Raw genomic sequence first — 97458 nt, 5'->3', positions numbered from 1 at the left:
GACGTCGCGGGCGTTCCGCGAAGCGGCGATCGCGTTCCTGCGGGGCTGAACCACGCGGTGACACCGTTCTGCGCACCGACGTCGCGGGCGTTCCGCGAAGCGGCGATCGCGTTCCTGCGGGGCTGAGCCACGCGGTGACCGGAGCGACGCTGTCCTCGTCGCGCTGAGGGGTACTCGCAGGGCTTCGATGTCCCGCGACACCCCGCGTACCGTCCCGGCCATGGACTACAGACTCCTCGGCAACAGCGGGACATCGGTGTCGACGCTGACCCTCGGCACCATGACGTTCGGCAGCGAAGCCGACGAACCCACCTCCCACACCATCGTCGACACGTTCGTCGCGGCCGGCGGCACCCTGATCGACACGGCAGACGTCTACTCGGGCAACGAGTCCGAGCGGATCATCGGGCGCTGGCTCGCGGCACACCCCACCGAGGCGCAGCAGGTCGTCCTCGCCACCAAGGGCCGCTTCCCGCAGGGCGACGGCCCGAACGACCTCGGCTTGTCCCGCCGCCACCTCCGCGTCGCGCTCGACGCCTCGCTCGAACGGCTCGGCGTCGACCACATCGACCTGTACCAGATGCACGCGTGGGACGCCCTGACCCCGATCGACGAGACCCTCCGGTTCCTCGACGACGCCGTGTCCGCCGGCAAGATCGGCTCGTACGGATTCTCGAACTACCTCGGCTACCAGGTCACGAAGGCCGTGTACGAGGCGAAGGCGCACGGCTGGGCGCCGCCGGTCACCCTGCAGCCGCAGTACAACCTGCTCGTCCGCGACATCGAGCACGAGATCGTGCCCGCCTGCCTCGACGCGGGCATCGGCCTGCTGCCCTGGTCGCCCCTGGCCGGCGGCTGGCTGTCCGGCAAGTACCAGCGCGACGAGGCGCCCACCGGCTCCACCCGCCTCGGTGAGAACCCGGCGCGCGGCATGGAGGCGTGGGAAGCGCGGAACGGCGACGAGCGCACCTGGGCTGTCCTCGACGCGGTCTCCGCGGTCGCCGACGCGCACGGTGCCTCGCGGTCGCAGGTCGCCCTCGCCTGGCTGCTCGCCCGGCCGGCCGTGACGAGCGTGATCCTCGGCGCCCGGACGGTGTCCCAGCTCGAGGACAACCTCGGTGCGGCGGACCTGGTGCTGACCGACGCGGAACTCGCGCAGCTGACCGACGCGAGCGCTCCGCGCATCGACGACTACCCGTACGGCACCGCCGGTGTCGCGCAGCGCGAGCGGAAGATCACCGGCGGACGCTGAACGCGAGGCGCAACCTGACATCCGTCCCACGCGGACGCGGGTGCACGTTCGTGCGGATTCCCGCCGATGTGGGGTCCGGATGTGGACGAGCGGGTCGGTGAGGTGTCATCCTCTTCGCACGACCGGCTGGTTACCGCGTCCAGCGCGGCGGAACGCCCCCTGATCCGTGTTCCGACGTGCCGAAGCCCCGGGCGAGTGATCGCCCGGGGCTTCGCTCCGGTCTGGGGCCAGCAGCGGGACTCGAACCCGCAACCCCCGTATTACAAGTACGGTGCGCTACCAATTGCGCCATGCTGGCTGACGCCGCTCATCTTACCGGTGAGGGCGCCGGGGGCTCACTCGGCGGACTTCTCCGCGAAGTTCAGCGAGATCGAGTTCATGCAGTACCGGTCACCGGTGGGGGTGCCGAACCCGTCGGGGAACACGTGGCCCAGGTGCGAACCGCAGTTCGCGCACCGGACCTCGGTGCGGGCCATGCCGAGCGAGTTGTCCTCGATCAGCTGCACCGCGTCGGGGTTCACGGACTCGTAGAACGACGGCCAGCCGCAGCCGGAGTCGAACTTCGTGCCGCTCTTGAACAGCTCCGCGTTGCAGGCCGCACACGTGTAGACGCCGGCCCGCTCCTCGTCGAGGAGTTCACCGGTCCACGGACGCTCGGTCCCCGCCTGACGGAGGACGGCGTACTGGTCCGGGGAGAGCTCCTCGCGCCACTGGGCGTCGGACTTGTCGACGTTGTATGCCATTGCTTCCTCCTGCTTCCCGGTCGGGTTCTTCCGGGCACTCCCGACCACTTCAGTAAACTCGCGACGATGTCCGAGCATTCCGTGCACCACTCCCGCTGGACCCGTCTGACGACGGACGAACTGTACGGCATCGTGGTGCTGCGGAACCGCGTCTTCGCACTCGAACAACGGGTGACGGCGGAGGACTTCGACGGCCGCGACCGCGAGCCCGACACCGAGCACTGGTGGTTCGGCACCGACGACACGGCGGTTGGGTACCTGCGACTGATCCGTCCGGCGGCAGACGAGGTGCACCCGGCAGGTGCGGCCCCGCCCGCCTGGGTGATCGGTCGCGTCGCGACGCACCCCGAGCACCGTGGACAGGGCATCGCCGGACGACTCGTCGCCGCCGTGCTCCGGGAACACGGGGGCGAGCCGTTCGTCCTGCACGCCCAGGAGTACGCGGCCGGGCTCTACGAACGGCACGGCTTCGCACGCTTCGGCGACTCCTACCTCGAGGCCGGCATCCGCCACGTCGGCATGCACCGCCCGGGGCACTGATGAACACGTGGGTCCGCTACGCCGCGTACGCCGATCGCATCGAGCCGCTCTCACGGTCGTACGCCGCCTGGGCGCGATCGCTCGACGACGAGCTGGTCGCGATCCTCGACGAGGTCCCCGAACAGCAGCGCCAACCGGAGCTCCTGTTCGCGGTCGCGCGGCGGCTGGGTGCGGATCCGTCGGACCCCGGTGCGCTGCGCGCGATCGGCCGGGAGGCCCGCCCCGCGCTGGTCGCGGCCCTCGCCTCCGCCACGGTGCAGGCCAACGACCCCCGGCGGCTCGGTCCCGTCGTCCCGCTGTTCGCAGCGCTCGCGGCGCGGGCCTCGCGGCCGCTCGGTCTGGTGGACGCCGGCGCGGCCGCCGGGCTCTGCTCGATCCCGGACCGCGTCACGCTGGACCACCGGACGTCGGAGACCCGGGTGCCGGCGGAACGCGCCCCGGTGCTGTCGTCGCGCCCCGACTCCTCAGGGCGCGACGACCACGGCGGGGTGCGCACCGAGCTCGTCCGGATGCACACGGCGGTCGACGAACCCGCGGTCCGTCTCGTCGCGGACGTCTCCGGGGTCCTTCCGGCTCCGGCGAGCAGGCCGATCCGGATCGGCGCGAGGATCGCCCTCGACCCGAACCCGATCGACCTCGCCGCACCGGGCGCGTTCGACCGGTTGGTCGAGGCCGTCCCGCCCGAGGCGACGGACCGGATCGCCCTGATGCGCGATGCGGCGCGCGCGACGCTCGCCGTGCCTCCCGTGCGGATCCGGGGCACGCTGCCGGGTGACCTCGACCGTGCTCTGAACGCCTTGCCGGACGGCGTGGAGCCCGTCGTCCTGACCACCGGGACGCTCGTGTACGTGCCCGGCGCGGACCGTCAGCGGTTCGTCGACCGCGTCCGCGACCGCGGTGTGCACTGGATCGCACTCGAACGCACCGGGATCCTGCGCGGCGTCGCGGCGACCCTGCCGGACGACGTCGACGCTGCCGATCCGGACGCGTTCGCGACGGCGTCCCTGGACGGCGTCGCGATGGCGGTGTCCGATCCCTTCGGCGTGCGCGTCCGGTGGCTCCGGGACACGAACCTGTGACCGGTGTTCGCGACAGTCCAGCGCCGTGCCAGGGTCCGGATGCTCTCCACCCCTACGATGTGCGAGACCCCGTTACCGCACCGTGATCGGAACCGCAGTGTCCGCCAGTCCCACCGACGAGCAGCGTGCTGACCAGCTCCGTGCTGATCAGCCCCGTGCTGATGAACGCAGCGCTGATCCACTCAGCGAGCTCGCCAAGCACGTGCTCTCGTTCGAGCACGACCGGGCACGGCACGACCGCACGAAGGAAGCGGAGATCCGGGTCGAGTTCGAGATGTCGGCGGCGCGCTACTACCAGGTGCTGAACCGTGTCATCGACTCGCCCGCGGCGCTCGCGTACGACCCGCAGCTCGTCACCCGGCTGCAGCGGCTCCGACACGCGCGCACCAGCGCCCGGGCCACGCGCAGCTTCGTCGCGCCCGGAGCAGCTCCCGAAGGACGTGAAGAGGAACGATGAGCACCAGATTCCCCCGAGACCGGTTCGACGACGTCGCCGACGGCCCCAGGGTCGGCGCGCATCGCGGTGCCCAGCGCCGCGGCCGTGGCTGGATCGTGTTCGCGTGGGCAGCCCTCGCGACCGGCGTGCTCGTCGGCATCGGCGTCCTCGCCCTCGCCCTGCTCAACGGCAGCTACTCGTTCAGCGGCTCGGACTCGCCCACCGCGACCACCAGTGCGTCCGCGACCGCGAAGCCGTCGGCGTCCTCGTCGGCCTCCGCATCGTCGGGCAGTGGTTCTGGTTCGGGTTCCGGTTCGACCGGTGGCGCGGCCGCCGCGACGCCGTCCGACCAGGGGACCACCACCGTCGTCGTCCTGAACGGCACGACCACCACGGGCCTCGCCGCCCGCGCCAGCGCTGCACTGACCGGCGCCGGCTGGCAGGTCGCCTCGACCGGTGACGCGGGGACGACCGGCTCCACGTCGACGATCGTGTACTACCAGCAGGCGTCGCAGGCCGCCGTCGCGCAGGGCATCGCGAAGCAGCTCGGCGTCACGGCCGTGCAGCAGTCGGCGGCGTTCCCGAACGCCGACGTGAGCGTCGTCCTCGGCGCCGATTACACCGGCTGATCCGCATTCCGCGGTCGTTCTCACGCGCATTTGTGACGGCCGTGTTTCCGGCACGTTGATTTCTGACGGAATCGACGTGAAACAACGTCACACCTCTTGCCTGATCGCTCCGCTTCGAGCAGAGTCCCATGCAGACGGCGAACACGTCGTCCGCACAGCAGTACCAGGGAGCAAGAGATCATGGCCAACGGAACCGTGAAGTGGTTCAACGCTGAAAAGGGCTTCGGCTTCATCACCGTCGATGGAGGAGGTCAGGACGTGTTCGTGCACTACTCGGCCATCGACATGTCGGGTTACAAGGTCCTCGAGGAGGGCCAGGCAGTGGTGTTCGACGTCGGCACCGGGTCGAAGGGCCCGCAGGCGGAAGCAGTCCGACCGGCCTGAGCGCACGACACTCATCGCGAACGCGCCGTCCCGTCAGGGGCGGCGCGTTCGTCGTGCACGGGCGGCGGTGCTCGGCGTGTGTCGGCCGCGGCGCTCGGCGTGCGGGGCGGCCCGCGGCGGTGGTCGGCGTGCGTGGCGGGCGGCCCGCGGCGGTGGTCGGGGTGCGCTGTTGGCGGGGCGTGTCCTGGGAAGACGTGACGAGCCTCCAGATCGTGTTGCACTCGCACCGGGCGAGTGCCAGAATCGGCGTTGGCACTCGCTCACGTTGAGTGCCAGCACGACCCCACGACGTCCGGGAGGGACGAGAACTCACATGGCTAAGATCATTGCTTTCGACGAGGAGGCCCGCCGTGGCCTCGAGCGCGGCCTGAACCAGCTGGCCGACGCCGTGAAGGTGACGCTCGGCCCGCGCGGCCGCAACGTCGTCCTCGAGAAGAAGTGGGGCGCCCCCACGATCACGAACGACGGTGTCTCCATCGCCAAGGAGATCGAGCTCGACGACCCGTACGAGAAGATCGGTGCGGAGCTCGTCAAGGAGGTCGCCAAGAAGACCGACGACGTCGCCGGTGACGGTACGACCACCGCGACTGTCCTGGCCCAGGCACTCGTCCGCGAGGGCCTCCGCAACGTCGCCGCCGGCGCCGACCCCGTGTCGCTCAAGCGCGGCATCGAGAAGGCCGTCGCCGCCGTCTCCGACCAGCTCCTCGCCGACGCGAAGGAGATCGAGACGAAGGACCAGATCGCCGCGACCGCCTCGATCTCGGCCGCTGACCCGACCATCGGCGCGCTCATCGCCGAGGCCATCGACAAGGTCGGCAAGGAAGGTGTCGTCACCGTCGAGGAGTCGAACACCTTCGGCACCGAGCTCGAGCTGACCGAGGGCATGCGCTTCGACAAGGGCTACCTGTCGCAGTACTTCGTCACCGACCCCGAGCGTCAGGAAGCCGTCTTCGAGGACGCCTACATCCTGATCGTCAACTCGAAGATCTCGAACATCAAGGACCTCCTGCCGGTCGTCGACAAGGTGATCCAGGCGGGCAAGCAGCTCCTGATCATCGCCGAGGACGTCGACGGCGAGGCCCTGGCCACGCTCGTCGTGAACAAGATCCGCGGCATCTTCAAGTCCGTCGCCGTCAAGGCCCCGGGCTTCGGCGACCGCCGCAAGGCCATGCTGCAGGACATCGCGATCCTGACCGGTGGCCAGGTCATCTCGGAAGAGGTCGGCCTCAAGCTCGAGAACGCGACGCTCGACCTGCTCGGTCGTGCCCGCAAGGTCGTCATCACCAAGGACGAGACCACGATCGTCGAGGGTGCCGGCGACGCCGAGCAGATCGCCGGCCGTGTCCGCCAGATCCGCTCCGAGATCGAGGCGACCGACTCCGACTACGACCGCGAGAAGCTCCAGGAGCGCCTCGCGAAGCTCGCCGGTGGCGTCGCCGTCATCAAGGCGGGTGCCGCGACCGAGGTCGAGCTCAAGGAGCGCAAGCACCGCATCGAGGACGCCGTCCGCAACGCGAAGGCTGCCGTCGAAGAGGGCATCGTCGCCGGTGGTGGCGTCGCCCTCATCCAGGCCGGTGCCGTCGCACTCGAGGCCCTCGAGCTCGAGGGTGACGAGGCGACCGGTGCGAACATCGTCCGCGTCGCGATCGACGCGCCGCTCAAGCAGATCGCGCTGAACGCCGGTCTCGAGCCGGGTGTCGTCGCCGCCAAGGTGCGCGAGCTCGAGTCGGGCTGGGGCCTCAACGCCGCGACCGGCGAGTACGTCGACCTCATCGCCGCGGGCATCATCGACCCGGCCAAGGTCACGCGCTCGGCGCTGCAGAACGCTGCGTCGATCGCCGGTCTGTTCCTGACGACCGAGGCCGTCGTCGCCGACAAGCCCGAGCGCACCCCTGCTGCTCCGGCCGGCGACCCGACGGGTGGCATGGACTTCTAGTCCGTCTGACGGAAGGGCCCTTGCACGCTGCGCGTGCGGGGGTCCTTCCGTCTGACGGAAGGGCCCTCGCACGCTGCGCGTGCGGGGGTCCTTCTGCGTGCGGGGGCCTTCTGCGTGCGTGGGCTTCCGTGTGCGTGGGCCCTTCTGCGTGCGTGGGCCCTTCTGCGTGCGGGGGCCCTTCCGTGTGCGTGGCCGGAGGTCACAACACCCCGCTCAGGTTCGCCGTGCGGTCACGAACCGTCGGTTCGGCCCGCTCCAGTCGACTGGTTGTGACCGCTCCGCGGCGCCGCGGCGGGGAGTCGTGGCCGGCTCGTGCGTGCGGCTTGCGCGTGTCCCGGGTCGCCTCTCCCGCACAGGAGGCCCGGCTCACCCCGTTCTCAACAGGTTCCGAGCGAGCGTGGTCGGCTCGCGTGCCCTGCAACGACCATGACGGCATGCCAGCTGCCCGTCGCCTCCCTGCTCCGTTCGACCGATCCACCTTCCGCGTGGCGGATGCGGTGGGGCACGGCATCGATCGGGAACGACTCCGACGCGCCGATCTGGCAGCCCCGGTCCACGGTGTGCGTGCCCCGATCGACTCGGTGGAATTCATCGACGCCGTCGCCCTGGTCATGCGTCCCGACCAGTTCTTCAGCCACACGACCGCCGCCGCGATCTGGGGTGCGCCACTGCCGCAGTCGGTGCGCTCGGTCGGGCCGGTGCACGTCTCGACCGCGAGGGACGGGTGCCGGATGCGTCGGCCCGGCGTGGCCGCGCACCGTCTGGATCGCCCGAGGACCGTCGAACACCGCGGGTTCCCGGTCAGCGTCCCCGCGCAGATGTGGTTTGAGTGCGCCGGCGTACTCGAACGCGACGCGCTGGTCGCGATCGGGGACCACCTCGTCGGGGCGTCCGGTCTTGCGACGGCGGACGACCTCCGAGCGTCGATCCGCCCCGGCACACGCTTCGCGCTCGCTGCTCGACGGGCGCTGGACCTCGTCCGGGCCGGGGCGGAGTCACCGCAGGAGACCTGGCTCCGTCTGGCAGTCGTCGAAGCGGGGTTCCCCGAGCCGGAGCTGAACGTCAACGTGCACGACGGTGCGGGACGCTTCCTCGGCCGTGTCGACATGGCGTGGGAGGAGTTCGGCATCGCCTTGGAGTACGACGGCGATCACCACCGCGAGCGCGACACCTTCCGACACGATCAACGACGGGACAACGGGTTCGTGGCGAACGACTGGCTCGTGATCCATGCGACGGCATCGGATGCACACCGTCCTGCGGTGCTGTTCGAGCGACTTCGGCAGGCGTTCGAGGTCCGAGCGGTCAGGAGTCGTCGGCCGTCAGCGTGATGGCCGCGACCGCCACGCGGACCAACGGTTCGCCGCGCGGTCACGACACGTCGTCGGCCGTGCCCCGGATGGTCACGAACTGTCGGTCAGCGAGCGCGCGGACGACAGATCGTGACCGCTCGGCAGGGTCGAACGGGGTGTTGTGACCGCCCAGGACGCCAGGACGCCAGGACGCCAGGACGCCAGGACGCCAGGACGACAGGACGCCCGGCCCCCGCGCCGCGCGCAGTGCGCGGTGCGCGCGGTGCACGGTGCGCGCCGCGCGCGGGACGCGCGGTGCGCGCGGCGCGCGACGCGCGCCTCAGGCGGCGTAGTCGCGCGGGAGCAGGGGGAGCCAGACGCGGAAGGTGGCGCCGCCGCCCTCGGTGTCGAAGACCTCGACCGAGCCCTGGTGCGCCGCGACGATGCCCGACACGATGGCGAGCCCGAGGCCCGAGCCACCGGTGTCACGGGCACGCGAGGTGTCGGCACGCCAGAAGCGCTGGAAGATCTTGTCGCGGAGCTGGGCGGGGATGCCCTCACCGTGGTCGATGACGTCGAGGTGCGCCATGCCGCGGTCGTCATCCACGCCGATGCCGATCTCGATCGGGTCGTCGTGCTCCGTGAACCGCATGGCGTTGCCCATCAGGTTCGTCACGATCTGACGGATCTTGTTCTCTTCCGCCAGCACGATCGGCGGGCGCTTCGGCAGTACGACCGTGGGCAGCGGCGTCGTCTCGTCGGTCGGGGCGGCGCCGGCGTCCACGTTCATGGCACGGGTGCGGCGGGCGCGGAGCCGGGCGATGGTCTGGCGCGAGAACGCGATCGGGCCGGTCGTGTTCGCCGAGGTCGGGGACACGGGCGGCGCCTCGCCCTTCGTCGTCGAGAGCGCACCGGCCGTCGACGTGGGGCGGACGGCCTGCGGGACGCTCTCGCCGGTCAGGGCGTCCTCGACCAGGACCTGGATCTCGCGGTCCGGGTTGGAGGCCATGGTGTCGAGCGCGGAGTCGCGGGCGATCGCGACGAGGTCGACGGGGCCGAGGTCGAGCGGCTTTGACTCGTCGATGCGGGCGAGCTGCAGCAGGTCCTGCACGAGGAGGCCCATGCGCTGGGCTTCCTTCTCGATGCGCTCCATCGCCTGTGCGACGTCCTCTTCCTTGCGGAGCGCACCCATCCGGTACAGCTCGGCGTACCCGCGGAGGGACACGAGCGGTGTGCGGAGTTCGTGCGAGGCGTCGCCGACGAACCGGCGCATCTGGTCGATGGTGCGCTGCCGGTCCTCGAACGCCGTGTCGATGCGCTCGAGCATCACGTTGAGGGAGCGGTTGAGCCGGCCCACCTCGGTGTTCGGGGTGTCGGCCTCGAGGCGCTGGTTGAAGTCACCCGCGGCGAACCGTGCGGCGGTGTCCTCGACGTCGCGCAGCGGGTCGAAGGTCGCGGTCACGAGCAGTCGGGTGAGCATGGCGCCGAGCAGGATCACGGAGATGCCGAACCCGAGGAAGATCACGGTGAACCGGGCGATCGTCTGGTCGGTGTCCGCGCTCGACACGGCGACCAGGACGTACCCGGTCTCGGTGGAGCCGTTCGTCTGGTTCTGCAGCGACGCCGGGATGATCTGTGCGCGCCACTCGTGGTTGTGCTGGCTGTCGTAGAGCGAGAAGCGGGAACCGTTCTGCGCGGCGGCCGAGAAGTCGAGCTGGCGGATGTCCGGCCGGCTCGACGCCTTCGTCTGGCAGATCTGGTCACCGTCGGAGTCGTACGCGGCGACGTAGGCGCTCTGCGACAGGACGACCGACAGCTTGCAGTACTGCTCGCCGTCGCTGATGTTCTGGCCCTCGAGCTGCTCCGTGGTGCCCTTGACGTTGTTGTCGAGCTGCGACATCAGGTAAGTGGAGAGCACCGTCATGGTGCCGAGCCCTGCGACGAGGAGCCCGAGCGCCACGAGGAGCACCGTGATCCCGGTGATCTTGGTGCGCAGGGAGATCCCGTCCCACCAGTGGCTCATTCGCGTGTGCATGCTTCCCCAACGATAGACAGCGGCCGCCCGGTGAAACCGGACGACCGCCGTGAAGTCGAGCCCCGTGGGACTCCGGCCCCTACGAGGCCTTCGACGCCTTGAGCATGTAGCCGAACCCGCGCTTGGTCTGGATGATCGGCTCGGCCGAGTACTGGTCGAGCTTCCGACGCAGGTACGAGATGTACGACTCGACGATGCCCGCGTCGCCGTTGAAGTCGTACTCCCAGACGTGGTCGAGGATCTGCGCCTTGGACAGGACGCGGTTCGGGTTGAGCATGAGGTAGCGGAGCAGCTTGAACTCGGTGGGGGAGAGCTCGATCTGCGCGTCGCCGATGGTGACCTCGTGCGTGTCCTGGTCCATCGTGAGCTCGCCGGCCCGGATGATCGCGTCCTCTTCGTCGTTCATGGTGCGACGGAGGATTGCCTTGATGCGGGCGACGATCTCGTCGAGCGAGAACGGCTTGGTGACGTAGTCGTCGCCGCCGACGGTGAGGCCGGTGATCTTGTCCTCGGTGTCGTCCTTCGCGGTGAGGAAGAGGATCGGCGAGGTGTAGCCCGAGGAGCGGAGGCGCTTCGTGACGCCGAACCCGTTCATGTCGGGGAGCATCACGTCGAGGATGATGAGGTCCGGCTCTTCCTCGAGCACGGCCGAGATCGCCTGTGCGCCGTTGCCCACCGCGCGCACGGCGAAGCCGGCGAAGCGCAGCGAAGTCGTCAGGAGGTCGCGGATGTTCGGCTCGTCGTCGACGATCAGGATCTTGGGGCCATCGCTCATGGTCCTATCTTCTGACCGTTCCCTAAGGGTTTCCTGGGAGCGCTGCGTGCGTCAGCCCACGGGCGCCTGGACCTGATCGGCGTCCAGGATGGTGTACGAGTACCCCTGCTCGGCCAGGAACCGCTGCCGGTTCTGCGCGAAGTCCTGGTCGACGGTGTCCCGGGCGACGAGCGTGTAGAACGACGCCGGCAGGCCGTCCTTGTTCGGGCGGAGGAGCCGGCCGAGTCGCTGCGCTTCTTCCTGTCGGGATCCGAAGGACCCGGAGACCTGGATCGCCACGGTCGCGTCGGGCAGGTCGACGGAGAAGTTCGCGACCTTCGAGACCACGAGCACGTCGACCTCGCCGGCGCGGAACGCCTCGTACAGGCGCTCCCGTTCGTCGACGGGGGTGGCGCCGGTGATCTCGGCGGCGTCCAGCGACTCGGCCAGCGAGTCCAGCTGGTCGATGTACTGCCCGATCACCAGGATCTGCTCGCCACGGTGCTTCTCGATGAGCTCCCGGACGACCGGGGTCTTCGCGGGTGACGTCGCGGCCAGCCGGTAGCGCTCGTCGTCGCTCGACGCGGCGTACTCCAGGCGGTCCTGGTGCGGCAGGTCGATGCGCACCTCGTAGCAGGCGGCGGGGGAGATGTAGCCCTGCGCCTCGATCTCCTTCCACGGGGCGTCGTAGCGCTTCGGCCCGATGAGGGAGAACACGTCGCCCTCGCGGCCGTCCTCGCGGACGAGCGTCGCCGTGAGCCCGAGACGTCGTCGTGCCTGCAGGTCGGCGGTCAGCTTGAACACCGGCGCGGGGAGCAGGTGGACCTCGTCGTAGACGATGAGGCCCCAGTCGAGGGCGTCGAGGAGCGACAGGTGCGTGTACTCGCCCTTCCGTCGCGCGGTGAGGATCTGGTACGTCGCGATCGTGACCGGCCGGATCTCCTTGACGCTGCCGGAGTACTCGCCGATGTCCTCTGGCGTGAGCGTCGTGCGCTTCAGCAGCTCGGAGCGCCACTGCCGGGCGGAGACGGTGTTCGTCACGAGGATCAGGGTCGTGGCCTTGACGGTCGCCATCGCCCCGGCGCCGACCAGTGTCTTGCCGGCGCCGCAGGGCAGCACGACGACGCCGGAGCCCTGGGCGAAGAACGTGTCGACCGCCTGCTCCTGGTACGGCCGCATGTGCCACTCGGCGGTGTCGAGGTCGATCGGGTGCGGCTGCCCCGGGGTGTACCCGGCGAGGTCCTCCGCCGGCCAGCCGAGCTTCACGAGCTCCTGCTTGATCTGCCCCCGCGCCCACGGCTGCAGTTCGACCTCGGACGGCGAGCGCATGTCACCGAGCAACGGCTTGATGCGCTTCGACCGGATGACCTCGGCCAGGACGGACGGGTCCTCGGCGGTGAGGAGCAGCACCGGCAGCCGTTCGATCTCCTCCGACGGGGAGTTCGCGATGACCGGTGCGTCGGCGCGTTCCTCGCGCCGGATGACGAGTCGGCCGTACCGCGAGACCGTGTCGCGGATGTCCACGGTGACGCTCTGCGGCACCGGGAACTTCGCGAAGCGTTCGAGGGTGGCGATCATCGCCTCGGCGTCGTGGCCCGCGGCGCGCGCGTTCCACAACCCCAGTCGGGTGATCCGGTAGGTGTGCACGTGCTCGGGGGCGCGTTCGAGTTCGGCGAAGGCCGCGAGCTCGTGGCGTGCGTCCTCGGCGTCGGGGTGTGCGACCTCGAGGAGCACGGTGCGGTCGCTCTGCACGATCAGCGGTCCGTTCATGACCTGCCAGCCTAGCCGTCGTCGCCTGCGATCGCGTGCGCGGTCCGCTAGGCGTCGCTCTCGACCGCGACGACGAGCGACAGCGGCAGGGTGCGTTCGACGTCGACGCTCGTGTCACGACCGCGGACACGGCCGGCCGCGACGGACGTCGGGACGATCGAGAACGGCCGCTCGGTGCCGTCCGGCATGCGGACGACCACCCGGATCGGGGTGCGCCCCCGGACGGCCAGGTCGATCTGCCGGCCGAGCCACTCCTGCTCCGGCTCGGCGTCGCCGCGCTGCGTCGTCAGGCGGAGCCGTTCCACGAGTGCGTGCGCCGACTGTTCCGGCGTGCGTCCGGCGACGGGGCGTCGGCCTGGAGGCCCGTGGTGCGTCTCCGGGCGGGCGCCGGTCGCGAGCACGGCCGGGTAGCGCTGGTCCTCCAGCGCGGTGTGCACGACGTGCGCCGGGTAGCGGGTCACCAGGGTGGTCAGGTCGCTGCGCTCCCACGCCATCTGCCGGAGTTCGGCGTCGACACCGATGAGGTCGAGTTGGTCCGCCGTCCCGCGCACGACCGCGCCGACGCCGCCCTCGCCGAGGTCGACGACGATGCTGCCGTCCCGCGAGGCGACCTGGTCGACGAGGTACGCGAGGGGCTGTGGGACCCCGGTCGCCGAGATCCGTTCGAACAGGGCGAGGACGTCGTCGCGGGACCGGCCGGCCCGGAACGCGCTGCGGAGGGTGTCCTCGGAGATCCGGTACCGGGCGGCGAGCCCCGGCGCCTCGAGCACGGCGACGGTGCGGAGCTCGGCGTCGTCGACCGGGGCGAGCGGCCCCGGGGCGATCACCGTGAGGTCGTGCTGCAGGTACACCCGCTCGACCGTGCCGGGAAGGTCGGTGGTCGCCGGAGCCGCGTCGCCGTCGAGGAGCGCGCGGCCCGTGCTGGTCACCGCACCGTCGACCGCGAGCCCGAGGGACGCCGCGGTGCCGGCGACGTCGAGCAGGACCGCGTCGAGCCACCGGGACCCGGCGGGGTAGGCCCAGCGGCCGAGCGACACGAGGTCGCGGAGGTCGTCGTCGGCGAGCGTGAGGACCTCGTGCACGGCGGGCTCGAGGGTGTCCGACCACGCCGACACGAGCGACGCCCAGCGTTCCGGCCACCCCGCGAGGAGCCAGGTGTAACCGGCCTCGGTGACCGACCACCGGCCGGCTCCGGGCTCGGCGAACCCGATGCGTTCCAGGAGTGCCAGACGACCGGGGACGACAGCGGGGTCGGTCCCGACGCGCTCGCCGAGGGTCTTCGCGAGCGGCGTCCCGATGCCGCCCTTCACGAGCTCGCGGACCGCGCCGGCGTCGATCGCCCGCAGGAGTTCGGCGAGCACCGTCATCGTCGCGAACGCTTGTTCCGCACCCGTGGTGCGCGCACGCTCGAGGGCCGCCGCGTCGTCAGCGGAGGCTGCGCGGTCGGGGCGATCCGGGCCTCCCGACGGTCGCAGTGCCACGAGGTCGGGGTGGGCGGCCACGCGTGCGGCGACCGCGTCGTCGACCTGGCCGTCCTCGTCGGCGAGGCCGAGCGCGATCGCCGGGGCGAGTGCCGCGGCGTCACCGCCGTCGCGGAGGGCGAGGATCGTGCCACGGGGCAGGTGCTCGACCGCAGCGTCCACCGCGTCGTCGGTGCGGAGCGCCTCGGCCAGGTCGAAGAAGTCCGTGACGTGCTGCGGCCCCGTCTCTCCGAGCACAGCGGTCGGGAGTCGCCGCGCAGCGACGAGTCGTTCGAGAGCGTCGTCCGGCATCGCCCGGAGTCGGGCGGCCAGGTCGGCAGTGGTCGTCATCGTCCGGTGCCAGCGTCCGGGGCGGACGTCAGCGAGCCGTCCGGTTGGCTCGTGCGCGGCGCGTCCAGGTGATGCCGAGGAGGACGAAGACCAGGACCATGGCGATCGGGAAGCCGTAGAGCGGGATGGCCATGACCACCGGCCACGGCATCGCGCCCCGTGCAGTCGGAGCGGTGAGCCACATGATGATCATCGCGACGAAGCAGAGCAGGCCGAGGATGATGATCCCACCGATCATGAACGCCAGAGCGCGTTCGGTACGATTGAACGTCACCGGGGGTTCTGCGGAATCCTGCGGGTTCCCGGTTGATCGGGTCGGATTGGCCATCGACCCAGGATATCCGACGCACCACGGCCGTACCACGACCACGAGGAGTCCACGCATGCCCACCGGCAAGGTCAAGTTCTACGACGACGACAAGGGCTTCGGCTTCATCACCGGAGACGACGGCGACCAGGTGTTCCTGCACGCGTCCTCGCTGCCCGACGGCGTCGTGACCGTGAAGGCGGGCTCGCGGCTCGAGTACGGCGTCGTCCAGGGGAAGAAGGGGTCGCAGGCACTGTCCGTGCGGCTCCTCGACCCCCAGCCCTCGCTGTCCCGGATGACCCGTCGCTCCGCAGACGACATGGCCGTGATCGTCGAGGACCTGGTGAAGGAACTCGACCGGATCAGCGGAGACCTCCGCCACGGCCGCTACCCGAAGAACGGCGATCGACTCGCCGCCATCCTGCGGCACGTCGCAGACCAGTTGGAGGCGTGACGCCATGACAGACAGCGACGCAGTACCTGTTGACGCAGTACCCGTTGACTACACAGACCTGGCGCGGACCGCGCTGCTCGAGGTGACCCCGGAGTCGAGCATCGGCGCGCCCGTCGGCACCGTGGACGAGGGCGACGGCGTCGTCTCCGTCCTGTTCGCGAACCGGATGCCGGGCTACCCCGGCTGGCGCTGGACCGTCAGCGTCGCGAAGGTCGGCGACGAGGACCCCACCGTGCTCGAGGTCGAGCTGATGCCGGGCGACGGGTCGCTCGTCGCGCCCGAGTGGGTGCCGTGGTCCGAGCGGCTGGCGGAGTACCGGGCGGCGCAGGACCACGAGTCGGACGAGGAGTCCGACGACGACGACGATGAAGACGACGACGACGACGACTTCGATGACGAGTCGGACGACGACTCGGATGACGATTCGGACGACGACTCGGACGACGACGAGGACGCCGACTACGACGACTCGGACGACGACGAAGCCGACGACGAGTCGGATGACGACGATGACGACGAGTTCGAAGCGGACGAGGACGACCTCGACGAGTCGGACGACGACGACATCGAGGGAGTGGACGTCGACGCGCTCGCCGATGACTCGGAGCCGGACGACGAGGACGTCGACGAAGCGCCGCAGCCGCCCCGCCGCCGTCGCGCGCAGCGCGTGCAGCCGGTCGATCCGGACGCCGACCTCGACGGCGCCCAGCTCGATGCCGGTGAGGTCGACCCGGACTTCCACCGCGCCTGACACGCACCACGAGAACGACGAAGCACCACGGGATCCCGTGGTGCTTCGTCGTTTCGGTGGTGTTCGTCGCGCGCGCCGGCCGGCAGCCAGGCCCGCCCGACGGTCGGGTCAGCGCAGCGCGTCGACCGTGAAGTCGATCGCCTGCACGAGCTTCGCGACGTCGTCCGGGTCGATCGCGGTGAACGTCGCGACGCGCAGCTGGTTGCGTCCGAGCTTCCGGTACGGCTCGGTGTCGACGATGCCGTTCGCGCGCAGGGTCGCGGCGACGGCCTTGGCGTCGATCGAGTCGTCGAGGTCGATCGTGGCGACGACCTGCGAGCGCGCGGCGGGGTCGGACACGAACGGCGTCGCGTAGTCGACGGATTCGGCCCAGTCGTACAGCGTCGAGGACGAGGTCTTCGTGCGGGTGTCCGCCCACGCCAGGCCGCCGGACTCGTTGATCCACGAGACCTGGTCGTCGAGCAGCAGCAGCGTCGAGATCGCCGGGGTGTTCAGCGTCTGGTTCAGGCGCGAGTTGTCGACGGCGTTCTTGAGCGACAGGAACTCCGGGATGTACCGGTCCGAGGCGGCGATGCGCTCGACCCGCTCGATCGCTGCGGGGGAGAACAGCGCGAGCCAGAGGCCGCCGTCCGAGGCGAAGTTCTTCTGCGGCGCGAAGTAGTAGACGTCCGTCGCGTCGACGTCGAAGGCGGCACCACCGGCGGCGCTCGTGGCGTCGACGACCGTGAGCGCTCCGGCGTCACCTGTGGCACGGACGACCGGGGCCATGACGCCCGTCGAGGTCTCGTTGTGCGGGTAGGCGTAGAGGTCGACGCCCTCGACCGGCTCCAGTGACGCGAGCGAGCCGCCGGGGGCCTCGACCACGTGCGGTGCCTCGAGCCACGGGGCAGCGACGGCCTTGGCGAACTTCGAGCCGAACTCGCCGAAGGACAGGTTCTCGGCACGGCGCTCGACGAGGCCGAACGCTGCGGCGTCCCAGAACGCGGTGGACCCACCGTTGCCGAGCACGACCTCGTAGCCCTCGGGGAGCTGGAAGAGGTCGGCGAGACCGGAGCGGACGCTGCCGACCAGGTCCTTCACGGGCTTCTGCCGGTGGGACGTGCCGAGGATCGTGGCCCCGCGCGTCACGAGGGACTCGAGCTGCGCGCCGCGGATCTTGGACGGTCCGCAGCCGAAGCGGCCGTCGGTGGGGAGGAGTTCGGCGGGGATGACGATGTCTGCCATGCACCGATCCTAACGAGCGCGATCCCAGTGCTGGTGCGCCTGCACCGGCCGGACGGGGCGGCCCCGGGCTCGGCGGCGACGCTCCTCTTCTTGTCCGGTGCAAGTGTCGGTCGGTGTTCGTCGGTCCGAACAAGTAGTGTGGTGGCCGCTGGGCCCAGACATGAGAGGCGGACCGTGACCGATCTCGTCGACACCACGGAGATGTACCTGCGCACCATCCTCGACTTGGAGGAGGAAGCGATCGTTCCGCTGCGCGCTCGCATCTCGGAGCGCCTCGGCCACTCGGGCCCGACGGTCTCGCAGACCATCGCCCGCATGGAGCGCGACGGCTTGGTCGTCGTGTCGGGCGACCGCCACCTCGAGTTGACCGACGAGGGGCGCTCGCGCGCCACCCACGTCATGCGCAAGCACCGTCTCGCGGAGCGCCTGCTGTCCGACGTCATCGGACTCGACTGGGCGTTCGTCCACGACGAGGCCTGCCGCTGGGAGCACGTGATGAGCGAGCAGGTCGAGGTCCGGCTGCTCGAGATGCTCGGCAACCCGACCGAGTCGCCGTACGGCAACCCGATCCCCGGCCTGGCCGAGATCGGCGGCCCCGACGCCGGTGGGTTCCTCGACGGTGTGCAGAACATCGTCGCCGCGACCGAGGGCACCGACGCCGTCGCGACCGGTGTGATCCGACGCCTCGGTGAGCCCGTGCAGTTCGAGCCCGAGCTCCTCCACCAGCTCCGCACGGCGGGCGTGATGCCCGGTCGGCTCGCCAGGGTGCAGCGCGCCGGAGCGTACGTCGCGGTGCGGGTCGACGGCGAGGACGCCGGTATCGAGTTGCCGACCGAGGTCGCCCAGCACGTCTACATCGAGCGGGACTAGCTTTCCGCTTCTGACCAGGGCTTCTTTACCGTTTCGTTACAAAGGGGCGTTTTCATCTCGACAAGGTAACGACGGCCCCGTACACTCGTCGAGTCCCCGCGCTGCGCCTGAGCCGGAGACCCGTGGCAGGACGTCTCGAACCCGTCTCCTGCCTCGATCGGAAACGATGACGAACGGATGGGGTTGCACACCGCCGGACAGCCTCGGCGGCGTGATGACGAGACGCCGGAGACCTCACCCTTGACGCAGACCGGTTCCGCCGCGGACGACCAGACGCCCGCGAACCCGACGAACACCGAGAACGCCACCGACGCCCCGCTCACCCGGCGGACTGCGCGTCAGGTCGACGGCCGCGCGGCCCGCAAGGTCGTCCCCGTGCGCACCGCCCCGCTCCCCGGTGGCCGACGTGCCGCGCAGGCAGCAGCCTCGGCAGCCGCCGCGAAGACGAGCTCGTCGTCGCGCAAGCGCAAGTTCCTCGCACCCATCGTCCTGACCGTCGCCGCGGGCATGTTCGGCACGGTCGCGGTCGCCCCGGCCTTCGCCTCGACGCAGTCGGCCACCGGCTCCGACGCCGCGAACGCGCAGCGCCAGGTCCGCACCACCGAGAGCCAGGAGTTCTCGGTGTCCGACGCCGTGGCCCTGGCCGGCACGAGCCGTGACGGCTACGGCGCCACCTCGACCGCCACGCTCGACGCCGAGAAGGCTGCCAAGCAGGCCGCGGCCGATCAGGCCGAAGCGAGCGAGCAGGCCGCTGCCGACGCCGAGGAGCAGGCCGCCGCCACGCAGGCCGCGCGTGCCCAGACGGCCCAGCAGTACGCCTCGTACACCGGCCCGAGCGCCGCCGACTACGTGGCGAGCTCCTCCGCCGCCGACACCCCGTTCTCGCTGCCGGCCGTGGTCGCCACCGCCAAGCAGTACATCGGCACCCCGTACGTCTTCGGCGGCGCCGACCCGTCGGGCTTCGACTGCTCGGGCTACATCATGTTCGTGTACGCCCAGTACGGCATCAACCTCGCGCACTCGGTGCCGCTGCAGGACCAGGCCGGCACCACGATCCCCGAGTCCGAGGCGCAGCCGGGTGACGTCGTCATCTTCAACAACGAGGCGCACGACGGCTTCTACATGGGGAACGGCATGATCATGGACGCCCCGAAGCCCGGTGGCTCCGTGCAGATCCGCCCGATCTGGACCAGCGACTACCACATCGTCCGTTTCGGCATCTAGCAACCACAGCCCCTCCGGCGTGTGAACTTCACCCGAACCGGCCCGCGCACCCTCGTGCCGGGCCGGTTTCTGGGTTAACCTGACGCTGCACCGGTCCGTACCGGCGCGAACAGGAGACCTCATGTCGACGTTCCGCACGACCCGCACCATGGGTCGGCGCGCGCATGTCGACATATGGTCGACGACTGCCTGCGTGCACCTGCACGCCCCTGCATGACGAGAGCACTGCCCATCCGGGTGGTGCTCTTCGTGGTTCAGGGGGAGTGCGAGCAGGTCGTGGTCACCGGTTCGACGTCGGCGGGGTGATGCACCCGCAGCGCCTGGAAGCCGTCCAGGCACGTCGGAAGGGAACCCATGCGCACTCTCGTCCTCAACGCCGGTTACGAGCCCCTCGCGGTGATCTCGTTCCGACGAGCCCTCGTGCTGGTCATGAACCAGAAGGCAGCCATCGTCGCGGCCGACATCGAGCACCCGGTCACCGGCTCCACCTCGAGCTTCGACCGTCCATCCGTCATCATCCTCACCCGGTACGTGCGCATCCCGCACTCCAGGTTGGTGCCGGTGTCCCGGCGCGGGATCCTCCGCCGTGACGCCAACCGGTGCGCGTACTGCGACCGGCACGCGACGACCATCGACCACGTGCAGCCGAAGTCGCGCGGCGGGCAGGACTCGTGGGAGAACCTCGTGGCCTGCTGCCTGGCCTGCAACAACACCAAGGGCGACCGCACCCCGCAGGAGATGGGGTGGCGACTGCGCTTCCGCCCGAAGGTGCCGCACGGCGCCTCGTGGGTCGTGCGCGGCATCGAGCGTCCGCAGGCGGAGTGGGACGAGTACCTGGTGGCCGCGTAGCGGCTCGACGGCCTGGAGGCGCGGGGCGGGCCCGCCCCGCGCCTCCAGGCCGTCACTGGGTTGCGCCCGGGCGCGCCGTTGTTCGCGACGTCACGCTTGGTGAGCACGAATGGTCGGGTGCCGGACGGCGACCCGACCATTGCTGCTCACGAAGCGCGGTCGGGGGTGCGCCGTCGGGCGCCCGGCAGCAGGAAGACCGCGACGATGGCGAAGACGATGTACACGAAGTTGAACAGCGATGCGAGCGTCACCAGGGCCGGGGAGCCGCCGGTGACCACGGTGCTGGTGTCGTTGATGCCGCCCGCTGCCATCAGGGTGGTCGGGTCGGTGAGGGCGTGCAGGAGCATCGGGACGATGAGCCACCGGCTGACCCGCAGGGCGAGGAACATCATCGCGCCGAAGCCCATCGCGTAGCCGACCGTCGCGAACACGAGCAGCGGGTTGCCGCCACCGAGCAGGTTCTGCAGGTGGATCAGGCCGAAGACGACCGACGAGAGCACGAAGACCGCCCGCTCGCTGTACCCGTGGCGCTCCAGGAACTCGACCGCGAAGCCCCGGGTGAGGAGCTCCTCGGCGAACCCGACGCAGAGCCCGAAGAACAGGATCGCGAGCACCAGCGTGGGTGTGAAGCGGGACCAGTCGGTGCCGAAGACCTTCATCACCGGCGGGACGACCGTGATCACCACGGCGATCCACATCCAGCGCGGCGCAGGTTCGGCACGACGCCGGAACAGGTGCGGCAGCCACCCGAGGCTCTTGGCGAAGAGCAGCAAGAGCAGCCCCATCACGCCGATCGGCAGGATCGATGCCAGGAGCACGCTCATCGGGTCGCCGTACAGGTCGTCGAGGTCGAGCGCCGGCCGTGCCACGACGCCGATCAGCTGGCTGACGCCGACGAACACGACGAGGTAGCCGACGGCGAGCAGGACTGCGCGCCACCACCCGCCGCGTCCCCAGAAGCGCTGCCACGTGTTGCCGGTCGTCCGATCAGCCACGAAGGCCCCCTGTCGTCGGGACGAGCCTAGGGGAGAGGGGGGGCCGACGCGGCCGTCCCCTGTCGGCGGTGCTGAGTAGCGTCGCGGCCATGGGTGAGACACCGCAGATCGACGACGCGACCATCGAGGACCTCCGCGCGCGACTGCGTGCCACGCGCTGGCCGGACGCACCCGCCGGCGCCGGATGGTCGCTCGGCGCGGACGTCGACGAGCTGCGCCCGCTCATCGAGTACTGGGCCGACGGGTTCGACTTCGAAGCGCACCGGGCGGCGCTCGCCGCACTGCCCAGCCGACGACTGACCGTCGACGGCATCGGGATCCACGTGCTGCACGCCCGCGCGGGTGGCTCCGACGCGCTGCCGGTCCTGCTCGCGCACGGCTGGCCGGACTCCGGATGGCGCTACCGCAAGGTCCTGCCGATGCTCGTCGACGCCGGGTTCGACGTCGTCGTGCCGGACATGCCCGGGTACGGCTTCTCCGAGGCGCCGCCGCAGCCGATCGATGCGCGGGCCGTCGCCGGGATGTGGGCCGAGCTCATGACCGACCTCGGGTACGAACGGTTCGCCGTCGCCGGCGGGGACATCGGCACGCACGTCGCCCGGTACCTCGCGCTCGACCACCCCGAGCGGGTCGTCGCCGTGCACCGCACCGACGGCGGGCTCGCGTGGCCCGGGCTCGACGCGTCGACGCTGTCCGCCGAAGAGCAGGAGTTCGTCGCTGCGACCGACCGCTGGCGAACGGCCGAGGGCGCGTACGCGATGCTGCACCGCACGAAGCCGCAGACCGCCGCCGTCGGCCTGAACGACTCACCCGCCGGGCTGGCCGCGTGGATCGTCGAGAAGCTCCGGTCGTGGAGCGACTGCGACGGCGACCTGTGGTCCGTGTACACGCGGGACGAGGTCCTCGCGCTCCTGACCGAGTACTGGGCCACCGGCACGATCGGCTCCGCCATGCGGATGTACCACGCGAACGCCGCGATCCCGCCCGAGCAGTCCGCACGTCGGGTCGAGGTGCCGTCCGGGTTCTCGCTGTTCCCCGGCGACCTGGTCGAGGCGCCGCGGGCATGGCTCGAGCGGACCACGAACCTGGTGTCGTACCGGATGATGCCGCGCGGAGGGCACTTCGCGCCGTTCGAGCAGCCGGCGCTCTACGCGGACGAACTCACGAGCTTCCTGGAGTCGTTCCGCCGCTAGAGTGGACGGGCCAGCCTCTGTAGCTCAATGGAAGAGCAGTTCCGTCCTAAGGAAACGGTTGGGGGTTCGAGTCCCTCCAGGGGCACCAGCAGGTCGTTGTACCGCCTGGACTCCCCGTACGATTGACCCCGTGTCCAAGGTCTTGAGCAGTCTCCCGGTCGGCGAACGAGTCGGCATCGCGTTCTCCGGAGGTCTCGACACCTCCTGCGCCGTTGCCTGGATGCGCGAGAAGGGCGCGGTGCCCTGCACGTACACGGCCGACATCGGCCAGTACGACGAGCCGGACATCGACGCCGTCCCGAGCCGCGCGCACGAGTACGGCGCGGAGATCGCCCGCCTGGTCGACGCGAAGAGCGCCCTGGTGGAAGAGGGCCTGGTCGCCCTGCAGACCGGCGCGTTCCACATCCGCTCCGGCGGCAAGACCTACTTCAACACGACGCCGCTCGGTCGTGCGGTGACGGGCACGATGCTCGTCCGCGCGATGAAGGAGGACGGCGTCGACATCTGGGGCGACGGCTCCACCTACAAGGGCAACGACATCGAGCGGTTCTACCGCTACGGCCTGATGGCCAACCCGCGCCTGCGCGTCTACAAGCCGTGGCTCGACTCCGAGTTCGTCGAGGAGCTCGGCGGCCGCAAGGAGATGAGCGAGTGGCTCGTCGCCCGTGGCTTCCCGTACCGCGACTCCACCGAGAAGGCGTACTCGACCGACGCGAACATCTGGGGCGCGACGCACGAGGCGAAGAGCCTCGAGGAACTCTCCAGCGGTCTGGACATCGTCGAGCCGATCATGGGTGTCGCCGCCTGGCGTGACGACGTCGAGGTCGCGACCGAGGTCGTCTCCGTGCGGTTCGAGGCCGGTCGCCCGGTCGCGATCAACGGTCAGGAGTTCACCGACGCGGTCGCGCTCGTGTACGAGGCGAACGCGATCGGCGGCCGGCACGGCCTCGGTGCGTCCGACCAGATCGAGAACCGCATCATCGAGGCGAAGAGCCGCGGCATCTACGAGGCACCGGGCATGGCCCTGCTGCACATCGCCTACGAGCGTCTGCTCAACGCGATCCACAACGAGGACACCGTCGCGTCGTACCACAACGAAGGTCGCCGCCTCGGGCGCCTCATGTACGAGGGCCGGTGGCTCGACCCGCAATCGCTCATGCTCCGCGAGTCCCTGCAGCGCTGGGTCGCCTCGGCCGTCACCGGCGAGGTCACGCTCCGCCTGCGCCGCGGCGACGACTACACGATCCTCGACACGACGGGTCCGGCGCTGTCGTACCACCCGGACAAGCTCTCGATGGAGCGCGTCGGCGACGCCGCGTTCGGTCCGGACGACCGGATCGGCCAGCTGACGATGCGCAACCTCGACATCGCGGACTCCCGCGCGCGGCTCGAGCAGTACGCGGCGGCCGGCTTGATCGGCGGCGCGACGGGTGACCTGGTCGGCGAGCTCGAGGCCGGTGAGTCGGAGGAGATCCTCGGCGGCGCCGTGGTCACCTCGGACGCCGACGACGCCCGGGGCCGTGCGACGGACCTCGCGTCCGAGGGCGCGGCGTTCGACTCCGGCACCGACTGACGGACCAGACCAGACGACGGACGGGAGGCACGGTGCCAGCTGGCGCCTTGCCTCCCGTCCGTCGTTTCGTCGCGCCTCAGGCCGCAGCGGCTCCGAGCAGCAGCTCGAGCTGTTCGGCGACCAGGTCCGGCCGGGTGATGAACGGGTGGTGCCCGGTGGGCACGTCGACGCTCCGCGTCGCCCGTGCGGCGTGCCGGCGCTGCAACGCGACCGAGGTGCTGCGGTCCTCGGTGCAGACGAGGTACGTCGCGTCCACGTCCTGCCACCCGGCGGTGCTCGTCGGCGTGACGAACGCGGCCGCGGACTGTGCGGTGACCCGGTCCCACGCTGCCCGCTGGGTGTGCTCGTCGGCGTCCTGCAGGAACCGTGCACCGAAGGACGCAGCGTCGTAGCCGGCGACGGCGAGCGTTCCGTCACCGCGGTCGCCGATGGCCACGGGGTCGGGTTCGTCGGCCATGATCGCGGCCTGGGCGACGCCGACGTCGGGCAGGTACGACGAGATGTACAGCAGGTGGGCGACCGCGTCGTGCCGTCCGGCCTCGGCGATCACGGTGCCGCCGTACGAGTGCCCGACGACGATCGCGCCCTCGGAGTCGTCCAGGGCCGCGCGGAGGGCAGCGGCGTCCTCGATCAGTCCACCGTCGGGCGCACCGGACGCGGTCTCGCCGCAGGACGGCAACGCGACCGATCGACTGCGGACGCCGGTGCGTTCGTGGAGCAGGTCGGCGGTGGGCTGCCACCACCAGGCGCCGTCGCGGACGAGGGCGCCGTGGACGAAGAGGATCTCCATGCTCCGACGCTACGGAGTCGCCGCCTGCGCGTCCGGAGAGCCACGAAACGCACCGGCCTCGACGCCGGTCGGACGAGGCCATAGCGTGGTCGTACCGGGTCGGTCATCAGGGACCCGTCGTCACGATGCTCCTCACGATCTGTGGGGTCTGGCACAGCGGGTCGACCCGGGCGGATCCGGGGTGCGCATCATCCCGAACGAAGGGCTGGTCGTCATGACCGCCACCATGCAGAACGACTGGCACCGTCACGGTCTCCGGTCGCCGGAAGACCTCGCCGCACTCGTGGCCGAACGCCTCGAGGGCAACGGCCGCAACTCGCACGTCACCGCGGACCAGCACGGCGAACCGACCTACGCCGACTTCCTGGGCGAGCAGATCTGATCCCGGTCCGGCGCGGACTCTACGTCTTGTAGAGTCTGTGCATGCGGACAGGTGGAACGACAGCGGCGGCCATCGCGATCGTCGTCGGAGGGTTCCTGGCACTCGTCGGTGCGCAGCCCGCCGCGGCGCACTCGGCACTCACGAGCAGCAGCCCCGCGGACGGCGCCGTCGTCACGGAACCGCTCGATCGGGTGGACCTCACGTTCAGTGAGGCGCCGCTCGCGGGCCTCGACGCCGGGTTGCGGATCCAGGTCACGGACGCCTCGGGCACCGATGTCTCGACCGGGGGCGTCACCGTGTCCGGAGCGACCATGAGCACGACGGTCGACCTCGAGAACGGTGCGTACACGGTGCTCTGGCGGTACGTGTCGCCGGACGGGCACCCGATCGACGGCTCGCTGGCGTTCGAGTACCGGGTGGCGGCGGCGACTCCGACCTCTCCGGCGACCCGGACGGCCGCGGCTGCCCCCACCGCGACCCCCTCGGTCACGGCGGGTCCGGCGCCGGACGAGGCCGAACGCTCGGCCGCCGGCATCCCGCCGGGGGTGTGGGCCGGCCTCGGCGCGGGCATCGTGCTCGTCGCCGGCGCGGTCGTCGTGGTGCTCCTGCGGCGCGGCCGCGGGTAGGAGAACGCGCCCACCCACCGGCCAGGAGGCGCAGTGCGGGCCCGCACCGCGCCTCCAGGCCGTGGATGGTGAGCAGGAATGGTCGGGTCGCCTGACGGGACTCGACCATTCCTGCTCACCAAGCGAACGCAAGCGAACGCAAGCGAACGCAAGCGAACGCGCTCCGCGCCCGAACGCGCTCCGCGCGCTACGCGGCGACCGGCTCCTCGAGTGCCGCGTCCGCGCGCGCCTCGCTGCCCTCCGCCAGGCCGCGCGCGATCTTCCCCCGCGACGCGAGCCACAGGATGCCAGCGGCCAGGAACACGATGACCTCGGTGACGGTGAGCGCCCAGATGATCCCGGCGAGTCCGAACCACAGGTTGCCGACGATCACGATCGGGATGAACAAGATGCCCTGCGCCATCGACAGCACCATCGCGGGGAGCACCATCCCGGTCGCCTGGAACAGCGAGGTGAGCAGGCCGGTGAACCCGTTCACGATCGTCGCGACGAGCTGCGCGGTGAGGATCGTCAGGCCGATCGCGAGCACCGAGTGGTCGCCGGAGAAGATCGTGAAGACCTGCTCCCGGAAGGCGAACACCGTGCCCGAGAACACCAGCACGATGGCGCCGACCGTGAACGCCGCGCCCCGCAGCGCTGCACGGAGCCGGTCGGCGTCGCCCTTGCCGAACGCGTAGGCGAGCAGCGGCAGGACCCCGATCGTGACGCCCATGACGAGGAACTCCGGCACCTGGGCGATGCGGACGGCGACGCCCATCGCAGCCAGCGGGTCGTCGCCGTACGCGGCGGCGAGGTTGTTCAGCACGAGCGTCGTGACGATGAGGAACGCGGACTGCAGGAGTTCCCCGACGCCGATGCCGAAGACCGGCTTGAGGATGTCGGCACGGAGCGTGAACCACTTCGGCGCGAAGCTGACGTTCTCGCTGTTCCGCTGCAGCCAGGTCACCCAGTAGACGATCGACACGACGTTGGCGAGTCCGACCGCCAGGGCCGCTCCGCCGACGCCCCAGTGCAGCACCAGGATGAACAGGACGTCGAAGACCAGGTTCCCGACCGTCGACAGGACGAGGCCGACCATCGCCTGGCGGGCGGCGCCCTCGGAGCGGACGATCTGCTCCAGGGCGAAGGCGGCGGCGAGCACCGGCACGAAGGCGAGCATCACGGCGACGTACTCGCTCGTGGCGGGGACCGCTGCGGCGTCGGCGCCGAGGACCGTGACGAGCGGCCGCAGCAGCACGAGCCCGACGACACCGAGGACGGCGCCGGTGACGACCGCGCCCCAGAGTGCGAACGAGGCGACGTGCTTGATGTCCGCCGCCTTCGACGGGTCGTGCTCCGATGCCCCGAGCATCCGGGACATCAGGGCACTGCCGCCGACACCGAACACGCCGCCGACGGCCATCACGAGGCCGAGGAGCGGGGTGCCGAAGGTGATCGCGGCGAGCAGCGAGGTGTCGTGCTGCGAGCCGATGAACCCGGCGTTGATGACGTTGTAGAGGGCGCTGACGACCATCGCCGCCGCCATCGGCACGCAGAGGTGCACGAGGGCGCGGGTGATCGGCGCGGCGGAAAGGTACCAGCGGTTCTTCGCCGCTGCGGTGTTCTCGGTGGTGGGTGCGGTGCTCATGGCCGCCTCCTTCTGGGCAGGGCTGCGCCGCCCGTTCCCGGGCAGGGCGCTGCGCGCGATCGGCGGGCGCCGTCGCGTGGGTGGATGGGGGGCGGTGCTACCGGGTGGGTTCCGGCAGTTCCGCGGTGACCTTCTGCAGCAGTGTCTGCAGGGTGGCCCGTTCGGACGCATCGAGCGGGGCGAGCAACACGTCGTCGAGGGCGATCATGGCGTCCTCGAACCCGGCGATCAGTTCGATGCCGGCGGGGGTGGCGAAGACGAGCTTCGTCCGGGCGTTGCCCGCGTCCGCTCGCCGTTCCACGAGGCCGCGGCGCTCGAGCCCCTGCAGGAGGCTCGAGACGCTGGCCGCGCTCGTCCGGGTGATCGCTGCGATGTCGCGCTGGATCGCACCGGGCGTGTGCTGCAGGTACCCGAGCACGAAGCTCTGCTCCTGGGTGAGGTCGCGGTCGCGCACCCACTCCTCGGCGGCCTTGCGCTGCGCCCACCCGATCCAGCGCATGAGCTGGAGCGGAGTGTCGAGTCGAGGTGCCTGCTGCGTCATGATCAGAACACTAACCGTTCGATACCTAACTGTCAACGTTCGAACGGTCTGGTTCCCCGCGGCCGCCCGAACAGGGGTATCCGCGCCGCTCCGGGGACTCTTGTAGATTGCACAGGGAGCGGTCTCACCACCCGCTCCCCATGCCCGGCGGCATCGCCGGGGTCCACTCGAGGATCAGGAATGCGCCGTGCACGACCACGACACCCATCCACTCGACCGACGCCACGGACCGCAGCACGTCGAACGGTTCCGTCTGACCAGCAACGGGGAGACGATCAGCGTCGTCTGCACGTGCGCGATCGGCTCCGACCACGACAACACCATCCGACCGATCGGCAGCGTTCCGGTCCACTGAGCGCGATCGGCGTGATACTGGGATGGTGCGTGAACTCCAAGCCGCCATCGCAGCGGACCTCAACGTCCAGCCGACCATCGACCCGGAGCAGGAGGTCGCCCGTCGCGTCGGGTTCCTCCGTGACTACCTGCTCACGACCGGTGCGAAGGGGTACCTCCTCGCGATCAGCGGCGGACAGGACTCCACGCTCGCCGGCCGCCTGACCCAGCTCGCGGTCGAGTCCCTCCGCGCCGAGGGGCACCCCGCCGAGTTCACCACCGTCCGCATGCCCTACCGCGTGCAGGCCGACGAGGACGACGCGCAGCTCGCCCTGCAGTTCATCGCCGCCGACCCCGGCGTGACGGTGAACATCGAGCACGGCGTCGACGGGGTCGTGCGGGACACCGCTGCTTCCGGTGTCGAGCTGAGTGACTTCGTGAAGGGCAACGTCAAGGCCCGCATGCGGATGGTGGCGCAGTACGCGATCGCCGGGCAGCGTGGGCTCCTGGTCGTCGGCACGGACCACGCCGCCGAGGCCGTCACCGGCTTCTTCACCAAGTACGGCGACGGCGGTGTCGACCTCACCCCGCTCACCGGGCTGTCGAAGACGCAGGGCCGGCAGCTGCTCGAGCACCTCGGTGCACCGGCCCGGCTCTACGAGAAGGCCCCGACCGCCGACCTGCTCGACGACCTGCCCGGCCAGACGGACGAGGCGAACCTCGGCCTGACCTACGCCGAGATCGACGCGTACCTGCAGGGGCACGACGTCCCCGTCGAGGTCGCCGAGGCGATCGAGTCGCGCTACCGCGCGACGGAGCACAAGCGCCAGGTGCCGGCGACGCCGTTCGACGACTGGTGGCGTGCGGGCGCGTAGGCGCTCACGCACCACCGGCCGGGAGGCGCGGTGCGGGTCCGTCCCGCATCGCGCCTCCCTGACGTTTCAGTCCTCGTCGTGCCCGGCGTCGTCCCGGTGCTCGCGTTGCTGCCCGCCGGCGTCCTCACGCTGGCCCCCACTGCGGTCGCGCAGCTCGTCGTCGTGGTCCGGTCGGCCCGCGGCGTCGGCGCGCTCGTCGGCCAGCCGCTGTTGCCAGACCACGCTGCGGGCGGCGCCCTCGAGGATGTCGTCCACGGTGCGGCCGGCCTGCGCTGCGAGTGCTCCGCTGAGCCCGGCGGTCAGCGTGCCGCCGGCGGCCGCGAGCCGCTCGACGACCTGCTCCTGCCGCGGGGTGAGCGGCTCGTCGATCATCTCGTCGATGGTGTCGCGGATGTTCTGCTCGCTCGCGTCCAGGGCGGCCTCGTCGCCGGAGTGCAGCGCTGCTGCCTCTCCGACGACGACGAGACCGAGGCGCGCAGCGTCGTCTTCCGGACGGGGAGTGCGGTGCTCGTCAGTCATGCGGAGGAAGGTACGCTCCGGCCCGCCGCGCTCCCTGGACATCCGTCCCCCGGAGGCGTGAGCAGCGACGTGACCAGCGACGTGATCGGCGACGTGATCAGCGACGTGACCATCGGTGGAGCAGCCACTCGGCGGCCGCCAGGCCCTCACGGCGCTGGAAGTCGCGGATCGTCGGCATGTTCGGCGGTGCCGGCGGCAGGGCGTGCTCGAAGAACAGCCCCGCGAGACCCGCCAGCGCGGCGTCGACGGTCGTGGCGGGCAGGTCCTCGAACACCGGGTGGTGCGCGAGGTGGTGCTCGACGTCGACGTCCTCGCCACGGACCTGTGTGTCGAGCAGGTAGGTCAGCGGATCGATCCAGTGCGCGCCGATGCTCGCCCACGGCCAGTCGATGACCCAGACCACCCCGGCGTCGTCGACGAGCAGGTTGTCGGCGCGGCAGTCGGCGTGCACCAGGTGGTCGCCGTCGAGCAGTGCGGCCGCGCCCGAGGCCGCCCGCGCGAACGCGCCCCCGAACTCCAGGACGTGCGCTGGGACGACCTCGGTCACGCGCTGTGCGTCGGGGTCGCCCGGACCACCGGTCGCCGCCGCCGTGATCCGGTCCCAGGCGCCGAAGTCGTGGCCCAGGTCCTCGGCGATGCGGGGGAGTGTCGCGAGTGCGCCCACCGCGCGCGGGAGGGTGTCGAGCGCGTCCAGGACCGCGGTGGTGTCGGACCCGTCGAGCGCCCCGCCCGGGTGGTGGCCGGGGACGTCGTCGAGCACGAGCGCGATCCAGTCGTCGCCGTCGACGGTGGCGTGCAGGGTGTCCAGGAGTCGTGGCGCGCGGACCGTGTCCGGCAGCTGTGCCATGACGTCGGCCTCACGCTGGTGCATCCCGAAGCCGTCCGCGTTGCGCGACCGCGCCAGGGTCTTCACGAAGGCACGACGCCCGGATGCCGTCACCACGCGGTCGGCTCCGCCCGGTGACCACCCGGCGGCCTGTGACTCGGACGCGACGACTGGACTGCCGAGGAGTGCCCCGACCTGGTCGCGCAGTGTGCTCGGTACCTCGGTCCACGTCGTCCGCCCCATGCCGAACGACGATACCTGTGAGCCCGTACAAGAAAAATGCACTCTGGGTAAGTTTGCGTTGGCAGCAAACGTGCTCATGGTGTAAAGTTGCAGCGTCTGCAAGGTTGACCCGCCGCTCGCGGCCCGCCAGCACGCTCCGGCGTCCCTTGCTCCCCGGACAGCGCCCCGCACCACGCACGGACGACCACCACACGCACCCCTGAAGGACCCGCATGTCTACTGCAACCGCACCCGTCGAGGTGTCGCGCGGACGACAGGCATCACCGGCGAACACGCCGGGGAAGCCGATCATGTCGCACCGCCAGATCCTCCTCGTCATCTACGGCCTGATGGCCGGGATGTTCCTGTCGTCGCTCGACCAGACGATCGTCGGTACCGCGATCCGCACGATCGGCGACGACCTGCACGGTCTCGACCAGCAGGCCTGGGTCACCACCGCGTACCTGATCGCGTCGACCATCACCACCCCGATCTACGGCAAGCTCTCCGACGTCTTCGGTCGCCGGCCGCTGTACATCTTCGGCATCGCGGTGTTCATCCTCGGCTCGCTGCTCTCGACCATGTCGACGTCGATGATCATGCTCGCCGCCTTCCGCGCCTTCCAGGGCATCGGTGCCGGTGCGCTGATGTCGCTGCCGCTCGCGATCATGGGCGACATCCTCGCCCCTCGTGAGCGCGCCAAGTACCAGGGCTACTTCCTCGCGGTCTTCGGCATCTCCTCGGTCATCGGCCCGCTCATCGGCGGCCTGTTCGCCGGCGCGAGCACCATCCTCGGAGTGACCGGCTGGCGCTGGGTCTTCCTGATCAACGTGCCGATCGGCGTCGCCGCGCTCCTCATGGTCATCGCCTTCCTGCACCTGCCGAAGTTCGGCGACGCCAAGGCGAAGCCGCGCATCGACTGGTGGGGCGCCACCTCGGTCATCGCGACCCTCGTCCCGCTCCTGCTCGTGGCCGAACAGGGCCGTACCTGGGGCTGGGGTTCGGCCGGCGCCATCGCCTGCTACGTGATCGGCGCCCTCGGCCTCGTCGCGTTCCTCGTGATCGAGACGCTCATGAAGGACGACGCGATCATCCCGCTCAAGCTCTTCCGCTCGGGCACCTTCTCGATGGCCACGATCCTCGGGTTCCTCGTCGGCTTCGCGATGTTCGGCGCCATGCTGACCATCCCGCTGTACCTGCAGATCGTGACGGGCCTGACCCCGACGGAGTCCGGCTTCGCGACCCTGCCGATGATCGGTGGACTCATGATCGCCTCGATCGCGTCGGGGCAGATCGTCGCACGCACCGGCCGCTACCGGATCTTCCCGGTGATCGGCACGGCCCTGGTCTCGATCGGCTACGTCGTCCTGACGTTCATGACGATCGACAAGCCGCTCTGGTTCCTGATGATCGGCATGTTCCTGATCGGACTCGGCCTCGGCCAGCTCATGCAGAGCATCACCCTCGCCTCGCAGAACTCGGTCCAGCCGCGTGACATGGGGGTGGCGACGAGCTCGGCGACGTTCTTCCGCCAGATCGGTGGGACGCTCGGCACCGCGGTGCTGTTGTCGGTCCTGTTCTCGATCATGCCGGCGAACATCCTGCACGCCACGGCGGACAAGCAGAACCTGACCGGCGCGCTCGACGCGGCGCTCAACCCGACCGTCGCCACGGCGAAGGCGAACCAGGGCGTCATGGACCAGATCTGGACCCCGATCGTCACGCCGGTCGAGCAGCAGGTGCAGGCCGGTCTCGACGCCGCGACCGCGAAGGTGACGGCGGCCACGGCCGGCGCTCCCGAAGCGGTGCAGCAGCAGGCGCTCACGGCGGCTGCCGACAAGGCGCACGCCAGCGTCCAGGACGGCAAGCTCGTCGTCGACTGGTCGAACGAGGCCCAGCGCACCTACTGGGTGAACGACCTCGCGCCGACCATCTCGAAGCAGATGGACAAGGCGGACAGCAGCACGTCGTCGAGCTCCAGCGCGTCGACCAGCGACACGTCGTACCTGAACGGTGCGGACCCGGCGCTCACGAAGCCCTTCATGACCGGCTTCAACGCCTCGGCCGTGACCGTGTACTGGGTCGGCTTCGCGGTGATCCTGCTCGCCTTCGTCCTGAGCTGGTTCTTCAAGGCGCCGCCGCTCCGCAAGAGCTCGGCCCTGCAGGAGCAGGCGGACAACGCCGGCACCGCCGACGACCTCGAGGTGCAGGCGGTCAAGGCCGCCGACACGATGGGCTCGCCCACCGCACCGGTCACCGGCTCGATCCCCGTCCAGCGCCACCGCGCGTAGGACCCGGCCAACCAGGGGCCTCCCGTCTCGCGACGGGAGGCCCCGACCCGCACCAGGAGCACCTGTGAGCACCACCGAAGCGCACCCGACCGGAGACAGCGGCCTCCGTGAGCGCAAGAAGCAACGGACCTGGCAGTCCATCCACGAGGCCGCCCTCGCCCACGTGTCCGAGCGTGGCCTCGCCGGTGTCACGGTCGAGGAGATCTGCGCCGACGCCGGCGTCTCCTCCCGCACGTTCTTCAACTACTTCCCCTCGAAGGGCGACGCTGCTCTCGGGCTCCCCGGCACGACGGTCCCGGACGCGGCGCGGCAGGCGTTCCTCGACGCCGACGGTCCGCTGGTGTCCGACCTGTGCGAGCTCGTGGCGCAGACCGTGACCCTGCCGGCGGACCGACGTCGGATGAAGGCCCTCGTGCAGGCCCGGCCCGAGATGGTGCCGACGATGCTGCAGTGGATGGCGACCGCACGCCTCGCGGTGTTCGCCGTCGCAGCCGAGCGCACCGACGCCGACTCGGCCCGGACCGCGGTGACCCTCGTGATGGCCGCCGTGATCGAGGCCGCCCACCGCTTCGCGGACGGCTCCCGTGACGAGCTGGCCGATCGGCTCCGCGGCGTGGTCGCCGAGATGGGGCGGCTCGCCACCGTCTGAGGGCCGCGTGGCAGCGCCCCGAGTCTCGCGCTGAGCGACAGTTCACGGGGCGCGGCGAACGAGAACTGTCGCTGACCCCGAAAACTCGCCTCGTGCGGTGGGCGCGACCACGGACGGGCGGGCACGATTCAGCCAGCCATCCGACGACTCGGCCCCGTTCGACACCAGAACGTGACGAAGAGTTCTCTTGACGTCGGAGACATCGGATGTTTTGATTGCACCGTTCGGTCGACGGCGACCGTTCGGTCAGGAGACACGATGAGTCGCATCACCGGGTTGCACGTCCGGGACATCCGGTTCCCCACCTCGCGGGAACACGACGGTTCCGACGCGATGAACCCCGCTCCCGACTACTCCGCCGCCTACGTCGAGATCACCACCGATGCCCTGGACGGCCACGTCGGCACCGCCTTCGTCTTCACGATCGGCCGCGGCAACGAGGTGCAGGAGTCCGCGATCGCCGCCCTCCGTGACCACGTGCTCGGCGCCGATGCCGAACAGCTCCTCGCCGACATGGGCGGCACCTGGCGCGCACTCGTGCACGACTCGCAGCTCCGCTGGCTCGGGCCGGAGAAGGGCGTCATGCACATGGCCATCGGCGCCGTGGTGAACGCGCTCTGGGACCTCCGGGCGAAGCGCGCCGGACAGCCGCTCTGGGCGCTGCTGGCCGACCTCAGCCCCGAGGAACTCGTCGACCTGGTGGACTTCCGGTACCTCACCGACGCGATCACCCCGGCCGAGGCGCTCGAGCTGTTCCGCGCCGCCGAACCGTTCCGTGCCGAGCGGAAGCGCCGTCTCGAAGCACACGGCTACCCCGCCTACACGACCACCCCCGGCTGGCTCGGCTACGACGACGAGAAGCTGGCGCGCCTGTGCCGCGAGGCGGTCGACGAGGGGTTCGCGCAGATCAAGCTCAAGGTCGGCGGCGACGTCGACGAGGACGTCCGCCGGATGGGCATCGCGCGGGCCACCGTCGGCCCCGACATCCGGATCGCGATCGACGCGAACCAGCGCTGGGACCTCGACGAGGCCGTCGCGTGGATCGAGCGGCTGCGCCCGTTCGACATCGCCTGGGTCGAGGAGCCGACGAGCCCGGACGACATCCTCGCCCACGCCGAGATCGCCCGGCGGATCGCCCCGATCCCGGTCGCGACGGGGGAGCACATGGCGAACCGCGTCATCGCGAAGCAGCTGATCCAGGCCGGGTCGATGTCGGTGCTCCAGATCGACGCCACCCGGGTCGCCGGGGTCAACGAGAACCTCGCGATCCTGCTCCTCGCCGCGAAGCACGGCGTCCGGGTCTGCCCGCACGCCGGTGGGGTCGGCTTGTGCGAGGCGGTGCAGCACCTGTCGATGTTCGACGCGGTCGCCCTGACCGGCGAGGTCGACTCCCGCTGCATCGAGTTCGTCGACCACCTGCACGAGCACTTCGTGACCCCGGTCGACGTCCACGACGGCCGGTACTGGCCGCCGACCGCCCCCGGGGCCGGCACGGAGATGCTCGCCGGGTCCCTCGACACGTACTCGTTCCCCGACGGACCCGCCTGGGTCGTCGCCGCCGAGTCGATCCCCGACGCGGTCCGCGTCGCCTGACCACCCCGCACCTCCCATCACCCCATCACCACGACGAAGTGGAGACACCGATGCAACGACGACTCATCGCCGGGCTCGCGGCAGCAGCAGCTGCCGCGCTCGTGCTCACCGGCTGTTCCGGTGGCAGCAGTGCCAGTGACGGACAGTCCAAGGACGCCCTGACCTGGGCCATGTGGATCTCCGGGAAAGAGGACAAGGCCGCCTGGCAGAAGGTGGCCGACACCGTTCAGACGGACGACGAGGTCGACGTCACGATCCAGGGCTCGCCGTTCAACGACTACTGGACGAAGCTCCGCACGCAGCTCTCGACGGGCACCGCTCCGTGCATCGTGAGCATCCAGTCGCTCCGCGCGGCGAACTACACCGACGTCCTCGTCCCGATCGACGACATGGCGGAGAAGGCCGGACTCGACCTCAGCGAGTACGACCAGACCGGTCTCGACGGCATGAAGGTCGACGGCAAGCTCTACGGACTGCCGTACGACACCGGCCCCATGGTCATGTTCTACAACAAGGACATCTTCCAGAAGGCAGGAGTCGACGAGCCGAAGCCCGGCTGGACCGTGGACGAGTTCGAGGACGCCGCGAAGCAGCTCAAGGCAGCGGGCACCCCGATCTGGGGCACGAGCGTCGAGGACATCCCGCTCGAGTCGATGATCCTCGGCTACGACGGCGGTCGTGTGATCGACGCCGACGGGAAGCTCGACGCGACGAACACGGAGTTCGCCGACGGGCTCGACTGGCTCTCCGGGCTGGTGGAGAAGGGCTACATCACCCAGGCCAGCAACGACGCCTCCGCCGACGACAACGCGTTCGTCTCCGGCGACGTCGCGATGTACAGCGACGGGCCCTGGTCGATCATCAGCCAGAAGGCGAAGGTGAAGTTCGACCTCGGGATCACCACGATCCCCTCGGGCACCGACGGCCCGAGTTCGTTCGCGGCCGGGTCCGGGTTCGGCATCTCGAAGCAGTGCAAGTACCCGGAGCAGGCGTTCAAGGCCATCCAGACGATGACCAACGAGGCCACGCTCACCTCGCTGGCGGAGCAGGGTCGCGCCTTCCCGGCACGGACCGCCGCGCAGCAGACCTGGTACGACAACGCCGGTATCGACGGGGTCGAGGACTCGCTGAAGGCCGCGCTGGACAAGGCCACCCCGCTGCCGGGCAACAAGAAGAGCGACCAGCTGAACCAGCTCTTCGCCCAGTACGCCCTGCAGGCGGTGAACGGGCAGACCTCCGGCAAGGACACGATGTCCTCCATCGCGAGCCAGCTCGGTTCGGAGTGACCAGCGTCACCACCTGACGGACTGGAGGCGCGGGTCGACCCCGCCCCGCGCCTCCAGTCCGGTTCTTCCCCTGTTCAGGACCGCGCGAACGACGAGGAGGTCGTCGCATGACCACCATCCAGGACCCACCCGCTGCCGCGGCCGTGGCCGCACCAGCGGTGGCTGTCGCCACCGGCGCGGCCCCGCGCCGGAAGGGCGGCGGCACCGACGGTGCCCTCGGCCGTCGCTCCTGGTGGGGCGCCGCCTTCGCCGCGCCGCACTCGATCGGCCTCGTCGTCTTCACGGCGTTCCCGATCGTCGCCTCGCTCGTCGTGAGCTTCATGAACTGGCCGATGCTGGGCGAGCGCACCTTCGCCGGCTTCGACAACTACGCGAAGCTGTTCTCCGACCCGATCTTCCGGACGGTCACGCTCAACACGGTGCTGTTCGTGGTGCTCTACGTCCCGCTCAACCTCGTGGTGTCCCTCGGACTCGCCGCGTGGCTGACACCGAAGATCCAGCACCGCCACGTGTTCCGCGTGCTGTTCTTCATCCCGACCATCACGCCGATCGTCGCGAACGTCGTCGTCTGGCGGATGCTCTACCAGCCGGGCGGCGCCATCGACGCGACCCTGCAGTCCACCGTCGGCGTCCACGCGCCGAACTTCCTGGCCGACGACCACTGGGCGATGCTCGCCGTCGTCGCGATGAGCGTCTGGCAGGGCTTCGGCTACAACATGCTGATCTTCTCGGCGGCGCTCGACTCGGTGCCGGAGAACCAGATCGAGGCCGCGCAGCTCGACGGCGCGAACGCCTGGCAGATGTTCTGGCGGATCAAGTTCCCGCTCATCTCGCCGTCGATCTTCTTCGCCACGATGATGACGCTCATCACGTCGTTCCAGGTGTTCGTTCAGCCCTTCGTCCTGACGAAGGGCGGCCCGGGCACCTCGACCGAGACGCTCGTGCAGTACATCTACAACACGGGCTTCCAGACGCAGCAGCTCGGACTCGCGTCGGCCGGCGCCTGGGTGCTGTTCGTCATCATCCTCGGCATCACGGCCATCCAGTTCCTCGGACAGAAGCGGTGGGTGCACTATGAGTGAGCTGACACGGGTGCGTCCCGCGACCTCGGCGAACCGGACCGTCAACCCGCGGGCGGTCTCCCGCACGCGGCGTCCGGGCGGTGTCCGCCACGTGATCGGCTACGTGCTGCTCTGCCTCGTGGCCCTGCTGTTCGTCTCACCGCTCATCTACATGGTGGCGACGAGTCTGAAGCCCTCCGCCGAGGTCTTCACGACCCCGCCGACCCTGTGGGGCTCGTCCATCGAGTGGGGCAACTACGCGCAGGCGTTCACGTACCTGCCGTTCGCCCGCTTCATCCTGAACGGCGTGTTCGTCGCAGCGGCCGGCACGGCGATCAACGTCGCGGTTGCGGTGCTGTCCGGGTACGCGTTCTCCCGCCTGCGCTGGCGAGGCCGGAACACGGTGTTCGTCCTGTTCCTCGCGACGCTGATGATCCCGCAGGACGTCCTCGTCATCCCGATGTACGTGATGATGCAGGGCTTCGGCTGGGTCGACACCTTCCAGGCGCTCATCATCCCGTGGGCGTTCACGGCCCTCGGCGCGTTCCTCGTGCGGCAGTTCTTCCTGACCGTGCCGCAGGAGCTCGACGACGCCGCACGTGTCGACGGAGCCGGACCGGTCCGGACCTTCTTCTCGGTGATGCTCCCGCTCGCCCGGCCGACGATGGCCGTCCTCGCGGTGTTCTCGTTCATCTCGTACTGGAACTCGTTCCTCTGGCCCCTCGTCATCGTGAACGACGTCGAGGCCCGCGGCACCATCCCGCTCGGCCTGCAGCAGTTCTTCGGGCAGCAGGGCTCCGAGTGGAACCTCGTGATGGCGGCGTCGGTGATCTCGATGCTGCCCACCGTGATCCTGCTCGTCCTGTTGCAGAAGCACCTCGTCAAGGGCATCGTCACCAGCGGCCTCGGCGGCCGGTGACACCACCCCTCTCTGAAAGGAACACTGGCCACATGACCATCACCGCACCTGCAGAGCCGCAGACCGCGACCGACGCCACCGGACTGCCCGCGTGGTTCAGCCACGACCGGTTCGGCATGTTCATCCACTGGGGGCTCTACGCCCTGCCGGCACGGCACGAGTGGGTGAAGAACCGCGAGCGGATCACGGACGCCGACTACCAGAAGTACTTCGACCACTTCGACCCCGACCTGTTCGACGCCACCGACTGGGCCCGACGGGCACGTGCCGCCGGCATGAAGTACGTGGTGCTCACGACGAAGCACCACGAGGGCTTCGCGCTCTGGGACTCGAAGCTGACGGACTACAAGTCCACCGCCACCCGCTTCGGCCGGGACATCGTGCGCGAGTTCGTCGACGCCGTCCGGGCCGAAGGGCTGCGCGTCGGTTTCTACCACTCGCTCATCGACTGGCACCACCCGGACTTCACGATCGACGGGGTGCACCCGCGACGCGACGACGGCGCCGAGGCGATCGCGGCGCTCAACGAGGGCCGGGACATGGCCCGCTACCGGGACTACCTGCACGGCCAGGTGTCCGAGCTGCTGACGGACTACGGCAAGATCGACTACCTGTTCTACGACTTCTCGTACCGGGACAACGACCACGAGGACATCTGGGGCGGCAAGGGCCGTGACGACTGGGGATCGTCGGAGCTGCTCGAACTGACCAGACGGCTCCAGCCCGGCATCATCGTGAACGACCGGCTCGACCTGCCGGGCGACATCGTCACCCCCGAGCAGTACCAGCCGGACAAGCCGATGGAGGTCGACGGCGTCCAGGTCCCGTGGGAGGCCTGCCAGACCCTCAACGGCTCGTGGGGCTACGACCGCGACAACCTCAACCTGAAGTCCGTCGACCTGCTCGTCCGGATGCTCGTCGACGGCGTCTCGAACAACGGGAACATGCTGCTCAACATCGGGCCGACCGGCCGTGGCGAGTTCGACGGGGTCTCCCGCCAGACACTCGACGGCATCGGCGAGTGGATGCGGCGGCACGACCGCTCGGTGTACGGCGCCGGACCGGCCGCCTTCCAGGCACCGGCGGGCACCGTGTACACGCAGCGCGGTGACCGGCTGTACCTGCACCTGTTCACGTGGCCGTTCGAGCACGTGCACCTGCCCGACCTCGCCGGCCGGGTCGCGTACGCGCAGCTGCTGCACGACGCGTCGGAGATCCACTACCGCGAGATCCCGCCGGGGACGCGTGCGCAGAACACCGGCCTCGGCGGGCAGCCTGCGGGGACCCTCACCCTGACGCTGCCGATCGTGCGGCCGGACGTGGCCGTGCCGGTCGTCGAGATCTTCCTGAAGGACGCGTAGTGCAGCGGATCCTCTCCCGCACGCGGCTGCGGGCCGGGAACGAGAGCGTGTACGACTCCGTGCACGCCGCGATCCCGCCCGCGCTCGCGTCCCGGTTGCGTGACGCCGGTGTCCACGACTGGACGGTGTGGCGGGACGGGGTCGACCTCTTGCACCTCATCGAGGTCGAGGACTACCGCGCCATGCGCCGAGCGCTCGCCGACGACCCGGTCAACGCCGAGTGGCAGGAGACGATCAACCCCCTGCTCGAGGCCGACGACGACTACTCGGGGAACGACGACGGGGTGCCCCGGGTCTGGTCGCTGGCGGAGCAGGTGGACCCGTGACGCGCCTCGACCTGGATCGCGGGCCGTTCTGGTTCGGCGGCGCCGGCATCGGGAACCTGCTCCACCCGGTCTCCGACGATGACGCCCGCTCGACGGTCGACGCCGCGTGGGACGCCGGCGTCCGCGGGTTCGACACCGCGCCGCACTACGGGCTCGGGCTGTCCGAGCGGCGACTCGGGGCGGCGCTCGCCGACCGTCCGCGTGACTCGTTCCTGGTGTCGACGAAGGTCGGGCGGCTGCTCGTGCCCGGCCGCGGCGACGGCGACGACCTGGCGTCCGGCGGGTTCGCGGTGCCGAACGACCTGGTCCGGCAGTGGGACCCGTCGCCGTCGGGCGTCCGGCGGTCACTCGACGAGTCGCTCGGTCGGCTCGGCCTGGACCACGTCGACATCGCCTACCTGCACGACCCCGACGTCTACTCGCTCGACGACGGCCTGACGCAGGCGCTGCCGACGCTCGCCGAGCTCCGGGACGAGGGCGTCGTGCGGGCGGTCGGCGTCGGGTCGAACTCCGTCCAGGCCCTCGACGCCGCCGTGTCCACCGGGCTCTGCGACGTGGTGATGCTCGCCGGGCGGTACACACTGCTCGAACAACCGGCGGCGGCGCTCGTGGAGCGGTGCGCGTCACTCGGTGTCGCGGTCGTCGCGGTCGGGGTCTACAACTCCGGGATGCTCGGGCTCGCGCGGCCGGCAGCGGGGGCGACGTACGACTACGCCGAGGCACCGGCGGCGCTGCTCGAGCGGGCGAACGCGATCGCGGACGTCTGCGAGCGGCACGGGGTCACGCTGCCGGAAGCCGCGCTGGCGTTCCCGCGCCGTGCTCCTGCGGTCCGGGCGATCGCCCTCGGTGCGCAGTCCGCCGACCAGGTGCGCTCGAACGTCGAGCGGGCTGCCGCGGTCGTCCCCGAGGCGCTGTGGGAGGACCTGCGCACGGCGGGCCTGCTCCGCGACTGAGCCCCGGCCGCCCGCCTGCAGAACCAAGATCACCCCGAACCGCACGGATGCGCGGTTCGGGGTGACTTCGGTTGTGCGGCGGGTCGTGCCCGGCGGGACCTGCCTAGCGGGTGCGGGCGCTGCGGCCCGAGAAACGGATGTAGATGAGCAGCACGATGATCGCGCCGATGATCGAACCGATGATCCCGGCCGGCTGGAAGAAGCCGTCCGCCAGATCGTGTCGGAAGATCAGGAACCCGAGGAACCCACCGACGAACGAGCCGATGACACCGAGCAGGATGGTCATCGGGATCGAGATGTTCTGCTTGCCGGGGACGACGAGCCGGGCGACGGCGCCGGCGATGAGGCCGACGATGATCAATCCGATGATGGTGCCGATGACGCCCATGGTGTTCTCCTTGTTCTGCGGCCGGTCCGAGCAGTGGCAAGACGCCGTGCTCAGGGCCGACGTCAAACCCAACACGAAGCCACCTGCGTGCGCTCCCGGTTTCAGTCGAGGGAGCGCCGCAACCAGCGTTCGACGCCCTCGACGTGCGACACGACCAGGGCCTGCACGAGCTGTGGATCCCGACGTCGGACGGCGTCCACGATCGCGGCGTGCTCGTCGAGGGTGCGCTGCACGGAGCCGTTCTGCGTGAGGCCACGCCACACCCGCACCCGCACGGTCTTGCTCGACAGCGCGTCCAGCAGCCCGGACAGGTACTGGTTCCCGCCGATGCCGGCGATCGTCGAGTGGAACAGCAGGTCGTGGGCGACGAGGTCCTCGACGCCGGTGTCCTCACCGACGGAGTGCATCAGGGTCGCGAGCTCGTCGATCTGCTGCTCCGAGGCGCGGGCCGTCGCGAGGACGGCGGACGCGGGCTCGAGGATGCGCCGGACCTCGAGCAGGTCGACGAGGGACCGGTCGTGGTGCATGTCGACGACGAACGAGACCGCCTCGAGCAGCACGCCGGGCTCGAGCGAGGTCACGTAGGTGCCGTCACCGCGGCGGACGTCGAGCACGCGGATGAGTTCGAGTGCCTTCACCGCCTCGCGCAGGCTGTTCCGGGACAGGCCGAGTGACTCGCTCAGTTCCTTCTCGGGCGGGAGGCGCTGCCCGGGCTGGAGCTCGCCGCTCACGATCATCTGCTGGATGCGTGCGATCGCATCGTCGGTCAGCGCCACGTCACCACCTCCTGCTGGCCCGGCCACACGCCGGACCGGACACCGCGACGATACCCGTGTCGCGCCTCCCGGCAGATGCGGCGGAGCCGGGACGCGACCATCAGGCGGGCCGCAACCGGAGCGCCTGCATCCCGCCGTCGACAGCCAGGTCGACGCCCGTCGTCGACCGGGCCAGCGGACTCGTCAGGTAGGCGACCGCCTCGGCGACCTCCTCCGGCTGGACGAGCCGACCGTGCGGTTGGCGGGCTTCGAGGGCAGCCCGTTCGGCCTCCGGGTCGCCCGCGGTCGAGAGCAGGCGTGCGACCCAGGGTGTGTCCGCGGTGCCGGGGTTCACGGCGTTGACGCGGATGCCCTCGCGGATGTGGTCGGCGGCCATCGCGCGGGTGAGGGCCGCGATCGCACCCTTGGTCGCCGAGTACAGCGCCCGCTGGGGCAGTCCTGCGGTGGCGGCGATCGAGCAGGTGTTCACGATGCTCGCGTTGCCGGACTCGCGCAGGTGGGGGAGCGCGGCGCGGGACAGTCGCACGGCGCCGAGGACGTTGACCTCGTACACGCGGCGCCACTCGTCGTCGTCGTTGTCCTCGACGGTGCCCTGGGCGCCGATGCCGGCGTTGTTGACCAGGACGTCGAGGCCGCCGAGCTGGTCGACGGCGGTGGCGACGGCGGTGCGGACCGAGTCGTCGTCGCTGACGTCGCACGTGACGGAGACGAAGCCGGTGTCGGGGGTGGGCTGCAGGTCGAGGACCGCGACGGCCGCGCCGCGGTCCCGCAGGGCAGCCGCGATGGCGGCGCCGATGCCGGACGCGCCACCGGTGACGATGGCGCGGACGCCATCGTGGCTGCCGGCGCTGCCGGTTGCGCTGGCTGCGCTGGCTGCACCGGTTGCACCGGTTGCACCGGTTGCGCTGGTGTGGCCGGAGTCGTCCGTCATGACGCTGCTCCGACCGTCTGGCGCTGCGAGCCGAGCCCGTCAGCGGTGAGCTCGACGACGTCGCCGGGCTGCAGGTAGGGTGCGTGTCCCGCAAGCGCGACGCCCGCCGGGGTCCCCGTGCTGATCACGTCGCCGGGGTACAGCACCATGAACTGCGACAGGTACCGGACGATCTCCACCGGTCGGAAGATCATGTCGGCGGTGGTGCCGTCCTGCCGGACCTCGCCGTTGACGGTCAGCCGGAGCGCGAGTGCCGCGGGGTCGAGGCCGGCGGCGGCGAGCGACCCGGGCGTCACCAGCCACGGGCCGAGCGGGTTAAACGTCTCGCAGGACTTCCCCTTGTCCCACTGTCCACCGCGCTCGAGCTGGAACTCGCGCTCGGACACGTCGTTGGCGATCGTGTACCCGGCGATGGACGCCTCGGCCTCCTCGTCGGACGCGCAGTACCGGGCCGTCCGGCCGATGACGATCGCGAGCTCGATCTCCCAGTCGGTCTTCGTGCTGTTCCGGGGGATCAGGACCTCGTCGTCGGGGCCGATCACCGTCATCGGGTCCTTCATGAACACGATCGGTTCGGTGGGGATGTCGGCACCGGTCTCGGCGGCGTGGTCACGGTAGTTCAGGCCGATGCAGACGACCTTGCCGGGTCGGGCGACCGGGGCGCCGCGGCGGAGTGCGTCGGCGTCGGCTCGCGGGATCACCCGGAGGTCGCCGGCGCTGCGGGCGTGGTCGACGCGGCCGACCGGGTCCGAGGCGAGGAACGCCCCGCTGATGTCGGTGGTGATCGGTCGGAGATCGAAGACCTCGCCGTCGGTGTCGATGGCCACGGGGATCTCGCTGCCCGCGGGGCCGAGTCGTGCGAACTGCATCGTTCCTCGCTCTCCTGCTGCGCCAGTGCAGCAGAAACATCCTATGTCTGCGTGGTCCTTGCGACAAGGTAGATGCGCTCCGCGGTACCGCCGAAGACTGCCTCGTGGTCGGTCGACGACAGGTCGGCGAGGGCCTCCGCCGTCCGCTGCACGACCTCGGCGTACCCGGTCGCCAGGGTCGACACCGGCCAGTCCGAGCCGAACATCGACCGGTCGGGACCGAACTGCTCCACGACCTCGCGGACGTACCGGTCGACCGGGCGGTCGCGCCAGTCAGGGCCGGCCTCGGTGAACAGGCCGGAGACCTTGCACGCGACGTTCGGGCGTGCAGCGAAGTCGGCCATCCGTCCACGCCAGGCCGTCGCCGTCTCGGCCGCGTCGTGTGCGATGTCGGGCTTGCCGGCGTGGTCGAGGATGAACGACGCCTCGGGGACGGCCTCGACCAGGGTCAGTGCAGCCCGGTGTTCCCGTTCCCGGACGAGCAGGTCGAACACGAGACCTGCGGCGGCGAGGGTGCGGACCCCGCGGGCGACCTCGGGGCGGGCGAGCCAGTCGGGGTCCGGTTCGTCCTGCGCCTGGTGCCGGACGCCCACCAGGCGCTCGCCGCCGGGCAGTGCACGGACGGCGGCGATCCGGTCAGCCACGTCCGGCGCGGTCAGGTCCACCCAGCCGACGACGCCCGCGACGGGTCCGGGCTGCTCGAGGAGCCAGGTGGTCTCGCCCGGATCGTGCACGGCCTGCACGACGATGGTCCGCGTCACGCCGGTGTCCCGCGTCGCCGCGCGGAGGTCGTCCACGTCGAACCGGCGGCGGATCGGGGCGACGGAGTCGTCCATCCAGGGGTACTGACGGTCGGCGGGGTCCCAGAGGTGGTGGTGAGCGTCGATGATCACGCCCTCATGATGCCCGATTCATCCGATGTCCGCCCGGGTCGCACGCGGGCAGTGCATGGCGAGGTTTCGCGCTCACCGACACCTCACGGGCCTGCGGGCGCGTGAACTGTCGCTGAGCGCAAAAGAACGCGAGCGCGCCGCGCCCGCGCCGGCGCCCGCGCCCCCTCAGCCGCTCAGACGGCGCCGGACGCCTCGAGCTCGGCCCGCAGCTCCGCGTCGGACGGCTCCACGAAGTGCTTCCCGTTCGGCAGCACCACGACGGGGATGTTCTTCCGCCCGCTGATCGCCTCGGCACGGTCGGCCGCCGACAGGTCCTGCTCGACGTCGACGTACTCGTAGTCCACCCCGAGGGTGTCGAGCAGCGCCTTGGACCGGCGGCAGTCGCGGCACCAGTCGGCGCCGAACATCGTCACCTTGTCGAACACGTCGGTCGTGGATGCATCGCTCATGCCCAGAGAGTACGTCGGCGGGCCCCCGTCCATTCCCTACGATTGGGGCATGCCGCCAGGACCCGACCCCGAGACGCGATCCTGGGCGTCGGCGGCCGTCCGACGCTTCGCCGCGGTCACGAACCTGCTCGTCGCGGCTCGCCGGTTCCGCATCGTCGGCGGCGACCCCCGCGACGCCGCGGCGCTGCACGGGCTGCTCACCGGACTCGGTGCTCGCCCGGCCGCAGAACACGAGCCGATCGACCAGCTCTGGTGCCTCGGGTCCCCCGAGGACTCCACCCCCGTCATCGAGCGCGAGGCCGACCGCCCCCGCGGCGCCACGCTCATCGTCATCGACGCCGGCCGGCACCTGCCCGCCGTCGACGAGGACGCGTTCGGCCCCGTCGTCACCGCCCGCCCCGGGGTGCTCGGCGTCCCGATGCGCTCCGACGACGTCTTCCTCGTCTCCACCGGCCGTGCACCGGAGGACGACCCGGCTGCCGACGCCCGCCTGCGCTGGGCGCGACGCTCGATGCCGGTGTCCCGCGCGGTCGCGGCCGAACTCCGCGACGGCGGGCTCCTCCGCGGCACCCGCATCGGCGTCGCGATGTTCCTCGAGCCGAAGACGGCGGTGCTGAGCCTGCTCCTCCGCGACGCCGGTGCCGAGGTCGTCGTCTACGCGCACGCCGACGAGACCGACGACGCCGTCGCCGATGTACTCCGCTCGGCAGGACTGACCGTGCACGCGAGCAGCACCGCCACGCTGCCGGAGCAGAAGGCGCTCGCCCTCGCGATGCTCGACACCCGGCCGCACATCCTGCTCGACGACGGCTCGCACCTCATCCGGCTCGCCCACCAGGAGCGTCCGGACCTGCTGCCGACGATGCTCGGCGCGGCCGAGGAGACCACGAGCGGCCTCCGTCCCCTGCGCGTGATGGCGTCGCGTGGCGAGCTCGGCATCCCCGTGGTCGCCGTCAACGACGCCCGCACCAAGACGTTCTTCGACAACCGGTACGGCACCGGGCAGTCGACGGTGTTCGCCGTGCTCGACCTGGTCGACGGGCTCCCGTCCGGCATGCACCGAGTGCGGTCGGGAGGCGCGGCGGTCGTCGCCGGGTTCGGGCACGTCGGCGAGGGGGTCGCCCTGGTGCTCTCCGCCCTCGGGTTCCGGGTCACGGTCGCCGAGACCGACCCGGTGCGCGCCCTGCAGGCGCTCTTCGCCGGCCACGCCGTCGCCCCGCTCGCCGAGGCCGTGCAGGGTGCGGACCTCGTGATCAGCGCCACGGGCGTGCCCGACACGATCGACCTCGACGTCCTGCGCTCCTGCGCGGACGGGGCCGTCGTGGCGGTCGCCGGTGGGGTCGACCACGAGGTCGCACTCGACGACGCCCGCGCTGCCGGTGCCGAGCGGCGCGCCGTGGGCCCCAAGGCCGAGCGCCTCGTGTTCCCCGACGCCGAGGGTGGGCCGATCGTGCTCGACGGTGGCGGGTGCATCAACATCACCGCTGCCGAGGGCAACCCGATCGAGATCATGGACCTGTCCTTCGCCGCGCAGCTCGGGGCCGTCCGGATGCTGCTGGAACGGGGTGACGAACTCGACCGTGCCGTCGTGGCCATCGACCCCGCGGTCGACGACGCGACCGCCCGCACGGCGCTCGCCGCGTTCGGAGCGCAAGCCGCGCCTCCCGGACGCCTTGCCGAACACCCGGCGGACCGTGAGCCGGACGTCCGGACTCGCCGTTTCGGGGACCCGTCGTGACGGCCGGGCGCGCCGCCGCCGCGCACCAGCGTGCCGGCCACCCCGTCGTCGTGCACTCGGCGCGCGTCGTCGTGCCGATGACCGCACCCCCGATCGCCGACGGTGCCGTCGCCGTGCAGGACGGCCGGATCCTGCACGTCGGCGACCGGTCCTGGGTCGTCGACCAGCTCGCCGGCTCGGGCGCGACGTTCACCGAACGGCAGTGGCGCGGAGCCCTCCTGCCGGGTCTCGTCAACGCGCACTCGCACTTGCAGTACACCGGCATGGCCAGTGTTGGCCGAGGCCAGTACAACGGGTTCGAGGACTGGGCGTCCGCCTTCAACGAGGTCTACGCCGAACCGCACGACTGGCGGGCCGAAGCCGCAGCGGGTGCCACGGCGTCGATCCGCGCCGGCGTGACGAGCATCGCGGACATCGTCACCGACATCGAGGCGTCCACCGCCCTCGAGGACTCCGGGCTCGGCGGCATCGCCTACTGGGAGGTGATGGACTGGGAGAACGACGCCTGGCAGTCGCACGGCCGCGACCAGGTGCTCGACGAACTCGCCCGGATCCCGACCACCCCCGGCGCCGGTCTGTCCCCGCACGCGCCGTACTCGCTCGAGGTCGCACCCCTGCTCGAGCTCCCCGACATCGTGCGGCAGCGCGGCCTCCGGCTGCACCTGCACCTCGGCGAGGCCGCTTTCGAGGGGGAGCGCATCGCCCTCGGACCGGTGCCCGGACTCGACGGTGTCGACGGTGTCGGCCACGGCAACGACTGGCACCTGGCGAACGTTCCCTCGTTCCGGGCGCTCCGGGCACTCGGGTTCGGCGCGAGCGCCACCGCGTTCGTCGACCGGCTCGGGGTGCTCGGCCCGGACTGCCACATCGCGCACGGCGTGTACATGACCGCCGCCGACCGGGCGCTCCTGCGTGCACGCGGCACCGCGGTGGCGCTCTGCCCCCGCTCGAACGCCGTCATCGGCCTCGATCCGCCTCCCGTCGCCGACTACCTGCGCGAGGGCAGCCCGATCGCCATCGGCACGGACTCGCTATCGTCGTCGCCGTCGCTCGACCTGATGGCCGACGTCACCGCGCTGCACCGGATCGCCCGTGCCCAGGGCTACGGCCACCGGGACCTGCACGAACGGCTGCTCGCGGCGGCGACCCTCGGTGGGGCGCACGCCATGGGGCTCGCCGTCGGGCCGGACCGCATCGGGCACCTCGCCGTCGGGGCCCGCGCCGATCTGGCCGTCTTCGACGTCGATGCCCGGACCGTGCCCGACGCACTCGCCGAGCTCGTCGAGGACGGCGCCGGGCGCGCCGCTGCCACCGTCATCCGCGGCGTCGTCCGCGCCGTCGACGGAGCACTCACCGGCGTGCCGACGTCGTCGCCTGACCGCCCCGCTCGCCCTGTCATCCCTGTGGAGGAATCATGACCGAGACCGCACCCCGCCCCGGCATGGCCGCCCGTCGCACCGTCGACGGCGAACTGATCGAGTGGCTCGACGTGCCGAAACGCGCCATCGCCCTCGGCATGGAGCCGCACCCCGAGGGCGGTTGGTACGTCCGCACCTGGACCTCGCCGGCCACGGTGACGACGCCCGCGGGGGACCGGCCGGCCGCCACCCTGATCCACTTCCTGCTGCCCCCGGGTGAGGCCTCGGCCTGGCACCGGGTCACGAGCGACGAGATATGGATGTGGCACGGCCCGGACACCGTCGAGCTCGAGCTGGGCGGGTCCGCCGATGCTCCCGAGCCCGGTGCGCGGATCACCCTCGGACCGGATGCCGGACGCGACCGGGTGAACGATGCGCAGGCGTTCGTGCGCGGTGGTGTGTGGCAGCGGACGATCCCGAACGACGGCGAGGTGCTGCTCAGCTGCCTCGTGTCGCCGGGGTTCTCGTTCGAGGACTTCACGATGGCGGACTGAGCCAGCTGCCTGAGCCAGCTGCCTGAGTCAGCTGCCTGAGCCAGCTGCCCGAGCCAGCTGCGTGAGCCGCCGGGGTCGCTGCGTCGCGCGGCGACGCCGTTTCGCGCTGGTATCCCACCGCGAAGTACACTTCGACCTGCCCGCACCCCTCCCTCGCACGAAGGCTCGACCGTGACCCGACACCTCCGCCTCACCCTCGCCGTCGCCACCGCGGCCGTCGCCGCCCTCGCGCTCTCGGCGTGCTCCGCCGGCAGCAGCAGCAGCGACGGCACCGTCACCGACGGCAAGCTCACGATCGCCACCGGCGACCCGGCCTACTCGCCCTGGGTGGAGGACAACAAGCCGCAGTCCGGCAAGGGCTTCGAGTCCGCCGTGGCGTACGCCGTCGCGAAGGAGATGGGCTACGCGAAGTCCGACGTGGCGTGGAAGCGCAGCACCTTCGACAGCGCCATCGCCCCGGGCCCGAAGGACTGGGACCTCAACATCCAGCAGTTCTCGATCGACGCGAAGCGCAAGAAGGCCGTCGACATGTCCACGGCGTACTACACGACGACGCAGGCGGTCGTGACGACGAAGTCCTCGAAGGCCGTCGACCACACGAAGATCGCGGACCTGAAGAAGGACACGATCGGCGTCGCGACCGGATCGACCAGCATCGCCAGCGTCAAGAGCGTGCTCGGGATCACCCCGAAGGTCTTCAACTCGAACGACGACGCCGTGCTGGCGCTCAAGTCCGGCCAGATCGACGCGATCGTGACCGACCTGCCGACGGCGTTCTACATGGCCGCCGCACAGCTCGACGACGGCACGGTCTCGGCGCAGTTCCCCGCGGACGGCAAGGGTGACCAGTTCGGCTTCGTGCTGCCGAAGGACTCCGAGCTCACCAGCAAGGTCGACAAGGCCCTCAAGACGCTGACGGACGACGGCACCCTCGAGGACCTGCAGACCAAGTGGCTCTCCTCGGAGACCAACACCCCTGTCCTGCAGTAGTCGCATGACCCTGCCAGCAGGCGTCGGCACCCCGGTCGCGGCCCCGGCGCCGAGCCAGGTCGAGCTCGAACGCCGCCTTTACCGTCGCCAGCGCGGTCGCCGCTCCGTCGTCGTGTCCGTCGCGTCGACGCTCGTCGTCGTCGCGGTCGTCTGGTTCGGTGTCGTGAACACCCCCGGGTGGGCGGCCGTCCAGCAGTCGTTCTTCGACCCGCAGACCGCGATCGACTCGTTCCCCTCGATCCTCCAGGGCCTCTGGCTGAACGTCCGGATCCTGTTCTTCGCCGCGATCGGCGTCGCGGTGTTCGGCACGCTCCTCGCGGTGGTGCGCGGTCTGCAGAACCCGGTGTTCTTCCCGCTGCGGATGCTCGCCACCGGGTACACGGACCTGTTCCGCGGGCTGCCGCTCATCATCGTGTTGTACCTGGTCGGGTACGGGATCCCGGGGCTCGGGGTGTTCCCGCGTCTGCCCGCCGAGGTCTGGGGCACGATCGCGATCATCCTGACGTACTCGTCGTACATCGCCGAGGTGCTCCGCGCCGGCATGGAGGCCGTGCACCCTTCGCAGCGCCTCGCTGCCCGGTCGCTCGGACTCTCGCACGCCAAGACGCTCCGGCTCGTGGTGCTGCCGCAGGCGATCCGCAAGGTCACGCCGGCGCTGATGAACGACTTCGTGTCGATGCAGAAGGACGTCGGCCTGGTGTCGATCCTCGGGGCCGTCGACGCGGTGCGGTCGGCGCAGATCGCGCAGGCGGAGACCTACAACTTCACGCCGTACTTCGTCGCGGGGCTGCTGTTCGTGGTGATCAGCCTGCCGCTGATCCGCGTCACGGACGCGATCGCGCGTCGTCAGCAGCGGCGCGAGCAGATCGGAGGGACCGTATGAGCGAGGTCGGCCTGGAGGCCCGTGGTGCGTCCGGCACCGGCGCTGCGGTCCTCGAGCTGCGCGGGTTGCGCAAGGCCTTCGGCGAGCACGAGGTCCTGCGCGGCATCGACCTCACCGTGCACCGGCACGAGGTCATCTGCGTCATCGGGGCGTCCGGCTCGGGGAAGTCGACGCTGCTCAAGACGGTGAACCTGCTCGAGGGCATCGACGACGGGGAGATCCTGCTCCAGGGCACGGACATCGCCGACCCGCGCATCGCGGTCGACGGGGTGCGGGCGCGGATCGGTGTCGTCTTCCAGCAGTTCAACCTGTTCCCGCACATGAGCGTGCTCGACAACGTGACGCTCGCCTCCCGGCAGGTGCACGGGATCGCGCGGTCCACCGCGGAGGCCTCCGCACGGAAGCTGCTCGAGCGCATCGGACTCGCGTCGTTCGCCGACGCCTACCCGGACCGGTTGTCGGGCGGGCAGCAGCAGCGGGTGGCCATCGTCCGGGCGATCGCGTCCGAGCCGGAGCTCCTGCTGCTCGACGAGGTGACGAGTGCCCTCGACCCGCAGCTCGTCGGCGAGGTCCTCGACCTGGTCACCGAGCTCAAGCACCAGGGCTCCACGATCCTGATGACCACGCACGAGATGCACTTCGCGCGGAACGTGGCCGATCGGATCGTGTTCCTGCACCGGGGCGAGGTCGTCGAGCAGGGCACGCCCGCCGAGGTCCTCGGCACCCCGACCCACCCGGCCCTGGTCGAGTTCCTGGCGCGCGTCCACGCCTGAGGGTTCCGGCGGAGCCGTGGCGGCCGAGCACCGCGCCCCGCGCCGGACATCGCGCCCCGGTGTGCGGGGGCGCAGTGTTCGCAGCGGGGCGCGACGTCGGCCGGCCAGCTACGCGACCGGGGCCGGCGAGGCGGCGGCGACCCGTGCCTCCAGGCCGTCGTCGGTGACCACGTCGGGAACGTGCGTCCCGCGGCCGGCGGGAAGGAACACGGCGACCAGCGCGGACACGGCGACCACGGCTGCCCCGACGAGCACGGCGGGCTGTGCCGCGTCGACGTAGCCGGTGGGGGTGAGCTCGCCTCCGGCGCCGGTGAACACCGCGGTCAGGACGGCGATCCCGAGGGCGACGCCGATCTCGCGCAGGGTCGAGTTCGCGCCGGAGGCCTTCGCGTGGTCGTCCTGCGGCATCCGGGCGAGCACGGCGGTGGAGATCGGCCCGAAGACCGCACCCATCCCGATGCCGGCGAGCACGAACCCGGGCAGGAGTCCGGTGAACGTGACCTCGGCGGACATCGTCGCCGCGATCCAGAACAGGCCTGCGGACAGGAACGCCATGCCGCCTGCGATGAGCACCCGGGTGCCGACCCGTGGTGCGACGATCCCGGCGAGCGGTGCGACCACCATCGGCGCGAGGGTCCACGGCATCGTCCAGACGCCGGCCTCGAGCGGGCTCCGTCCCTGCACGACCTGCAGGAACTGGATGAGGATGAAGACCGAGCCGAACGCACCGAACGAGAACGTCATGGCGACGAGGTTCGCGAGCGTGAAGCTGCGGTCCCGGAAGAAGCGGAGCGGCAGGAGCGGCGCCGCGGTCGTGGCCTGGCGGACGACGAACGCGACGAGGAGCAGGCCGCCGCCGACGAGCCCGGTGAGGACCTCGGCGCTCGTCCAGCCCGCGTCGTTCCCGCGGACGATCCCGAACACGACGCCGAGCACCCCGAGCCCGGCGAGCACGACTCCGAGCAGGTCCGCGCGGACCCGGGCGCCGCGGGTGTTCGGCAGGGCGAACAGGGCGAGCGGGATCGCGATGACGCCGACGGGGACGTTCAGCCAGAAGATCGCCTCCCAGCTCCAGTTCTCGACGACCGCGCCGCCGATGAGCGGGCCGAGAGCGACGCCGAGGCCGGAGATGCCGCCCCAGACGCCGATCCCCACGGTCCGGAGTCGATCGGGGACGCTCCCGACGAGCAGGGTGAGCGAGAGGGGCATGATCGCCGCGGCCCCGGCGCCCTCGACTGCGCGCCACACGATGAGCGCGGTCGGGTCGGTGCTCATCGCGGCGAACGCCGACGAGACGGTGAAGACGCCGATGCCGGCGATGAACAGGTGTCGGCGTCCGATCCGGTCACCGAGTCCGACCGCCAGGAGCATCAGGGCTGCGAAGGCGAGCGTGTAGGCGTTGGTGATCCACTGCAGCTCCTCCACCGAGGCGCCGAGGTCGGCGTGGACCGCTGGGAGGGCGCTCGTGACGACGAGGTTGTCGAGCGTCGCCATGAACATCGGGAGGGATGCGGCGGCGATCGCGAGCCACACCGGGATGCGTCGGGACATGGTGTCTCCAGTCGTTGGTAATCCGATGATTACTTGTCCTGACGGACTGTAGTAATCGGCTGATAACATGTCAACCATGCGCACCGAAACCGCCGTCCGGATGCCCGCAGCGCAACGTCGCGCGATGATCCTCGAAGCCGCGCGCGGGCTGTTCGGCCGCCAGGGGTACCACGGCACCACGACCGACCAGATCGCCGCGGCGGCGGGCATCAGCCAGCCCTACGTGGTGCGGATGTTCGGGTCGAAGGAGGCCCTGTTCCTCGAGGTGTTCCGGGACACGCTCGGCATCCTGCTCGACGCCTGGCGCGAGACCCTGTCGACCATCGGACCGGATGACGTCCCCGCGCACGTCATCGGCGAACAGTTCGTGGACCTCGCCGCCGAACAGGGCCTGCACACGCTGCTGCTCCAGGGCTTCGTGTCCGGGGCCGAGCCGGCGATCGGGGCGGCTGCTCGGGACGGCTTCCTCGAGATCTACCGGTTCCTCCGCGACGAGGCGGGGATCCCCGACGACCAGGTGCAGGGGTTCCTCGGCAGCGGGATGATCTTCGCGATCATGCTCGCGATCGACATGCCGTCGTTGTTCGACCAGGACGGCGACGCGGCCGATCTGCTGCGCGCGACCTTCGGCGCGAAGTGCGGGCAGGTGCTCCAGCTGGTGCGGGAGACGCCCACCGCGGCGGGGGCCGCACGCGACTAGGGCGTCAGCAGCACCTTGCCGATGACCTCCCCGTCACGGACACGGCGGTGGGCTTCGTCCGCCGAGGCGAGCGGCAGCACCGAGTCGATCACCGGCCACACCCGCCCGTCGGCCACGAACGGCCAGACGTTGTAGCGGACGGCCTCGACGATCGCCGCCTTCTCGGCCGACGGCCGCGCGCGCAGGGTCGTGCCGCTGATGGTCGCACGCTTCCGCATCATCGCGCCGAGGTCGAGCTCCGCCTTCGTGCCGCTCCCCGAGGCGATCACCGCGACGTGACCGTTCGGCGCGAGCACCTGCAGGTTCCGGTCGAGGTACGACGGCCCGACGACGTCGAGCACCACGTCGACCCCCGCGCCGTCGGTGAACGCGAGCACTCGTTCGACGAAGTCCTCGGTCCGGTGGTCGATCACGAGGTCGGCACCGAGCTCCTCGGACGCCCGGACCTTCCGTTCGCCGCCGCTCGTCGCGATGACCGTGGCGCCGAGGGCCTTCGCCCAGAGCACCGCGTGCGAGCCCATCCCGCCGGTCCCGCCGTGCACGAGCAGGGTCTGGCCGGGCCGGAGCCCTGCGAGCATGCCGATGTTCGAGTACACGGTGCAGGCGGCCTCGGGCAGTCCCGCTGCCTCGACCAGGTCGACGCCGTCCGGCACGGGGAGCACCTGCGTCGCCGGTGCCACGACCAGCGAGGCGTACCCGCCGCCGGAGAGCAGCGCGCACACCCGGTCGCCGACCGCGAACCCGGTCACCGCGGCGCCGACGGCCCGGACGGTGCCGGAGACCTCGAGTCCGAGGATCTCGGACGCGCCGGGAGGCGGCGGGTAGTTCCCGGCGCGCTGCTGCAGGTCGGCGTTGTTCACCCCGGCGGCGGCGACCTCGATGAGGACCTCGCCGGCGTCGGGCGTGGGGTCGGGCAGCTCGGTGACGGTCATGGCGGTGTCGTCGAACGTGATGGCGCGCATGCCCTCGACGGTACGCCGGACGGCCGGTCATCCTGTGAGCGCCCCATGTAGCCTCGATGACGGATCTGCGCCTCATCCGGGGGAGTGCGGACTGATCGAGGGGGAACCACCATGCCCAAGAAGACCATCGCGCTGGCCACCGCCGGCCTCGCACTCGTGCTGCTCGCCGGGTGCTCGTCCGGCCCGTCGAAGGCCGAGCAGTGCAAGACGTTCGAGAAGACCGTCACGAGCGCCGCCGAGGGTTTCCAGGACGAGGCCGCGAACCTGCAGTCCGACCCGGACGCCGCCGTCACGAAGCTCAAGGAGCTGAACAAGACGATCGGGGACGGGGTCGACGAGCTGTCCGACGACGACCTCAAGCAGAAGGGCGACGCGTTCCAGTCTGCCTACGGCGACCTCGTCGACGAGATCGAGACCGTCGCGAAGGACCCCCAGTCCGCTGACACCTCAGCGCTCACGACGTCGAGCACCAAGGTGCAGAAGGCCGGCAAGGCCTTCCAGGACGCCTGCAACTCCTGACGCACTGCACGCGGCTCGGGCGTCAGCGCGCCCGGGCCGCGCGCTCACGCGCGAAGCGCGCGGGCACGAACCGCGCGCACGCGCCTGGATTCAGACGGCCGCCGGCTGCGACGCGTCGAGCCGGGCGACGTCCTCCGGTCGCAGCTTCACGGTCGGCGCCGTCACCGAGTTCAGGATCGACTGCGGCCGTGAGGCCCCGGGGATCGGCACCACCACGTCGCTCTTCTGGAGCTCCCACGCCAACGCGATCACCTGCGGGGTGACGCCGCGGTCCCGGGCGATGTACGCGAAGTCCTCGAACGCGGTGCCGAGGTCCGCCGCGTTCGCGATGCCGCCGAGCGGGCTCCACGGCAGGAACGCGATGCCGAGCTCGTCGCACAGCTCGAGTTCCGGCTCGCTCGAGCGGAACTTCGGGGAGAACTGGTTCTGCACCGAAGCCAGTCGCCCGTCGAGCACCTCGTTGGCGGTGCGGATCTGGTCCGGGTCGGCGTTCGAGATGCCCGCCATCCGGATGACGCCCTCGTCGAGGAGTTCGGCGAGCGCACCGATCGACTCGGCGTACGGCACCGCGGGGTCCGGCCGGTGGAACTGGTAGAGCCCGATCACGTCGGTCCCGAGGCGCTTCGCCGATGCCTTCGCCGCCTCCTTCAGGTACTCCGGGTGCCCGTTCTGCGCCCAGGCGCCGGTCTCCGGTCGGAGGTGCCCGCCCTTCGTCGCGATGAGGACGTCGTCGGTGTCGCCGTGGAACTCGCGGACGGCCCGCGCGATGAGCTCCTCGTTGTGCCCCACCTCGTCGTGGCCGCCCAGGTGGTACGCGTCGGCGGTGTCGATGAACGTGACGCCGTTCTCGAGCGCGGCGTGGATGGTCGCGATGGACTGTCGTTCGTCGGGTCGGCCCTCGATCGACATGGGCATGCCGCCCAGTCCGATGGCACTGACCGACACGTCTCCGATGACTCGTTGCTTCATGGGCCCAGCATGCGCCGGGGGTGCACGCTCACGCCCAGGGTGCGTCGCGCAGTGGGTGGCGACCACCGCCGGCCTGGAGGCCCGTGGCGGCCCCGCCCCGCGCCTCCCGGCCGCAGCCCGGTCCAGTCCACGGCACGCCCGCCGCGTCCGCCGCGCACCGTCCGTCCGCGCCGCTCACCGCCGTGCCCACGCCGGCGCGTGCTCGGGCAGCGGCCCGAACGCGATGCCTCGGGCGTAGACGCCCCGCACCGGCGGGACCCACCGCGCGAGCAGCACCGGCAGCTTCGGCGGCCCCGACTGCAGGGCACCCGCGAAGGCCCGCTCGAACACCACCCGGTGCAGCACGGTCTGCGCGCTCTGCACCAGCACCGCCGGGACCGCGCGGCGGCGTTGCACCGCGGCGAGCGCCCCGTCGAGTCCGGCGCCGCGGAGGCCCCGCCGCAACGCGGGCACCAGGATCGATGCCGTCGCGACGGCGTCCTGCACGGCGAGGTTGATCCCGACGCCACCCGCCGGTGACATGGCGTGTGCGGCGTCCCCGATGCAGAGCAGTCCGGGGCGCCACCAGCGGCCGAGCCGGTCCATCCGCACGTCCAGCACGTGCACGTCGTCCATCGAGCCGATCGCGCCGACCCGGTCCGCGAAGTCAGGACGGAGCCGGGCGACGCGGTCGCGGAACGACTCGATCCCCGCTGCCCGGAGCGCCGCGTCGGAGCCCTTCGGTGCGAAGTACGCGACCTGGTGGTAGTCGGGTCTCGGGAAGCTCAGCAGGACGTCGGTGCCGGAGAACGCCGGGACGAGTGCGGTCTCGGCGTCGCCGGGTTGGCGCGGGAGCCGGAACCACCAGGTGTCGAACGGCACCGGGAACGCGCGCGGGCGGAGTCCGGCGGCGCTCCGCAGCACCGAGTCGCGGCCGTCGCAGGCGATGACGACGTCGGCGCGGAGCTCCTCGACCGCGTCGGCGTCGGCGTCGTCGCCGTCGCCGACGCCGTTGCCGTTGCCGTACGGCCGGAGGTGCACGCCGGTGACGACGCCGTTCTCCGTGATCGTCCCGGTCGAAGCGAGGCCCATCGTGATCGAGAACGACGGCTCGTCGCGGGCGGCGGTGACGAGCATGTCGAGCAGGTCCCACTGCGGCACCATCGCCACGTGGTCGTACGGCGGCCGGAGGCGCGAGAAGTCCCCGAGCAGCGCCCGGGAGCCGTCCGGCATCGGCAGCGAGAAGTCGTCGAGCCGCGACTGCGGCAACGCCCGGAACCGGTCACCGAGGCCGAGTTCGTCGAGCAGCCGGATCGTGGAGGCGTGCACCGTGTCGCCGCGGAAGTCCCGGTTGAAGTCGTCGTGCTTCTCGATGACCCGCACGGCGATGCCAGCACGGGCCAGCAGCAGACCGAGGACGACCCCGGCGGGGCCGCCGCCGACCACCGCGACGCTCGTCCGCGAGACCGTCACCATGCCCCGGACGCTACCCCGTTCCGGACGGGAGGCGCGGCGCGGGCCCGCACCGCGCCTCCCGGCCCGGAACGCGCACGCGTTCTCCGACACCCCACGAGTCGATCACCTCGTGTTCTGTCGCGAAGGTGGTGCGGACGCGCGGTCAGGCGCTCGCGGACACCGAGGACGACGCCGTCGACCCGTCGTCCACCGCGTTCGCGAACACGACCCCGCCCCAGGTGATGCAGGCGATCGCGAGCACGAAGCCGAGCGCCGCGATCCACCACGAGGTCCGGCGCCGGATCCAGGCACCGATCGCGAGGACGATCGTGGCCACGCCGATCACGAACGCGCCACCGACCGCGATCCCCGCGCCGGTGAAGTAACCACCGGGGGTGCAGCCGGCCGACGCGTCGCACGACGCCGTGGCCGAGATGACCGCGATGATGCCGACGATCGTCGTGACGATGGTCATCACGGCACCGAAGGCCAGGAGCAGCACCGTCGAGATCCGGTCGGCGAGCTTCGCCGGCGGGAACAGCGTGGTGCCACCGCGTTCCCAGGCCGAACGCTGTGCGTCGGTGGGACCGGGGGAGGACTGCGGCGGAGGGCCGGGGATGTCGGACCATGTCATGGGTGCAGTCCTACCGCGCCTCGACCCCGAACGCCTGTGCGAGCCGCTGGATCTTCTGGGCGCGACCGAGGCGGGGCAGGTCGGAACCGTCGCGGATGACCTTGCCGCGCGCCTCGAAGTCGTCGAGGAAGTCCTGCGCCCAGGCGACGTCGGTCGGCGTGGGCGAGATGACCTCGTTGATGACGGGGAGCTGCTCGGTGTCGAGGCAGAGCTTCCCGGTGAGGCCGAGCGACACCGCGACCTGCGACTGCTCGCGGAGGATCGGGTGCGACGACCCCACCGTCGGGCCGTCGATCGGGCCGGGCAGGTCACCGACGCGGGAGGCCACGACGAGCTTCGACCGCGGGTACGCCATCGCGAGCGTGTCGGCGCTCGTCCCGGTGTCGCGTCGGTAGTCGCCGGAGCCGAAGGCCAGGCGGAACGCGCCCTGCGCCTTGGCGATCGACACCGACTCCTCGATGCCGAGCGCCGACTCGACCAGGGCGATCACCGGGGTCTGGCCACCGAGCCGGTGCCACGTGTCAGTGACCTGCGCGGGCGACTCGGTCTTGGCGAGCATCACGCCCTGCAGCCCGGGCAGCCCGCGCAGCTCCTCGACGTCGTCGGCCCAGAAGTCGGTCGTGACGTCGTTGATGCGGACCCAGGCCTCGCCCCCACCGGCGAGCCACGCGGCGACGCCCTGCCGCGCGGAGGGCTTGGCGGCGGGGTCGACGGCGTCCTCGATGTCCAGGATGATCTGGTCGGCCCGGGACCGCTGCGACTTCTCGAACCGGTCCGTCGCGGTGCCGGAGACCAGCAGCCACGAGCGCGAGATCTCGGCGGGGACCGATCGACGCCGGTTGGGCGTGGGGGTGGACGGAGCGGTGCGGTCGTCGATGGCCATGCCCCGTTGGTACCACATCGACCGCCGGGGGACCGCCGCTGGACGCGCACGGAACGCCCGGAGGGCCCGGCGCGGGTGCTCGCCGGCGGCCGGAAACCCCGAAACCTCGGTTCATTGCCAGAGTGGTCGCCCGTTCCCGCCTACAGTGTCGGATGTGTGGCGAGCGGACAGGGTGACCGACGGTGAGGACGACGTGAACGACGACGTCCCCGTCGAGGGTGCCCACGAGCGCCCCGACGACGAGCGAGACGATCGAGACGAGCAACAGGACGTGGACCAGGACCGGATCGACGACGAGCCGGACCGCACGCTCCGCCCGGAGCTGCAGCTGACGAGCCCGCAGGCCATCAGCCTCGGCGATCCCCGGCTGCAGGCGGGCAACGCGGCGGAACCGACGTGGGACGGCTGGCGCGGCCAGCTCACCGGCGTCGGCGGCACCAGCCCGCTCACCCACTTCAGCGACCACCCGCGTGCGCGCATCGAACTCTCGACGACGCACCCCGGTGGCCTCGCCCAGTTCATCACCGGCAAGACCACGTTGCTGTCGAGCCTGATCCGCGACGAGGTCGCCCTGCGTGCCGCCCGCGTCGCCGCCGGGCACGTCGAGGCGAAGGGCACCGAGCTCGCCACCGTGCGCGGCATCGACGCCGTGAAGCTCGGCATCGGCATGGCGGACTGGAAGCACGGCGACGAGCAGTTCCGCGGCCCGGTGCTCCTGCGTCCGCTGGCGATCCGCCGCCACGGCCGTGACTTCGAGGTCCGGCTGCTCGGCGAGCCCGTGCTCAACCCCGGTCTCGCCGACGCCCTGCACGAGCAGTTCGGCGTCATCCTCGACGCGCAGTCCTTCGTGGCACTCGCGCAGCAGGACGGCTCGTTCACGCCGAACCCCGTCATCGACCGCCTGCGTGGCCTGACCGCGCACATCCCCGGCTTCTCCGTGCACGCACGGCTCGTGGTCTCCACGTTCGCCGAGGTCGCGTCCGGCCTGGTCGAGGACACCGGCGACCTGTCGCACCCCGTGCTCGACGCCCTGGCCGGCAACCCGAGCGCGAAGTGGCAGGTCGAGCAGTCGTACCACCCGGTCGAGCAGACCCCGTCGGACGAGCGCAGCCCGGAGACCGACACCCTGCTGCTCGACGCGGACGACGAGCAGGAGAACGTGATCGCGCAGATCGCGGCCGGCAACTCCATCGTCGTGAAGACCCTGCCCGGCACCGGCGGCACCCAGACGATCGTGAACGCGCTCGGCGGCCTGGTGGCGGCGAACAAGCGCGTCCTCGTCGTGAGCCCGCGCCGCGCGACGCTCCGGGGCATCGCGGCCCGCTTCGGCGAGGTCCAGCTGCCCGGGGTCGCGGTGACGCCCTCGACCCTGCGCCGTGACGTCGTCCGTGCCATCGCGCGGAACGAGAAGGCCGTCCGTCCGAACCTGCGCGAGGTCGACGACGCCCTGGTCCGGCTGCGCAAGGTCCTGAAGGACTACCGCGGGTCGCTCACCCGCAAGGACGCCGACTTCGGCGTCTCGGTGCTCGACTGCCTGGTCGAGCTCTCGCGGCTCTCGCTGCTGCCGGTCCCGCCGTCGACGACCGCTCGTCTGTCGAAGCAGTCCGTGGCGAGCATGGTCGAGGGGCGTTCGCGCGTCGCCGAGACGATGGTCAGCGCCGCGAACCTCGGCGAGTTCCGCTACGGCCCGGACGACTCGCCCTGGTACGGCGCGAAGTTCGGCACGAGCGACGGTGCCCAGCGTGCCCACCGCATCGCGAAGGACCTCGACACCGACGGCCTGCCGACGCTGCTCCGCCGTGCGCACGACCTCGTCGCCACGACGCACATGCGCCAGTTCACGACGATCAACGAGCTCGGCATCTACCTGCGCCTGCTCACCGAGATCCGTGACACCCTCGACCGCTTCCTGCCGGTGGTCTTCGACCGCTCGGTGTCCGAGCTCGTGGCCGCCACCGCCCCCCGGGGCGAGGGCGCCCCGATGTCGTCGACGAACCGTCGACGCCTGAAGAAGCTCGCCCGCGAGTACGTCCGTCCGGGTGTGCACGTGTCCGACCTGCACGAGGCCCTGACCCGCGTGCAGCAGCAGCGTGTCCTCTGGCAGCGCTACGTCGCCGCCGGTGTGAACCCCGAGGTGCCGACCGGCATCGCGGACGTGCAGGTGCTGTTCTCGAACGTCGCCGAGGACCTCGCGCGCCTCGACGAGCCGCTCGGCCGCACCGAGCGCGACCGGCAGCTCGCGAACACCCCGGTCGACCAGCTCGTCCCCACCATCGCCGAGCTCGCCGCCGAGTCCGACGTCCTGCACAACCTGCAGGAGCGCACCGAGCTCATGCAGACGCTGCGCGACCTGCAGCTCGAGCCCCTGATCACCGACCTGGCGAACCGGCACGTGCCGGACCTGCAGGTGCCCGCCGAGCTCGAGCTCGCCTGGTGGCAGTCCGCGCTCGAGACGATGCTCGAGTCCGACCGTGCCCTGCTCGGCGCGAACACCGACATGCTCGACCGGGTCGAGGCCGACTTCCGGCTCGTCGACGATGCCCACGCGGCCGGGGTCTCCCAGGGCCTGGCGTGGCAGCTCGCCGAGAACTGGAAGGTCGGGCTCGTCGACTGGCCGGAAGAGGCCACGGCGCTGAAGACCCAGCTGCGCGAGGGCGCGATCACCTCGCGTCTGCTGCAGGACTCCGCGCCGCACCTGTCCCGGTCGATCGCGCCCGTGTGGCTCGCGAGCCCGTACGAGGTCTCGCAGATCGCCGACACGATGCCGTTCGACACCGTGATCCTGGTCGACGCCGGCGCCGTGACCATCGCCGAGACCGTCGGAGCCGTCCGTCGTGCGCGCCAGACCGTCGTCTTCGGTGACCCGGTCACGCAGACGCCGTCGCCGTTCCGCATCGCCGTCGACCCCGAGCACCGTGCGCTGCAGGTCGACGAGGGCACCCTCGACGCCTTCCACGCCGACTCCGCACTGGCGAAGCTCTCCACGCTGCTGCCGACCCTGTCGCTCTCGCGGTCGTACCGCGCCGGCGGCGAGGACCTGGCCGAGCTCGTGAACCGCCGCTTCTACGGCGGCAAGATCGAGTCGCTGCCGTGGGCCGGGTCGTTCCTCGGGCACGGCTCGATCGCGCTCGACTACGTCAGCGACGGCAAGGCCGTGCCGGACCCCGAGTCCGGCGCCGTCGAGAGCGTCGACGCCGAGGTGGACCGCGTGGTCCGGCTCGTCATCGACCACGCCCGCACCCGTCCGTCCGAGTCGCTCATGGTCATCACCGCCTCGGCGAAGCACGCCGTGCGGGTCGAGCAGGCCGTGCTGACCGCTGCGCAGGGCCACAAGGACCTGACCGAGTTCGTCATCGGCGACCGCGCCGAGCCGTTCATCGTGGCGACGCTCGAGCAGTCCGTGGCGCAGAGCCGCGACCGCGTCGTGTTCTCCATCGGCTACGGCAGGACCCCGCACGGCCGCGTCCTGCGCGACTTCGGTCCGCTCGGCAAGCCCGGTGGCGAGCGGCTGCTCGCGGTCGCGATGACCCGTGCGCGGCGCTCGATGGTCATCGTCACCTGCTTCCAGCCGTCGGACATCGAGGCCGAGCGCATGGGCCACGGCACCGTCGCCCTCGCCGAGATCCTGGCCGAGGTCCGGGCCCGCACCACCGCCGAGTACGTGCCGGACGACTCCGACCCGCTGCTCGTCGACCTGGCCCGGCGCCTCGAGATGCGCGGCATCCCGGTCGCGCTCGGCCACCGCGGCAAGCTCGGCCTGGTCGCCGCGCACGGTGGTGTCTGCGTCACGATCGAGACCGACGCGTCACTGGTGAAGGGGTCGCTGCGCGAGTCCCTGCGCCTGCGTCCAGAGGTCCTGCGCCGACTCGGCTGGCACTACGTCCGCGTGCACGCGTTCCAGTTGTTCTCCGACCCCGACCGTGTCGCGAACACCGTCGCCGCCGTGCTCGGTGTCGACCGTGGCGCGACGCAGGAGATCTCGATCCCGCCGATCCCCGCTCGACGATGACGTCTCGCCCGAACCGGCGGGCCTCGCGGCCTGCCGGTCCGGTGACGCCGGAGACGGACCAGCTGGTGGGCACGTGGACGCGAGCGGACGACGCGTCGTCAGCCGCGCCTCCCGTCCGATCAGCGTCTCCGGAACGCGACACGGACGACCAGCCGGGAGGCCCGGTGCGGCCCCGCAGACGCGTCACCACCCAGCCGGTGCCGGGCTACGACCCCGCGCCAGTCCCGGAACCGGCCCGGCACCGCGACGGCGAGAACGACGACCAGCTCCGGCGCGACGTCCCGCCCCACTGGTAGCGGGTAGCCTGGCCTCTGATGACTGACTCCGCGCGGCAGCGCCCCGACTGGCAGACCTGGCCGAACCTGATCACGCTGTTCCGGTTCCTGCTGATCCCGGTGTTCGTGGGCCTCGTCGTGGCTGGCCACCCGGGTTGGGCGCTCGTCGCACTCGTGGTCCTCGGCGTGAGTGACTGGGCCGACGGGTTCATCGCGCGGAAGTTCAACCAGACCTCGAAGCTCGGCAAGGCCCTCGACCCGCTCGCCGACCGGCTGGCGATCATCGCGATCGTGCTGTCGCTCGTGCTCACCGGGCTGCTGCCCTGGTGGGTCGTCGCGGTCGTGGTGTTCGTCGACCTGGTGCTGCTCGTGCTCTCGAGTGTGCTGTTCCACGGCAACCCGGACCTCGACGTCACGTGGACGGGCAAGATCCGCTCCGCGCTGCTCTTCGTGGGCTTGCCGGTGCTGCTGTTCTCGGCCGTGCACGCCGTCGACGAGAACGCCCCGTGGGTGCGCGTCGTCGCCCTGGTGTTCGTGTACCTCGGTACCGCGGGACACGTCCTCGCCGGTGCGCAGTACGCCGTGGCGATGGTCGCGAAGCGCCGCCGCGTTCCCGTCGCCTGACGGTCTGCCCGCTGCGCCGGCTGCGCCGGCTGCGCCGGTAGCGCCGGTAGTGCACGATCGCGCCCCCGAACGGGCATCGCGCCCCGAAGAGTCGGGGCGCGATGGCCGTGGAGGGGCGCGATCGCGGCTCCGTCGGCGGGAACGACCCTGCTAGAGCTTCGTCGAGCCGCCGATGCCGGGGCCCTCGGGCGCGGTGTTCGGAGCGATGTGCGCGCCGGTCCCCGTGCTCGTGGAGACACCGTTCTGGGAGCGGAGCAGGTCGCGGATCTCGAGCAGCACCTCGACGTCGGTCGGCGGGACGTCCTGCGGGGTCTGCTCGACGTCGTTCTTGACGCGGTCGAACGCCACCTTCTTGAGGTGGTTCACCGGTACGACGAGCGCGAAGTACACGACGGCGGCAACGATGACGAAGTTGAGCACGGCGCCGATGATCGCGCCGAACATGAGTTTCGCGTCGCCACCGGACACAGTCGGGATGTGGACGACGAGCGCCTTGTCGAGACTCGACGCGTTGAACACGGCGCCGATCAGGGGGTTGATGAGCGCGTTCACGATCACCGTGACGATCGCAGTGAACGCAGCACCGATGACGACTGCGACGGCCAGGTCGATGACGTTGCCACGGAGCAGGAACTCCTTGAATCCCTTCACGGGACTCCTTCCGGGTCGAGGACGGCCGCCGGACGGCGACGGTCCCAACCTATCGGCGAGGAGTTGCCCGGGTCAGGACGCCGCGGGCTTCGAGGAGCTCGGCTTCGACTCGGACTTCGCGGGGGTGGACTTCGGCTCCGACTTGGCCGGCGTGCTCGACGAGCCCTCGGACTTCGGGGCCGGGCGGGAGTCCGTGCGGTAGAAGCCGCCGCCGTTGAACGTCACACCGACCGGCGAGAAGACCTTGCGGAGGACACCGCCGCACGTCGGGCACTCGGTGAGCGTGGCGTCGGAGAACGACTGCTTGATGTCGAACGCGGTGTCGCACTCGGTGCAGCGGTACGAGTAGGTGGGCACGTCAGCTCCGGAACGTGATGATGCGCGACGGCGTGATGATGCCGTCCACGGGTTCGTCGTGGGGTTCGCGCGGGACCTCGTCGAGGTACTCCGCGTCGAAGATCACAGCATAGACGGCCGGACGGTTCGCCATGGACCCGAGGGTCTTGTCGTAGTACCCCCGGCCCCAGCCCATCCGGACCCCGTCGTGCCCGACCGCGGCGGCAGGGGCGAGGATCGCGTCGACGTCGTTGATCGCGAGCGGGGACAGGACCTCGCCGACGACCTCGGGCATCCCGAAGATCCCCTCGGTCTCGCTCTCGCCGTCGCCGACCGCCCAGTCGAGCAGGCCGTCCTCGCGGGTGACGGGCAGCAGCACGCGGATGCCCTGCTCCAACGCCCAGTTCAGGAACGGACGGACGTTCGGCTCGTCGGGTGCCGACAGGTACAGCGCGATGGAGGCCACCTGACGCTCCTCGACGAAGCGCTGCAGGGTGCCCGTGAGTGCCGCGCTGTCCGCGTCGCGTTCCGTCGTGGTCCGGGTGCGCCGCCGCTGCCGGAGCTCGGCTCGCAGGGCGCGCTTCTCGTTCCCGAGATCGGCGATCATGCCGAGGAGTCTACCGATCGGGCCGTTGCGGCTTCCCGCCGGGAAACGCGCCGTTGCCTTGTCCTCCGTATCGATGACATGCCCTCGAAAGGGGGATCGGATACGGTCTGGGCATGGGCTTCCAGATTTCCAAGGCGGTGATCCCAGCTGCAGGGCTGGGCACTCGCTTCCTCCCCGCGACCAAGGCGATGCCGAAGGAGATGCTCCCCGTCGTCGACAAGCCAGCCATCCAGTACGTGGTGGAAGAGGCCGTCGGCGCCGGACTGACCGACGTGCTCATGATCACGGGGCGCAACAAGAACGCACTCGAGAACCACTTCGACCACGTGTCCGAGCTCGAGGAGACCCTCAAGAAGAAGGGCGACCACGAGAAGCTGCAGAAGGTGAACCAGTCGACGGACCTCGCCGACATGCACTACGTGCGACAGGGCGATCCGCTCGGCCTCGGCCACGCGGTGCTCCGCGCGAAGATGCACGTCGGCCGCGAGCCGTTCGCCGTGCTCCTCGGTGACGACATCATCGACGCACGCGACCCGCTGCTCAAGCGCATGATCGAGGTCCAGGGCGAGAAGAACGCCACCATCGTCGCCCTCCTCGAGGTCCCCGAGTCGCAGACCCACCTCTACGGCATCGCGACCGTCGAGCCGACCGACACCGACGACGTCGTGAAGATCACAGGGCTCGTCGAGAAGCCCCCGCAGGGCGAGGCGCCCTCGAACCTGGCCATCATCGGCCGCTACGTCATCCGCCCCGAGGTCTTCGACGTCCTCGAGAAGCAGGAGCCGGGCAAGGGCGGGGAGATCCAGCTCACCGACGCGCTCATGAAGATGGCGAGCGCCGAGGAGTGGACCGGCGGCGTGTACGGCGTCGTGTTCCGTGGACGCCGTTACGACACCGGTGACAAACTCGACTACATCAAGGCGATCGTGCAGCTCGCCTCGGACCGCGATGACCTCGGCCCCGACCTCAAGTCGTGGCTGAAGGAGTTCAACGCGGGCGAATGAGTCGGCCATCCCGCCCGGGTCCCGTGCACGCGGACCCGGGCGGGACACCCCGTCCCGCACAGCGGCGGGACCCCCGGAGGAACCAGACGATGACGACGATCCCGACCCTGTCCCACGGGCGGGTCACCATCCGCCCCCTCCGGCTCCGTGACACGCGCGACCTCGACATCGCGCTCGCCTCCAACCGGTCGTGGCTGCGCACCTGGGAGGCCACGAACCCCTCCGGACACGTCTCCTCCGACGTCCGCGGCAGCATCCGCGCGCTCCAGGCCAACGCCCGCGCGGGGCTCGGACTCCCGTTCGCGATGGAGCTCGACGGCCGCTTCGTCGGCCAGCTCAACGTGTCCGGCATCACGTACGGCTCGCTCGCCAGCGCCTCCATCGGCTACTGGGTCGTCGAGGACGCCGCCGGACACAACGTCACCCCGATCTCGGTCGCCCTCGCCGTCGACCACTGCTTCCGCGCGGTCGGCGTCCACCGGATCGAGATCTGCATCCGGCCCGAGAACGCCCCGAGCCTGCGCGTCGTCGAGAAGCTCGGCTTCCGGTACGAGGGACTCCGCCGCCGGTACATCCACATCAACGGGGACTGGCGCGACCACTTCTGCTTCGCACTCGTCGCGGAGGAGGTGCGCGAGGGCGTCCTCGAGCGCTGGGTCCGCGGGCAGGTCCCACCCGGCGTCGGCAGCGTGCCGCTCGCCGCGCGGGACGAAGCAGCACTGCCGATCCACACGACGCCCCGGATCTGATTCCGCCACGACACGCGCAACACGCGTCCCGCAATCACGGGACCGGGGAACGCCCACCCCTACCGTGTCCCCATGGCAGGAATCGGCTCGTGGGGCGGCGGCATCGTCCTGCTCATCGCGGCCGTGCTCTGGCTCGTCTACCTGATGCCCTCGTGGGCCGCTCGCCGGCAGTACCTCGCGACCGAGCGGAACGCCATCCGGCTGCAGCAGACCCTCCGGATCCTCGCGCAGACCGCTGAACTGCCGGACGAGGTGCGCGTCGAGATGAACGCGAAGTCCCTCGCCCAGGCGCAGCGGGTCGCTCGGAGCGCAGAGGCCAAGCGCACCGCCATCGTCCGTGCCCACGAGGCCGCCCGCCAGCGGGAGATCACCCGTCGGCTCGCCGAGCAGGCACCCGTCCTCGAGCGCGCGTCATCGGTACCGGCGCTCACCGCGATGCGCATGCGTCGGTCGCGGCTCGGCGCGACGTCCTTCGGGGCGCTCGGCGTCGTCGTCGCGGTCGTCGTCTTCGTGACCGCCCCCGCCCTGTGGCTCGTCGGCGTGGCCGGTCTCGTCGCCGCGGGTGGATCCGCAGCGGTCCTCGCACAGCTGCACCAGGTCGCGACGGCGCGGAAGGCGCGCACCGCAGCGTCCGAGACGGGCGCGACCCGTGCCTCCCGGCCGGCGACCACGTGGACGGACCCGGCGCCGCCGCTGTCCACCGAACAGCCTGCCGAGCCCGCGGAGGACCGCAGCTGGACCCCGAACCGGGTGCCGAAGCCGCTGTACGTCGAGCGTCCCGCGGCTCCTGCGGCATCGCCCGAGTCGTCCGCGGAGCTCGCTGCACGACTCAAGGAGCGCGTAGCGGCCGCCAAGGCGGAGGCCGAGGCGGAAGCTGCGGCGATCCGTGCGGCCGAGGTCGACCCGTCGCTGGCGCGGGTGTCCCGGATGCGTCCCGAGCTCGAGGAGGCCGCTGCGTCGCTCTCCGCCCACGACCAGGGGCGGTTGGCGGAGCGACTGGGGCTGCGGGCGCCTGCCGTGCCGGAGCTCGTCGAGGCGTCGGATGCACCAGCCGCTCCGAGTGCATCGGTCGCTGGACCCGCTGGACCCGCTGGACCCGCTGGGCCCGCTGCGTCGGCTCCGCCCGCTCCGCCGAGCAAGTGGGCGGGCATGGGCGTCCTCGACGACGACGCGTACCAGCAGGCCGACCTCGACGCGATCATGCGTCGCCGCCGCGCGGTCTGATCGGCGGCACGCCCGGAGGGCCTCCGGCGATTTCGGATCGACGGACCCGAGGTGTTAGTGTTGTCGAGCACTTGGGGCTATGGCGCAGTTGGTAGCGCGTCTCGTTCGCAATGAGAAGGTCAGGGGTTCGAATCCCCTTAGCTCCACCAGTTCAGAAACAAGCAGTACCGAAACACGCAGTACCGCAACGGCTCGGAACCATCGGTTCCGGGCCGTTCTGCTTTCCACGGCCCGTCCGCCGCGGCCTCTCCGCCACGGCCTTTCCTCCACAGGCTGCGCACTGTGGTCCGTCGGACACAGTTCACGAACAGGGGTGGTGTGTTGCACGCCGCACCGTCCTAGACTCCCGGTGCGTCGATCAGGCGCGTGGACGAGGGGGAGCACGTGCGGATCAAGACCACCATCGCATCGATCGGGACGGTGCTCGCCGTCGCTGCCGGGCTCCTCGTGGTCGGGCCGGTGTCGCCGGCCTCCGCGGCTGCGCCGACCACCGGACGGTTCACGCCCGTGGCGCCCGCGCGGGCCTGGTCCGGCACCGCGACGAGCAAGCTGACCACCGTCACGCTCGGCGGCCGGAACGGCATCCCGTCGACGGCCACCGCCGTGGTCCTCACCGCCACCGTGAACGCTCCGACCGCCGCCGGGTACGTCAGCGTCGCTCCGGCCGGCAGCACCGCGAGCCCCGCGATCCAGAACTTCGCGAAGGGCCAGCCGATCTCCGGCACCACCACCGTCGGGCTGACGAGCGGCAAGGCGCAGGTCAAGGTCTCCGCCGGCAAGGCGACCCTCTCGCTCGACGTCGCGGGCTGGTACGGCACCAGCGCCACCGGTTCGACGTACACGCCGCTCGCGCCGACGAACGTCCTCAACGGCACGGTGTCGACCGCGGCGAAGAAGGTCACCGTCGCGGGCAAGGCCGGTGTGCCGGGGAACGCCACCGCGGTCGTGCTGCAGACCGACGTCTCCCGACCGGCGACCAGCGGCCGGCTGCGCGTCACGCCGAGCGGCAACAACGCGGGTGTCGTCTCGCTCATGTACACCAAGGGCACCACGGTCGCGAACACCACCACGGTGAAGCTGACCAGCGGGGCCGTCCAGTTCCTGGTCTCCACCGGTTCCGCGCGCGTCCTCGCCGACGTCGTCGGGTACTACTCGCCGAGCACCACCGGCTCGGTGTTCGTCTCCACGCACCCCGTCCGGGCGGCCACGATCGCGACGGGCACCACCGCGAAGAAGGTCACCGTCGCCGGCACCGCCGGGGTCCCGCGGAACGCCAAGGCAGCGGTGATCAACGCCAAGGTCGGCAAGGGCAGCGTCGGCGGATCGCTCCGCGTCGTCGGTGCCGGGCTGGCCTCGAGTGTGCCCACGCAGATCTACGCGAAGAACCAGACCATCGGCAACGCCCTCATCGCGCCGCTCGCCGCCGGTGGGCAGGTGCAGGCGAAGGTGTCCGCCGGGAGCGCCACGGTGTACATCGACGTCGTCGGGTACTTCATCGACGGGTCGACCGGCTCGGGTACCGGGGTCGACGTCTCGTACCCGCAGTGCGGCAAGAGCGTGCCGACCGACCAGTCCTTCGGGATCGTCGGGGTGAACTCGAGTCTCGGCAACACCACGAACCCGTGCCTGCAGCAGCAGCTGACGTGGGCGGCCGCCTCAGCAGGCGGGACGGCACAGGCGAAGACGCAGGTGTACGCACTGTTCGCCAACCCGGGTGCAGCGGCTGCCTCGGTGTGGCCGACCTCGAACGTCTACCCGGCCGGGCACACCGTGACGCGCAACACCTACGGCACGTGCGCGGCCGTGAGCGGCAAGCCCGCGACCACCCGGGCCTGCTCGTTCATGTACGGGTACGCGCGTGCGTACGACGACGCGATGAGCCGCGGAGTCACGAACCCCGGCCAGTACCGCTGGTGGCTCGACGTCGAGACCGGCCTCTCCCACCTGAGCGACACCACGCAGAACCTCGCCGCGCTCGAGGGCATGCTCGCGGCGCTCCAGGACTCCGGCGTCACGCAGGTCGGCGTCTACTCGACCGCGTACCAGTTCCGCACCATCGTCGGGACGGTCCCCGCGACGAGCACCCTCCGCAAGACCACCCTGCCGAGCTGGATCGCGATCGGCGACGGCCGCCTCGACCAGGCGCAGGCCGCGTGCTCCGGTGCGCGTCTCCTCGGCGGCCCGATCGCGATGACGCAGTACAAGACGCCGTACGGCTCGACGGAGATAGACCTCAACTGGTCCTGCTCTTGACGCAAGCACGCCCTCCGCGACGATCCACGAGGCGATCGTCTCGTGTCCTGTCGGAAGGCGCGTGGGGACCGAGCGCGTGACCCCCTGACGGACTGGAGGCGCGGTGCCAGCTGGCACCGCGCCTCCAGTCCGTCACCGGCCGCGTCCACCGCGGGCCGGTCACGCGAGCCGTCAGCTCGCGAAGCTGTCCGTCAGGACGCCCGCCTGCACGAAGGTGGAGTGGATGGCGTTCGCGGCCTCCTCGAATGCTCGGTTGCCCTTGGAGACCCCGAGCGCACCGCCCTTGAGCGCCGACTTGCCGGAACCGCGCAGCAGGCGCGCGACGGTGCGACCGTCCGGCGTCACCATGATCTGCACGTCGAGACGCGTGTGGAAGGTGCGGGCGTTCGCCAGCCCGCCGATCAGCAGGGTCAGGCCCAGGCTCCCGCGGGTCGCACGGAGCGCGCCCTGCTCGGCGTCCTCCACGGCGTAGCCCTCGCGGGTGAGGGCATCGCGCACCTGGGCGCGGGCCGTCTCGGGGTCGGTGGCGACGAAGAAGTCGTGGCTCTCTGGCATGGTCTGCTGATCCTCTCGAACGTGTCCGGTCAGACACGGAGGACGCTCGCCCCCGGTGACGATCATGCCGTGTCGGAACGTCAGGTGTGTCGCCTACGCTGAATGTGTCATGACTGCCTCGATGAACCGCCGCGCACTCCTGTCCCTCGCCGGTGTCGCCGGGATCGGGCTCGCGGTCGCCGCGTGCTCGTCCGGCAATGAGAAGGGTGCCAGCGACAAGGGCGGCAGCAACGGCGGCAGCAACGACGGTGGCGGGGCAGCGTCGACGCCCTCGGCGAAGCCCGTCGCGAAGTCCCTGAGCCCCGCACAGGTCCCGCTCGCCGGCGGTGTCACCGTCACCGTCACGGGGACCGGCCTCGCAGCCGTCAAGGGCGTCACCGTCGGCGGGATCGCTGCGCGCGACGTCAAGGCGACCGCGGCGAAGGTGACGTTCACCGCGCCGCACCAGGCGATGTACACCGCTGGTGACGCCGACGTCGCGCTGTTCACCGAGTCCATCGAGCCGACGGCCTCGGCGAACCAGTCCTCCGACGGCAACGGCAGTGCCGCGAACGACGGGCAGAGCGGTGCCACGCAGGACTCCGCGACCGCCTCGCCGACGCCCACCGCGGCACCGACGCCGTCGGCCTCGGCAGCCGTGGCGAGCACGAGCCTCGCGTACGCGGCGCTCACCGACGTCGACCGGCAGCTGGCCTACGCGATGCGGTACTGGAAGGACTACAACCTGTCCGAGTACGGCACCATGAACCCGATCGGTGGGGACTGCGCGAACTACGTCAGCCAGACCCTCATCGCCAGGGGCTGGGAGCAGCGGTCCGACTGGTACAACCGCTCCGCTGGTGCCGAGCACAGTGCGACGTGGACGTACTGCCCGACGATGGACCCGTGGCTCGAGACCAACGCGGCGGAGTTCGGGCTGACCAAGCGCACGTCGGACGAGCGCGACGAGGTCAAGGTCGGCGACATCGTGTTCTACGACTGGAACGCGAACGGTTCCCCGGACCACACCACCATCGTGTCCGAGGTCTTCACGGAGTCCGACGGCACCATCCGCATCAAGTCGGCGAGTCACAACCAGGACGGGCCGTACCGCGACCTCGACGAGATGATCACGGTGCAGCACCCCGGCGGTACCGCCTGGTTCCACACGTTCGACGCGTAGGGCGCGCAGCGGCGACCTCCTCGGCAGCCCGCCGGCCCCACCGGCCCCCACCGGCCCCCGCCGGCCCCCACCGGACCCCACCGCTCAGGGGTACCCGAGGAACCAGAGCAGCACGATCGCCACCGGCTGCGAGCACACCCCGACGATCAGCCACGCCACCGCCCGCCGCCGCGTCCGCACGAACACGTCCGACCCGAGCAACGGCGCCATCGGCATGAGCAGTCGCGGCAACGACTGCTGCGGCAGGAACACCGCCACGAGGTACAGCCCGTACGACGCCGTGAACGCCAGCAGGTCGGGGCCGAGGGCGCGCACGCTCGGCCGGGTCCAGAACCACACCGCGCCGGCGAGCACCGCCACCACGAGCACGATCCCGAGCGGCCCGAGCCACGTCGACGCCATCGTGAACCACGGGGTCAGTGGTGCGAAGTGCTGCCGGCCGACGAACCCCACCCACCAGGAGAGTTCGGTGTCGAGGTACGCGTTCGGCCGTCCGGTCACCGCCGACGCGATCACCGGCCACGCGAGTCCCGCTGCCGCCACGATCAGCCCCGACACGACGATCGCCACCCGGTCCCGCCACGGGAACACCTCCGCGGGCCGGTCAGATCGGCGCGATTCGACCCACCGCACGACCAGGTGCACCGCGAGGGCCACCGCCAACGCCAGCACGCCGGGCTTCGTGAACGCCGCGACCACCCCGAGCGGCGCGATCGCCCAGTACCGCCGCCGCACCAGGGCGAGTAGCGCGCCGAACAGCAGCACGAGCAGCAGGCTCTCGGCGTACGCGACCTGCAGCAGGAAGCCGGTCGGCGCGAAGGCGAACAGTGCGGTCGCCCACCGCGCACGGTGCGAGCACCCGACGGCGAGGACCAGGCGGTACAGCAGCACGCACGCGCCGGCGCCGGCGATCGAGGCGACGAGCACCCCGGCGACCCAGAACGACGAGCCCGTCACGGCCATCAGCGCCCGCACGAGCGCCGGGAACACCGGCAGGAACGCCCACGCGTTCGGCGCGACGTGCCCGGCGCCGTCGAGCGGCAGCGTCGTCGGGTACCCGTGTTCGGCGATGGTCCGGTAGAACGACGCGTCCCACGACCCCGAGAAGGTGAAGAACGACGGGTCACGCCGGTACGACGCGAACGTCCAGTCGTTCGCCGTCGCCACGACGAACACCGTCGCGAGCAGCAGTGTGCTCACGATGCGCGAGGCCGCCCAGATCAGCAGGGGCGCGGTCCAGGCGCTGCTGGGTCCGGTCAGCAGGTTCCGTACCCCTGGCCTGGAGGCCCGGCTCGCTTCCGCCACGCTCGTCACCCGCCCGATCCTCCCAGACCAGGGCCCGTGCCCGCTCCGGCGGGCGACCGCGCGCCGGGCCGCGCGCCGACCTGCCCAGATCGTGAGCAGCAATGGTCGGGTCCGTCTGCCGGACCCGACCATTCCTGCTCACGAAGTGCGGGCCTCCCGGCTAGCGACCGGTGACCGCGCGCCGGATCTGCTCGATCGGGACCTTCGGGGAGCGGTCGGCGTTCAGCAGGCCGTTCGTCTCCTGCATCGTGTCGGTGAGCTGCGTGTAGCAGGAGCCCGCCAGGAACGAGCTCGCACGGATCGCGTCGTACAGGGCGGTGATGCGGGCGACCCAGTCGTCGCCGTCGCTCGCCGAGGTGTAGCCCCAGCCGTCCTCGCGCTGCACACCGGGCTGGTAGTTGACGCCGCCGAACTCCGTGAGCATGACGGGCTGGCCCTCGTCGAGTGCGCCACCGACCAGGATGCGCCGGTCGGCCGGGCCGATGCCGCCGAGCAGGACGGCCCGTGCGGTGTCGTCGGCGTAGGTCGCCGCGAGTCGTGGCCCGTCGCCCTCGTAGTCGTGGATCGTGACGATGTCGGAGTTCGTGTGCTCCCATCCGTCGTTCGAGATCACCGGACGCGTCGGGTCGAGCGCTCGCGTGACGTCGGCCAGCGAGCGCGCGTAGGCCTGCTGCGCCGGGTCGGTGGCGATGTGCTGCACGCCCCAGCTCTCGTTCGCCGGAACCCACGTGACGATGGACGGGTGCGAGGCGTCGCGCTCGACGGCGTCCATCCACTCGCGCATCAGCCGCTGGACGGCCCGGGGGGAGAACGCGTAGGCGCCGGGAGCCTCGCCCCAGACCAGGATGCCGAGCCGGTCGGCCCAGTACAGGAACCGCGGGTCCTCGATCTTCTGGTGGTTGCGGGCGGCGTTGAAGCCGAGTTCCTTGATGAGTTCGACCTCGCGGCGGAGGGCCTCGCGGGAGGGCGCTGCGATGTGCGAGTCCGGCCAGTACCCCTGGTTCAGGACGCTGCGGACGTCGTGGCTGCGGCCGTTGAGCAGGAACGTGCCGCCGTCGACGCCGACCGTGCGCAGCCCGAAGTAGCTCGAGACCGCGTCGACCGGAGCGCCGTCGGCACCGAGCAGCGTGATCGAGGCGTCGATCAGCCGCGGGGCGTCCGGGGTCCAGTGCAGTTCGTCCTCGGCCTGGCCGTTGCTCTGCCGGGCGATCGGCACCAGGACGTCGAACTCGTCGGCCGTGTCGCCGAGCGTGGACTCGATCGTGGCGAGGTGCTCGTCGCGCTCGTCCCACCGTGCGTCGACGCGGAGACGCTCGCCGCCGCTGCGCTGCCCGGCGATCCGGACGGTCAGGCGAACCGTGGCGTGGTCGATGTTCGTCCAGCGCAGGTACCCGATCGAGGCGGTCGGCACGGCTTCGAGCCACACGGTCTGCCAGATGCCGGTGGTGCGGCGGTACCAGATGGCGTGCGGGTCCTCGTGCCAGTCCTGCTTGCCGCGGGGCTGGGTCAGGTCGTGCGGGTCGTCCTCGGCGCGGACGACCAGGGTGTGGACAGCGTCGGGGTCGGGGTCGGTGGCGAGGGCGTCGGTCACGTCGAAGGAGAACGGCGTGTGGCCGCCCTCGTGCTGGCCGATGAACTGCCCGTCGATCCAGACGCTCGCGCGGTAGTCGACGGCGCCGAAGTGCAGCGCGAGTCGGGGCGCCGCGGTGCCGTGTCCGGCTGCCTCGAGGTCAGCGCGGGTGAGGGTACGGGAGTACCAGACCACGGGGTGGAAGCCGGGCTCGTCGATGCCCGAGGCGACCGACTCGGGCGGGAACGGCACGACGATGTCGCGCGCGTCGGGGAAGCCGGTGCGCCAGGCGGTGTCGTCGCCGTCGTTGCGGAACGACCACGTGCCGTCGAGGTCCGCCCACGAGGCGCGGAGCATCTGCGGGCGGGGGTACGAGCCGTCCTGCCGCGAGGCGAGGGGGAGGGCTGGTGCGGAAGCGGTGTCAGGTGCGGCGACGGTGCCGTCGAGCGTGCTCATGCACCCATGCTCCCGCGAGCGGTACATCGTTGTAAAGAGGGTCGCAACGATTGCCACGGTCGAGCCGTCGGGCGGTCCGCCGTCGGGCTGTCGATCGGTCCGTCGGGCGGTCCGCCGTCGGGCTGTCGATCGCTCCGTCGGGCGGTCCGCCGGCTGCCTCAGCCGATCGCGGCCGCGCGGGTCAGCACCATGACGTCCATCCGGCCCTGCTGCACGACGGCCCCGCGCTGGTTCCGCAGGGAGACGGTCCGCTCGACGATCCCCGTCATGCCGGAGCTCGTCAGCCGGGTCGAGAGGATCTCCACCTCGCACGTCACCGTGTCCCCGATGAAGACCGGCTCGGTGAACCGCCACTGGTCGATCCCGAGCAGTGCCACCGCCGACCCCTCGAACACGCCCGTCCGCGCGATCAGCCCGAGGCACAGCGAGGTCCCGAGCAGCCCGTGCACGATCCGCTGCCCGTACCGGGTCTTCCCGGCGAACTCGACGTCGGTGTGGACCTGGTTGTTGTCGTTCGTCCACGAGGCGAACGACATCACGTCCGCTTCGGTGATGGTCCGTCCGGGCGTCGTGAAGGTCTGTCCGGCGGCGAGGTCCTCGAGGTAGTGCGGCACGAGCTGATTCTCTCAGAGGCGGCGGAGCACCTTCCGCGACCGCCGCAGGCCGTGCTCGAGCCACGCGTGCTCGGCGGTGGCGAGTGCGCCGTAGCCGAACGTGTCCGCACCGTCACCTGCAGCCGCCTCGGCGAGGCGGCGGTACGCGGCTGCGGCGTGCGCGGCGTCGAGCGCATCCCCGAGGGTCTCCTGCACCGCTTCGAGCCGGCCGAGGCGTCGCTTCCCGATGTCGGGCAGGTCCCCGGCCGCGAGCAGTGCGTACCGCAGCCGTCGTGCTGCCTTCCGGACCTCGTGCAGGGACTCAAGGTCCTCACCGAGACCGTCTCGGAGCCGGCCGACCCGAGCGCGTTCCCGCACGATCCGCTTCGTCGTGAAGGTCACGGCGTCGTCCTCGGCGTGCGGGCCGGTCGGCGCTCGCCGCAGGAGTTCGTCGAGCGCGTCCAGGGTCCGGAACCAGTCGTCGGATCTCAGCGCCTGCCGGAGGCCGGCGGCAGCGCGTTCCCGCTGCCCGCGCACCTCGTCGCCGATCCGGTCGAGCGTGGCGGCGTCGACGTACCCCTCGGGCGCTCGTGCCGCCGACCGGAAGAGCCCGGCGTGCAGGACCTCGGCGTCCCGTGCCACCCCGGCGGTCCGTCCGGTCTCGGCGAGCGCGGCCCGGAGATCCTCGGTCGCGTCACGGTCGAGCGCGCCCCGGAACACCGCGAGCACGCTCCGCAGCCGTCGGAGCACCTTCCGCAGGTCGTGCACGGACTCGTGCTCGTCGGCCCGCACCCGTGGGTCCACCGCCACGAGGTCCGCTCGGAGCACGTCGAGCACGTGCAGCACGAAGGCCGCAGCGGTGCCGACCCGCGGTCGTCTCGCCCGACCAGCACGGCGTTGGGGTGTCGCCGGGGGCACGGCCGCGGTGACCCCGTCGTCGTCGCCCGGCTCGGTCGCCGCGTCGGACAGTGCTCGTTCGGCGGCCCGCGCGATGCTGCCGTCCCGACCGTCGTCCGTCAGTGCCCACCACCGCGACGACCGGAGCAGCGCGGCATCAGGATCCCCGTCGTCGACACGGACGTCCGCGACCTCGGCCCGGACCCGGCCGTCGCGCCCGCGCAGCGTCACGAGGGTCGTCGTGGTGTCCCGCACCAGCACCGAACGGAGCGGCCGCCCACGCAGGAACACCTCGACCGCGTCGCGCGGCGGGCTCTGGGGGGCGGGGTCTCCGTCCGCGGTCATCCGGTCGCGGTCGGGAGCCACCCGTTCCGGGCCGTCGCCGCGGTCGACGCTCCACTGCCCGTCGTCGGCCCTGGTGAGCACGACGCCCTCGGCCTGCAGCACCCGGTCCTCGCTGTCCCAGAGCGTCTCGCGGATCGTCACGGGTGGGTGTCGCCGGACGTCCTCGGCGAGGGGCTCGAGCGCGGGGACCCGGCGGTCGTCGGGGATGCGCCAGGTCTGGCGTGGCTCGGCGGAGAACGGGGCGGACGGTGCGGGGTTCGGACTCGGCATGGTCGCAAGTGTCGTCCGACCGCCCCCACGGCGACACGGCGCGCTCGCGTTCTGTGGACGGGAACACCCGGACCGAGCCCTGTGCAGGAACGAGCACGAGGAACGACCAGGAACGAGCACGAGGAACGACCAGGAACGAGCACCAGCGAAGCGGACAGCAGCGACTCGGCACCTCGCCAGCCCCCGGCGCGTACGGTCCGCAGCATGAGCGACGGAGCCACTGCCCCCGACACCGCCCCCGCCGACCTGGCACCCTCCGACCACGAACTCGAGTCGTGGATCGCGGACCGCCGCTGGTACGCCTCGAAGGGGTCCGTCCCGCGACTCCGCACCATCTCGACCGCCGACGGCACCCGGCTCGTCCTCGACGAGGCCCCAGCCGCCCCGGCCGCCCCCGTGCTCTACCAGTCCCCGGTCGCGAGCGGCCCCGGTGGCTCGCCGGTCGACGTCACCGCCGACCCGGAGTGGATCGGCTCCCTCGCCGCCCGCATCGACGCCTCGACCGAGAGCCTCGTCCCGATCGGCCGCATCACCGCGGCACGCGTCCTGACGGGGGAGCAGTCGAACACCTCCGTCATCTGCGACACCGAGTCCGGTGCCCGCGTGATCATCAAGGTCTTCCGTGTCCTGCACCACGGCGACAACCCGGACGTGACGACGCAGCTCGCGCTCTCCGCGGCCGGCAGTGATCGTGTCCCGCAGGTCTACGGTGCGCTCCGCGGCAGCTGGCCGGACGTCGGGCGTGCGGACGGCACGGCGACGGGGCACCTCGCGTTCGCCCAGGAGTTCCTGCCCGGCCTCGACGACGCCTGGCGGGTCGCCCTCGGCGAAGCCCACGCCGGGACACCGTTCGGGGACCGCGCGGAACGGCTCGGCACGGCGCTCGCCGAGGTGCACCGCACGCTGGCCGGAGCGCTCCCGACCCAGCGGGCCGACGAGGATCGACGCGCCACAGCGGTCGCGACCATGCACGAGCGACTCGACACCGCCGCGCGCGAGGCCCCGGCCGTCGCCGAGCACGCCGACGCGATCCGTGCCGTCTACGCACGTGCGGCCGCAGCGCCCTGGCCGGACCTCCAGCGGATCCACGGCGACCTGCACCTCGGCCAGGTCCTGGCGGCACCAGACCCGCGCGGGTGGGTGTTCCTCGACTTCGAGGGAGAACCGCTCCGACCGCTCGATGAACGCTCGCTGCCCGACGTCACCCTGCGCGACGTCGCCGGCATGCTCCGCTCGTTCGACTACGTCGCCGGAGCGCTGGCGCACGACGACGAACCGGTGGACGCGACGGCGTGGGCGCACGACTCCCGTGCACGGTTCCTCGACGGCTACCAGCGAGCGATCGGCGCGGACCTCCGCGCGCACCGCGAACTCCTCGACGCGTTCGAGCTCGACAAGGCCGTCTACGAGGTCGTCTACGAGACACGGAACCGCCCCGACTGGGTCGGCATCCCGCTCGCGGCCGTCGCGCGGTTGGTCGCGCGGAGCGGGTCCTGACCCGACGACCGCAGCAGCGGCTCGCGAACGCGACCGGATGACGGCCGGGAGGCGCGGTGCCAGCTGGCACCGCGCCTCCAGGCCGTCAGGTGGTGACGTCGGTCACGTCGTGCCGTGCGTCACGTCCTGACGCCCGTCAGTTGACGGGACCGGTGAACTTCTCGCCCGGGCCGGCACCAGGGGCGTCCGGGATCGCCGACGCCTCGCGGAAGGCGAGCTGCACCGAGCGGAGCCCGTCGCGGAGCGGCCGGGCGTGGTGGTCGCCGATCTCGGTCGCCGCGGCGGTGACCAGGCCGGCAAGTGCGGTGATGAGCTTCCGCGCCTCGTCCAGGTCGGTCTGCTGCTGCGGGTCGTCGGCGAGGCCCACCTTCACGGCCGCTGCGCTCAGCAGGTGCACCGAGACGGTGTTGATGAGTTCGACCGCCGGCACCTCCGAGATGTCCCTCGCGGCGTCGATGCCGCTGCCGTCGTCGTCGATCGGGGTGTCGGTCACGGTGCTCCTCTGCTAGGCTTGCTCGCGGCAGATGCTGTCCGTGTGCCTTCAGGTTTTCCTGATGACCTCCGGACGGCGTCACGAAAGAGGAGTCTCTCCCACCCGCGGCCGCGTTCCACCAGGCTACCGGGTCACCACCGCTCCACGAGTGCACGCGTTGCCCTCGTCGATCGGGTCGAAGGACCCGATGCAGGGCGGCTGCCGAACGGGTTCCGATCCGTGCGTCAGATCTCCTCTCTCGTGCTGTCGTCCAGGGCAAACGCTCCGGACGGCCACCACCTGATTGAAGGAGCTCCGCATCACCGATCCCCGTACCAACGACCGAATCCGCGTTCCCGAAGTCCGACTCGTCGGGCCCCAGGGTGAGCAGGTCGGCGTTGTCCCGATCGCCATGGCTCTGCGTCTCGCGCAGGAAGCCGAACTGGATCTGGTCGAGGTCGCGCCGAACTCGAAGCCGCCCGTGGCCAAGATCATGGACTACGGCAAGTTCAAGTACGAGGCCGCTCAGAAGGCCAAGGAAGCGCGTCGCAACCAGGTGAACACGGACCTGAAAGAGGTCCGTTTCCGCCTGAAGATCGACGTGCACGACTACGAGACGAAGCGCAAGCGCGCCGAGGGCTTCCTCCTCGGCGGCGACAAGGTGAAGGCGATGATCCTCTTCCGTGGCCGCGAGCAGTCGCGTCCGGAGCAGGGTGTCCGTCTCCTCCAGAAGTTCGCGGAAGAGATCGCCGAGTTCGGCGTCGTCGAGTCCCGTCCCACGCAGGACGGTCGCAACATGACGATGATCATCGCCCCGCTCAAGAACAAGTCCGACGTCAAGGGTGAGCAGAACGCCAAGCGTGCTGCACAGAAGGCCGAGCGTCGTGCCACCGAGCACGCCGCGAAGGACCAGAACGCCGACGCGCCGGCAGCGGCCGTCGCACCCGCGCAGGACACCGCGCCTGCCGAGAGCGACAGCCCCGCCGAATAGGTCCCCCAGACCGATCCGCAACGACGCGGCCCCCCATCCATCCCACGGAAAGGCACCACCATGCCCAAGCAGAAGACCCACTCCGGGTCGAAGAAGCGCTTCAAGGTCACCGGCACCGGCAAGATCATGAAGCAGCAGGCCGGTATGCGTCACAACCTCGAGGTCAAGAGCTCCAAGCGCAAGGCCCGCCTGAACGAGGACCAGGTCCTCTCCAAGGGTGACGCGAAGAACGTCAAGAAGCTCCTCGGCCACTGAGCCCCCGGATCGTAAAGGAATAGTGCAATGGCACGAGTAAAGAGAGCGGTCAACGCCGCCAAGAAGCGTCGCGTCATCCTCGAACGCGCCGAGGGCTACCGCGGCCAGCGTTCGCGTCTGTACCGCAAGGCCAAGGAGCAGGTCACCCACTCCCTCGTCTACGCGTACCGCGACCGTCACGCGAAGAAGGGCGAGTTCCGTCGCCTGTGGATCCAGCGCATCAACGCTGCGTCCCGTGCGAACGGCCTGACCTACAACCGCCTCATCCAGGGTCTGAACCTGGCCGGCGTCGAGGTCGACCGTCGCATCCTCGCCGACCTCGCGGTGAACAACCCCGAGACCTTCACCGCGCTCGTCGAGACCGCGAAGAAGGCCCTCCCGGCCGACACCTCGGCCCCGAAGGCTGCGTAGTCAGTTCTTCTGCTCGCGAAACCCCCGCCGCACGGCGGGGGTTTCGTCGTTCCTAGACTTGGGTCGTGAGCGATCTCCTCGAGAACCCCCGTGCCGGACGTGTGAAGGCCGTTGCTGCCCTGTCGAAGAAGGACGTCCGTGCCGAGACGGGCCTGTTCCTGCTGGAGGGCCCGCAGGCCGTCCGTGAAGCGTTGGAGTACGCGCCGGAGCTCCTGCGCGAGCTCTACGTGACGCCGACCGCGGCTGCCCGCTACGGGCTCGACGACGCGCCGGTCGACACCTGGTTCGTGACGGAGCAGGTCCTCGACGCGATGGCGGACACCGTGACGCCGCAGGGCGTCGTCGCCGTCTGCCAGCAGTTCCCGACGTCGGTCAAGGACGTCTTCCCGGACCGTCGCGTCGCCGACGGAGCCGAGGGTGACGGCCCGGAGGCCCGTGGGGCCTCCGACGAACCGGCCACGTTGCCGGGACTGGTCGCGATCCTCGAAGAGGTGCGGGACCCGGGGAACGCCGGCACGATCATCCGCGCCGCCGATTCCGCCGGCGCCGACGCGGTGGTCCTCACCGGACGATCGGTGGACCCGTACAACCCGAAGGTCGTCCGGTCGACCACCGGCTCGCTGTTCCACGTGCCGGTGTCAGTGGGCGTGACCCTGGCCGACACGATCGCACGGGCGAAGGCGCTCGGGTACACGGTGCTCGCGGCCGACGTCTCCGGCGACGACCTGCCCACCGTGCGCGCCGAGGGGATGCTCGACGGCCCGACCGCGTGGGTGTTCGGCAACGAGGCCCGCGGGCTCACCCCCGAGGACCTCGCACTCGTGGACCGTGCGGTGAAGGTGCCGATCTACGGTCAGGCGGAGTCGATGAACCTGGCGACGGCGGCCTCGGTCTGCCTGTACGAGTCGGCCTTCGCGCTCCGGAGCTGACCGCTTTCCACAGCTGCGGTTTCTCCACAGTCCGACCGGTGCAGGCGGGTGGTATCCCGTCGGCCGGTAGGCTTGGGTCTCGTGTCAGAACCTCTCGAGATCAGCGAATCGGCCGTCGCCGACGCCGTGGACGCAGCACTCGCCGCCGTCCGCGCCACGACGACGGTCGCCGAACTGAAGCAGGCCAGGGCCGAGCACACCGGTGAGCAGTCGCCGTTGGCTCGGATGAACGCGTCGATGCGCAGCGTGCCGCCGGAGCAGAAGGCCGCGGCCGGCAAGCTCGTCGGCCAGGCGCGCGGACGCCTGAACCAGGCGATCGCCGAGCAGGAGTCGGTCCTCGCCGAGGCAGAGGAGCGCGCGCGGCTCGAGGCCGAGCGCGTCGACGTCACGGCCCTGCCGACCCACCGCCCGACGGGCTCGCGCCACCCGCTCTCGCTCCTGAACGAAGCCGTCGCGGACATCTTCGTCGGCATGGGGTGGGAAGTGGCAGAGGGGCCAGAGCTCGAGCACGAGTGGTTCAACTTCGACGCGCTGAACTTCGACCAGGACCACCCGGCCCGCGCCATGGCGGACACGGTCTTCGTCGAGCCCGTCGACCGGCACCTGCTCATGCGCACGCACACCTCGCCGGTGCAGGTCCGGTCGCTGCTGTCCCGTGAGCTCCCGTTGTACGTGATCGCCCCCGGGCGGGTCTACCGCGCGGACGAGCTCGACGCCACGCACCTGCCGGTCTTCACCCAGGTCGAGGGCATCGCGATCGACAAGGGCCTCACGATGGCGCACCTGCGCGGCACGCTCGAGCACTTCGCTCGGCAGATGTTCGGCGCGGAAGCGCAGATCCGTCTGCGCCCGAACTACTTCCCGTTCACCGAGCCGAGTGCCGAGATGGACGTCTGGCAGCCGAACGCCAAGGGTGGCGCGCGGTGGGTCGAGTGGGGTGGCTGCGGCATGGTCAACCCCAACGTCCTGCGTGCCGCCGGCATCGACCCGGACGAGTACCAGGGCTTCGCGTTCGGCATGGGCATCGAGCGGACGCTGCAGTTCCGCAACGGCCTGAACGACATGCGTGACTTCCTCGAGGGCGACATCCGCTTCTCGCAGCAGTTCGGAACGGTGGTCTGATGCGCGTCCCACTCCGTTGGCTCGGCGAATCCGTCGACCTCCCCGAGGACGTCACCCTCGAGCACGTCCACGCGGCGCTCGTGTCGGTCGGCTTCGAGGAAGAGGACGTCCACACCTACGACCTGACCGGACCCGTCGTGGTCGGCCGGGTGCTCGAGCGGGTGCCGGAGCCGCAGAAGAACGGCAAGACGATCAACTGGTGCCAGGTGGACGTCGGCGAGCCCGAACCCCGCGGCATCGTCTGCGGTGCGCACAACTTCGACGTCGGTGACCTCGTCGTCGTGACGCTCCCCGGCGCCGTGCTGCCCGGGCCGTTCCCGATCGCCGCACGCAAGACCTACGGGCACGTGTCCGACGGCATGATCGCCTCGGCGCGCGAGCTCGGTCTCGGCGACGAGCACGACGGCATCCTCCGCTTCGCCGACCTCGGCATGGAGCCCCAGGTCGGTCAGGACGCCATCGCGCTCCTCGGCCTCGACGACGCCGCGGTCGAGATCAACGTCACGCCCGACCGCGGGTACGTGCTGAGCATGCGCGGCGTCGCTCGCGAGTACGCCCACGCCACCGGGGCGACCTTCCATGATCCGGTCGACCGCGTCGCACCCCGCACCGCCGAGGGCTTCACGGTGACGGTCGACGACCGCGCGCCGATCCGCGGCCGCGTCGGTGCGAGCACCTTCGTCACGCGTGTGGTCCGCGGCATCGACCCGACCGCGAAGACACCGGCCTGGATGGTGTCGCGCCTGGCCCTCGCCGGCGTGCGCTCGATCTCCCTGCCGGTCGACATCACGAACTACGTCATGTTCGAGCTCGGCCAGCCGCTGCACGGCTACGACCTGTCGACCGTGCGCGGTGGCCTCGGCGTCCGTCGTGCCGCCGCTGGCGAGACGCTCGAGACCCTCGACGGCACCGTGCGGAAGCTCGACGCCGAAGACCTCGTCATCACGGACGACGACGGCCCTGTCGGCCTCGCCGGCGTGATGGGCGGTGCCCGGACCGAGATCTCGTCGAGCACCACCGACGTCCTGATCGAGGCTGCCGGGTTCGACCAGGTGTCCATCGCCCGCACCGCCCGCCGGCACAAGCTCCCGAGCGAAGCGTCCCGTCGCTTCGAGCGCGGTGTCGACCCGCTCGTGGCCGAGGCCGCCGCCAACCGTGCGGTGGAGCTCCTCGTCGAGCTCGCCGGCGGCACCGCGGACACGCTCGGTTCGACCCTCGTCGACACGGCGCCCCGCACGACGGTGCCGATGCGCATGTCCCGTCCGGCCGAACTGGTCGGTGTCGAGTACACCGATGCAGAGGTCGTCGACACCCTCCGTGCGATCGGGGCCGAGGTGCAGGTGGACGGCGAGCTGCTCGCCGTCACCCCGCCGACGTGGCGTCCGGACCTGACCGACGACACCACCCTCGTCGAAGAGGTCGCCCGCATCGTCGGGTACGACCGGATCCCGAGCGTGCTCCCCGTCGCGCCCCCGGGCCGTGGGCTCACCGCGCACCAGCAGGCCCGCCGTCGTGTGGCGTCGGCCCTCGCGGCCGCCGGCCTGGTCGAGGTCGTCACCGCACCGTTCGTGTCCGAGTCGACGCAGGCTGCCTACCCGGGCATCGACCCCGATGGTGGCCCGAGCGTCGTGCTCGCGAACGCCCTCGACAGCGAGCAGAACCTGCTCCGTCGCAGCGGGGTCCCCGCCCTCGTCGACGCCGCGCGGCGGAACGTGTCCCGCGGGCTCGTCGACGTCGCGCTGTACGAGACGTCGCGGGTGTTCCTCCCGGTCGACGGCGTCACGCTCGGCACGGACGAGGTCCCCGCCGGAGCAGCGCTGCCGGACCGCGCCACGCTCGAGGCGCTCGACGCGTCCCTGCCCGCGCAGCCGTTCCACGTCGCCGCCCTCCTGACCGGCAACCGCGTGGTCAAGCAGCCGGGCGTCGCCGCCGAGCCGTACGGCATCGCCGACGCGCTCGACGTCGCACACCAGGTCGCCTGGGCCGTCGGCGTCGAGCTGACCGTGGCGCAGACGACCCACCCGTCACTGCACCCGGGCCGTGCGGCGTCGCTGCTCGTCGGGGGCGCCGTCGTCGGCGTCGCGGGTGAGCTGCTGCCGGAGCTGTCCGACGCTGCGGTGCTGCCGCGTGTGGTCGCCGTCGTCGAACTCGACCTCGACGCCCTCGTCGCCGCGGCACCCGAGCTCGTCTCGGTCGCGCCGATCGTGTCGTACCCGGCTGCGACACAGGACCTCTCCCTCGTCGTCGATGCCGGTGTCCCGGCCGGTGACGTGTTGGATGCGGTCCGCACTGGTGCCGGAGACCTGTTGGAGTATGCTCGCCTCGTGGATGACTACCGGGGCTCCGGCGTGGACGAGGGACAGAAGTCCCTGACGTTCGCCCTGCGCTTCCGTGCCACGGACCGCACGCTGACCGCTGCCGAGGCCACCGAGGCCCGTGACGGCGCAGTCCGACGTGCCGGCGAGCGATTCGGGGCGACCCTGCGCGACTGATCCACGACGGATCAGCACCGCCCGGGGTCGCCGCCTCCGACTCTCTCGACGACCAGTCCGACCAAAGGTGGAACCCCATGTCCGTATCCGTCGCCGTGGCGGGAGCCTCCGGCTACGCGGGTGGTGAGCTCCTGCGCGTGCTCTCCGCCCACCCCGAGTTCGACGTCAGGACGGTGACGGCGTTCTCGAATGCCGGACAGCCGCTGATCGCGACGCAGCCGCACCTCCGCTCGCTGTCGCACCTGACCCTCGAGCAGACGACGGCCGAGACGCTCCGCGGGCACGACGTCGTGTTCCTGGCGCTCCCGCACGGTCAGTCCGGGGCGATCACCGCGGAACTCGGCGACGACGCCCTCGTGGTCGACTGCGGCGCGGACCACCGGCTGACCGACCCGGCGGCGTGGGAGCGGTTCTACGGCGGGGACTACCACGGTGCGTGGACGTACGGCCTGCCCGAGCTCCTGCTCGCGGCGCCGACGCCCGGTTCGGCAGAGGAGTGGCGGGACGTCGACGACATCGCCGGCCAGGGGAAGCAGCGCTCGGCCCTCGTCGGCACGAAGCGCATCGCCGTCCCGGGGTGCAACGTCACCGCGGTGACGCTCGGCATCCAGCCGGGCATCCAGGCCGGGCTCGTGGAGTCGGACGACATCGTCGCCGTGCTGAGCGTCGGCCCGAGCGGCGCCGGCAAGAAGCTCGCGAACACGTACCTGGCATCCGAGATCATGGGCTCTGCGAGCGCGTACGCCGTCGGTGGCTCGCACCGGCACATCCCGGAGATCCAGCAGAACCTCGTCGTGGCCGGTGCCTCGGACGTGACCATCTCGTTCACGCCCGTCCTCGTCCCGATGTCGCGCGGCATCCTCGCGACGACGACCGCGAAGCTGACGCCCGGCGTCAGTGCCCGTGACGTCCGCCTCGCCTGGGAGCAGGCGTACGCGGACGAACCGTTCGTCCACCTGCTGCCGGAGGGCGAGTTCCCCCGGGTCGCGGACACCATCGGCGCGAACACCGCGCTCGTCGGCATCGCCGTCGACGAAGCCGCCGGCCGGGTCGTCGCCGTGACGGCACTCGACAACCTCGCGAAGGGCACGGCGGGTGCCGCCGTCCAGTCGACGAACATCGCCCTCGGTCTCCCCGAGACCCTGGGCCTCAGCGTGGACGGAGTCGCACCGTGACCGACGCAAGCCGGACCACCCAGGCCGAACCGGGCCTCCAGGGCGTCACCGCGGCAGCGGGTTTCCGCGCAGCCGGCGTGACCGCGGGACTGAAGCCCAGCGGCAAGCCGGACGTGGCGCTCGTCGTCAACGACGGCCCCGACGCGGCCGTGGCCGCGGTGTTCACGAGCAACCGCGCGCAGGCGCACCCGGTGATCTGGTCCCGCCAGGTCGTCGGCGACGGTGTCGCCCGGGCCGTCGTCCTGAACTCCGGTGGCGCGAACTGCTTCACCGGCCCGTTCGGGTTCCAGACCACGCACCTCACCGCCGAGGCGGTCGGCGGTGCCCTCGGCATCGGTGCGGGCGACGTCGTCGTCTGCTCCACCGGGCTCATCGGCGTCGGCGACCAGTCGTTCCGCGACAAGGTCCTCACCGGCGTCGACCTCGCGAGCGGCGCACTCACCGCCGACGGCGGACCGGACGCCGCGACGGCCATCATGACCACGGACACCAAGGCGAAGCAGTCCGTCGTGACCGAGGACGGCTGGACCGTCGGCGGCATGGCGAAGGGCGCGGGGATGCTCGCGCCGGGCCTCGCGACCATGCTCGTGGTCATCACGACCGACGCCGTGCAGACCTCGGAGCAGCTCGACCAGGCGCTCCGCGCCGCCACCCGCATCACCTTCGACCGCGTCGACTCCGACGGCTGCATGTCGACGAACGACACCGTGGTGTTGCTCTCGTCCGGTGCGAGCGGGGTCACGCCCGAGGTCGGCGACTTCCAAGAGGCCCTGACCGCCGTCTGCGCCGACCTGGCCCGCCAGCTGCAGCAGGACGCCGAGGGCGCGAGTCACGACATCGCGATCGAGGTCGTGCACGCCGCGACCGAGGACGATGCCGTGACCGTCGGCCGGAGCGTCGCCCGGAACAACCTGTTCAAGGCGGCCGTGTTCGGCAACGACCCGAACTGGGGCCGGGTGCTCGCCGCGATCGGCACCACCGACGCCGACTTCGACCCGTACGCCGTCGACGTGAGCATGAACGGGGTGCGCGTCTGCCACGCCGGCGCTCCGGATCAGCCGAGCGACCAGGTCGACCTGACGCCGCGCGACACCCACGTGCTCATCGACCTCGGCGTCGGCACGCACGCGGCGACGATCCTCACCAACGACCTCACGCACGACTACGTGCACGAGAACAGCGCGTACTCCAGCTGATGGCGAGCGAGACGGACGGGGGCGGCACGCCCCTCACGAAGGAAGAAGAACACGAGTTCGCCGCGGTGAAGGCGGCGACGCTCATCGAGTCGCTGCCGTGGCTCAAGCGGTTCTCCGGCAAGGTCGTCGTCGTCAAGTTCGGCGGCAACGCGATGGTGAACGACGACCTCAAGCGTGCGTTCGCCGAGGACATGGTCTACCTGCGCTACGCCGGGCTGCACCCCGTCGTCGTGCACGGCGGTGGCCCGCAGATCTCCGCAGCACTCAAGGAGCAGGGCATCGAGTCCGAGTTCCGCGGCGGCTACCGCGTCACGACGACCGAGGCGATCTCGGTCGTGCGCGACGTCCTCGCGGGAGAGGTCAACCGAGAGATCGTCGACCTGATGAACGAGCACGGCGAGGGCCTGGCCGTCGGCGTGTTCGGCGACGGCGGTTCGCTGTTCACCGGCGAACAGAAGGGTGTGGTCGTCGACGGGCAGCGGTTCGACCTCGGCCACGTCGGTGACATCACCCACGTCGACCCCTCGGGGGTGCTGGCGGCGATCGAGGCCGGCCGGATCCCGGTCGTCTCGAGCATCGCGATCGACGACGCCGACCCCGACCAGGCCCTGAACGTGAACGCCGACGCCGCAGCCGGTGCCCTGGCGATCGCGTTGCGTGCGTCGAAGCTGATCATGCTGACCGACGTCCCCGGCCTGTACCGCAACTGGCCCGACCGCGACTCGCTCGTCGACCTCATCGCGGTCGAGGAGCTCCGCGAGCTCCTGCCGACGCTCGAGTCGGGGATGATCCCGAAGATGACCGCGTGCCTCGACGCCGTGGTCGGCGGAGTCGGCGGCGCGACGATCATCGACGGTCGGATCCCGCACTCGATCCTGCTCGAGGTCTTCACCCTCCGCGGGGCAGGCACCGAGGTGATCCCGGACCCGAGCCGACGAACCGAGAACCAGATGACCCACGCCGAGATCGGCCGACGCGTCGCAGCACCGTCGACCGACAGCAGGACCGGCCAACACGTGGCCAGCACGACCGAGAAGGGACAGCAGCAGTGAGCAGCGAGACGCAGACCGAGACCTGGAACGACCGGTTCGGGGCGTCGCTCATGCGATCCCTGACCCCGCCGAAGATCATGCTGGAGCGCGGCCAGGGCTGCCGTGTCTGGGACGTCGACGGCAACGAGTACCTCGACTTCCTCGCGGGCATCGCGGTGAACTCGCTCGGCCACGCGCACCCCGCGCTGGTCGAGGCGATCGCCGACCAGGCCGCGAAGCTCGTGCACGTGTCGAACTACTTCGCGACGCCGCCGCAGCTCGAGCTGGCCGAGCGCCTGAAGCGCATCACCGGTGCCGGTGACGCCGGCCGCGTGTACTTCGGCAACTCCGGTGCCGAGGCGAACGAGGCCGCCTTCAAGCTCGCCCGCCTGAACAAGGGTGCCGACGGGCAGAAGACCCGGATCCTCGCGCTGAAGCAGGGCTTCCACGGTCGCACGATGGGCGCTCTCGCCCTCACCGGCAAGCCCGCACTGCAACAGGACTTCCTGCCGATGGTGCCCGGGGTCGAGCACATCGACTCCACCGTCGACGCCCTCGAGGAATCGATCGACGACACCGTCGCAGCACTCGTCATCGAGCCGATCAAGGGCGAGGCCGGCGTCGTCGACCTGCCGGAGGGCTTCCTGCTCGCCGCACGCCGCCTGACCGAGGCGCACGGGGCGCTGCTCATCCTCGACGAGATCCAGACGGGTGTCGGCCGGACCGGCAACTGGTTCGCCTTCCAGGGCCACGGCTTCAGGCCGGACGCCGTCACGGTGGCGAAGGGCATCGCTGGCGGGTTCCCGATCGGTGCCCTGGTGACCTTCGGGTGGGCGTCCGAACTGTTCTCAGCCGGCCAGCACGGTTCGACGTTCGGCGGCAACCCGCTCGGCACCCGCGTGGCCAACGCGGTGCTCGAGGAGATCGAGCGGGCCGACCTCGTCGCGGGTGCCGTGACGAAGGGGGAGCGCATCCGTGCGGGCATCCAGGCCCTCGGTTCGCCGCTGGTGGAGGAGGTCCGGGGCACCGGCCTGCTCATCGGTGTCGGGCTGACCGGACCGATCGCCGCCGCCGTCAACGCCGCCGCCCTCGAGCGCGGCCTCATCATCAACGCACCGAACGAGTCGAGCCTGCGCATCGCGCCGCCGCTCATCGTGTCCGACGCCGAGATCGACCAGTTCGTGTCGATCCTCGACCAGAGCCTCGCGGCCGTCGCTGCCGCCCAGGAGACCACCGCATGACCCGCCACTTCCTCCGGGACGACGACCTCAGCCAGGACGAGCAGTCCGCGATCCTCGACATCGCCGACCAGATGAAGGCCGACCGCTGGGGCGCGAAGCCGCTCGCCGGACCTCAGAGCGTCGCGGTCATCTTCGACAAGTCCTCGACCCGCACCCGAGTGTCCTTCCACGTCGGCATCTCCGACCTCGGCGGCAGCCCGCTGATCATCTCGACGGCGAACAGTCAGCTCGGCGGCAAGGAGACCCCGTCGGACACCGCCCGCGTGCTCGAACGCATGGTGTCGGCGATCGTCTGGCGCACCTACGGCCAGGCGGGTCTCGAGGAGATGGCTGCCGGCACCACCGTCCCCGTGGTGAACGCGCTGTCCGACGACTTCCACCCGTGCCAGCTGCTCGCCGACCTGCTCACCATCCGTGAGCACCGCGGCACGCTCGCGGGCCAGACCGTGGCGTTCATCGGTGACGGTGCGAGCAACATGGCGCAGTCGTACCTGCTGGCCGGAGCGACCGCGGGCATGCACGTCCGCGTCGCCGCCCCTGCCGAGTTCTCGCCGTCGGCGCAGGTCGTCACCGACGCCGAGCACCGTGCTGCGGAGACCGGCGGCTCCGTCCTCGTCGTGACCGACCCGGTCGCGGCCGTCGCCGGCGCCGACGTCGTGGTCACCGACACCTGGGTCTCGATGGGCAAGGAGTCCGAGAAGCAGTCGCGGCTCGACACCTTCGCGGGGTACCGCGTCGACGACGCCCTCATGGCGCACGCCGCCGACGACGCGGTGTTCATGCACTGCCTGCCGGCCGACCGTGGGTACGAGGTCACCGCCGAGGTCATCGACGGGCCGCGGAGCATCATCTGGGACGAGGCGGAGAACCGTCTGCACGCCCAGAAGGCGCTCCTGGCCTGGCTCCTCGCCGCGAACGGCGCGAACGGCGCGAACGCCGCGAACGGCGCGAACGGCGCGAACGCCGCGACGACCGCGGCAACCGCGTAGGGCCCGTCGCATGGCAGACCGCGTCGTCCTCGCGTACTCCGGCGGCCTCGACACCTCCGTCGGGATCGGCTGGCTGCGCGACGCCACCGGCAAGGACGTCGTCGCCCTCGCGGTCGACGTCGGCCAGGGCGGCGAGGACCTCGAGGCGATCCGCCAGCGCGCGCTCGACTGCGGCGCGGTCGAGTCCATCGTGGTCGACGCCAAGGACGAGTACGCGGACGAGTACATCGCACCGGCGCTCAAGGCCAACGCGCTGTACCAGAAGCGCTACCCGCTGGTCTCGGCGCTGAGCCGCCCGCTCATCGCGAAGCACCTGGCCTTGACGGCGAAGCAGCTCGGCGCGGACAGCGTCGCGCACGGTTGCACCGGCAAGGGCAACGACCAGGTGCGGTTCGAAGCTGCGGTGGCGGCGATCGCCCCCGACCTGACGACCGTCGCCCCGGTGCGGGACCTCGCGCTCACCCGTGACGCAGCGATCGCCTACGCGGAGCAGCACGGTCTGCCGATCCAGCAGTCGTCCTCATCGCCGTACTCGATCGACCAGAACGTGTGGGGCCGCGCGGTGGAGACCGGGTTCCTCGAGGACCCGTGGAACGCGCCGACCGAGGCCCTCTACGCCTACACGCAGGACCCGTCGCTCCCGCAGGACGCCGACGAGGTCACGATCACGTTCGAGCAGGGCATCCCGGTGGCGCTCGACGGCCAGCGCTTCAGCGTCCTGCGGATCGTGCAGGAGCTCAACGCCGTCGCTGGCAAGCACGGCGTCGGCCGTATCGACGTGGTCGAGGACCGGCTCATCGGCATCAAGTCGCGCGAGGTGTACGAGGCTCCGGCCGCGATCGCCCTCATCGCGGCGCACGAAGAGCTCGAGAGCCTGACCCTCGAGCGCGACGTTGCCCGGTACAAGCGGGGCGTCGAGACGGAGTGGGCCGACCTGGTCTACGACGGCCTGTGGTTCGGTGGACTGAAGCGCAGCCTCGACGCGTTCGTCGACCACACCCAGCAGCACGTCTCCGGCGACGTCCGACTCCGGCTGCAGGGCGGGCGGGCGACCGTCACGGGCCGTCGGTCCGAGCAGAGCCTGTACGACTTCGACCTCGCGACCTACGACACCGGCGACACGTTCGACCAGTCGGTGTCGAAGGGCTTCATCGAGCTCTGGTCGCTCCCCAGCAAGATCTCCGCCCGCCGCGACGCGGCGAACTGACCGACCGCCGGTGGACCAGCCAGCCCGACCGCCGGCGGACCAGCCGGCCCGGCCCCCGGCCGACTCACCAGACCCGCACCACCGAACGACGCAGGACGACATGACCGACGAGAAGACCGACGCCACCAACACCGGTGCCCTCTGGGGCGCCCGCTTCGCCGACGGCCCGAGCGCGGCCCTGGCCGCCCTGTCGAAGTCGACGCACTTCGACTGGCAGCTCGCGCCCTACGACATCGCCGGCTCCCGGGCCCACGCCCGCGCGCTGCACACCGCGGGCTACCTCACCGCGGACGAGCTCGAGCGGATGCTCGCGGGCCTCGACCGGCTCGAGGCCGCGCACGCCGACGGCTCGCTGCAGCCGGACGACGGCGACGAGGACGTCCACGGAGCCCTCGAACGACTGCTCATCGCCGACCTCGGGCCGGAACTCGGCGGCAAGCTCCGCGCCGGCCGCAGTCGCAACGACCAGATCGCCACCCTCGGCCGCATGCACATGCTCGACCACGGGCGTCGCATCGGCCGACTCGTGATCGACCTCATCGACGCGATCACCCAGCAGGCCACGGAGCACCCGGCTGCGATCATGCCGGGTCGCACGCACCTCCAGCACGCGCAGCCGGTGCTCCTCGCGCACCACCTGCTCGCGCACGCCTGGCCCCTGGTCCGGGACCTCGAGCGCCTCCGCGACTGGGCTGGCCGCGCGAGTGTCAGCCCCTACGGCGCCGGTGCCCTCGCGGGCAGCTCGCTCGGTCTCGACCCCGCCGCCATCGCCGCGGAGCTCGGGTTCGACCGTCCGGCGGACAACTCGATCGACGCGACCGCTGCTCGCGACGTCGTGGCGGAGTTCGCGTTCGTCCTCGCGCAGATCGGGATCGACGTGTCCCGGCTGTCGGAAGAGGTCATCCTCTGGAACACGAAGGAGTTCGGCTTCGTCCGGCTCCACGACGCCTTCTCGACCGGCTCGAGCATCATGCCGCAGAAGAAGAACCCCGACATCGCCGAGCTCGCTCGCGGCAAGTCCGGGCGATTGATCGGCAACCTGACCGGCCTGCTCGCAACGTTGAAGGGCCTCCCGCTCGCGTACAACCGCGACCTGCAGGAGGACAAGGAGCCCGTCTTCGACTCCGTCGCCACGCTCGAGGTCCTGCTGCCCGCGTTCACCGGCATGATCGCGACGCTGACCTTCGACACCGACCGGATGGCCGAGCTCGCACCGCAGGGCTTCTCGCTCGCGACCGACGTGGCGGAGTGGCTGGTCCGCCAGGGCGTGCCGTTCCGTGACGCCCACGAGGTCTCCGGCGCACTGGTCCGGTACTGCGAGGAGCGCGGCATCGAGCTCGACGAGCCGTCCGATGCCGACTACGCGAGCGTGTCGGAGCACCTGACGCCCGGTGTCCGCGCCGTGCTCACGATCGAGGGCAGCGTCGCATCGCGGTCCGGCGTCGGCGGGACCGCTCCGGACCGCGTCGCCGAGCAGCTCGCGTCGGTCACGCGCCGGGTGCACGACCTGGCCGAGGGAGCGCCCTTCTCGCGATGACCGACGGTCCCCTCGCGCTCCTCACCGAGCCCGCACCGATCGCGGCCCCGGCACTGCTCGGTGCGACGCTGACCGGCAAGGGCGTGACGTTGCGGATCACCGAGGTCGAGGCCTACTTCGGCCCCACCGACCCCGGCTCCCACGGGCACCGCGGTCCGACCGAACGCAACCGGCACCTCTTCGGCGCGCCGGGGACCCTGTACGCTTACCGCTCGTACGGCATCCACACCTGCGTGAACGTCGTCAGCGCACCGGAGGGCACCTCGTCGGGGTCGCTCCTCCGCGGAGCGCAGGTGGTCGACGGCGTCGAGGTCGCCCGGGAACGACGGGGAGCGTCCGTCGCAGACGACGCGTTGGCACGCGGACCGGGCAACCTCGGCGGAGCGATCGGCGCGGTCCTCGGGCAGGACGACGGCACCTCCCTGCTCGACGGGTCCGGTCCGTACGTGCTCACCCTGGCACCCGGCCTGGAGGCGCGGCTCGCCTCCGACGGTCCGGCGCGCGTCATCGAGGAACTCCTGTCCGAGACCACCCCCGGCCCCGGCGGGACCGGCACGGTCGCGCGGATCGCGCGCGGGCCGCGCACCGGCGTCGGCGGCATCGCCGGCGGGGCCCGCTACCCCTGGCGGTTCTGGCTGTCGGGCGACCCGACGGTCTCGACGTACCGACGGCACAAGGGCGCCCTCGACTGACGGAGCCGACCCGCGCCTCCCGGCTGTCCCTCGCCGCTACGATTGCGGGGTGTCCAGTGATACCGCTCAAGACGTCCTGACGCGCCAGCAGAACGACCCCACCTTCGCCTCGGTGTGGGACGAACTGCGCTGGCGCGGTCTGGTGCAGGTCTCGACCGACGAGACCGCACTCAAAGAGGCCCTCGACGGTGACCCGATCACGTACTACTGCGGGTTCGACCCGACGGCGCCGTCACTGCACTGCGGCAACCTCCTGCAGCTCCTGACGATGCGTCGACTGCAGCTCGCCGGGCACACGCCGCTGGCACTGGTCGGCGGCTCGACCGGGCTGATCGGTGATCCCCGGCCCACCGCAGAGCGCACGTTGAACACCCGCGAGACCGTGTCGGAGTGGGTGTCCCGGCTGCAGGGGCAGGTGTCCCGGTTCCTCAGCCCGGACGGCGACAACGGCGTGCGGCTCGTCAACAACCTCGACTGGACCGCACCGCTGTCGGCGATCGACTTCCTGCGCGACATCGGCAAGTACTTCCGCGTGAACTCGATGCTGAAGAAGGACGCGGTCGCCGCGCGCCTGAACTCCGACGCGGGCATCAGCTACACCGAGTTCAGCTACCAGATCCTGCAGGGGCTGGACTACCGCGAGCTCTTCCGGCAGTACGGGTGCACGCTGCAGACCGGCGGTTCGGACCAGTGGGGCAACCTCACCTCGGGGACGGAGCTCATCCGTCGCGCCGAGGGTGCGACGGTGCACGCGTTGGGTACCCCGCTCATCACGAACTCCGACGGCACGAAGTTCGGCAAGAGCGAGGGCAACGCGATCTGGCTCGACGCCGAGATGACCTCGCCGTACGCGCTCTACCAGTTCTGGCTCAACACCGCCGACGCCGACGTCGTCGCCCGGCTGCGGGAGTTCACGTTCCTGTCGCGTGCCGAGATCGAGCGACTCGAGCAGGCGGTGGCCGACGAGCCCTTCCGACGAGAAGCCCAGCGCACCCTCGCGTTCGAGGTCACTTCGCTCGTGCACGGGGTCGACGCGACCCAGGCTGCGATGGACGCTGCGGCCGCGCTGTTCGGCAACGGGGACCTCGGTGCGCTCGACCCGGACACCCTGCGGTCGGCGATCGCGGAGCTGCCGGGGTCGGTCACCATCGAGGCCGGAGCCGACGTGGCCCGGGCACTCGTCGAGACCGAGCTCGTGAAGTCCCTGGGTGAGGCCCGTCGGGCGATCGAACAGGGTGGCGTGTACGTGAACAACGCCCGAGCCGAGGACGCCACCGCGGTGCTGTCCGAGCTGGCCCTGCCCGGGGGAGTCCTCGTGCTCCGCCGCGGCAAGAAGACCCTCGCCGGAGTGACGCTGGCCTGATCGCGCCGGCACCCGGGCGACGCGTGTTGCACAACGCGACACGCCCGGGATCGGGCCTGGCTTGGCACACCCGCCCTGGCCTGCGTAAGGTTTCTACTCGTCACCCCAAAGGTGCGGCGGAGCGGCTGGAGCGAAAGCCCAGAGCACGTCGGCCCTCAAGCGGGACCATCCTCCACTGGAGTTCAGATCTGGCCTTGTGCTCGATCGCTCCGACGCCTAGGATGACAAGCCCACCGGTTCTCTCCCCTCGGGGATGAGCCACAGGACCTCGGTCCGACGACTGACCGGTGGCAAGCCAAGAACACAAGCCTCGTGGCCGACGCTCGAACAAGAGCTGAGGAGCGAGTGCGTCTGGTCCTTGAGAACTCAACAGCGTGCACATTGTCAATGCCAATTTATTGATTGACCTCGTGCCTGGTCGGCTTGCTGACCGGGTCA

93 protein-coding genes and 3 tRNA genes are annotated in these 97458 nt (G+C 70.9%); 61 read left to right on the top strand and 35 right to left on the bottom strand.

What is annotated here, in order from left to right; genetic code table 11:
* The first annotated feature begins 220 nt into the window (after window positions 1–220).
* Window positions 221–1252, top strand: a complete 1032-nt coding sequence (locus tag EDF19_RS05985) for an aldo/keto reductase (protein WP_123680041.1) — start codon at window positions 221–223, stop codon at window positions 1250–1252.
* A gap of 222 nt (window positions 1253–1474) precedes the next feature.
* Here the strand turns inward: EDF19_RS05985 and EDF19_RS05980 are convergent.
* A tRNA-Thr gene (locus tag EDF19_RS05980) sits at window positions 1475–1550 on the bottom strand.
* 37 nt (window positions 1551–1587) lie between these two features.
* A complete protein-coding gene (gene msrB / locus EDF19_RS05975) occupies window positions 1588–1995 on the bottom strand; it encodes a peptide-methionine (R)-S-oxide reductase MsrB (protein ID WP_123680040.1) in 408 nt (135 codons plus the stop codon).
* 66 nt (window positions 1996–2061) lie between these two features.
* Here msrB and EDF19_RS05970 point away from each other — a divergent pair, with 66 nt between their 5' ends.
* The 7 genes from EDF19_RS05970 to EDF19_RS05940 all read left to right on the top strand — a co-directional run bounded on the left by EDF19_RS05970 (window position 2062) and on the right by EDF19_RS05940 (window position 8330).
* The gene (locus EDF19_RS05970) at window positions 2062–2535 is read left to right on the top strand and encodes a GNAT family N-acetyltransferase (RefSeq protein ID WP_123680039.1); all 474 of its coding nucleotides are present in this window, start codon (window positions 2062–2064) and stop codon (window positions 2533–2535) included.
* Window positions 2535–3614 (top strand): DUF2332 family protein, encoded by a 1080-nt coding sequence (locus EDF19_RS05965; RefSeq protein ID WP_123680038.1) that lies wholly within the window; start codon window positions 2535–2537, stop codon window positions 3612–3614. Before EDF19_RS05970 ends, EDF19_RS05965 begins: the two co-directional genes overlap by 1 nt.
* A 97-nt stretch (window positions 3615–3711) precedes the next feature.
* On the top strand, window positions 3712–4071 hold the full coding sequence (locus EDF19_RS05960; RefSeq protein ID WP_123680624.1) for a DUF3263 domain-containing protein: 360 nt from the start codon (window positions 3712–3714) through the stop codon (window positions 4069–4071).
* A complete protein-coding gene (locus tag EDF19_RS05955; RefSeq protein ID WP_123680037.1) occupies window positions 4068–4679 on the top strand; it encodes a LytR C-terminal domain-containing protein in 612 nt (203 codons plus the stop codon). Before EDF19_RS05960 ends, EDF19_RS05955 begins: the two co-directional genes overlap by 4 nt.
* A gap of 180 nt (window positions 4680–4859) precedes the next feature.
* Complete coding sequence (locus EDF19_RS05950; RefSeq protein WP_111085222.1) at window positions 4860–5063, top strand: cold-shock protein; 204 nt, start codon at window positions 4860–4862, stop codon at window positions 5061–5063.
* Between the two features lie 313 nt (window positions 5064–5376).
* Window positions 5377–6999, top strand: a complete 1623-nt coding sequence (gene groL, locus EDF19_RS05945) for a chaperonin GroEL (RefSeq protein ID WP_123680036.1) — start codon at window positions 5377–5379, stop codon at window positions 6997–6999.
* 581 nt (window positions 7000–7580) lie between these two features.
* The gene (locus EDF19_RS05940) at window positions 7581–8330 is read left to right on the top strand and encodes a hypothetical protein (protein ID WP_148071041.1); all 750 of its coding nucleotides are present in this window, start codon (window positions 7581–7583) and stop codon (window positions 8328–8330) included.
* Window positions 8331–8631: 301 nt separating this feature from the next.
* Here the strand turns inward: EDF19_RS05940 and EDF19_RS05935 are convergent, their stop codons facing one another.
* From EDF19_RS05935 to EDF19_RS05915, 5 genes are all read right to left on the bottom strand, one after another.
* Window positions 8632–10326, bottom strand: a complete 1695-nt coding sequence (locus EDF19_RS05935; protein ID WP_123680034.1) for a cell wall metabolism sensor histidine kinase WalK — start codon at window positions 10324–10326, stop codon at window positions 8632–8634.
* A gap of 79 nt (window positions 10327–10405) precedes the next feature.
* Window positions 10406–11101: a response regulator transcription factor gene (locus EDF19_RS05930; protein ID WP_017888045.1), complete on the bottom strand. Its 696-nt coding sequence runs from the start codon at window positions 11099–11101 to the stop codon at window positions 10406–10408.
* 51 nt (window positions 11102–11152) lie between these two features.
* The gene (locus EDF19_RS05925) at window positions 11153–12850 is read right to left on the bottom strand and encodes a DNA repair helicase XPB (RefSeq protein ID WP_123680033.1); all 1698 of its coding nucleotides are present in this window, start codon (window positions 12848–12850) and stop codon (window positions 11153–11155) included.
* A gap of 47 nt (window positions 12851–12897) precedes the next feature.
* Window positions 12898–14661, bottom strand: coding sequence for a helicase-associated domain-containing protein (locus tag EDF19_RS05920; RefSeq protein ID WP_123680032.1), 1764 nt, complete (start codon window positions 14659–14661; stop codon window positions 12898–12900).
* A gap of 28 nt (window positions 14662–14689) precedes the next feature.
* On the bottom strand, window positions 14690–14989 hold the full coding sequence (locus EDF19_RS05915) for a hypothetical protein (protein ID WP_148071040.1): 300 nt from the start codon (window positions 14987–14989) through the stop codon (window positions 14690–14692).
* A gap of 55 nt (window positions 14990–15044) precedes the next feature.
* Here EDF19_RS05915 and EDF19_RS05910 point away from each other — a divergent pair, with 55 nt between their 5' ends.
* Window positions 15045–15422 (top strand): cold-shock protein, encoded by a 378-nt coding sequence (locus EDF19_RS05910; RefSeq protein ID WP_111085215.1) that lies wholly within the window; start codon window positions 15045–15047, stop codon window positions 15420–15422.
* A 4-nt stretch (window positions 15423–15426) separates the two neighbouring features.
* Entirely contained in the window at window positions 15427–16173 is a 747-nt protein-coding gene (locus EDF19_RS05905) for a DUF3027 domain-containing protein (protein ID WP_123680030.1), read from the top strand.
* Window positions 16174–16281: 108 nt separating this feature from the next.
* Here the strand turns inward: EDF19_RS05905 and serC are convergent, their stop codons facing one another.
* Entirely contained in the window at window positions 16282–17397 is a 1116-nt protein-coding gene (serC, locus tag EDF19_RS05900; protein WP_123680029.1) for a phosphoserine transaminase, read from the bottom strand.
* Between the two features lie 174 nt (window positions 17398–17571).
* Between serC and EDF19_RS05895 the strand changes: the two genes are divergently transcribed.
* From EDF19_RS05895 to EDF19_RS05885, 3 genes are all read left to right on the top strand, one after another.
* The gene (locus tag EDF19_RS05895; RefSeq protein WP_123680028.1) at window positions 17572–18267 is read left to right on the top strand and encodes a metal-dependent transcriptional regulator; all 696 of its coding nucleotides are present in this window, start codon (window positions 17572–17574) and stop codon (window positions 18265–18267) included.
* Window positions 18268–18507: 240 nt separating this feature from the next.
* Window positions 18508–19491: a C40 family peptidase gene (locus EDF19_RS19495; protein ID WP_148071039.1), complete on the top strand. Its 984-nt coding sequence runs from the start codon at window positions 18508–18510 to the stop codon at window positions 19489–19491.
* A 354-nt stretch (window positions 19492–19845) separates the two neighbouring features.
* Window positions 19846–20340: an HNH endonuclease gene (locus EDF19_RS05885; protein WP_123680026.1), complete on the top strand. Its 495-nt coding sequence runs from the start codon at window positions 19846–19848 to the stop codon at window positions 20338–20340.
* Between the two features lie 146 nt (window positions 20341–20486).
* On the opposite strand, the gene EDF19_RS05880 is transcribed toward EDF19_RS05885, so the two are convergent.
* Window positions 20487–21335 (bottom strand): CPBP family intramembrane glutamic endopeptidase, encoded by an 849-nt coding sequence (locus tag EDF19_RS05880; protein ID WP_123680025.1) that lies wholly within the window; start codon window positions 21333–21335, stop codon window positions 20487–20489.
* Window positions 21336–21424: 89 nt separating this feature from the next.
* Between EDF19_RS05880 and EDF19_RS05875 the strand changes: the two genes are divergently transcribed.
* From EDF19_RS05875 to argG, 3 genes are all read left to right on the top strand, one after another.
* Window positions 21425–22528, top strand: a complete 1104-nt coding sequence (locus EDF19_RS05875) for an epoxide hydrolase family protein (RefSeq protein ID WP_123680024.1) — start codon at window positions 21425–21427, stop codon at window positions 22526–22528.
* Between the two features lie 13 nt (window positions 22529–22541).
* Window positions 22542–22616: transfer RNA gene (locus EDF19_RS05870), tRNA-Arg, on the top strand.
* A 42-nt stretch (window positions 22617–22658) separates the two neighbouring features.
* Entirely contained in the window at window positions 22659–24101 is a 1443-nt protein-coding gene (gene argG, locus EDF19_RS05865; protein ID WP_123680023.1) for an argininosuccinate synthase, read from the top strand.
* 76 nt (window positions 24102–24177) lie between these two features.
* Here the strand turns inward: argG and EDF19_RS05860 are convergent, their stop codons facing one another.
* Window positions 24178–24891, bottom strand: a complete 714-nt coding sequence (locus EDF19_RS05860; RefSeq protein WP_123680022.1) for an alpha/beta hydrolase — start codon at window positions 24889–24891, stop codon at window positions 24178–24180.
* A gap of 181 nt (window positions 24892–25072) precedes the next feature.
* Here EDF19_RS05860 and EDF19_RS05855 point away from each other — a divergent pair, with 181 nt between their 5' ends.
* Together EDF19_RS05855 and EDF19_RS05850 are read left to right on the top strand one after the other, a co-directional pair.
* On the top strand, window positions 25073–25273 hold the full coding sequence (locus EDF19_RS05855; RefSeq protein ID WP_123680021.1) for a hypothetical protein: 201 nt from the start codon (window positions 25073–25075) through the stop codon (window positions 25271–25273).
* Between the two features lie 41 nt (window positions 25274–25314).
* Window positions 25315–25899, top strand: a complete 585-nt coding sequence (locus tag EDF19_RS05850; RefSeq protein WP_123680020.1) for a copper resistance CopC family protein — start codon at window positions 25315–25317, stop codon at window positions 25897–25899.
* A gap of 187 nt (window positions 25900–26086) precedes the next feature.
* Here EDF19_RS05850 and EDF19_RS05845 read toward each other — a convergent pair whose 3' ends face one another.
* Together EDF19_RS05845 and EDF19_RS05840 are read right to left on the bottom strand one after the other, a co-directional pair.
* Window positions 26087–27526, bottom strand: a complete 1440-nt coding sequence (locus EDF19_RS05845) for an MATE family efflux transporter (RefSeq protein WP_123680019.1) — start codon at window positions 27524–27526, stop codon at window positions 26087–26089.
* Between the two features lie 97 nt (window positions 27527–27623).
* On the bottom strand, window positions 27624–28067 hold the full coding sequence (locus tag EDF19_RS05840; protein ID WP_221180630.1) for a MarR family winged helix-turn-helix transcriptional regulator: 444 nt from the start codon (window positions 28065–28067) through the stop codon (window positions 27624–27626).
* A gap of 187 nt (window positions 28068–28254) precedes the next feature.
* Here EDF19_RS05840 and EDF19_RS19065 point away from each other — a divergent pair, with 187 nt between their 5' ends.
* A complete protein-coding gene (locus EDF19_RS19065) occupies window positions 28255–28422 on the top strand; it encodes a hypothetical protein (RefSeq protein ID WP_185022711.1) in 168 nt (55 codons plus the stop codon).
* A 22-nt stretch (window positions 28423–28444) separates the two neighbouring features.
* Window positions 28445–29275 carry an ammonia-dependent NAD(+) synthetase gene (gene nadE / locus EDF19_RS05835; protein WP_185022710.1) on the top strand — a complete coding sequence of 277 codons (831 nt, stop codon included), beginning with the start codon at window positions 28445–28447 and terminating at the stop codon, window positions 29273–29275.
* 66 nt (window positions 29276–29341) lie between these two features.
* On the opposite strand, the gene EDF19_RS05830 is transcribed toward nadE, so the two are convergent.
* Window positions 29342–29794, bottom strand: a complete 453-nt coding sequence (locus EDF19_RS05830) for a hypothetical protein (RefSeq protein ID WP_123680018.1) — start codon at window positions 29792–29794, stop codon at window positions 29342–29344.
* A gap of 97 nt (window positions 29795–29891) precedes the next feature.
* On the bottom strand, window positions 29892–30863 hold the full coding sequence (locus EDF19_RS05825) for a phosphotransferase (protein WP_185022709.1): 972 nt from the start codon (window positions 30861–30863) through the stop codon (window positions 29892–29894).
* A 212-nt stretch (window positions 30864–31075) separates the two neighbouring features.
* Here EDF19_RS05825 and EDF19_RS05820 point away from each other — a divergent pair, with 212 nt between their 5' ends.
* From EDF19_RS05820 to EDF19_RS05780, 9 genes are all read left to right on the top strand, one after another.
* Window positions 31076–33133 carry an MDR family MFS transporter gene (locus EDF19_RS05820; protein ID WP_123680016.1) on the top strand — a complete coding sequence of 686 codons (2058 nt, stop codon included), beginning with the start codon at window positions 31076–31078 and terminating at the stop codon, window positions 33131–33133.
* 64 nt (window positions 33134–33197) lie between these two features.
* A complete protein-coding gene (locus EDF19_RS05815; protein WP_123680015.1) occupies window positions 33198–33782 on the top strand; it encodes a TetR/AcrR family transcriptional regulator in 585 nt (194 codons plus the stop codon).
* Window positions 33783–34040: 258 nt separating this feature from the next.
* Window positions 34041–35375, top strand: coding sequence for an enolase C-terminal domain-like protein (locus tag EDF19_RS05810; protein WP_123680014.1), 1335 nt, complete (start codon window positions 34041–34043; stop codon window positions 35373–35375).
* A 50-nt stretch (window positions 35376–35425) separates the two neighbouring features.
* The gene (locus EDF19_RS05805; protein WP_260216973.1) at window positions 35426–36661 is read left to right on the top strand and encodes an ABC transporter substrate-binding protein; all 1236 of its coding nucleotides are present in this window, start codon (window positions 35426–35428) and stop codon (window positions 36659–36661) included.
* Between the two features lie 107 nt (window positions 36662–36768).
* Window positions 36769–37743 (top strand): carbohydrate ABC transporter permease, encoded by a 975-nt coding sequence (locus EDF19_RS05800; RefSeq protein WP_123680012.1) that lies wholly within the window; start codon window positions 36769–36771, stop codon window positions 37741–37743.
* On the top strand, window positions 37736–38641 hold the full coding sequence (locus EDF19_RS05795; protein ID WP_123680011.1) for a carbohydrate ABC transporter permease: 906 nt from the start codon (window positions 37736–37738) through the stop codon (window positions 38639–38641). Before EDF19_RS05800 ends, EDF19_RS05795 begins: the two co-directional genes overlap by 8 nt.
* A gap of 32 nt (window positions 38642–38673) precedes the next feature.
* Window positions 38674–40002 carry an alpha-L-fucosidase gene (locus tag EDF19_RS05790; protein WP_123680010.1) on the top strand — a complete coding sequence of 443 codons (1329 nt, stop codon included), beginning with the start codon at window positions 38674–38676 and terminating at the stop codon, window positions 40000–40002.
* A complete protein-coding gene (locus EDF19_RS05785) occupies window positions 40002–40328 on the top strand; it encodes an L-rhamnose mutarotase (RefSeq protein WP_123680009.1) in 327 nt (108 codons plus the stop codon). The genes EDF19_RS05790 and EDF19_RS05785 overlap by 1 nt, the downstream gene beginning before the upstream one ends.
* Window positions 40325–41281, top strand: coding sequence for an aldo/keto reductase (locus EDF19_RS05780; RefSeq protein WP_123680008.1), 957 nt, complete (start codon window positions 40325–40327; stop codon window positions 41279–41281). The genes EDF19_RS05785 and EDF19_RS05780 overlap by 4 nt, the downstream gene beginning before the upstream one ends.
* Before the next feature lie 103 nt (window positions 41282–41384).
* Here the strand turns inward: EDF19_RS05780 and EDF19_RS05775 are convergent, their stop codons facing one another.
* The 6 genes from EDF19_RS05775 to EDF19_RS05750 form a co-directional block, all read right to left on the bottom strand.
* Window positions 41385–41669, bottom strand: a complete 285-nt coding sequence (locus EDF19_RS05775; RefSeq protein ID WP_123680007.1) for a GlsB/YeaQ/YmgE family stress response membrane protein — start codon at window positions 41667–41669, stop codon at window positions 41385–41387.
* 101 nt (window positions 41670–41770) lie between these two features.
* Entirely contained in the window at window positions 41771–42445 is a 675-nt protein-coding gene (locus EDF19_RS05770) for a FadR/GntR family transcriptional regulator (protein ID WP_123680006.1), read from the bottom strand.
* Window positions 42446–42545: 100 nt separating this feature from the next.
* Window positions 42546–43376, bottom strand: a complete 831-nt coding sequence (locus EDF19_RS05765) for an SDR family NAD(P)-dependent oxidoreductase (RefSeq protein WP_123680005.1) — start codon at window positions 43374–43376, stop codon at window positions 42546–42548.
* Entirely contained in the window at window positions 43373–44245 is an 873-nt protein-coding gene (locus tag EDF19_RS05760) for a fumarylacetoacetate hydrolase family protein (protein ID WP_123680004.1), read from the bottom strand. Before EDF19_RS05760 ends, EDF19_RS05765 begins: the two co-directional genes overlap by 4 nt.
* 41 nt (window positions 44246–44286) lie before the next feature.
* Complete coding sequence (locus tag EDF19_RS05755) at window positions 44287–45138, bottom strand: amidohydrolase (RefSeq protein WP_123680003.1); 852 nt, start codon at window positions 45136–45138, stop codon at window positions 44287–44289.
* Window positions 45139–45311: 173 nt separating this feature from the next.
* A complete protein-coding gene (locus EDF19_RS05750; RefSeq protein WP_123680002.1) occupies window positions 45312–45587 on the bottom strand; it encodes a glutaredoxin domain-containing protein in 276 nt (91 codons plus the stop codon).
* Window positions 45588–45636: 49 nt separating this feature from the next.
* Between EDF19_RS05750 and EDF19_RS05745 the strand changes: the two genes are divergently transcribed.
* From EDF19_RS05745 to EDF19_RS05720, 6 genes are all read left to right on the top strand, one after another.
* Window positions 45637–47325, top strand: a complete 1689-nt coding sequence (locus tag EDF19_RS05745) for an adenosylhomocysteinase (RefSeq protein ID WP_185022708.1) — start codon at window positions 45637–45639, stop codon at window positions 47323–47325.
* Window positions 47322–48743 carry an amidohydrolase family protein gene (locus EDF19_RS05740; RefSeq protein ID WP_395859586.1) on the top strand — a complete coding sequence of 474 codons (1422 nt, stop codon included), beginning with the start codon at window positions 47322–47324 and terminating at the stop codon, window positions 48741–48743. Before EDF19_RS05745 ends, EDF19_RS05740 begins: the two co-directional genes overlap by 4 nt.
* Window positions 48740–49237: a cupin domain-containing protein gene (locus tag EDF19_RS05735; protein WP_260216971.1), complete on the top strand. Its 498-nt coding sequence runs from the start codon at window positions 48740–48742 to the stop codon at window positions 49235–49237. The genes EDF19_RS05740 and EDF19_RS05735 overlap by 4 nt, the downstream gene beginning before the upstream one ends.
* A 171-nt stretch (window positions 49238–49408) precedes the next feature.
* Window positions 49409–50227 (top strand): ABC transporter substrate-binding protein, encoded by an 819-nt coding sequence (locus EDF19_RS05730; protein ID WP_123680000.1) that lies wholly within the window; start codon window positions 49409–49411, stop codon window positions 50225–50227.
* A gap of 4 nt (window positions 50228–50231) precedes the next feature.
* Window positions 50232–51110 (top strand): amino acid ABC transporter permease, encoded by an 879-nt coding sequence (locus EDF19_RS05725; RefSeq protein ID WP_123679999.1) that lies wholly within the window; start codon window positions 50232–50234, stop codon window positions 51108–51110.
* Window positions 51107–51883, top strand: coding sequence for an amino acid ABC transporter ATP-binding protein (locus EDF19_RS05720; protein WP_123679998.1), 777 nt, complete (start codon window positions 51107–51109; stop codon window positions 51881–51883). Before EDF19_RS05725 ends, EDF19_RS05720 begins: the two co-directional genes overlap by 4 nt.
* A gap of 108 nt (window positions 51884–51991) precedes the next feature.
* Here the strand turns inward: EDF19_RS05720 and EDF19_RS05715 are convergent, their stop codons facing one another.
* A complete protein-coding gene (locus EDF19_RS05715) occupies window positions 51992–53434 on the bottom strand; it encodes a DHA2 family efflux MFS transporter permease subunit (RefSeq protein WP_123679997.1) in 1443 nt (480 codons plus the stop codon).
* A gap of 76 nt (window positions 53435–53510) precedes the next feature.
* Here EDF19_RS05715 and EDF19_RS05710 point away from each other — a divergent pair, with 76 nt between their 5' ends.
* The gene (locus tag EDF19_RS05710; RefSeq protein ID WP_185022707.1) at window positions 53511–54134 is read left to right on the top strand and encodes a TetR/AcrR family transcriptional regulator; all 624 of its coding nucleotides are present in this window, start codon (window positions 53511–53513) and stop codon (window positions 54132–54134) included.
* On the opposite strand, the gene EDF19_RS05705 is transcribed toward EDF19_RS05710, so the two are convergent.
* Complete coding sequence (locus tag EDF19_RS05705; RefSeq protein WP_123679995.1) at window positions 54131–55096, bottom strand: NAD(P)H-quinone oxidoreductase; 966 nt, start codon at window positions 55094–55096, stop codon at window positions 54131–54133. The two genes, EDF19_RS05710 and EDF19_RS05705, sit on opposite strands and share 4 nt — an antisense overlap.
* A 111-nt stretch (window positions 55097–55207) precedes the next feature.
* Here EDF19_RS05705 and EDF19_RS05700 point away from each other — a divergent pair, with 111 nt between their 5' ends.
* Window positions 55208–55615, top strand: coding sequence for a hypothetical protein (locus EDF19_RS05700; RefSeq protein ID WP_123679994.1), 408 nt, complete (start codon window positions 55208–55210; stop codon window positions 55613–55615).
* Window positions 55616–55705: 90 nt separating this feature from the next.
* Here EDF19_RS05700 and EDF19_RS05695 read toward each other — a convergent pair whose 3' ends face one another.
* From EDF19_RS05695 to EDF19_RS05680, 4 genes are all read right to left on the bottom strand, one after another.
* Window positions 55706–56584, bottom strand: coding sequence for an aldo/keto reductase (locus tag EDF19_RS05695; protein ID WP_123679993.1), 879 nt, complete (start codon window positions 56582–56584; stop codon window positions 55706–55708).
* Between the two features lie 174 nt (window positions 56585–56758).
* Window positions 56759–58039 (bottom strand): FAD-dependent oxidoreductase, encoded by a 1281-nt coding sequence (locus EDF19_RS05690; protein WP_123679992.1) that lies wholly within the window; start codon window positions 58037–58039, stop codon window positions 56759–56761.
* A gap of 142 nt (window positions 58040–58181) precedes the next feature.
* Complete coding sequence (locus EDF19_RS05685) at window positions 58182–58652, bottom strand: DUF6264 family protein (RefSeq protein WP_123679991.1); 471 nt, start codon at window positions 58650–58652, stop codon at window positions 58182–58184.
* A 10-nt stretch (window positions 58653–58662) separates the two neighbouring features.
* Window positions 58663–59535, bottom strand: coding sequence for a CoA ester lyase (locus EDF19_RS05680; protein WP_123679990.1), 873 nt, complete (start codon window positions 59533–59535; stop codon window positions 58663–58665).
* A gap of 172 nt (window positions 59536–59707) precedes the next feature.
* Here EDF19_RS05680 and EDF19_RS05675 point away from each other — a divergent pair, with 172 nt between their 5' ends.
* Together EDF19_RS05675 and EDF19_RS05665 are read left to right on the top strand one after the other, a co-directional pair.
* Window positions 59708–63544 carry an ATP-binding protein gene (locus tag EDF19_RS05675; RefSeq protein ID WP_123679989.1) on the top strand — a complete coding sequence of 1279 codons (3837 nt, stop codon included), beginning with the start codon at window positions 59708–59710 and terminating at the stop codon, window positions 63542–63544.
* Window positions 63545–63858: 314 nt separating this feature from the next.
* Complete coding sequence (locus EDF19_RS05665; RefSeq protein WP_123679987.1) at window positions 63859–64443, top strand: CDP-alcohol phosphatidyltransferase family protein; 585 nt, start codon at window positions 63859–63861, stop codon at window positions 64441–64443.
* 150 nt (window positions 64444–64593) lie between these two features.
* Here EDF19_RS05665 and mscL read toward each other — a convergent pair whose 3' ends face one another.
* The 3 genes from mscL to EDF19_RS05650 all read right to left on the bottom strand — a co-directional run bounded on the left by mscL (window position 64594) and on the right by EDF19_RS05650 (window position 66037).
* Window positions 64594–65094 carry a large conductance mechanosensitive channel protein MscL gene (gene mscL / locus EDF19_RS05660; protein ID WP_123679986.1) on the bottom strand — a complete coding sequence of 167 codons (501 nt, stop codon included), beginning with the start codon at window positions 65092–65094 and terminating at the stop codon, window positions 64594–64596.
* 72 nt (window positions 65095–65166) lie between these two features.
* On the bottom strand, window positions 65167–65451 hold the full coding sequence (locus EDF19_RS05655; RefSeq protein WP_123679985.1) for an FmdB family zinc ribbon protein: 285 nt from the start codon (window positions 65449–65451) through the stop codon (window positions 65167–65169).
* 1 nt (window position 65452) lies between these two features.
* Complete coding sequence (locus EDF19_RS05650; RefSeq protein ID WP_123679984.1) at window positions 65453–66037, bottom strand: 5-formyltetrahydrofolate cyclo-ligase; 585 nt, start codon at window positions 66035–66037, stop codon at window positions 65453–65455.
* 113 nt (window positions 66038–66150) lie between these two features.
* Here EDF19_RS05650 and galU point away from each other — a divergent pair, with 113 nt between their 5' ends.
* From galU to EDF19_RS05625, 5 genes are all read left to right on the top strand, one after another.
* A complete protein-coding gene (gene galU / locus EDF19_RS05645) occupies window positions 66151–67041 on the top strand; it encodes a UTP--glucose-1-phosphate uridylyltransferase GalU (RefSeq protein WP_123312114.1) in 891 nt (296 codons plus the stop codon).
* An 89-nt stretch (window positions 67042–67130) separates the two neighbouring features.
* Complete coding sequence (locus EDF19_RS05640; RefSeq protein WP_123679983.1) at window positions 67131–67790, top strand: GNAT family N-acetyltransferase; 660 nt, start codon at window positions 67131–67133, stop codon at window positions 67788–67790.
* Window positions 67791–67862: 72 nt separating this feature from the next.
* Window positions 67863–69014, top strand: coding sequence for a hypothetical protein (locus EDF19_RS05635; protein WP_123679982.1), 1152 nt, complete (start codon window positions 67863–67865; stop codon window positions 69012–69014).
* A gap of 73 nt (window positions 69015–69087) precedes the next feature.
* Window positions 69088–69163: transfer RNA gene (locus EDF19_RS05630), tRNA-Ala, on the top strand.
* 235 nt (window positions 69164–69398) lie between these two features.
* Window positions 69399–71267 carry a hypothetical protein gene (locus tag EDF19_RS05625; protein ID WP_148071038.1) on the top strand — a complete coding sequence of 623 codons (1869 nt, stop codon included), beginning with the start codon at window positions 69399–69401 and terminating at the stop codon, window positions 71265–71267.
* Between the two features lie 171 nt (window positions 71268–71438).
* Here EDF19_RS05625 and EDF19_RS05620 read toward each other — a convergent pair whose 3' ends face one another.
* On the bottom strand, window positions 71439–71822 hold the full coding sequence (locus EDF19_RS05620) for a hypothetical protein (protein WP_123679980.1): 384 nt from the start codon (window positions 71820–71822) through the stop codon (window positions 71439–71441).
* A 109-nt stretch (window positions 71823–71931) separates the two neighbouring features.
* Between EDF19_RS05620 and EDF19_RS19060 the strand changes: the two genes are divergently transcribed.
* Window positions 71932–72984 (top strand): amidase domain-containing protein, encoded by a 1053-nt coding sequence (locus EDF19_RS19060; protein WP_260216970.1) that lies wholly within the window; start codon window positions 71932–71934, stop codon window positions 72982–72984.
* A gap of 84 nt (window positions 72985–73068) precedes the next feature.
* On the opposite strand, the gene EDF19_RS05605 is transcribed toward EDF19_RS19060, so the two are convergent.
* The 4 genes from EDF19_RS05605 to EDF19_RS05590 all read right to left on the bottom strand — a co-directional run bounded on the left by EDF19_RS05605 (window position 73069) and on the right by EDF19_RS05590 (window position 78420).
* Window positions 73069–74298 carry a hypothetical protein gene (locus EDF19_RS05605; protein WP_185022706.1) on the bottom strand — a complete coding sequence of 410 codons (1230 nt, stop codon included), beginning with the start codon at window positions 74296–74298 and terminating at the stop codon, window positions 73069–73071.
* 151 nt (window positions 74299–74449) lie between these two features.
* Window positions 74450–76315 (bottom strand): glycoside hydrolase family 2 TIM barrel-domain containing protein, encoded by a 1866-nt coding sequence (locus tag EDF19_RS05600; protein ID WP_123679979.1) that lies wholly within the window; start codon window positions 76313–76315, stop codon window positions 74450–74452.
* 158 nt (window positions 76316–76473) lie between these two features.
* A complete protein-coding gene (locus EDF19_RS05595) occupies window positions 76474–76929 on the bottom strand; it encodes a MaoC/PaaZ C-terminal domain-containing protein (RefSeq protein ID WP_123679978.1) in 456 nt (151 codons plus the stop codon).
* A 12-nt stretch (window positions 76930–76941) separates the two neighbouring features.
* Entirely contained in the window at window positions 76942–78420 is a 1479-nt protein-coding gene (locus tag EDF19_RS05590; protein WP_123679977.1) for a CHAD domain-containing protein, read from the bottom strand.
* A gap of 204 nt (window positions 78421–78624) precedes the next feature.
* Here EDF19_RS05590 and EDF19_RS05585 point away from each other — a divergent pair, with 204 nt between their 5' ends.
* Complete coding sequence (locus EDF19_RS05585; protein ID WP_260216969.1) at window positions 78625–79917, top strand: phosphotransferase; 1293 nt, start codon at window positions 78625–78627, stop codon at window positions 79915–79917.
* Between the two features lie 136 nt (window positions 79918–80053).
* On the opposite strand, the gene EDF19_RS05580 is transcribed toward EDF19_RS05585, so the two are convergent.
* Window positions 80054–80410: a DUF1844 domain-containing protein gene (locus tag EDF19_RS05580; protein ID WP_185022705.1), complete on the bottom strand. Its 357-nt coding sequence runs from the start codon at window positions 80408–80410 to the stop codon at window positions 80054–80056.
* Between the two features lie 283 nt (window positions 80411–80693).
* On the opposite strand from EDF19_RS05580, the gene infC reads away from it, so the two are divergent.
* The 15 genes from infC (at window position 80694) to tyrS (ending at window position 97020) form a co-directional block, all read left to right on the top strand.
* Entirely contained in the window at window positions 80694–81380 is a 687-nt protein-coding gene (infC, locus tag EDF19_RS05575; RefSeq protein ID WP_123679976.1) for a translation initiation factor IF-3, read from the top strand.
* A 60-nt stretch (window positions 81381–81440) separates the two neighbouring features.
* Window positions 81441–81635, top strand: coding sequence for a 50S ribosomal protein L35 (rpmI, locus tag EDF19_RS05570; protein WP_017887976.1), 195 nt, complete (start codon window positions 81441–81443; stop codon window positions 81633–81635).
* Between the two features lie 27 nt (window positions 81636–81662).
* Entirely contained in the window at window positions 81663–82046 is a 384-nt protein-coding gene (gene rplT, locus EDF19_RS05565; protein ID WP_017887975.1) for a 50S ribosomal protein L20, read from the top strand.
* A 65-nt stretch (window positions 82047–82111) separates the two neighbouring features.
* Window positions 82112–82975, top strand: coding sequence for an RNA methyltransferase (locus tag EDF19_RS05560; protein WP_123679975.1), 864 nt, complete (start codon window positions 82112–82114; stop codon window positions 82973–82975).
* 81 nt (window positions 82976–83056) lie between these two features.
* Complete coding sequence (pheS, locus tag EDF19_RS05555; RefSeq protein WP_123679974.1) at window positions 83057–84097, top strand: phenylalanine--tRNA ligase subunit alpha; 1041 nt, start codon at window positions 83057–83059, stop codon at window positions 84095–84097.
* On the top strand, window positions 84097–86589 hold the full coding sequence (pheT, locus tag EDF19_RS05550; protein WP_123679973.1) for a phenylalanine--tRNA ligase subunit beta: 2493 nt from the start codon (window positions 84097–84099) through the stop codon (window positions 86587–86589). Before pheS ends, pheT begins: the two co-directional genes overlap by 1 nt.
* A 77-nt stretch (window positions 86590–86666) precedes the next feature.
* The gene (locus EDF19_RS05545) at window positions 86667–87764 is read left to right on the top strand and encodes an N-acetyl-gamma-glutamyl-phosphate reductase (RefSeq protein ID WP_123679972.1); all 1098 of its coding nucleotides are present in this window, start codon (window positions 86667–86669) and stop codon (window positions 87762–87764) included.
* Complete coding sequence (gene argJ / locus EDF19_RS05540; protein ID WP_123679971.1) at window positions 87761–88960, top strand: bifunctional glutamate N-acetyltransferase/amino-acid acetyltransferase ArgJ; 1200 nt, start codon at window positions 87761–87763, stop codon at window positions 88958–88960. Before EDF19_RS05545 ends, argJ begins: the two co-directional genes overlap by 4 nt.
* On the top strand, window positions 88960–90012 hold the full coding sequence (argB, locus tag EDF19_RS05535; protein ID WP_123679970.1) for an acetylglutamate kinase: 1053 nt from the start codon (window positions 88960–88962) through the stop codon (window positions 90010–90012). The genes argJ and argB overlap by 1 nt, the downstream gene beginning before the upstream one ends.
* Window positions 90009–91232 (top strand): acetylornithine transaminase, encoded by a 1224-nt coding sequence (locus EDF19_RS05530; RefSeq protein WP_123679969.1) that lies wholly within the window; start codon window positions 90009–90011, stop codon window positions 91230–91232. Before argB ends, EDF19_RS05530 begins: the two co-directional genes overlap by 4 nt.
* Window positions 91229–92221, top strand: coding sequence for an ornithine carbamoyltransferase (gene argF / locus EDF19_RS05525; RefSeq protein WP_260216968.1), 993 nt, complete (start codon window positions 91229–91231; stop codon window positions 92219–92221). Before EDF19_RS05530 ends, argF begins: the two co-directional genes overlap by 4 nt.
* Before the next feature lie 10 nt (window positions 92222–92231).
* Entirely contained in the window at window positions 92232–93428 is a 1197-nt protein-coding gene (locus EDF19_RS05520; protein WP_123679968.1) for an argininosuccinate synthase, read from the top strand.
* Between the two features lie 100 nt (window positions 93429–93528).
* Entirely contained in the window at window positions 93529–94965 is a 1437-nt protein-coding gene (gene argH, locus EDF19_RS05515) for an argininosuccinate lyase (protein WP_123679967.1), read from the top strand.
* Window positions 94962–95657: a DNA-3-methyladenine glycosylase gene (locus EDF19_RS05510; RefSeq protein ID WP_123679966.1), complete on the top strand. Its 696-nt coding sequence runs from the start codon at window positions 94962–94964 to the stop codon at window positions 95655–95657. Before argH ends, EDF19_RS05510 begins: the two co-directional genes overlap by 4 nt.
* Before the next feature lie 49 nt (window positions 95658–95706).
* Window positions 95707–97020: a tyrosine--tRNA ligase gene (gene tyrS, locus EDF19_RS05505; protein WP_123679965.1), complete on the top strand. Its 1314-nt coding sequence runs from the start codon at window positions 95707–95709 to the stop codon at window positions 97018–97020.
* Window positions 97021–97458: the final 438 nt, after the last annotated feature.

Origin of the sequence: Curtobacterium sp. PhB115 (assembly GCF_003752025.1) — a bacterium.
Taxonomy (GTDB): domain Bacteria; phylum Actinomycetota; class Actinomycetes; order Actinomycetales; family Microbacteriaceae; genus Curtobacterium.
Note: the sequence above shows the minus strand (reverse complement) of the source record. Positions and strands in the feature narration are given on the sequence as shown.

Bases quoted from the DNA above. Each gene is read 5' to 3' on its own strand.
- EDF19_RS05985 (WP_123680041.1), top strand. From the start codon at position 221: ATGGACTACAGACTCCTCGGCAACAGCGGGACATCGGTGTCGACGCTG.
- msrB (WP_123680040.1), bottom strand. From the start codon at position 1,995: ATGGCATACAACGTCGACAAGTCCGACGCCCAGTGGCGCGAGGAGCTC.
- EDF19_RS05970 (WP_123680039.1), top strand. From the start codon at position 2,062: ATGTCCGAGCATTCCGTGCACCACTCCCGCTGGACCCGTCTGACGACG.
- EDF19_RS05965 (WP_123680038.1), top strand. From the start codon at position 2,535: ATGAACACGTGGGTCCGCTACGCCGCGTACGCCGATCGCATCGAGCCG.
- EDF19_RS05955 (WP_123680037.1), top strand. From the start codon at position 4,068: ATGAGCACCAGATTCCCCCGAGACCGGTTCGACGACGTCGCCGACGGC.
- EDF19_RS05950 (WP_111085222.1), top strand. From the start codon at position 4,860: ATGGCCAACGGAACCGTGAAGTGGTTCAACGCTGAAAAGGGCTTCGGC.
- groL (WP_123680036.1), top strand. From the start codon at position 5,377: ATGGCTAAGATCATTGCTTTCGACGAGGAGGCCCGCCGTGGCCTCGAG.
- EDF19_RS05935 (WP_123680034.1), bottom strand. From the start codon at position 10,326: ATGCACACGCGAATGAGCCACTGGTGGGACGGGATCTCCCTGCGCACC.
- EDF19_RS05930 (WP_017888045.1), bottom strand. From the start codon at position 11,101: ATGAGCGATGGCCCCAAGATCCTGATCGTCGACGACGAGCCGAACATC.
- EDF19_RS05925 (WP_123680033.1), bottom strand. From the start codon at position 12,850: ATGAACGGACCGCTGATCGTGCAGAGCGACCGCACCGTGCTCCTCGAG.
- EDF19_RS05920 (WP_123680032.1), bottom strand. From the start codon at position 14,661: ATGACGACCACTGCCGACCTGGCCGCCCGACTCCGGGCGATGCCGGAC.
- EDF19_RS05915 (WP_148071040.1), bottom strand. From the start codon at position 14,989: ATGGCCAATCCGACCCGATCAACCGGGAACCCGCAGGATTCCGCAGAA.
- EDF19_RS05910 (WP_111085215.1), top strand. From the start codon at position 15,045: ATGCCCACCGGCAAGGTCAAGTTCTACGACGACGACAAGGGCTTCGGC.
- EDF19_RS05905 (WP_123680030.1), top strand. From the start codon at position 15,427: ATGACAGACAGCGACGCAGTACCTGTTGACGCAGTACCCGTTGACTAC.
- serC (WP_123680029.1), bottom strand. From the start codon at position 17,397: ATGGCAGACATCGTCATCCCCGCCGAACTCCTCCCCACCGACGGCCGC.
- EDF19_RS05885 (WP_123680026.1), top strand. From the start codon at position 19,846: ATGCGCACTCTCGTCCTCAACGCCGGTTACGAGCCCCTCGCGGTGATC.
- EDF19_RS05875 (WP_123680024.1), top strand. From the start codon at position 21,425: ATGGGTGAGACACCGCAGATCGACGACGCGACCATCGAGGACCTCCGC.
- EDF19_RS05860 (WP_123680022.1), bottom strand. From the start codon at position 24,891: ATGGAGATCCTCTTCGTCCACGGCGCCCTCGTCCGCGACGGCGCCTGG.
- EDF19_RS05850 (WP_123680020.1), top strand. From the start codon at position 25,315: ATGCGGACAGGTGGAACGACAGCGGCGGCCATCGCGATCGTCGTCGGA.
- EDF19_RS05845 (WP_123680019.1), bottom strand. From the start codon at position 27,526: ATGAGCACCGCACCCACCACCGAGAACACCGCAGCGGCGAAGAACCGC.
- EDF19_RS05840 (WP_221180630.1), bottom strand. From the start codon at position 28,067: ATGACGCAGCAGGCACCTCGACTCGACACTCCGCTCCAGCTCATGCGC.
- nadE (WP_185022710.1), top strand. From the start codon at position 28,445: ATGGTGCGTGAACTCCAAGCCGCCATCGCAGCGGACCTCAACGTCCAG.
- EDF19_RS05830 (WP_123680018.1), bottom strand. From the start codon at position 29,794: ATGACTGACGAGCACCGCACTCCCCGTCCGGAAGACGACGCTGCGCGC.
- EDF19_RS05825 (WP_185022709.1), bottom strand. From the start codon at position 30,863: ATGGGGCGGACGACGTGGACCGAGGTACCGAGCACACTGCGCGACCAG.
- EDF19_RS05820 (WP_123680016.1), top strand. From the start codon at position 31,076: ATGTCTACTGCAACCGCACCCGTCGAGGTGTCGCGCGGACGACAGGCA.
- EDF19_RS05810 (WP_123680014.1), top strand. From the start codon at position 34,041: ATGAGTCGCATCACCGGGTTGCACGTCCGGGACATCCGGTTCCCCACC.
- EDF19_RS05805 (WP_260216973.1), top strand. From the start codon at position 35,426: ATGCAACGACGACTCATCGCCGGGCTCGCGGCAGCAGCAGCTGCCGCG.
- EDF19_RS05800 (WP_123680012.1), top strand. From the start codon at position 36,769: ATGACCACCATCCAGGACCCACCCGCTGCCGCGGCCGTGGCCGCACCA.
- EDF19_RS05795 (WP_123680011.1), top strand. From the start codon at position 37,736: ATGAGTGAGCTGACACGGGTGCGTCCCGCGACCTCGGCGAACCGGACC.
- EDF19_RS05790 (WP_123680010.1), top strand. From the start codon at position 38,674: ATGACCATCACCGCACCTGCAGAGCCGCAGACCGCGACCGACGCCACC.
- EDF19_RS05775 (WP_123680007.1), bottom strand. From the start codon at position 41,669: ATGGGCGTCATCGGCACCATCATCGGATTGATCATCGTCGGCCTCATC.
- EDF19_RS05765 (WP_123680005.1), bottom strand. From the start codon at position 43,376: ATGACGGACGACTCCGGCCACACCAGCGCAACCGGTGCAACCGGTGCA.
- EDF19_RS05760 (WP_123680004.1), bottom strand. From the start codon at position 44,245: ATGCAGTTCGCACGACTCGGCCCCGCGGGCAGCGAGATCCCCGTGGCC.
- EDF19_RS05750 (WP_123680002.1), bottom strand. From the start codon at position 45,587: ATGAGCGATGCATCCACGACCGACGTGTTCGACAAGGTGACGATGTTC.
- EDF19_RS05745 (WP_185022708.1), top strand. From the start codon at position 45,637: ATGCCGCCAGGACCCGACCCCGAGACGCGATCCTGGGCGTCGGCGGCC.
- EDF19_RS05735 (WP_260216971.1), top strand. From the start codon at position 48,740: ATGACCGAGACCGCACCCCGCCCCGGCATGGCCGCCCGTCGCACCGTC.
- EDF19_RS05725 (WP_123679999.1), top strand. From the start codon at position 50,232: ATGACCCTGCCAGCAGGCGTCGGCACCCCGGTCGCGGCCCCGGCGCCG.
- EDF19_RS05720 (WP_123679998.1), top strand. From the start codon at position 51,107: ATGAGCGAGGTCGGCCTGGAGGCCCGTGGTGCGTCCGGCACCGGCGCT.
- EDF19_RS05715 (WP_123679997.1), bottom strand. From the start codon at position 53,434: ATGTCCCGACGCATCCCGGTGTGGCTCGCGATCGCCGCCGCATCCCTC.
- EDF19_RS05710 (WP_185022707.1), top strand. From the start codon at position 53,511: ATGCGCACCGAAACCGCCGTCCGGATGCCCGCAGCGCAACGTCGCGCG.
- EDF19_RS05705 (WP_123679995.1), bottom strand. From the start codon at position 55,096: ATGCGCGCCATCACGTTCGACGACACCGCCATGACCGTCACCGAGCTG.
- EDF19_RS05700 (WP_123679994.1), top strand. From the start codon at position 55,208: ATGCCCAAGAAGACCATCGCGCTGGCCACCGCCGGCCTCGCACTCGTG.
- EDF19_RS05695 (WP_123679993.1), bottom strand. From the start codon at position 56,584: ATGAAGCAACGAGTCATCGGAGACGTGTCGGTCAGTGCCATCGGACTG.
- EDF19_RS05690 (WP_123679992.1), bottom strand. From the start codon at position 58,039: ATGGTGACGGTCTCGCGGACGAGCGTCGCGGTGGTCGGCGGCGGCCCC.
- EDF19_RS05685 (WP_123679991.1), bottom strand. From the start codon at position 58,652: ATGACATGGTCCGACATCCCCGGCCCTCCGCCGCAGTCCTCCCCCGGT.
- EDF19_RS05680 (WP_123679990.1), bottom strand. From the start codon at position 59,535: ATGGCCATCGACGACCGCACCGCTCCGTCCACCCCCACGCCCAACCGG.
- EDF19_RS05665 (WP_123679987.1), top strand. From the start codon at position 63,859: ATGACTGACTCCGCGCGGCAGCGCCCCGACTGGCAGACCTGGCCGAAC.
- EDF19_RS05650 (WP_123679984.1), bottom strand. From the start codon at position 66,037: ATGATCGCCGATCTCGGGAACGAGAAGCGCGCCCTGCGAGCCGAGCTC.
- galU (WP_123312114.1), top strand. From the start codon at position 66,151: ATGGGCTTCCAGATTTCCAAGGCGGTGATCCCAGCTGCAGGGCTGGGC.
- EDF19_RS05640 (WP_123679983.1), top strand. From the start codon at position 67,131: ATGACGACGATCCCGACCCTGTCCCACGGGCGGGTCACCATCCGCCCC.
- EDF19_RS05635 (WP_123679982.1), top strand. From the start codon at position 67,863: ATGGCAGGAATCGGCTCGTGGGGCGGCGGCATCGTCCTGCTCATCGCG.
- EDF19_RS05620 (WP_123679980.1), bottom strand. From the start codon at position 71,822: ATGCCAGAGAGCCACGACTTCTTCGTCGCCACCGACCCCGAGACGGCC.
- EDF19_RS19060 (WP_260216970.1), top strand. From the start codon at position 71,932: ATGACTGCCTCGATGAACCGCCGCGCACTCCTGTCCCTCGCCGGTGTC.
- EDF19_RS05600 (WP_123679979.1), bottom strand. From the start codon at position 76,315: ATGAGCACGCTCGACGGCACCGTCGCCGCACCTGACACCGCTTCCGCA.
- EDF19_RS05590 (WP_123679977.1), bottom strand. From the start codon at position 78,420: ATGCCGAGTCCGAACCCCGCACCGTCCGCCCCGTTCTCCGCCGAGCCA.
- EDF19_RS05585 (WP_260216969.1), top strand. From the start codon at position 78,625: ATGAGCGACGGAGCCACTGCCCCCGACACCGCCCCCGCCGACCTGGCA.
- rpmI (WP_017887976.1), top strand. From the start codon at position 81,441: ATGCCCAAGCAGAAGACCCACTCCGGGTCGAAGAAGCGCTTCAAGGTC.
- rplT (WP_017887975.1), top strand. From the start codon at position 81,663: ATGGCACGAGTAAAGAGAGCGGTCAACGCCGCCAAGAAGCGTCGCGTC.
- pheT (WP_123679973.1), top strand. From the start codon at position 84,097: ATGCGCGTCCCACTCCGTTGGCTCGGCGAATCCGTCGACCTCCCCGAG.
- EDF19_RS05545 (WP_123679972.1), top strand. From the start codon at position 86,667: ATGTCCGTATCCGTCGCCGTGGCGGGAGCCTCCGGCTACGCGGGTGGT.
- argB (WP_123679970.1), top strand. From the start codon at position 88,960: ATGGCGAGCGAGACGGACGGGGGCGGCACGCCCCTCACGAAGGAAGAA.
- argF (WP_260216968.1), top strand. From the start codon at position 91,229: ATGACCCGCCACTTCCTCCGGGACGACGACCTCAGCCAGGACGAGCAG.
- EDF19_RS05520 (WP_123679968.1), top strand. From the start codon at position 92,232: ATGGCAGACCGCGTCGTCCTCGCGTACTCCGGCGGCCTCGACACCTCC.
- argH (WP_123679967.1), top strand. From the start codon at position 93,529: ATGACCGACGAGAAGACCGACGCCACCAACACCGGTGCCCTCTGGGGC.
- EDF19_RS05510 (WP_123679966.1), top strand. From the start codon at position 94,962: ATGACCGACGGTCCCCTCGCGCTCCTCACCGAGCCCGCACCGATCGCG.